Raw genomic sequence first — 115,343 nt, forward strand, 5'->3', positions numbered from 1 at the left:
GCCTGGCGACCGCACCGGCCGCGCTGGCGGCCTTCGCCGGCGCGGGTGGCCTGGCCGGCACCCTGCTGGCCGGGGGCGGCACGCTCGCGGGCGGGCTGTGGAACTACCTGAGCACGGTGCAGGCGGCGCCGGGCGAAAGCGCGTACGCCCAGCAGGGCGGCCTGCTCGACCCGAACGGCACCGGCGTGCCCGACGCGAATCTGCGACTGCCGAAGATCACCCTGCCCAGCGGTTCCTCCAGCCTGTCTGCTGGTCATTAACCGATGACGGTGCCCCGCGCTCGGCGGACCAGCTGAGTCAAGGCTCGCTTGCCTCCGTTCACGTGTGGTCAGAACACGTGAACAGAGGTCAGCGGGCAGTAATACGATCCGGCATGTGAATGATCGGATCCGGGATCTAGTGGAGAGTGGCACCGATAACGGTTTGCTGCCCGGTTCCAGTATTTCCGAACCGGACTTGGCGCTGATCGACGCATTGCAGTCGGCACCCCGTGCCCCCTGGTCGCATATCGGCCGGGCGATCGGTGTCGACGCCACGACCGCCGCTCGGCGGTGGGAACGGCTGAGAGCCGACGGCTCGGCTTGGCTCACCGCTTACGCGTCGGCACGGCTCGCCACGATCGGGTTCGTCGAAATTCGTTGCCGCCCACGTTTCATCGATGCCGTGAGCGCGGCGGCTGTGGAACTGCCGTGGGTGATCGGCGTCGAGGAGACCGCCGGAGACTTCGATCTGCTGATCTCGGCGGGGGCAGCGGACCTGCCCACCCTGGGGCGATGGGTCCGCGACGACATCGGTGGCCTGCGCGGCATTCGTTCGGCCCGAATGCGGGTGGGCATCACCCTCTTCGGAGAGGGCGGCGATTGGCGAATGCGGGCGCTGCCGCCGGCGCAGCGCGCCGAACTGTCCACGCCTCGGGCATCGAGCCGGACCGCATACGGCGCGCGCGGCCTCACCCGGCTCTCGCCGGTGGATCAGGCGCTGGTGACGGCCCTGCACGCCGACGCCCGCATGAGCTATACCGAACTGGGCGCCGCCGCGGGCGTCAGCGAGCACACCGCCCGCCGCCGGGTCGATCGCCTGTTACGCGAGGGGGACGTGGTGATCCGCTGCGATTTCGCCTACTCGCTCGCAGGACTGTCGACCCTGGTCGTGTACGGCATGCAGGTACCGCAGGCTCAGCTGGCGTCCACCGGGTCGGCGCTGGCCCGGCTGGCACAGGTGCGGTTGTGCTCCGCCGTCAGCGGCCGCCACAGCTTGATGACCCACGTGCTGCTGCACGGACTCAGCGGTATCGGCCCGTTCGAGAAGATGCTGGCCGACCGGTTCCCGGCTCTCGAGATCAAGGACCGCGCGGTCGTCCTGCGCACCCCCAAACGGGTGGGCTGGCTGCTCGACGAACGTGGCCGGGCCGTCGGCCGGATTCCGCTGGGGCCGCTGCGGCCCTAACGCGGCGCTACGGGGTGATCCACCGGTCCGCGGCGATGGCGGCACGCGTTTCAGGCCGCCCAGGCCAGCCACGCGCGGCACAGCCACCACGCCGTCATCGCCCCGAACGTGGTGTGTGGATCCAATCCGGTGACCTCGCTGAAGCGCTGCACGCGGTTGCGCACCGTATTGGCATGCACGAAAAGGGATTTGGCCGCCGCATCGGTGTCCCGGTCCGCCTCCAGCCAGGCGCACACCCCACGCACGACCGGGTCGGTGTTCGCGCCGAGGGCGGCCAATGCCGACCCATGGCGGTCCAACAGCGCCGCCGCCAGGTCGGCTCGATCGGCCAGCGCCGCCGGCACCGCCACCTGAGCGATGTGGACAATCCCCGAATACCCGGTCGCCTCCGCGGCGGTCAGGGCGGCCGTCGCGAGCCGGTGAACGGTGGCGAGTTCCTCGGCTTCGGCGGGTCCGGCCACTCCGATCACCACCCCGTCCGCGACCGCGGACGGCGGCCGGTCCAGCACACCGACCAGGAATTCGTCCAACGGCGCGATCACCGCGACTCCACTTTCCCGCGATACCCGCTCGAGTTCCGCCGTGGACACACCGCCACCCGTCCGGGCCACCGCCACCCACAGGCCACCCGCGACACGCAAGCCCGCCTCGGCGGCAGCCAGCCCGGCCGCCGAACCGCCCGCCAGCAGACGCCGCAGGATGACCGCGGTCCGTTCGCTCGCCCCGTGCCGCTGCCCGGCCTGCGCGGCACGATGGGCCGCGATCAGCCTCGACCGCACCGCTTCGGCCCAGTCCTCGTACAGCTCCCGCGCGTCGAGGAGCAGATCCGGGTGAATCCCATTGGCCGCGGCCGCTTCCCGCGCACGTGACCAAATCGCCCGTTCGGCCACGTGGATGGCCCGCAAGACCGCCTCGATCGGCACTCCCTGGCCGGCCCGGGTGACCGCGAGCTCCTCCACGAACGACAGCTCCGCCTCCACCGGCCCGCGCCGCGCCGCCAGCGCCCGGGTCGACGCGACCAGCAGTGCCCGGGTGTGACCGGCGATATCGGCGCGGGTGAGCGGCGCGACCTCCCGCACGGCAGCGCGTACGCCCGAAACAGCGGTGGACAGCAGATCGTCCTCCCCGACGATCTGTTCGATCAGATCGACCATGACGGCCCAGTCGTCGCGCGAGTTCACCCCACGATCGTGCCTGCCGTTGTGGTGCACCACAACTAGAGGCCCGAACAAGGTGAACCGCGCCATGTTCAGGATCGAATTCTCTCCCTACCGTTGGGGAGCAATACAAAGACCAGTGCATCCGGATCCGAATCGACCCGCTCGATCCGCGACCGCGAGCCCGATGACAGGACCAAGCATGACGAAAGTCGCCGTGATCACCGGCGCGGCGGGCGGCATCGGCCGGGCAATGCTCCAGCGATTCCAGCAGCAGGGCTACACCGTGGCCGGTCTGGATCTGCCACACGCCTGTCCTGCAGGTGACCCGCGCTTCCTCGGCTGCGACATCACCGACGAAGCGCAGGTGCGAACCGTGTTCGAGCATGTGGTCGCGACGTACGGCCGCATCGATGTGCTCGTCAACAATGCGGGCATCTCGGCGATCGGCGCGCTGATGGACCACGACGTGGCGACCTATCGGCACGTGATGGAGGTCAACTACATCGGCGCGCTGCTGTGCACCCGCGCCGCGCTGCCTGCCCTGACGGCGGCCGGCGGGCGGATCGTGGTGACGAGCTCGGTCGCCGGATTCGCGCCCGTCCTCGGCCGGCCGGCCTATGTGGGAGCCAAGCACGCCGTGACCGGACTGTTCACAGCCTTGCGGCATGAGCTTGCCCCGCAAGGCATTTCGGTGACGATGGTGCATCCGACGTTCGTGGTCGGCGGGATGGGCGAAGTCGATCGGGCCGCGGGGGTGGAACGCCCCGTCACCGGCCCGGAGATCACCCCCGATGACGTGGCACGGCTGGTCGTGCAGGCGGTGCTCGACGGCCGTGACCTGGTCCTGCCCGGACGAACAGCGAAGCTGGCCTGGTGGGCCAATCGTCTCTCGCCGCGCGGGTACGCCTGGGCGATGGCGCGCCGGCTCCGGCGCACCGCGCCGCCGACACCGCGCATCGCATCGATCACCCGACCCGTATCCGAGGAGACAACCCGATGAATGCCCCCTGCCGCGTCGCGGTCATCGGCGCCGGCGCGGCCGGTCTCGCCACCACCAAGGCTCTGCTCGACAGCGGCCTCGATGTCGTGACCTACGAAAGAGGAGACCGCCCCGGAGGTTTGTGGGCGCGGGACAACAGCAGCGGGCTCTCCGCCGCCTACGAGTCGCTACATCTGAACACCAGCAAGGCCCGCACCGAGTTCGCCGACTTCCCGATGCCGGCCGAGTGGCCCGACTATCCCGCAGCCGACCACGTCGCCGGATACCTGACCGATTACGCCCACCGGTTCGGTCTGCGCGACCACATCCGTTTCGGCAGTACCGTCACCGCGGTCGACCGCCCCGAGCCCCGGAGGCCGTGGGTCGTGCACACCGAATCCCGGGAGGCCGGCGAGTTCGACGCCATCGTGGTCGCCAACGGCCACAACTGGGATCCCCGCCGTCCGGAACCCGGCTACCCCGGAACCTTCGCCGGTGCGCAGTTGCACGCCCATGAGTACCGCACCGCCGAGATCTTCCGCGACCGGCGCGTACTCGTCGTGGGCATGGGCAACTCCGCGATGGACATCGCCGTCGACGCCTCGTACGTCGCTCGTGGTCCGGTGCTGCTGTCGTCCCGACACGGGGTCCACATCGTCCCCAAATATCTGTTCGGCCGACCGTCGGACCAAACGGCCGGTCTCCTCGCGGCATTGCCGTGGCGTGCACGCCAGTTCGTCGCCGAGACAATGCTGCGACTGGCGGTGGGCACGCCCCAGAGCTACGGTCTGCCCGCGCCCGGTGGCGGCCTGTTCCAGAACCATCCGACCATCAGCGACACGATTCTGCATCGGCTCACCCATGGAGAGGTGGTGGCGCGCACCGGCATCGAACGCCTCGACGGTGATCGGGTCGTCTTCACCGACGGCAGCGCGGACCCGGTCGATGTGATCGTGTGGGCCACCGGCTATCGGGTGAGCATCCCGTTCCTGTCCACGCGCTGGATCGGATCGGACGCCGAGCAACTGCCGCTGTACAAGCGCGTTTTCCATCTCGAGGATCCGAGTCTGGCCTTCGTCGGACTCATGCAGTCGACCGGCGCGGCCCTGCCCGTGGTGGAAGCTCAGGCGAAGCTGGCCGCGGCCTTCTATTCCGGCCGCTTCGCTCTCCCCGCCCCCGCGGGACAACAGCGAACGGTCGCCGCTGATCTGCGTGCCGCCATCGCACGCTGGGGCAGTGACCGCCGCCCCCACATGCGTATCGACTTCGACCGGTATCTGGCGGACGTGGCACGGGAGCTGGACACCGGGCGCGCCCGGGTCTCGCACCCGGAGGCCGTCCCCTTCGCCGGCGCTCACCGCGAGGAGGCTTCCGCGTGAACATCCGTATCTGCCGTCCGATCACGTCGAGCGGCCTGCGTGACGCGCACGGCCTACGCGTCCTGATCACCGGCGCTTCGGGCACGTTCGGCCGCGCGCTCAGCGCCCGTCTGACCGAACTCGGCGCACAGGTGATCGGCCTGGACGTCGCGCCGGACCCCACCGGTCCGGGCACTGTTCTGGCGTGCGACATCACCGATGACGCGAGCGTCGCCGCCGCCGTCGAGACCGCGATCTCCCGGCTCGGCGGCCTGGACCTGCTGATCAACAATGCCGGGGTGGGTGGACCGGCCCCCGCCGAGTTAGCGCCCGGCGCCGAGGTACGCCGCCAGCTGGAGATCAATCTGCTGGGCGCCTGGCGGGTCACGGCCGCATGCGTCGACGCCCTGGTGCAATCGCGCGGGCGCGTCATCATGCTCTGCTCCCGGATGGCGGTCATGCAGCTGCCCTTGGCCGCCGCATACGGCGCGTCGAAGCGCGCCCTCGTGGCCTACGCCGACGCACTGCGTCTGGAAATCGGCTCTCATGTCGGCGTGACCTGCGTCTACCCCTCCGCGGTGCGCAGCCCCATTCACGATTCGACCGCCACCGCGGGCCTGTCGCTGGAAGGGATGAGCCGGTACGAACCGTTGGAGGGTGTGGTCGACACGGTGCTGCGAGCGGCCTTGGGCCCGGTGCGCCGTGACATGACCACCACCCGCCGGGGCGCCGTCGAGTTCTTCCTGTCGCGGCATCTGCCGTGGCTCACCGACCGCATCATCGCGCGAACGTTCGCCCGCCAGGCCCGCTCCGGCGCATTCGACGGCGCTGAGCTCGCGGCTGGTGTCGTGCGACGGCAGGCGCGAGCATGAACTCCATGGCCCGGCCCGCGGCCGTCGGTTCGCCGGGGGAGTCCGACAACTCGTTGCGAACCAGAACCACTGACCTGCTGGTCTATGCCACCGGCTCGATCGGGATGGGGGTCTGGATCACGGTCCCAGGACTGCTGCTGTTGTACTTCCTGACCCGCACGCTGGGGGTTTCACCGCTGCTCGCCGGCCTGACCCTGGTGCTGCCCAAGATCGTCGACGTGCTGATCCACCCGTTGTTCGGGTATCTGTCCGACCGTCAGGCGCGGCGCGCGGGGCACCGGCGCGGCATGCTCCGCGCGGGGCTGCCGCTGGGACTCGCCATGCTCGCGATGTTCACTGTGCCCCAGGGATTCTCGGGTCCGTCGGCGGCCTTGTGGGTCGGTGGCTGGCTGGTTACCGGCAATCTGCTGTTCGCGGCCTTTCAGGTGCCGTACCTCACCACGCCCTCAGATCTGCCGGTCGGATACCACGAGCGCACGCGGGTCTTCATGTTCCGCATGCTGATGCTCACCGTGGGCCTGCTGGGTGCCGGTGCCGCCGCACCGGCGCTGGTGCACGCGGGCGGGCGGGCGGATTACGCCCGCATGGCGCTCATCCTGGCGGTCGTGATGATCGCCGCCGGTGTGATCGGGCTGGCCGGAGTCCGACGCCTCACCGAGCGCCGCGGTTTCCGCGTCCAGGCCGAGGTCTCGCACGCCGGCCTGGGTGATCTTCGGAATACGCTGCGGGACAGCTCCTTCCGCGCACTCGTGCTGTCCTACCTGCTCACCGGAACGACCACGCACCTGTTCCTCGCGGCCGTGCCCTTCTACACCGAGTATGTGGTGCGCGACAAAGACCTGACCGCGATACTCGTGGCCGGGTTCCTGAGCCCCGCGCTTTTCGCCGGGCCCGGGTGGATGTGGCTGTCTCGGCGGATCGGAAAACAGCGGGGACTGCTACTGGCACAGGGCATCTTCATCGCGGGCTCGCTTGCGTTGCTGCCCGGCAGCGCGGCCACACCGGCGGTGAGCGTGGCCATCGTGGCGGTTCTCGGAATCGCGTTCGCCGGGCTCCAACTGCTCGCATTCGCCATGGTGCCGGACGCGGTCGCCGCCGCGGAAACGCGCGGCTCGGCGCGCGCCGGGTCGTACACCGGTGTGTGGACCGCGACCGACGCATTCGGTTCCGCGTTGGGCCCGTACGCCTACTCCGCCGTCCTCACGCTCGGGGGATTCGTCTCGGCCACCGAGGGACACGCGGCCGCGCAGTCGGATACCGCTCGGACCGCGATACTGTTGGGCTTCACCGTATTACCGACACTGCTCATGGTGCTGGCCTTCCTGTTCCAGCGTCGCTGCGCTCTCGACGCGGGCGCAACGGAGTGACCGGTACCGTCCTGTCCGGCGCGCACGTCCTCGCGCTCACCGGTGTGCTGTTCGGTGCCGTCGCCCAGTCCGCGACCGGCATGGGCTTCTCGCTCATGGCGGCACCGGTGCTGATCCTGTACCTCGGCCCCCGGACCGGTATTGCCGCGACGGTGGCCCTGGCGGCCTTGTCCTCCGTCGCGCCGCTGGTGCGCGACGGGCGCCACGCCCGCCCACGGGAGGTCGGCCGACTCCTGGTGCCGATGCTGGCATGCACCCCCGTCATCGCCCTGATATTGCACCGGGTCGACACCCGTCCACTGGCTCTGATCGCGGGCTGCGGCGTCATCGCGTCCGTGAGCGTGCTGGCCGGCGGAGTGCGCTGGCGCTGGCTGCGCCACCCGTTGGGCGCGATGGCCACCGGCGGCGCCAGCGCCCTGCTCAATGTCGTCGGCGGCGTCGGAGGACCGCCGATCGGTCTCTACGCCGCCAACGCCGAGTGGGAACCGGCAAAGGCCCGCGCCAACCTGCACTGCGTCTTCCTTCTGCAGAACCTCGCCACATCGATGGTCCTCGGAATTCGGCTTCCCGGTATCGCCGAGATGCTCGCGCTGGCAGCGGGTACGGGCCTCGGGATGGCGCTCGCACCCCGGGTACCGATCGTGAGGGTGCGGCAGATGGTTCTGGGAGTCTCACTGCTCGGCGGCATTACCCTGGTCTGCCGCGCGGTCTGAACTCATGACGTATCGGCCGCGTGCCCGCTCGTCACCCCAGCGCCGCCGCCGACCGTATGGCGGTCTCGAGTCGGACGGTCGAAGCAGCCGACAATCGGGGGCGATTCCGCCTCAGACGGCAGAGCGTCGAGCGAAGCGTTTACGCCGTCCGGTTGCCGCGGACATCGCGGAACGGATTCTCGCTGACGGCCCTACACTCTGGTGATCATGCGGTGCATCGTGCACGGCAACTGGACGTCGGCGCCTCGGCAGGCAACAGCGTGACCGTGCCGAGGCGTCGACCATCCGAGATCGTCGCCGGTCGTTGCAGGCGTCCCGACGACGGCCGCGAGCCGCCGCGAAGGGAGCGCGGCTCGCGGCTTCTTCGATCCCTATCGCTCCGTAGCGGCGCTGGGATCGAAACCTGGTGTCGCGGTTGGCAAATGAGACCATACCGCTGATCCGGCGGCTCGAGACCGAGTATTAGCCGGAATTAGGGGGTGATGCGTGTTACGTCATTTAACACCCCTGATCAGGGAATTCCACGTTTTCGCATCGCGGAATCGCCAATAGGGCAGATAACAGACCGCTCACATGGTCAAAGGCACGTAAACAGACCGAGCAACTAATCGGCAATCGAGACGGCGGACCGAGACGCCACACGACGCCGCCCGGAACCTCCAGTCCAACGTGGAACGGTGGCCGTAGTCCAACGTGGAACGGTGGCCGTTCCGACAGCATCCCGCGGCCTCACAGCAGCCAGATTCGGGCGAGGGGTTGACGGATTAGGCTAAAACAATTAGCTTTATGGCTATCGCAGTTAGCTTCACTCGTTAGGGAGAGAACGACATGACCGAGTACGTGGACATCGAGGGTGGCCGGATCGCGTACGACGAGATCGGCACGGGACCGCTGGTGGTGCTGTCGCACGGCATGGGCATCGACCGGAACGCCTACAAGCACCTGGCCCCGATGATCGCGGCCGCCGGGTACCGCGTGGTCAACACCGATATGCGCGGCCACGGCGAGTCGAGCATGGGCTGGGCCTCGGTCACCGGCAAGGAGGCCATCAGCCGCACCGATGTCGCCAACGACCTGCTGGCGGTCATCGAGAAGCTCGGCGGCGGACCCGCGGTCGTGGTGGGCCACTCGCTCTCGGGCGGCTCGGCCACCATCGCGGCCGCGCAGCGCCCGGACCTGGTGCGGGCCATCGTGGAGATCAACCCCTTCACGCTGACCCAGAAGGCCGACATCATGGCCCTGTTCACCAATGCCCGTCACCGCAAGGGCATGATCCCCCTGATGGGCACCATGATGTTCAAGAGCCTCGGCCAGTGGCTGAAGTACCTGAACGTGGCCATGCCGACCAAGCCCGCCGACTTCGACGACTACCTGGCGGAGGTGGCGGCCAAGCTGCGCGAGCCGGGCCGGATGGCCGAGTTCATGAAGACCGGTCAGTCGACCCCGGCGGATGCGGAAGCCCAGGTGCCCAACGTGACCCAGCCCGCGCTCATCATCATGGGCACCGCCGATCCGGACTTCCCGAGCCCCGAGGCCGAGGGCCAGCGCGTCGTCGCGGCCCTGCCGGCCGGACTGGGCAGCCTCGGCCTGGTCGAGGGCACCGGCCACTACCCGCAGTTCGAGGCCCCCGACCGGGTGGCCGCTCTGATCCTGCCCTTCTTGAAGGAACACCATGCCTAGGGTGGGCCTGAGCCGGACCGACGTCGTCGCCGCGGGGGCCGACCTCGCCGACGAGGTCGGTTTCGGGAATCTGGCGCTGGGCGCCCTCGCCCAGCGGCTCGGGGTGCGGACCCCCTCGCTGTACAAGCACATCGAGAGCCTGGCCGACCTGCAGCACGGCATCGCCGCACTCGCCATGACCGAGGTCGACCAGCGGGTCCGCGACGCCATGCACGGGCTGTCCGGCAGCGCGGCGCTGGCCGCCTTCGCGAACGCCTTCCGCGACTACGTGGTCGAGCATCCGGGTCGCTATACCGCGACCGTCGGCGCCAAGTTCACCGGGCCGGATGATCCACTGCTGCAGTCGAGTTCGCGGGTGCTGGACTCCATGGCCGCGGTGCTGCGCGGCTATGGCATCGGCCCGGACGAGATGGTGCACGCCCAGCGCACCCTGCGCTGCCTCTTCCACGGCTTCGCCACCCTGCAGGCGTCGCACGGATTCCAGTGGAGCGATGACGCCGATGACAGTTTCGACTGGATGATCCGCTTCCTCGACCGAGGACTCGGCGAAATCGGCTCACACTGAACAGGATTGCGGGACCATGAATCCAACACTGGCGACGAAGGTGTTGGAGTGTCATGGAAGACTTCACATTCGACGGCACCCGCATCGCGTACGTGCGGCAGGGGGAATCCGGTCCGCCGGTGCTGATGCTGCACAGCGCGGGATCCTCCCACCTCATCTGGACGCCGCAGATCGCGGCGCTGTCCCGCGAATACCGGGTATACGCCGTCGATCTGCCCGGATACGGCGCGTCCGCCCGGCCCGCCGACGGGTACACGCTCGAACGCTATTCCGAGCTGATCCGGGCGTTCATCGAACAACATGGGCTCAGCGGTGTAGGTCTGGTCGGCAATTGCGTCGGCTCGGCCATCAGCCTGACCCTGGCCCGGCGGCATCCCGAACTGATCCGGGCCGTGGTGGCGATCAATCCGCTCACCGAATCCACCGCCATGCGGGGGGATTGGGGGCAGGCCGCCCGTGTCGCCCGCGCGCTTCCGGACTCCACCGCCCGAGCCCTGAGCGACTGGCACACTCCGCGCTGGGTGGCCCGCCGCACCGCCCGTGCCTGGTTCACCACCCGCCGCGCCTACCGGGAATGCCCGTATGTCGCACCGCTGTCGTCGGGCTTCCCGGCCCGGGCGCTCATCTACCTGGTCCGCGATCTGTCTTCCTTTGCGGCCCTGGATGATTGGCCGGATCATGCCGATCTGCCGCCGATCTGCGTGATCTGGGGCAATCAGAACCGCGTGCTGTCCGCGGCGGCCGGGCGGGCCGTCAATGCGATGCTGCGCCCCGACCGCGCCGAATACCTCGACGGCTGCGGCCATGTCCCCATGCTCGAGCGAGCGGCCGACGTCACGGCGATCATCGGCGAATTCCTCGCCGCCCACCTACCCGCCGACAGCGTGCCCTAGCCGCGTGTCCTCGTCATTCCGGCGCGGCCCGATGGCGAGGACACATGCCGATGCCGGTGGGGCAATCCGGCAATCAGGGCGCAGTGAAGGGCCGCGCCGGGTCGACGTCTTCCGGTCGGTCGGCGCGGTGGTGCCGCTGGCCGATGCCGCCGAGGCCCGTGCACGCCCTGGACTCCGAGGAGGGCGACCAGATTCGGATCGTCCGGAAGCCGTAGCGATTCACAGACTCGGCCCCGGAGTCACCAGGGCGGGCGCAGGCGGTGCTCGCAACACTCTCGACCGAGAGGTTGCGGCGGCCCCGTGAAACCGCCGAGTGATTCCGAGGCCGAGAGAACACGCCGGCGGGTTACGCGAGCCGACGCTGGAAGGCGTTGGCGGACTGGCCGTTCGAGAGGTCGACGGTGTAGACTCCCAGCTCGGCGGACGTGGGGGTGAGGTCCAGGACCATGAAGCCGAGATCGGTGTAGTTCTCGTACAGCGCGCCGTTGACGGTGTGCACACCACCGCTGGACGGTTCGCCGTGCACCGACTTCGCGGCCGCGCCGGAGATGATCTGTCGGGTTCCTTTGCAGGCCGCGTTCGGTTCCAGCACCTGCAGCGAATGGTCGTGCCCCGACAGCAGGAACTGGCACCGGCCCAGCACATGCGCCTCGAAGAAGTCCTTCACGTGGCGCCCGTCGATCGGCTCGATGCTCGAGCCCTCGTATTCGCCGACATTTCCGTGCGGACCGTTGTTGAGGTACGGGTGGTGGGTGCAGGCGATCTTCCACGTGGCGGGCGATTCGTCGATGGCCCGGTCCAGCCAGGCGGCCTGCTCGGCCATGAACTGCCCGTCGGCCGCCCAGTATGGCTGGAAGAGCGGGGGCAGATAAGCGGCGATCGGATTGAGGTCCAGCACGAAGAATTCCACGACCGGCTGCTCCCGCGGAACCCGCACAGAGTAATAGCGGGACGGCATGAACCAGCGGGCCGAGCGCGCGTGATAGGCGACCTCATGATCGCCGCGCAGCAGCCAGCCGCCGTCGCCCGGCAGGATCGAGGAGTTGTCGTGATTGCCCTGCACCATCAGCCAGGGGAAGTCGAGATCGTGATTGGGGTCCTCGAACTTGGCGGCGAATTGGGCGTCGTCATCGGACCAGGGGCCCTGTTCATAGACGTTGTCGCCGAGGCCGAGGGCGCAGGAGAACGGTTCACGCGCATGCAGTTCCCGCATGGCGTCGGCGACCTGCCACTGCGGGCGCGCGCCGGTGCCCGCGTCGCCGGTGACGAGGACGCGAAGGCGGTCGCCGTCGGGCAGCGGGAATTTGCCGGTGGCCGGGGCGTTCTCGGCGTGGGCGGGCGCGCCGGCGGCGACCAGCGCGGCCACGCCGGCGGCGGTGGCGGCCGTGCCGGTCAGAAAAGCACGACGGTCGACGGACATGCGCCCACCCGTCGCCCCACCGCCACCCCGATACGGAGTCGCTTCGCGACGCTGCATTTCCCCACCTTTCAGTCCGGTCAATTGGCCAGTATTCCCAATGTGCGAAACCGCCGCAGGGTACGTCGCCATGCCTGCCCCCACAGGCCCGCGACACGATACGTTCTTCCAGGCCAGGACCTTTTGACAGGGCCTCGGACCGATGAGAGTGTTGGTAGTCCGCTTTCTCAACTCAGCCCGGCCGTAGGGGGACGCTGCTATGACGACACTGGCCTCGGGTCTGTTCCTGGACTGGGAACAGCTGACCGGCCAGCCGAAACTCGTCGTCGACCTGATCAGCTTCCCCATCTTCAGCGCCATCGCCGGGTGGCTGACCAACTGGACCGGCGTGCTGATGCTGTTCTGGCCGGTCTATTTCAAGGGCTTCCGGGTGCCCGGTCTCGAGATCCTCTACCCCTACTTCCCGCGCCGCGTGCAGGTGCTGCCCACCTTCTCCGGCGACGGCAAGCGGCTCGGCTTCCAGGGTTTCATCCCGGCCCGCGCCGAGAAGATGGCCAGCATCTGCGTGGACGTCGCCATCATGCGAATCGGCAGTCCCAAGGACTTCATTCGCGAACTCGACCTCGAGGGCATTGCCGATTACATCGCCGAGGTGGGCCGCAAACAGGTGCCGGACATGGTCGACGAGATCATGAGCAAGGAGAACCCGGACCTGTGGGGCGCGGTGCCCAAGTCCGTGCGCAATGTGCTCCACCAGCGCATCGAACGCGAACTGCCGACGCTGGCCCGGCGCGCCTTCGAGCAGCTCGGCGACAATGTCGACCAGCTCATCGACATCAAGGACTTCGTCATCCGGTATCTGCGGGACAACCCGGAGATCCTCAAGGACCTGACCACGACCATCGCCGCGCCCGAACTCAGGTTCATGGTGCGCATCGGCCTGCTGGGCGCGCCCTTCGGCCTGCTGCTGGCGCTGTATCTGCATGTGCACCAGAGCATTCCGGTGATCGGCTGGATTCCGCCGTGGCTGGTCATCCTGGCCGCCGCGGCGGCCATCGGCGTGACCGTCAATGTCATCGCCATCAAGATGGTGTTCGAGCCCGGTGATCCGCAGCCGCGGTACAGGTACCTGTGGAAGCAGGCGCTGCTGGCCAAGCGGCAGCCCGAGGCTGCGGCCGATCTGGCCAATATCCTGGCCTACCAGGTGCTGACGCTGCCCAACCTGGCCCGCGAACTGCTCGACGGCCCGAACGGCGACAAGACCCGGCAGCTGCTGGAGCGACTCATCTCCCAGGAGATCCACCGCCAGCTCGGGCCGACCCATTCGGTGGTGCGGACGGTGTTCGGCAAGCGTCAGTTCGACAATCTGAAGGTCGGTGCGACCTCCGCCGCGGTGGGTCTGGCCCCGAGTCTGGCCGATGATCCGGAATTCGCGGCCGCCCAGGCCAAGAAGATCGACGAGTTCGCGGCCCGCAAGCTGCAGCAGCTCACCCCCGGCGAGTTCATGGAGATGTTCTACGCCTCGGTCGAGCAGGACGCGTGGCTGCTGTACCTGCACGGCGCAGCGCTGGGCCTGGTGGTGGGGGCCGTGCATCTGATCCTTTTCGGCTGGTAGGCAGACCTTTTCACGAAAAGGAACCAGCACCGCCGAAAATCAAGCACGCGTGCTTGCATTTTTCCAGCGCGGCTGCGATGCTGGCCCGGTGGCCGATCTCGAGGCATTGCTCGCCGACTTCACCGCCGAATGCGCCGATCTCGATCGGCTGATCGCGGAGCTGGCACCGGCCGACTGGCAGCGCGACACCCCCGCCGCCGGCTGGACCATCGCCCACCAGATCGCCCACCTGAACTGGACCGATCAGGTCGCCGCGGTCTCGGCCACCGATCCGGCCGAATTCGACCAGCTGGTGCAGGCGGCCCTGCCCAAGGCACTCACCTTCGTGGACGAGGCCGCCGAAGAGGGCGCGAAAACCCCTCCGCCGCAACTGCTCGCCGACTGGCGGCGCGATCGCGCGGCGCTGGTCGAGGCGCTGCGCGCGGTTCCGGCGGGCATCAAGCTGCCGTGGTTCGGCCCGCCCATGAGCCCGGCCTCCATGGTCACCGCCCGCCTCATGGAGACCTGGGCGCACGGGCAGGACGTGGCCGACACCCTCGGCGTCACGCGAGAACCCACGGCCCGCCTGCGCCACATCGCGCACATCGGCGTGCGGACCCGCAATTTCGCGTACACGACGCACGGGAAGACCGCGCCCGCCGAGGAATTCCGTATCGAACTGACCGCGCCCGACGGCAGCCGATGGACCTGGGGCCCGGCCGAGTCCACGCAGCGAATCAGCGGTTCCGGGTTGGATTTCTGCCTGCTGGTCACCCAGCGACGGCATCTCGATGACCTCGCTCTCGACGTGCTGGGCGACGACGCCCGCGAATGGCTGGGCCTGGCACAGGCATTCGCCGGACCACCCGGAAGCGGCCGAACGGCGGGTCAGTTCGCCTGACCCGCCGCCTATCCCGGCCTCCGGCCAGAATCCCCAACTCCCACAGGGGCTTCGGCTCTCGGCGGAACGTGGTTTCACAGGGCCCAATCCCTGTGGACCACCACCGCTCCCCGAGAAGGAGCGAGCGAGCGCCAGCCTGGGTGCGCCGTGCCTGGTGCCGACCGGACGCCGTTGGCCGGAGGTCTCTTCGATGGCAGTCGAGTTGGCGCTCGCCGCTAATCAGGTTTTTACCCAGACTTTCGCCGGGGAAAACCTGATGACGCCCAACCCTTTCCATGGTGTGATCCTGATCTCACCGACCGCGTGTGTTACCCGCGGCCACCGTAACCTGGACGCGCGTACGACTTTCAATGGTGCGGGTCGTCGCGCCGTCCATGCGCTGGGGGACCGGTGGGCGCCGGGGGATCAGGGGAGAGGGAAAGGAACGCACCAGTCATGTCGCATCCACTCGCGACACAGGCCGCCCGGTCGACCGGCCGTGCGGCCCAGATGTTCCGCTACAGCGCCATTGTCACCGCCAGCATGGCCAGCATCGGGCTGACCGTCGCGGCGGGCTCCTACATCGCCAATGAGATGGCCCAGCAACCGGGCAAGCTCGCCACCACCTCACCGACCAATCGGCCGGCACCGGTCGAGCCGGGCGCCGGCCCGGATGCTCAGCCGGGCATCCGGTCCGCCTCGCCGATCGCCGAGAAAATGACCCTGACTTCGCTTTTCACCGGCCGCCCGATGGAAGCCGGAAGCGCACAGACGATTCCGGCCCCCACTCCCGGCACCGGCGCCGCCGCCGCGGCCGACGTACCCCGTCCGCTGGGCGGCCAGCTCCGGCTCGGCACCGCCTACGTGGGTGCGCAGGTCGCCGCGGCCCAGCACGACACGGTCACGCTCACCCTCGACACCAACGTCTTCGCCACCGTCGCCGACGTCCTGCGCAACACTCCGGTGGGACAGCAGCTCGGCGTCACCAGCGATCCGAGCGCCAACACCCGGCTGCGGACCGATGTGGACAGCCACGGCGACGTGACCCTCACACTTTCGGATCCAGCTCTGGGGAACTACCGCCTGCAGATCGCGCGGCACCCGGTCCCGGCGCCGACGGCCGACGCCCACGGGGAAGACGCCGCCGTCGCTGTGTGAGACTTCCGATGTGTACGACTACTGCGTGATCGGCGGTGGCATCGTCGGGGTGGCCACCGCGCACCGCATTCTCGAACGCCATCCGGGCGCGAGCCTGCTGCTCGTGGAGAAGGCCGGCCGGTTGGGCCTGCACCAGACCGGGCACAACAGCGGGGTCATCCACTCGGGCATCTACTACGAGCCCGGCAGCCTGAAGGCACGGCTGTGCGTGCGGGGCGCGCGACTCACCAAGGAATTCGCGGCGGCGCACGGCATTCCGTTCAAGGAGTGCGGAAAACTGCTGGTGGCCACCGATGCCGCCGAGCACGCGCGCATGCTCGCGCTCTACGAGCGGTCGGTCGCCAATGGCGTCGAGGTCGAGTTGCTCGACGCCGCCGAGCTGGTGCGGCGGGAGCCGCGCGTCACCGGGGTCGGGGCGCTGTTCGTGGCGAGCACCGGCATCATCGACTACGGCAAGATCACCCGGACGCTGGCCGACGACGTGCGCGCGGCCGGGGGCGAGATCGTGCTCGGCGCGGAGATCGCGGCCATCACCGAAACCGACTCCGAGGTAACGATTTCCGGTCCGACCGGCAGCTGGCAGGCTTCCCGGCTGGTGGTGTGCGCGGGCCTGCAGGCCGACCGGATGGCGCGGCTCGCGGGCCTGGACATCGATCTGCGCATCGTGCCCTTCCGTGGCGAGTACTACCAGCTGCCGCCGGAGCGCAAGGACCTGGTGACCACCCTCATCTATCCGATCCCCGATCCCGAATTGCCGTTCCTGGGCGTGCATCTGAGCCCGACCATCGACGGCGCGCTGACCGTCGGGCCGAATGCCGTGCTGGGACTGGCCCGCGAGGGCTACCGCAAGGGCAGCGTGAACCTCCGAGACGCCCGGGAGATCCTGGGCTACCGCGGTTTTCACCGGGTGGCCGCCGCCAATGTCCGCACCGGCCTGCGGGAAATGCGCAACTCCCTGTTCAAGCGCGGCTACCTGGCCGAATGCCGCCGCTACTGCCCCGAGCTGACAGTCGCCGACCTGTTGCCGCGCGAGGCCGGCATCCGCGCGCAAGCCGTGCTGCGCGATGGCACCCTGGCCCACGATTTCCTGCTCGAGCGCACGCCGCGCTCGGTTCACGTGCTCAATGCCCCGTCCCCGGCGGCCACCTCCGCCCTGCCCATCGCCGAGTACATCACGAACCGATTGGACGACTTCGCTCAATAAATAGGATTGCTGTAGTACTTTTAAGGCAGCCGTGGGACAGGGAGCAGCCTATGGGCCATTTCAAGTACGCGAGTGATGTCGGCGCACCGGTGGAAGTCGCGTTCACATACACGGACAACCATCAGTTCGTGCCGGACTGGGCCTTCGGCGTGGTCGCCTTCGAACCGATCGGGGATTCCGATCATGGTGCCGGAGCCGTCTTCGCCGTGACCCTCCGGGTCGGCCTGTGGCATCCCACGATCGAGTGTGAGATCACCGACTACCGCCGCAACGCGGTCATCGAATACACACTTCGCCGACGCCGGAAGGGGAAGCCGGCGTCGGCGCGCTCCAACTTCTGTGTCATCACTCTGCGCTTCGATCCGCTCGGGTACGGCCGCGCGGTGCTGACCTCGGAGACCGAGTACTGGGTGCCGCGCGGACTCACCGGCAAGTTGCTGTCGAAGATGCTCGCCGCGGTGGTGCAGGCCACCGTCCACCGGACCGAGTCGCAATTGCGCAGGGAGATAGAGGAATTCCACGGCACCGATCTTGTCGGCCGGATCGCGTAGGGTAGGCCGCATGATCATCGTGAGCACCGACGGATCATGCCTGCGCAACCCGGGCGGCGCGATCGGCTGGGCCTGGGTCAATCACGCGGGCGGTGCGGCCAGCGGCGGCGCGGCCTCGGGCACCAATCAGATCGCGGAGTTGCGCGCGCTCCTCGAGGCGGTCCGGGCCCACCCGGGCGCTGAACCCCTACTCATCGAGAGCGATTCGCTCTATGCCATCAAGTGCGCCTCCGAGTGGATCAACGGCTGGCGCACCAACGGCTGGAAGACCTCCACCGGCGGGGCGGTCAAGAACGTCGAGCTGATCCAGCAGATCGACCGCGCCATCGCCGCCCGTCCCGGTCCGGTCCGGTTCCGCTGGGTGCGCGGACATGTCGGCAACTACTTCAACGAGCAGGCGGACGCGCTGGCCGGCCAGGCCGCGCGGAAGGTGGCGGCCTCCGGGGTCGCCACCGATTCCGACGGTGCGGAATCGGAGCCCTTCGATCCGCCCACCGCGCCGATTCCGGTCGCGGAACCCAAGACAGAGCCGCTGCCGGTGACGGCGCCCACCGATCAGGCCGAGAAAGTCGGCGCCACCGCGCATTCCGCACCGCAGACCCCGCGCCACCGCGCCGCGGCCGCCAAAACGCCCGCCTCCGAGGCGCTCACGCTGTTCTGAGTTCCTCGGGCGCTGTTCCGAGCGCCACAGGTCGCTCACCTGCGACGACAACCGCCAGGCCCGCCCCGGAAGTTCCGGAGGCGGGCCCTTTTCCGCGCTTGCACTATTCGATCAGCTGCCCGGCTTGGGCGCCGCGGTGGTGCTGGGCGCGGGCTGGCCCGAGGGGGCAGGCTGACCGGAGGGTGCGGGCTGGCCGGAGGGCTGCGCGCCCTGCTGGTCGCCGCCGCCGGTGGCGCCGGGGAACAGCGGGTTCTCATCGCCGGAGTAGACCGGCTGGAACTTCGACACCAGCCACTTGCCGTCGTGCTTCTCCAACTCGACGAAGGTAGGGATGGTGAGCACGATCGGCTTGGCGTGGAAGTCGTTGGTGGAGGTCTGGGTCAGGCTCACCAGGACCGACGCCTTGTCGGCGTCGCCGGACTCCCAGCCGCAGCGCAGCACGTTCAGCGAGGACTTGGCGTGGGCGCTGGAGAGGATGTCCTTCACATCGCCGGCCATGGGGTCGAACATCTGCTTGAACTCGCCGGTGACGAGCGCCTGTACGCGCGGGCCGAAGTCGTTCCAGGACGATTGGTCGTAGACGGAGACCGCGCGCGCGAAATCGCAGGCGGCCTTGGACGCCGAATCGCGATCCGCGAGTTCGTTGCTCTTGGTGTGGGATTGCCACCAGAACGCGGCCAGGCCCGCGAGCGCGGCGACCAGCAGCACGCCGATCGCGATGAGCGCGACCATCGGCACCGCGACCTTCGGGCCCAGGGCGGACGTGGACGCCGAGTCGGCCTTCGCGGCCGGCTTCGCCGAATCCGGCTCGGACTCGGCGGCCTTCGCTTCTTTCCCGGCTCCCGGCGCGGGCTCTGCTCGGGCCTCGGGCGCCGACTCGGCCGCCGGCTGCTCGGCTGCCTTCTTCAACTCCGGCTTCTCGGCGGGCTGATCGGCGCTGCCCTGGGCATCGGCCTCGGCGATGGAATCGTCTTCGGTTTTCTTGTCCTGGGCAGCGTCGTCCGACATCTATCGATCACTTTCCCGGTGCGCTGCGGACGCACCGTCTAGGTTTCGTATCAGCGAGTATGCCCGCCGAAAATGAGAACGGCAGGCGGGCACTCACTTGATCGGCGGCAGGGTCCGCTCGTTCGGATCCGAACCCGGGGGCGGGAGTGCCCCATTGTTGGGCACATTCGGTCTCGGTGCGTTGCCCGAACCGCGGATCTGCTGATCCTGGGGCGGGTTCTGGCAGTAGCTCGCCCACCTCGGGAAGGTGCTCTCGGTGGCCACATCCGGACGCACCTTCTTGGTGACGTAATCACAGAAGGACCGCGGCCAGATGTCGACGATGGTATAGAACTCGCCGTCGTGCGCGGGCACGCCCATGGCGGAGGTGCCGACCACCAGCGACGGGAACAGTGCCCGCAGCGCCGGGGTGCGCAGCTGCGCGGCCTTGGTGATGGCCGCGAAGTTGGTGACCAGGCTGGTCATCGGATCGGCGGTCTTGTCCAGCACCGCGCCGAGGGCCTGCATCTGGCCGGGCGCCTGATCCAGGATCTTCTGGAGTTCGGCGTTCGCGTCGTTGAACTGACTGAACAACACACTCGAATTACGGGTCAGCGTACCCAGATCCGGCTGCGCCAGCGAAGTGGTGCCATTGATGACCTGAAGGTTCTTGATCAGATTGGTGGTCTGGGGGAGCAGATTGTCCAGGCCCGTGGTGGCCAGACTGACGGCGTCGACCAGCGAGCGCAGCTGGTCCGGGCCGCCGGAGAGCGCGGTGTCCAGTTCGGTGAGGATGACGCTGAACTTGTCCGGATCCAACTGGGCGATGAGCGCGCTGGCATTGTCGAGCACCGACCAGACCGGGGTGGGGGTCTTGACCTTGTTCGCGTCGAACTGCACCACGGACCCGTTGTGCAGGAACGGAGCCTGATCGGTGTTCGGCCGGAAGTCGATGTACTGCTCGCCGGCGGCCGACAGCGCGCCCACCGACACCAGGGTGTCGGCCGGGATGGAGTACTTCTTGTCGATCTCGGCGGTGGCCGCGATCGCCGCGCCATTGTCGACGAGCTTGATCTCGAGCACCTTGCCGACACGGTATCCCCGCAGGGTCACGTCGTTGCCGGCCTGCAGGCCGCCGGACCGGTCCAGATTGACCGTCACCTCGTAGGTTTCGCGCAGCGGGTTCACCCGCATCACGCTGATCAGCAGGTAGGACGCGCCTACCAGCAGGATCAGCACCAGCGCGCCATTGGATATCAGGTTCTTGTGTCGCGAAACCCAGCTCATCGGTGTCCCCCGTTGATCCGGCCGTAGATGATCTGCAGCACCTGGATCAGGCTGCCCCCGAAGTCGTTGAGGTCCTCGAGATCCGGGAACTTGCTGTTGGCCGGGTCGCTGAGCAGGCCGATATCGAGCATGGTGGCGGTGGCGGCCACCGCCAGCGTGTCGCCCTTGAACGAGGCGTCCGCCTTGGGCCGGATGTCGTGCAGGGCGTCCAGCGCCGGGCCGAGGCTCTCGGTGCGGGCCAGCGCGCTCATCAGCTGGGTCAGATTGTCGAGCAGGCTGCTCAGTGAATCGGACGTGGTGTTGGCGTAATCGCCCAGCGCCGCACTGGTTGTCGAGATCTTGGTGAGCAGATCGCCGAGGGCCTGGTTGTTCTCGGCGATGGCGCCGATCATGCCGGGCAGGCTGTCGGCCACCTGGCCGAGCTGCTGGTGGTTGGCCTCGATGGTGTTGGTCAGTGCACTGAACCCGGCCAGCACATTGTCGATGCGCGAGCTGTTCGTATTGAGGCTGGTCATCACGCTGGTCAGCTGGGTGATCACATGGCCCAGCTGCTCGCCGCGGCCGCCGACGATGGAGTCCAGCTCGGAGGTCAGCTTGGACAGGCTGGCGATGCCACCGCCGTTGAACAGCAACGAGACCGAGATCAGTAGTTCTTCGACGGTCGCGCCGGCCGAGGTGTTGGTGAGCTGGTCGCCGTTCTTCAGCAGTTGTGTGCCGGGCTCGGCCTTGGGCTTGGACAACGCCACGAAGACGTCGCCGAGCGGGGTGGCCTGACGCAGTTCCGCGCTGCTGCCGACCGGCAGCTCGATGTCGGAGCGGATGGCCAGGTCCACATTGGCCTTGAAGTCCTTGGTCGTGATCTTGGTGACCACGCCGACGTCGGAGCCACCGATCTTGACCTTGGCCTGGTCAGGCAGGTTCAGCGCGTTGTCGAAGCTCGCGTGAATGGTGTACGTCTTCTCGCCGCCCGCACCTGGTTTGGGCAGCGGCAGGCTCTCCACCGTGATGCCGCAGCCGGAGGCGACCAGAGCGGTCGTGCAGACCGCGACGGCGACGATCGCCTGTCGCGCGCGGCGGGCGGAGCGCAGCTCCCGTAGCAGTCGATTACTCATTTGGTCATCCCCAGCATCGCCGCCATCAGACCGAAGTCCGGTCCGAAGTCCTCCATCTTGCCGGTGCGGCAGCCATCCGATTTCATCTGGACGCGTTCGCAGAACAGGCTGACGATCTCGCCGGAGAGCGCGGTGCCGATCAAGCCGTGCAGGCGAATGAAGTTGCCCTGCCTGTTGACCGAGCGGTCCAGGTTCTGCATGAGCAGCGGCGCCACGTCGACCACCTCGGTCATCCCGGCGGCATTGTCGCGTAGCTGCTTGGTCACATTGGTGAGGCCGGTGAGGGTCCCGTTGAGTTGATCGGAGTACTGCGAGAACGCGCCACTGGTGTTGGCCAGGAAGGCGTTCAGCTGATCCAGGGTGGCCTGCAGGCCGGGGGCCTGGTCGGCCAGCAGCGTGCTCATCTGGGTGATCTTGTTGCTGAACCCTCGCACCGAGTCGTCATTGTCGGCGAGCATGGTGGTCAGCTCGTTGAGCTTGATGATGATGGTGGAGATGGCGTCCTTGTTGTCGACGCCGGTCTTCAGTGCGCCGGAGAGCGCGTTCAGCACATCGCGCATCTTCTCGCCGTTGCCGTTCATCATCGGGTACAGCACCCGACCCGACAACGGGCCGACGCCGTCCTGCCCCTCCTGGGGCTTGAGCGCGGCGGCGAAGCTGTCGATGGTCTTGATCATGGTGTCCAGTTCGACCGGGGTCTTGGTCTGCTGGGTGGTCAGGTGCGCGCCGTCGGCCAGGGTGTCACCGCCGGTGTAGCGCGGGGTGAGCTCGATGTGCCGGTCGGTCACGATGGACGGCGAAACCAGCGCGGCCTGAACGTTTTTCGGGATCTTGACGCCTTTGTCCACGGTCATGTGGACCTCGACGTACTGACCCTTCGGAATGATCTTGTCGACCCGCCCCACCTCGAGCCCGAGCACGGTGATCGGGTTGCCCTCGAACATGCCCGCGATGTTCAGGAAGTCCGCGGTGAAATGCTGGGTCTGCCCGGCCGCGTCCTTCACCCCGAGCGGGACGATGGAACAGGAGCCGACGGCCCACGCCGCGGCGCCGATCATGGCCGCCTTGGCGATTCGGCCGAGCGGCGACCTCCGTTGTTGCGCGGCAGTCGATGTCCACGCTGTCGAACTCGATGTCATTGGTGGCACCCCTCGTTCACCTGCGCGAAGCACAACCAGTTGTCCGGGAACAGCCAGGGAAGCGCGACCTCACCGTAGTTGCCGTTGCCGAAGGCATTGTTGAACTGCCGCACGGCCGGCGGCATGATCGAGAGCAGGCGATCCAGATTGTCCTTGTTCTTCTGCAGGCCCTCGGCCATCGTGTTGAGTTGCACCAGGGTCGGCCCGAACTTGTTGTCGTTCTGCGCGCCGATCTGCTCTAACTGCTTGCTGAGCGTGGAGATGTTGTCCAGCAAGCTCTTCAGCAGGTTCTGCCGCTCCATCACCCGGTTGGCGATGGCCTCACCCTGGGTGATCACCAGCAGCAGACTGTTGCGGTTGTCGCCGAGGATCTTGGTGACCTTGTCCAGATCCTTGAGCAGCTGGTCGACCTGATCCTTGCGGCTGTTCATGGTCTTGGCCAGCGCACCGATCGCATCGAGCGCCTGCACCGTCAACTGCGGGGTGTCACCCATCTGCTGATTGACCAGATTCAACGCGTCCGCCAGCTTCTTGGTGTCGAGTTCCTCGAACTTGGGCGTACCCTCCTGCACCACATCGGCCAGGTTGTAGGGAACCACGGTGTTGGACTTGGGAATCCGGTTCCCCTTCAACCCGGAGCCATCGCCCGGCGTCAGGTCGATATAGCGCGCGCCCAGCAGGGTCGCCATCTTGATGGCGGCCTTGGCGTCCGGGCCGAGCTTCACATCGTCCTTGACATTGAGGGTGAGCAGCACGTGGTCACCCTCGAGCTCGGCGCCGGAGACCGTGCCGACCGAGACGCCGGAGACGTCCACCTTGTCGCCGACCTTGATGCCGGCGGTCTGGACGAACTCGGCCTTCACACTCTTCGTGCCGATGCCTACCGACTTGTAGAGGGAGGAGCCCATCAGCAGCGCGACGATGATCGCCACGCCGAGCACGCCGAGCCAGAAGTTGCGGTTGGAATCGAAGCGGGTCTTGAGTTTCGCGATCATGGCCGGCACACCGCCGAGTGGGAGTTGCCGCCGATCTGCGAGAACAGACCGCGCGGGAAGAGGATGCCGTACAGCGAGAGGTCCAGGCTGCACAGATAGGCATTGGCGTAGGCGCCGTTCTGAGTGAACTTGCCGACGTCGGCGAGGACGCCGGGCAGATCCACCGCCGCCTGGTCGAGCTTGGCGCCATTGGCCAGCAGCAGCGCGAGGGCGTCGTTGCTGGCGTTCTGGGCCATCACCAGCTTGGGCTGGATGGAACCGAACATGCCCACCAGTGCCGTTGTGGCATCGGCGATCTGGAGCGTGGAGGCCTGCAGCGACTGGCCCTGCGCGTAGAGGCCGCCGATCAGCGCGCGGGTCTGGGTGACCAGCGTCTCCAGCTCGTCGCCACGCTTGGCCAGGCCGGACATCACCCCGGACAGGTTGGTGATCACGTCGGAGAGGATCCCGTCGCGGCGTTCGAAGTCCGAGGCCACCGCGGCGGCCTGGGTGATGAACGCGCTCAACGACACATTGTCGCCCTGCAACGCCTGGATGAAGGTGTTGGACAGGTTGTTGACCTGCTCGGGCTGCAGCACCTGGAACAGCGGCTGGAATCCGTTGAGCAGCGCCGAGACATCGAACGACGGCTCGGTCCGCTCGAGCGGGATCCCGGCGTTGTTCTTCAGCGGCACGTGATCACCGGTGTGCGGCTTGTCCTTCGCGGGCGGGGCCAGCGCGACGTAACGCTGCCCGATCAGGTTCTGGTAGCGCACCAGCGCCTTGGTGTCGCCGTAGAGCGTCTGGTCCCGCTGCACGATGAAGGTCACGACGGCCTGGTTCTTCTTGTCGAGATCGATCTTCTCGACCTTGCCGACGCGTACGCCGGCCATCCGGACATCGTCGCCCGCACGCAGGCCGAGGACGTCGCTGAAGGTCGCCGTGTAGGTGTTGGTGTCACCTTTCACCGTGCGCGCGAGCGTATTCCAGATGACCGCGGTCACCAGGATCGACACGATCGCGAAGATGCCGAAACCGATCAGCGGTTTGCGAATGCTCATCGGCCGGCCTCGCTCTGACTCAGTTGCAAGGTCGCACCCTTCAGGATCGGGCTCAACAGCAGGTATTCGGCCGCGGTGGGACGCCGGCCCAGCAGGGCGGTGATGGCGTCGTCACCGCCCAGGGCGATGTCCCCGCCGGTGGGCACCGAGCCCGGCTGGCCCGCCGGGGCGGCCGGAGCCGGGGCCGAGGGCACCAGGTTCGGGAACAGCCCCTGCAGCGGCGTACCCGCGAGCGGGTCGTCGGCCGGTTTCTGCGCGGCATCGCTCGGCTTATCGGTGGGCGTACCGGTGGTGGTGAGGCCGGGGATCAGCGGGAAGCCGGGCGGCGGCGCGGTGACCGGCAGGTCCTTGGCGGCGTCGATGGCCCTGGGGCGCATGGCTTCCGGCAGTGTGCCCGGATCCGAGGTGAGCGGGGCGGTGCCACAGCTGGGCGCGGCCAGTTCGCCGTAGCGCGGGCAGTCGTCGCGGGTGTAGGGCTTGTAGGGCGTGAAGGTGATGCCCATGTTCCACACCATCTGGTTCTGCGGACCCCAGTGGAACGTGGACGCCAGCTTGCGCACCGAGGTGTTCAGGTTCGCGATGGCCTGCGGGATCGCGTCCGGATTGTCCGCCAGCGCACCGAACAGGGCGCTGGTGCCGGTGGTGACGTCCTTGCCGACATTGGGGTTGCGGGCGAACAGGCCGTTCACCTTGTCGATGGTGCTCGCGCTGCCGGAGAGGAGGGCGGTCAGCTCGGCCCGGCGGTCGGAGATGGTCTGCGCGGTCTTGACCGAATCCCGCAGCACGCCCATGAGTTCCGGCGCGGACTGGTTGAGCGCGTGGAAGGACGCGGAGAAGTCGTCGAGGAAGCCGCTGACATTCGGGACCGAACCACGCACCTGCTCGAGCCAGCGGTCCACGCGCTCGATGGTGGAGCCGGGCATGCGGCCGCTGCCGTCGAGGGCGTAGGACAGCGTGCCCAGCACCCGGCCGAGCTGCACCGCGTCGATCTTGCCGAGGATGTCGCGAACCTTGGTGAGGGTGTCCTGCAGGGCGATGGTGCCCTTGGAGGTGTCCTCGGCGATCTGCGAGCCTTCCTTCAGGTGCGTGGAATCCGGTCCGTTGTAGACGAGTTCGACAGAGGTGACGGCGAACAGGTTGGAGGGCACCACGCGCGCGGTGACATTGGCCGGGATGCCGTCGGTGTACTCGGGCTTCATCTCGATGTGCACCTCCTGCTTCTCGCCCTTGGCCGCGACCGACACATCCTTGACCGCGCCGACCAGCACGCCGCGGAACTTCACGTCCGCGTTGGCCGGCAGGCCGTCACCGGTGGTGGTGAGATTCGCGGTGACATTGACCTTTTCGACGAAGTAGCCGCGGTACCGCGCGAGCAGGAAGCCCAGCACGACCGCGATGACGGTGAGGCCGCAGACCCCGGCGATGAGCAACTGCCGCATCGTCGGTCCGCGCCCGCTCGGATCGATGATCATCGTGTGCGCCCCCTATCCCGAGATCCGGATGCCGGGGTTCACGCCCCAGATCGCCAAAGTCATGAACAGGTCGGCGAAGACGACCGCGATGATGCAGAGCTTGATCGCGCGACCGGCCGCCACACCCACGCCCTCCGGGCCGCCCGAGGCGAAAAACCCGTAGTAGCACTGGATGAACGTGGTGATCGCGACGAAGAGGATCGCCTTCAGCAGTGAATACAGCACATCGTGCGGCACCAGGAACTGATAGAAGTAGTGCTGGAAGGTGCCTGTCGCGGTGCCGCCGATCAGGGACACGGTCAGCGAGCAGGAGATGTAGGCCAGCGGCAGCGCCAGGCAGTAGAGCGGCACGATGGCGACCATGGCCGCGATCATGCGGGTGCTGACCAGGTACGGAAGCGGCCGGATGGCAACCGATTCCAGCGCGTCGATCTCCTCGGAGATGCGCATGGCGCCCAGCTGCGCGGTGAATCGGCAGCCGGCCTGCGCCGCGAAGGCGACCGTGGCCAGCATGGGCCCGAGCTCACGTGTGGTGGCGAAGGCCGAGATGGCGCCGGTGAGCGGGCTCAGGCCGAGCAGGTTGAGCGAGACGTAACCCTGGATGGCGACGGTCATGCCGCCGAACGCCGACAGGATCAGCACCACGCCGATGGTGCCGCCACCGACGATGAGATTGCCGTTGCCCCAGGTGACGTCGGACAGCAGCCGCCAGACCTCTTTGGGGTAGTGCTTGAACGCCATCGGCATGGAGCCGATCGAGCGCAGGAAGAAGAAGACCTGGTGGCCGATGCGCGCCAGCCAGTCGCGCGGCGAACTCGCCGCGGTCTTGATGCGTTTGAACGGCCGCAGCAGCGGCGGTACGTACGTTGCTGACACTGCTCAGACCATCTGTGGGGGGAACAGGGAGTTGTAGATCTGCGTGATGATCAGGTTGACGCCGAAGAGCATGACGGCGGACATGACGACGGCGGTGTTCACCGCGTTGGCGACACCACCCGGGCCGCCCTTGGCGTTCAGGCCGGAGTCGCAGGCGATGATGGCGGCGAGCAGGCCGAAGATGAGCGACTTCAGTAGCGCCGCAATCAGATCCCCGGTGACCGCGAACGACGAGAAGGTGCCGATATAGGAGCCCGGCGTGCCGTTCTGGACGAAGATATTGAAGACGTAGCCGGTGAGGAAGCCGACGAAAACCACGAAACCGCAGAGCAGTACGGAGACCAGCATGGCCGCGCCGAGGCGCGGCGCGACCAGGCGGCGCATGGGGTCGACGCCCATCACCCTCATGGCGTCGATCTCCTCGCGGATGGTGCGGGAGCCGAGGTCGGCGCAGATGGCCGAGCCGACCGCACCGGCGATCATGAGCGAGGTGACCAGGGGTGCGCCCTGTTGAATGATGCCGAGGCCGTTGGCCGCGCCGATGAACGAGGTGGCGCCGACCTGACCGGCGACCGAGCCGACCTGAATGGAGACGATGACGCCGATCGGAATGGCGACCAGCAGGGTGGGGGCGGCGGCGACATTCGCCATGAACGCGCACTGCCGGACGAACTCACCGTAAGGGAAGCGGCGGCGGAAGATCGCGATGAAAAGCTCGGCGACCGCGGCCATACCCATGGTCATCATGCGGCCGCCGGTTTCCAGCGACCGTTTCGGATGATCCTGCCAGTACGCCTTGGCCCAATCCACGGCCGCATTCATCCGTGTCGCCGACGGTGGACTCCCCTGGTCCCCCGGGCCCTTGGTCAACTGCACTGACTACCCCTCTCGACGCCGGGGTTACCCGCCTCCGGCGACTGTTTGCTTGACGCACCCTACTACGGAGTTAGGAAAAACACATCACCGATTGTGGTTCCGGTCATAGAGCCCGATCACATTCGTTGTATTGCTGTGAACAGCCACATCAGAGTTGGTTTACAGGCCAAAGAACCTGGCAGTCATCTAGAACTTGTTCTAGTTTTCGACTAACCCGTAGATTCGAACGCATACCGGGGCAACAATTTGTAGGACTAAATTTATCGGAATTCGATAGCTATTACGCATTGTCCCGATATCTCCATCCAACTAGGTTTCTGCCCGAAACCCGGCAGGACACGGCTCGGCAACATGTGGCAGGACAAGAGGCAACCCGGCTCGAATACTGACAGGATGAGTAACCGCAGGTTGAGACTCGTGCGGCTTCCGACGTTTGGAGGGACATGATCAACAAACTCGCCGGGATGACCGGCGCACTCGCCGTGGCCCTGAGCACCGCGCTGCTCGGCGGCGGAGCCGCTCACGCCGATGCCGCACCCGCCGTCATCGGCGGCGGCTCCGGAATCATCATCGATGATCAGTTCGAGTGCACGGTGACCACCATCGGTCACGACGGTTCCGGCCAGCTTGTCGGCCTCACCGCCGGGCACTGCGGCGACGCCGGGGCTCGGGTCTGGGCCGAGAAGGACCGCGCCGCAGGGCAGATCGGTCAGTTCATCTACTCCAACCACGACCTCGACTACGCCGTCATCCAGTTCGATCCGGGCCGCGTCATCCCGGTCAACCGCGTCGGCAATGTCACCATCACCGGCATCGGTGGCCCGCCGGGATTCCCCATGATCGTCTGCAAGGAGGGCCGGACCACCGGCAACACCTGCGGCATCTCCTGGGGCGACGTCTTCGACACCAACGTCGAGACCTGGAGCCAGATGTGCGTCGTGGAGGGCGATTCCGGCGCGCCGGTCGTGGTCGGCACCACCCTGGTCGGCATGGTGAACGCCTACCTGGCGGTGGCCTGCTTCGGCCCGGAGGTGGGCACCAACATGAGTTCGATCATGAACGACCTCAATGGCCGGGGCGGCGCCGGTTCGGGCTACGTGCCGATCTGATTCGCGAGATGGCGAAGGAGACGGTGATCGGATCACCGTTTCCTTCTCATTGAGGATGTTGGCCTAGTTGAGGGTTTTGACGCAGACCACGAAGTTGCGTTCGTCGTAGACATACCCCTGGTCGCCGTCCGGGCAGTCGTCGACGCTGCGACTGCTCTGCACGATCGACACCACTTTCACGCCCTCGGTGGCCGTGGTGCTGGTGCAGGGGATGCGGTGCGCGGCGTCATTGCCGACGTCCATGCAGTCGCCGACCACCCAGTCGATGGTCAGGCACAGGGCACCGGTCTCCATCCCATTGAGGGTTTCGTAGTAGACCTGGTCGGAGTCCTTGCCGCACTGGGCGTTTTTCGGGGCCTTGCCGGTCACCTTGTAATTGGAGTCCCGGCTGCCGCAGACGGCCTTCTCGATGCTGGCGTTGTCGGTAGTGCCGCCGAGTTTCACGCAGTCGCCGATCGAGGCCTGGAAGTCGGTGTTGCCGCCGCGGTCGGCGCGCGGGGTGGTGGTGGGCAGGCCCGAGCCCGGCTTGCCCGACGGTTTGCCGGGGGTGGTGATCGGGGCTTTGGTCGGGAGCACGATGTCGCCGGGGGCTGCCTCGGGATGGCCGGCGACGGTGGTCCCGCAGCCGGCGAGCAGCAGGGCGGCGGAGATCGCGGGCAGGGCGATCCGGGCGGAAGGCTGCTGACGCAACACGGGCGGGTCCTATATTTCGAAACAAACAGATTTGACTTCTGTGCCCATGCATACACCACGGGCACCCGGAAGATCGAACCGAGGCGGCGAACCATTTCGTATAGGAGGCCATGAGCACCGACATCCTGGAGTGGTACGTCACCTGGCGGCGCAGGCGGGACGGCGACCCCTTCCGGGTGCGCATGCCCACCCTCGGATCAGTGCTCTTCACCGGCACCTCGGAGGGGGCGCGCGAACTGTTCCGGGCCCCGGTGGATCTGCTGGAACCGCCGCTGCCCAATCCCATCGAGCCCATGGTGGGCGCGGCCTCGCTCATCCTGGCCCGGGACGGGCGGCACCGGCGGGAGCGGGCCTTGCTCGCGCCCGCCTTCCACCGCAATCGAATCAGCGTCTACGGCACGACGATTCGCGACGCGGCGCGGGCGGAACTGAACGGGGATCGCACCGGGAACCCATGGCGGCCGGGCACCCGGGTCGATGCGCGGGCCGCGGCGCGGGCCCTGACGCTGCGGGTGATCCTGGCGGCGGTGTTCGGCATCGACGAACCGGTGCGACGGGCCGAATATACCTCTGTCACCACGGAATTCCTGGAATCGTTCGGGACCGTGCTATTTCTGCTACCGGGCCTGCGGCGCAATCTTCTCGGATTGTCGGGCTGGGAGCGGTTCAGCGCCGCGCGGGATCGGCTGGACGAGCTCATCGACGCCGAGCTGGTGCGGCGGCGCGCGGACGGGGGCGGCGGCACGGATCTGCTGGCGCTGCTGCTGGAGACCCGCTACGAGGACGGCGCCGCCATCACCGACACCGATCTGCGCGAGCAATTGCGCACTCTGCTGGTGGCGGGGCACGAAACCACCGCGACCGCGCTGGTGTGGGCGCTGTACCGGCTACACCGGGAACCGGCCGTGCTGGCCCGGCTGCGCGACGAATTGGCTTCCGCCGGAACCGATCCCGATCCGGCCGAGCTGGTGAAGCTGCCGTATCTGGACGCGGTGTGTCAGGAGACGCTGCGGCTGCATCCTCCGGTTCCGATCGTATTGCGCAGGCTCACGGGCGATTTCACGCTGCGCGGGGTCTCGCTGCCGGCGGGTGACACCATGGGGATCGCGGTGCAGCTGCTGCACACCGATTCCGCGGTGTGGCCGCAGCCGCGGCGGTTCCGGCCCGAGCGGTTTCTGGAACGCCACTACAGCCCGTTCGAGTTCGCGCCGTTCGGTGGCGGGCACCGGCGGTGCGTCGGTGCGGCGCTGGCGGAGTATGAACTTCGGATTGTGCTGGCTACTGTATTGACCGACGTGCGGCTGCGGCTGTCACCGCGCTTCGCGCGCGGGCCCGCGCCGGTGTCGGTGCCGCACACCATCACGGTCGGACCCCGGACGGCCATCACCTTCGATGTGGTCGGGCACTGAAGCCGTCAGTGATTTCGATCACAAGCATGTTTCAGGAAGTGATGACTCCGAAAGTGGCCACGCCGGTGTCACTTTCGAGGGAATCGCCGATGCCATCGGCACATTTGCGCCAGTCGAGCAACAGACCCGCAGCCCCGTGACGGCATACACACCGATTAGTCGGTATGCATAACTGGCAGAAGCCAATTGGCTTGCCGGACGGCGCCATGTAGTAATGGGTCCGCGACAACTGATTTCGTAAGCATCGGGGTAACTCGTCGGTACGTCCAAAATCGGGTTGCTCCCCAACCGCCGCCACGCGTTCCCCACTGTCAACGGCTCTCTGCCGTGCGCCGAAGTTCCGGGGGAGGCGGCACTGAGAGGACCAGGCCGTGCGCCATACCCGGTATCGGAAGACGGGACTGATCGCCATCGCCGCCGTCGCGGCGACCGGAGCAGTGGTGGCAGCACCTGCCTCAGCGACTCCGCTATGGCCGGGCGGACCGGATGTTCCGGGCGTGCCCTCGGCGGTGGTGCCGCAGCCCGAGCCGGGCTCGCTGCCCACCGACCCGAACGCCAAGGCGCCGATTCCGCCCGCCAACTTCGCGGCCCCGAACATCAGCCCCGGCGACGGGGACGTGGTCGGTGTGGCCATGCCCATCATCATCAACTTCAAGGACCCGGTGAGCGATCACGCCGCCGCTGAGAAGTCCATTCGCATCACCTCCACCAACAAGGTGAGCGGCCACTTCTACTGGATGGGCGACAAGCAGGTGCGCTGGCGGCCCGAGGACTTCTGGCCGGCCGGCTCCAAGGTCACTGTCCAGGCGGGCGGCACCGATGTCGCCTACGACATCGGCGACGAGTTCATCACCACCGCCGACGACGCCACCCACGAGATCACCGTCACCCGCAACGGCGAGGTCGTGAAGACCATGCCGACCTCCATGGGGAAGAAGGGGCACGAGACCCCGAACGGGACCTACATCATCAGCGAGAAGAACCGCAAGATGATCATGGACTCGTCCACCTACGGCGTGCCGGTGACCGATCCGCAGGGCTACAAGCTCGAGGTCGAATACGCCACCCGCATGTCCAATAGCGGCATCTTCGTGCACGCGGCCCCGTGGAGCGTTGCGCAGCAGGGCGTTTCGGACACCTCGCACGGTTGCCTCAATGTCTCCACCGAGGACGCCAAGTGGTTCCAGGAGAACGTGAAGAAGGGTGACCCGGTGATCGTGAAGAACACGAACGGCGGCACCTTCAGCACGTCCGACGGCTGGGGCGACTGGAACTAGCTCGCCCCTCCTGAACTCGAAGGCCCCGCCCGAACGGGCGGGGCCTTCGATGCTTGCTCGGGTGGACGTCGCGAATCTGGACGCGACAACCGATTTCGCGAGTATCGGGTACCTCGCCGGGTACGACCACAATCGGTTCGCTCCCCAACCGCCGGCCCGCAGGCGTGTCGGTGAACGGCTCTCAGCCGTGCGCAAAAGGTCCGGAGAGGCGGGTAGAGCCGTATCATTCGGCCCATGTCCGCGTCACTCGGGGGTGTGACCGGTGAACAGTCGGTGGCGCGTGCCGATCGACAGTTAAGCCGGCCACCATCCCGAATCAACCAGACATTTGCTCGAGGCCGCAAGGCTGCGCGAGTGCGATCTTGGCCCGAACGAGTACTCCCGATGCCCCCGGGGCGCGGGTGGCGCAGCAGACCCTGGCGAGACCATGCGCTCTTCATCGTTCTGGTCGCGCCGAACCTGATCCTGCTGGGGCTGTTCGTCTATCGACCGCTGATCGACAACGTCCGCCTGTCCTTCACCGACTGGAACATCTCCGCGACCAGCCTGAACTGGGTCGGCTTCGACAACTACACCGAGTGGTTCGGCCGCGACGACTCCTGGCAGATCGTCGGCAATACCGTGGTGTTCACCCTCGCCGCCGTCATCGGCAGCATGGTGCTGGGCCTCGCGCTGGCCCTGCTGCTGGATCGCAAGCTGTTCGGGCGCAATGTGGTTCGCTCCGCCATCTTCGCGCCGTACGTCATCTCGGGCGCGGCCATCGGCGTGGGCTTCCAGTTCATCTTCGACCCGGGCTTCGGCCTGGTTCCGGATCTGTTGCACCGGCTGGGAATTCAGTCGCCCGACTTCGCGCAGAACCCGCACTGGGCGCTGTTCATGATCACGGTCACCTACGTCTGGAAGAACCTGGGCTACAGCTTCGTCATCTATCTGGCAGCGCTGCAAGGGGTTCGGGCCGACCTGATGGAAGCCGCCGAGATCGACGGCGCGAGCCGCTGGACCACCTTCACCCGGGTGCTGCTGCCGCAGCTGCGACCCACCACCTTCTTCCTGTCGATCACCGTGCTGCTCAACTCGTTGCAGGTCTTCGACCTCATCAATGTGATGACCCGCGGCGGGCCGGTCGGCACCGGCACCACCACCATGATCTATCAGGTCTATCGCGAGTCCTGGGTCAACCAGCGCGCCGGATACGGGGCGGCCGTGGCCACCATCATGTTCCTGGTGCTGCTCATCGTGACGCTGGTGCAGGTGCGCATCATGGACCGAGGGGACGAGAAGTGAACCGGCTCCACGCCAATCGGGAACTCTGGGCCAAGGTGTTCGGCTACGCCGCCATGCTGTGCGTGCTGATCATCATCGGCGTCCCGCTCTACTACATCCTCACCCGATCGTTCATGGCGCACGCGGAGGTCTACTCCCAGCCGGTGAAGTACTGGCCGCAGCGCTGGCTGGCCTCGAACTACCGTGACGCCACCACCACGCTGCCGTTCTGGCAGTTCCTGCGGAACTCGATCATCGTCACCAGCATCGTGTCGGCGGTGAAGTTCGCACTGGGCGTGCTCAGCGCCTACGGGCTGGTGTTCCTGCGCTTCCCGGGCAAGAACATCCTGTTCCTGGTGATCATCGCGGCGCTCATGGTGCCCAACCAGATCACCATCATCTCCAACTACGCGCTGGTCGCCCAGCTGGGTTGGCGAAACACCTTCCAAGGCATCATCGTTCCGCTCTGCGGCGTCGCCTTCGGCACGTTCCTCATGCGCAACCATTTCCTGTCGCTGCCCAGCGAGGTCATCGAGGCCGCGCGCATGGACGGCGCGGGCTGGTGGCGGCTGCTGACCCGCGTGGTGCTGCCCATGTCCGGGCCGACCATGGTGGCGTTCGCGGTGGTCACGCTGGTGAACGAGTGGAACGAGTACCTGTGGCCGTTCCTCATGGCCGACGACGCGCGGGTGGCCACCCTGCCGGTCGGCCTGACCCTGCTGCAGAACACCGAGAACCCCAGCGTCACCAACTGGGGTCCGGTCATGGCCGGGGTCATCTCGACCATGCTCCCCATCCTCGTCGTCTTCTTGGCGCTCCAGCGCCAGATGATCAAGGGCCTCACCTCCGGTGCGGTCAAGGGTTAAGTCCCAGAAGGAGATTCCTGTGTCGGATTCACATAGCCCCGCTCATTTCTCGGCCCGCCGAGGTGGGTTGTCGCGACGCGGGTTCCTCGGCCTCGCCGGCGCGGCCGCAGGCACGGCGGCGCTGGCCGCGTGCGCCGGTTCCGGCGGCGGAACGCAGGGCGGTGACTCGAAGACCATCACCTTCTGGTCCAACCACCCCGGCACCTCCAAGGACCAGGAAATCGAGCTCATCAACCGGTTCCAGGCCAAGCGTCCGGACCTGAAGGTCAACCTGGTCGACGCGGGCAAGAACTACGAGGAGGTCGCGACCAAGTTCAACGCGGCCCTGTCGGGCGGCGAACTGCCGGACGTGGTGATCGTGTCCGACGTGTGGTGGTTCAACTACGCGCTCAACGGCGCCATCGAGCCGCTGGACAGCCACTTCTCGGCGGCCGGCGTGAACGTGGGCGACTATGTGGACACCTTCGTCAACGACTACAAGTTCAACGGCAAGACCTGGGCGCTGCCGTACTCGCGCTCGACGCAGATCTTCTACTACAACAAGGATGTCTGGGCCAAGGCCGGACTGCCCGACCGCACCCCGCAGAGCTGGACCGAGTTCGACGAGTGGGGGCCGAAGATCCAGAGCGTGGTCGGCGACGGCAAGTGGGCGCACGGCTGGGGTGACGCCAAGAACTACCTGGCGTGGACGTTCCAGGGTCCGTGCTGGACCTTCGGCGGCGCCTACTCCGACGAGTGGAAGCTGAAGTTCACCGATCCGGCCACCCTCGCCGCGGGCAATTACCTGCGCGACTCCATCAATACCAAGAAGTACGCCAGCATCCGGCCGACCTACGCGGTGGATTTCGGCAACGGCATCATCGCCTCGGCCATCGGCTCCACCGGTGACCTGAAGAGCATCAACACCAATGCCGCGGGCAAGGTGCAGTTCGGCACCGGGTTCCTGCCGCACCCGAACGGGCTGGCGGGCTGCACCACCGGCGGTGCGGGCCTGGCGATTCCATCACGGATCAGCGACGCCCGGAAGAAGAACGCGCTCGAGTTCATCGAGTTCATCACCAATGCGGCCAATACCTCGTACTTCGCGCAGGCCACCGGCTATGTGCCGGTACGCAAGTCCGCGCAGCAGGATCCGGGCATGCAGGACTTCCTGACCAAGAACCCGAACTTCAAGACCGCGATCGACCAGCTGCCGCTGACCAAGCCGCAGAACTACGCGCGCGTGTTCGTGCCGGGCGGCGACCAGATCATCGGTACCGGTCTCGAGCAGATCGGCCTGCAGAACCGCGACACCGCAGCGGCTTTCGGCGATATCGCCAACCAGCTGCAGACCATCATCGACCGGCAGATCACGCCCAAACTGCCCAAGTAGCAATGAACCCTCGCGCTGCCGTCAGGGGCCGGAGGCGGAAGCTCGCGCAATCCACGCGGGTCCCCGGCAGCGTGAGTATCGGACAAGGAGACCCGCCGCATGGCGACTGTGCAGTTCGAGGGTGTTTCCCTCACGTATCCGGGTGCGTCCGGCCCCGCGGTCGACGACCTGAACCTCGATATCGCCGATGGCGAATTCCTGGTCCTGGTCGGGCCTTCGGGCTGCGGCAAGTCCACCAGTCTGCGCATGCTGGCGGGTCTCGAAGCGGTGACCGCCGGGCACATTCGCATCGGCGGACTCGATGTGACCGGCCTGCCGCCGCGCTCGCGTGACGTGGCCATGGTGTTCCAAAGCTATGCGCTCTACCCGAACATGACCGTGGCCGAGAATATGGGCTTCGCGCTGCGCAATGCGGGAATGAGCAAGGCCGACACCATGGTTCGCGTCAAGGAGGCGGCGGCCATGCTGGAGCTCGAGGATCTGCTCGACCGCAAGCCTGCCCGGCTGTCAGGCGGGCAGCGCCAGCGGGTCGCCATGGGCCGTGCCATCGTGCGGCGGCCGCAGGTGTTCTGCATGGACGAACCGCTGTCGAATCTCGATGCCAAACTGCGAGTTTCGACCCGCTCTCAGATCGCGGCCCTGCAGAAACGGCTGGGCACCACCACCGTGTACGTGACCCACGACCAGGTCGAGGCCATGACCATGGGACATCGGGTGGCGGTGATGAAGGACGGCGAACTTCAGCAGATCGCCGCTCCGCGTGAGCTTTACGATAATCCGGTCAATACCTTCGTGGCCGGATTCATCGGATCGCCGGGCATGAACCTGCTGACCGCACCGGTGCGTGACGGCGCGGCCGTGCTCAATGAGCTGCGAATTCCCCTGCCGCGCAGTATCGAAGGCAAACAGGTGGTCGTGGGTATCCGGCCCGAATCCTGGGACGTCACGACCGATCCGAGCAATGCGCTCGCGGTCGAGGTCGAGCTGCTCGAGGAGCTGGGGTCGGAATCCTTCCTCTACTCGCACGGAGTCGCCGACGAATGGACCAGCCGCTCGGGACGGGTCGTGGCCCGCGTCGACCGGAGATTCCGAGTCGCGCTCGGCGATCGTTTGTCCTTGACTCCCAAACAAGATGAACTGTTCTTCTTCGACGTGGAAACCGAAGAGCGCCTGCGCTAGCAAAGGCCGGGCCGCGCACGGGCGAGTTCGGCGGACATGCTGCGAAATGTCCACCCGCCCAGGGTGATCGACGGCTCCCAGGGCACTGGCGATGAGGAGATCACCCCGCTCCAGGCCACCATCGGCGTGGAGGGCGTGATCATGCTCGAGCCCGTGGGAGACCTGACCCACACCCGGAATCCGAGTCGACCCTCGCCTTCGAGCCCCCGCCCAGCGGGGCAGGGGCTCGAGATCCGAGAGCTGGGTACTCCTACCAGATCTTCACGCGTTCGGAGGGATCCAGGTAGAGCTCGTCACCAGGCTTCACGTCGAACGCCTCATGGAAGCTGTCCAGGTTGCGGACCACACCGTTGCAGCGGAACTCCGGCGGCGAGTGCGGGTCGACCGCGAGGCGGCGAATGGCCTCCTCGGTGCGAGCCTTGGTGCGCCACACCTGCGCCCAGCCGAAGAAGACGCGCTGCAAGCCGGTCAGGTCGTCGAGGACGGGGGAGTCCCGACCCTCCATGGCGATCTTGTACGCCTCCAAGGCAATGGACAGGCCACCCAGGTCACCGATGTTCTCGCCGATGGTGAACTCACCGTTGACCTTGTGGTCGTCCGAAAGATCCTTGGGGGAGAACTGGTTGTACTGGGCGATCAACGCCTTGGTCCGCTTACCGAATTCGGCGCGGTCCGCCTCGGTCCACCAATCGACCATATTGCCGTCGCCATCGTACTTGGAGCCTTGATCGTCGAAGCCGTGGCCGATCTCATGCCCGATGACCGCGCCGATACCGCCATAGTTGGCGGCGTCGTCGGCGTTCATGTCGAAGAACGGGGGCTGCAGGATGGCCGCCGGGAAGACGATCTCGTTCATGCCCGGGTTGTAGTAGGCGTTCACCGTCTGCGGGGTCATGAACCATTCGCCGCGATCCACCGGGCCGCCCAGCTTGTTCAGGTCACGGTCGTGCTCGGCGGCATAACCGCTGCGGTAGTTGCCCACCACATCGGCGGGATCCACGACGACGGCGGAGTAGTCGCGCCACTGGTCCGGGTAGCCGATCTTGGGGGTGAACTTCTCCAGCTTGGCCAGCGCGGCCTGCCGGGTGTCCGCGCCCATCCATTCCAGCCGGGAGATATTGCGGCGGTAAGCCTCCTGGAGGTTCTCCACCAGCTCGACCATGCGAGCCTTGGCCTCCGGCGGGAAGTGCCGTGCCACATAGAGTTTGCCGACCGCCTCGCCCAGCAGATCCTGCACCAGGGAGACGCCGCGCTTCCAGCGCTCACGATTTTCCTGCGCGCCGGTCAGGGTGCGACCGTAGAAGTCGAAATTGGCCTCGACCAGATCCGCGGTCAGGTAGGGGGCGCGCGCCTTCAGCACTCGCCAGGCCGCCCACGCCTTCCAGTCGTCCAGTGATTCCGCGGCCCAGACCTGGGCGAAGGTGCGCACGAAATCGGGCTGGCGCACCACCAATTCCGCGAACAGCTCCGGACCCGAGCGATCCACCCCGGCGGCCAGCGCGGAAGTCCAGGCGGTCCAGTCGAATTCCGGGTTCTCGGCGGCCAGGGCATCGAAAGTGGTGAGGTTGTAGCTCAATTCGGCGTCGCGGCGACGCACCACATCCCAGTGGCCCGCGGCCAGCTTCGCCTCCAGGTCGAAAACCTTTCGGGCGTCGTAGTCCAGGCCCGCCAGCTCGAACATGCGGCGGAGGTGAGCCACGTACTTCTCGCGGATCTCCGCGTATTCGTCCTTGTGGTAGTAGGACTCGTCCGGCAGGCCGATGCCGGACTGGGTGGCGTGCACCAGGTAGCGGGCGGAGTTCTTGTCATCGGTGTCGACGTAGAAGGCCAGCGCGCCGCCGACGCCGGTGCGCTGCAGGCTGCCGATGAGCGCGGCGAAGTCCGAACGGTCGGACACGCCGGCCACGGCGGCCAGCTCCTCGGCGATCGGGGTCAGGCCCGCGGCCTCGATGACCTCGGCGGCCATGAAGCTGTTGTAGAGATCGCCGATCTTGCGCTCTTCACTGCCGGGCGCGGCAGCGGCGGCCGAGGCGTCCTGGATGAGGCGTTGCACATCCAGCTCGGCCTGGTCGTAGAGCTTGCGGAAGGCTCCGTCCACCGCCCGGTCGGCCGGTATCTCGTAACTCTCCAGCCATTTGCCGTTGACGTGCGCGAAGAGGTCGTCCTGCACCCGCACGTCCGCGTCACGGAAGGACAGGTCGATACCGGAAGGAGGCGTCAGCTGCGAAGTCACGGTGTCTATCTTGCCCTGTCCAATTTGCCCTACGCTTCGCTCCGGGCGGATTCGCGACCCCGAAGTCTCAATTCTTCCCTCCCTCCGCTCCTCCGCTCCACTCAGTCCAGAATTGAGACGGCCGCGAACCATCGAGGCGCGGCCCGATCCAGCCGACGTCTTGCAGTGGACCTACCTGCGGGTCAGGCCGGCAGGGGGATTCTGTCGAACTCGCCATCCCGGGCCCCGGCGACGAAGGCCCGCCATTCGCCGGGGGTGTAGATCAAGGTGGTGTGGCCGTGCCGGAGGGTGGTGCGGCCGTCCGCACCGGTCTCCGCGATGAGCGGGGTGCGCTCGGCGAGGCGGCCCCGCACCACGGCCAGGAATGTCATCCATTCGGCCGCGGCGACGGTGATGATGGGCTCGTCTTCGAGGCGGTGTTCCGGATCGCGCCGGTACTTGCTGTCGCGGATGAGCACCACATCACCGTCGAATCGCACCTCCACGCACTGATTTCCGTTATTGGTACGAGACGACGTGAACCAGCCGGTGGATTCCGGCTGATACTTCGCGGCGGTAAGCATGGGCAGCATTTTACCGTTACGCATGCGTCTCCTACCCTTGCGAATAGCGTGTGATGAGCTCCAAAGATTCTGCGCGACCGAGGGATTGGTCGAGAGCACGCAGAAATGCGAACCGCAGATCGCGAGTCTGTCCCGAATCCTCCACCGCCCCACCGAAAACCGCGCTCTCCACCCAGGTGAAGGTGGGAAGATTTTCGGAAGCGAAATCGAGCAGATGAAAACTCGATCCGCCCAGCAGTGCGCCACGGGTCGCGGTGAACGGAATCACCCGTACCGAAATGGAATCCAGCTCGTCCAGCAGTCTTGCCAGATGCTCCAGCTGCCCGCGCAATACCTTCGGGCCGCCGATCTGCTGCAGCAGCGCGGCCTCGCCGATCACCGCGGTGAGTTCCACCCGGTCGTCGCCGCGCAGCCGCTCCTGCCGCTTCAGCCGCACCGCCACCAGCTGCTCCACCTGCACCGGGCGGATCATGACGTCGGCGCTGATGAGCGCCCGCGCGTAGTCCTCGGTCTGCAAGAGGCCGGGCACCACCAGGCTGTCGTAGCTGCGAATGCTCTCCGCGCCCAGCTCCATGCCGTAATACCGTTGCAGCTCCGGCCCGATCAGCGCCGAGGACCGGGACCACCAGCCGCGCTCCTTGCTCAACGCCAGCAGCGCCAACAGCTCCTCGCGTTCCTCGTCCTCCACCTCGAGCAGCTCCAGCACGGGGCCGATGGTGTTGGTGGTGAGGACCCGCCGGCCCTTCTCCACGTGCGACCAGTTTGCTGGGGTGAGGCCGACGCGCTTGGCGAAGGTCGCGGAATCGAAGCCGCGCTGCTCGCGCAGTTCACGCAGCCGCAGGACCAGCTCCCACCGGGCGACCGTGGGCGAGACGGGTGCCATGTCCAGTGATGCTACGCCGCGGAACTCGCTGGCGTGTGACTATTGTCATACCGATTGCCTACACTTAAGGTCGGTAGCAGGAGGTTCGCCATGAGCGTGCTGGACCCGTCCTCGTATACCGCCACCCAGGAAGCGCTGGCCCGGTGCCGGCGCTATCGCAAGGATCACGGCCTCTATGGCGTGGTGGACTCGGCACTGGGCCGAATCATGTTGGAGGTCGGGGCTGTCGGGGCCGTGACCATGCCCGCCAACCTCGGGCAGCGGGTTCGCGACCGCCTGATGGCCCGGCACCGCTGCGGGCCCATCATCGCCCACCCGCGCTCCGGCCGCTGGACCTTCCTGACCGGCCCCACCGACGACTCGTACCACGACACGGCCTTGTTCTCGGACCTTTTCCGCGATTGCGTGTCCGTAGCGCTGCCGGGCAGCAATATCGTGCTGCCGTCGCCGTCGGACGAACACAGTGCCTATCGCGCGTGGACTCACCCGCCGGAAGGGGACTATCGCCCCGAACTGGCGGAGGTGCTGGCCGCCACGCGCGAGTGCCACCCGGTCAGCGGGTAGGCGCGGGCGTCAGGGTGACGCTGAACTTGTCCTCGAGTCGCTTGTTGAATTGCTCTTGGCACTGCTGGATCTTGGACTGATCGTTGCCGGCCTTGTTGACGCAGTCGATGAGGTCGGTGCCGCCGGTGTCCTTGAAGACGATCCAGACGAACAGGCCGATCAGACAGCCGCCGATCAGTCCGATGCCGCCCATGATCGCACCGGCCAGCGCCATGCCGAAGCCACCGGAGGCGCCGCGACGGGCCTTCACCACGGCGATCACGCCGAGGATGATCGCGATGACGCCGCACAGCACGCCGACGACGGTCAGCAGCACGGTCCAGAACGTGAGCATGCCCAGAATGCCGAACACCAGGGCGGTGATGGCCATGCCCTTGCCCTGCGGCGACTCCTGCCAGTACTGCGGTCCACTGGGCGGCGGATAATTTCCGGGCGCGGGCGACGGGTACTGGCCGAACTGCCCCGGCGGCGGGTACTGGCTCATGGGTCGATGCTATTGCCCGCCCAGCCGGGCATGCATCTCCCACACCAGAATCTCCGACGGCGCGTTGGCGGTGACACGCTGACCGCCACTGCGCGCCAGACGCACCGCGTCACCCTCGTACAGGGTGCCCGCGCCCTCCATCTCCACCTCGCCGCGCGCGACGAAGACATGCAGGTAGGGCGCTTCGGGCAGACGGATCTCGGCGGCCTCGCCGGGCATCCGGGCCACGTGCAGGGCGGAGTGACTGCTGGCGATGGCGATGGCGGTGCGATCGCGGTAGCGGGGCAGGCCCGAGGCCACGGTGACCAGGCCGCCGGTGGCCAGCTCGTCGTCGACCTCCAATTGCTGGTAGCCGGGGGTCAGCCCGGATTCATCGGGCACCACCCACATCTGGACGAAATGCACCGGTTCCTGGTGTTCGGGCGCATTGCTGATCCGCCAGGAATCGTTCTTCTCCGAATGCAGGATGCCGGTGCCCGCGCTCATGCGCTGGGCCAGGCCGGGATAGATGACGCCGCTGTGCCCCAGGGAATCCTGGTGCACCAGGCTGCCGCTGAGCACCCAGGTGACGATCTCCATGTCCCGGTGCGGATGCGTCTCGAAACCCTCGCCGGGCAGGACGATGTCCTCGTTGTTCACCAGCAGCAGGCCGTGATGGGTGTTGTCGGGGTCGTAGTGTTCCCCGAACGAGAACGAATGCTTCGAATCCAGCCACGACACACGGGTTTTCATGCGGTCGCCGCCACGATGGATATCGATGTGTGGTGTCGTGAGGGTGGACACCGCCGTACTCCTCTCACCGGCGAGCACCGATCGGATTCCAGGGTAGGGGCCGATACGGCGGCCCAACCTGAATTCCGGGTTAAATTCTAGCGTGAGAGCAGCGCTGCCCTGCACGCCGCCGACCAGGTACTACGCTCTCGGCAATCGGTGCGGGCAAATGCCCGGCGACTGCCCCTGGGCGATGACGCCGAACGCCGGAACGCCGGAACGCCCGCCAGCGGGTTTCGGTGGGCGACCGTATCATGATGTGCCGCAAGCGAAACGGGAGGGAGAGCAGGGGGATGCGACCCGAGGTACTCGCGGGCATCGAACGCGAGCTCCGGCAGCAGGCCGAGAGCGAGGGGATCGCTCATTTCGTGGTGGGCGTGGCCGTCTTCCGCGACGCAAAATTGCTGGTCGTACGGCGTGTCGAGGAGGGCTCGCACGGGGGGATGTGGGAACTGCCCGGCGGCGGAGTGGAATCCGGGGAATCCTTCGCCGACTGCGTGGCCCGCGAGCTGTTCGAGGAGACCGGCCTGCGGGTCGTGCGCATCACCGATGTGCTGGGCGGATTCGACTACGCCACTCGCACCAAATCCCGAGTGCGGAAATACAGCTTCGTGGTCGAGGCCGCGGCCGGCGAGATTCGGCTGGACCCCGGCGAACATGACCGCTACCAGTGGATCGACGCCGACACCGTCGACAACCTGCCCATGGCCGACGATATGCGGGCAGCCGTCTTCGCGCTGGTCACCACGCACCCGTCCCGGTGATCGCCGTGTCGTCACCGCCGCCGGCCACGCCGCGCACCCGGCTGGCCGCGGCCGCCACCGCGCTGCGCGAGAATCCCGGCACCCTGCGGTTGACCATGGTCCGGGTGGCCGGGCAGTTCGGCGACGGCATGTTCCAGGCCGCGCTCTCCGGCGCCATCCTGTTCAATCCCGAACGCCAGACCGATCCGCTGGCCATCGCGGGCGGCTTCGCGGCGCTGCTGCTGCCGTATTCGATCATCGGCCCGTACGCGGGCGCGCTGCTCGACCGCTGGGACCGCCGCCGGGTGCTGCTGTACGCCAATGTGCTGCGCGCGATCCTCATCATGGTGACCGCGGCGGGCCTGCTGGCCGGGATCCGCGCCACGCCGCTGCTGCTGGGCGCGCTGGCCGTGGTCGGGGTGAGCCGCTTCGTGGGGGCCGGCGTATCCGCGTCCCTGCCCAAGGTGCTGTCCCAGCGCTGGCTGGTCCCGATGAACTCGGTGCTGGCGACGGTGGCCTCGGGGTGCGCGATTCTGGGCGCGGGTCTGGCTTTCTCGATCATCGGCCTGATCGGCGCGAGCGACTTCGCTTCGGCGGTGGCCACGGCGGCCAGCGCCTCCGGCTCGATCGTCGGCGGGCTGGCGGTGGCCGGATTCGGGGCGCGCGCACTGGGACCCGACCGCGGCGAGCAGACCGGCACCGCGGGCGGATGGGGCACGGTGCGGGCCATCGCCTCGGGACTGCACGAGGGCGCCACCGCGGCCTGGCGGTCGCGAGAGGTGACCACGGCCTTCCTCGGCATCGGCGCGCACCGCATCGTCTTCGGCGCGGACACCCTGTTGATGGTGCTGGTGCTGCGGCGCGGCGACGAGGCCGCGGTGGGAACGCACCTGGCGAAGTTCAGCGCCGCGATCACCGCCACCGGGGCGGGCATGCTGACGGCGGCCGTGGTCGCGCCGGTGCTGATTCCCCGGCTCGGCCGGCCGCGGACGGTGGTGACCGGGCTGGTGACGGCGATCGTGGTGCAGCTGGGACTGGTCACGCCGATCACCATCGCCACCGGGGACACCGAGCGGCGGGCCGAACTGCTGTTGCTGGCGGCGGCCTTCCTGCTCGGGCTGGTGGGGCAGGTCATCAAGCTGACCGGGGACGCGGCCATGCAGATCGATATCGACGATGCTCATCGCGGGCAGGTGTTCTCCCTACAGGACACGGTCTTCAACATCACCTTCGTGCTGGCGCTGGCGGGCACGGCGCTGTGGATTCCGGTGGACGGCCGGTCACCGGCGGTGGTGGGGGCCGCGGCGGCGGTCTACGCCGGCGGTGTCCTGGCCATCGCGGCAAATTCACGCCGACAGGTCGGTCCATAGCCGGAGGCGAATATCGGCTCGGTCATCCCCTCCGGCGACACGGCGCGCGAGCACGCGGCGGATCCGGCCCGAACGGCTACGGTGGACCGGATCCGATCTCGGACGAGGAGAAGCACCACGGATGACTGCGCGGCGCTCCGAAGCACCTGCGACCCTTGCGCTCTCGAGCCTGGCCATGGCCGGGGTCCTACTGCTGCCCGCCGCGCCCGCCACCGCGAATCCGTTGGCCCCGTGGGCCCCGCCGCCGCTGAACGCCTGCGGCGAAACGGGATTCGATCCGCTGGCCCGCGAGCCGAACCCGGATGTCCCGCTGCCGCAACCGCCGGCGCCCGACACCACCATCCACATTCAGGTGCCGATCCCGCAGTTCACACCCGTGCCAGTCCCCGGACCGCGGCAGGACAACACCCGCATCACTCCCGCGCCACTGCCCGCGGACCCGTGCGTCAATCCGTGCCCGGACATTCGCAACGACCAGAGTCCCAGACCGGAAAACCTTGCGCCCCAGCACGATCCGGCCGATCCCCCGGAGGATTCGGCCGACTCCTCCGGTGATCCGGGCACCGGCGACGACGCACCAGCACCACAACCGGCGCCCGAGCCCACCCCCGCACCACGGGCCGACAGCGGATCGGGCGGGATCCAGCTGCCGCATATCCAGATAGACCAGATTCCCGAAACCGTCCCGATCCCGATACCCGGCGGCGATCCGCAGGAACCGCAACCCCAGCCCGCCCCGGCCATACAGCCCCCGGCTCCCGCGCCGGTCGCCGCGCCGGTGGCCCCACCCGCGCTCGACTCGCTCGCACTGGTGAACCAGGTGACCGGGCACGGCTCCACCAATCGCACCGATATGCGCTGGTCGGTGGACGGTACCGACCTGGGCATCATGTGGGAGTCCAAACCCGGGCAGATCGCGGTCGCGTTCGGCGATACCTTCGGCAAGGGCTGGGGGCCGGTCGGCGCGGGCACCCCGGATCAGGACTGGCGCAGCAACTCCATCGCCTTCAGCAGCAATCGCGACCTGTCGCGGGGCCTGCGGCTGGACACCTTCGCCCAGGACAGCCGCTGCCACGCGGCCGAGATCCTGAGCAGCCGCAAGGTCGACAACTTCGAGATCACCACCATCCCCACCTCCGGCTTCGCGCTGAACGGGCGGCAGTACCTGACCTATATGTCGGTGGCCCGCTGGAGCCGCCACAAGCCCGGCATGTGGTGGACCAATCTGGGCGGGCTGGCCTGGTCCGACGACAACGGCAGGACCTGGACCAAATCCGAATGGGCGCGCTGGGACAACGTCTTCGGGCTCGGGCGGTTCCAGGTCATGAGCATGACGCCGCACCACGGATACGTCTATATGTTCGGCACGCCCAACGGCCGGTTCGGCACCATCGCGCTGGCCCGGGTGCCCACCGACCAGGTGCTCAACAAATCGGCCTACCAGTACTGGATCGGCGACACCTGGGTGCCCGCCATCGGGCCGGACGACTTGCTGGCCACGCCGGTCGTCTCCGGGACCGCGGGTGAACTGTCGGTGCGCTTCGACAAGTCGACCGGGCAGTGGCAGATGCTCTACCTGGATCTGGACCGGCACGCCATCGTGCTGCGCACCGCCGCGGAACCGCAGGGCGCCTGGACCGATCCGGTGACGCTGGTCGACTCCAACGACTATCCGACGACCTACGGCGGGTACATCCATCCGTGGTCCAGAGGGAAGAACCTGTACTTCACGATGTCGGCGTGGAACAGCTACAACGTGTACCTCATGCACGCGACGCTGAAGTAGCCCAACGGAATCCGCGGCGACGCGGGCAGATCAATCGGGCCGGCGGAACCGCACGGCCTGACCGGGCCGGGCCTGTGCGATGGCGTCCACGTCGGCATCCACCACCACGGCGATCACCGGATAGCCGCCGGTGATCGGGTGATCCGCGAGGAAGACGACGGGTTGCCCGCTGGGCGGCACCTGCACCGAGCCCAGAGCCATACCCTCCGTGGGCAATTCGCTCGCCACACTGCGCCGCAGCGCGGGTCCGTGGCGCCGGTCCAGCCGCGCGCCGATCCGGTCGGTGTCCGGGGACACCGACCATTCGCCCGCGAAAAGCGCTGTGGCATCGCTGAACCAGTCCGCGCGCGGGCCCGGCACGGCGCGCACGGTGAGCAGGTCGTTGCCCAACGCGGGCACCGGCGCGACATCGACGATCGGCAGCGTGCGTGGCGGCTTCCCGACGGGTAGGAGATCCCCGGGATGCAGGGGTTCCGGGCCGATGCCGGAGAGGGTGTCGCGGCTGCGGGAGCCCAGCACCGGCGCGACCTCGATACCGCCGCGCACCGCCACATAGGTGCGCAGACCGGTGCCGGCGAAGCCGAGCCGAAGCCGCTGTCCCGCCTCGATTTCCAGCACGCTGGCCGGGCCCATCGGGCGGTCGTCGACCGTGACGGGGGCGGACGCGCCGGTCACCGCCACCGTGACGTGCCGGTCGGCCAGCAGTTCCAGACCGCCCAGCAGCACCTCGATGCCCGCCGCGCCCTCCGGATTCCCGACCAGGCGATTGGCCAGCCGCAGCGAGGCCCGGTCCGCGGCGCCGGCGGCGCCGACCCCCGAATCGAACCAGCCCGGGCGGCCCAGGTCCTGAATGGTGGCCAGCGGGCCCACCCGTTCGACACGCAATCCGCTCATGTGTCCGTCCCCGCTTCCACGAACCGGACCCGGGTGCCCGCGCGCACCAGGGCGGGCGGCTCCCGATCCACATCCCACATCGGCACGTCGGTGGTGCCGATCAACTGCCACCCGCCCGGACTTCGGCGCGGGTAGACGGCGGAGTAGCCGCCCGCGAGCGCGACGGCTCCCGCGGGGATGGCGGTGCGCGACTGCGTGCGCCGCGGAACGATCATGCGGCCGTCCGGTGATTCGAGATAGCCGAAGCCGGGCGCGAAACCCACGAAGGAGCAGCGCCAAACCGTGCCGGTGTGCTGGGCGACGACCTCGGCCTCGGTCAGCCCCAGCAGGCGCGCGACCCGGGGCAGGTCCTCGCCGTCGTAGCGGACCGGGATGACGACGGGCTCGCCGCGGAAGCCGTCGCCGCGCGGGTCGACAACCGGATGGCCATCCGGACGCCGGCCCGGCAGGCCCCGGTCGCCGACTGTCACCCGGGCGGCGGCATCGAAACGAACCAGCAAGGCCCGCAGCTGCTTTCGCACCGTGTCGGCGGCGTGCGGTGATTCCAGGATCACCAGGACCGTGTCGGCGGCGGGCAGCACGTCGACCACCCCCGCCGGGCGCGGCCGCAGCGCCGAGACCAGCTCGGCGACCATGGCGCGCAACGGTGGAATCACCAGCAGCGCACGGTCACCCGCCGCCCGCACCTCGCCGAAACGCTCGATATCTCCGGAATCGGTCATGGCCGTCCACCCCGAATCAGGCGAAAGCCCGCACGGGCGTGCCGGATTCGTCGAGAGCGGCGCGAATCCGGCGCGCCATCTCGACGGCCGCCGGGGTGTCTCCGTGCACGCAGATGCTGGTGGCCGAGACCTCGACCGTGGCGCCGTCCATGCTGGTGGCCTTCCCGACCCGCGCGATCGACAGCGCCTGCGCCACCGCGGCCTCCGCGCCGAGCACGGAACCCGGCAACCCGCGCGGTGCGAGCAGGCCCTCCGGCGTGTAGGCGCGATCGGCGAAACCCTCGCCGACGAACGGAATTCCGGCGGCGAGCGCCGCACGCTCGAGTTCGGTGGCGGCCGGGCCGAGCAAGGCCAGCTCCGCGCCGAATTCCCGCATGGCCGCGACGATCGCATCGGCCAGCGCGCGATCGGCGGCGGCCTGGTGGTACAGCGCGCCATGGGGTTTCACGTAGCGCACCCGGTCGCCGGCGGCGCGGGCGAAGCCGTCCAGGCTCCCGATCTGATACAGCGTCTCGTCCCGCAGGTCGGCCGGGGCGATGGCGATGGCGCGGCGGCCGAACCCGGACAGGTCGCGATGACCCACGTGCGCGCCGATGCGCACGCCCTTCTCCACGGCCAGGGCGCAGGTGCGGCGCATGATGGCTGGGTCCCCGGCGTGGAAGGCGCAGGCGATATTGGCACTGGTGACCACGTCCAGCATGGCGGCGTCGTCACCCATGGCGTAATCGCCGAAACCCTCGCCGAGGTCGCTGTTCAGATCCAGCGTCATATGCGTCCTCCAGCTGTCGTCGTGATCCGATTGTGGGCGCGCTCGCCTCCGACGACAAGGATGTCACGACAAAAGCTGTGTCATGGATCACACTAGCGCGCTGTCACTTCCGGTGGGCATTCCCTGTCCCATGGACATGAACGACACCGAGAACGTCCTCCTGGCCGGTGCGAGCGGAGTCCTCGGCGGGCATATCGCCCGCGCTCTGCGGCAACGCGGCTACACGGTTCTGTCCCTGGGCCGCGGCGCCGGCAATGATGTGGTCGCCGACCTCATGAACCGCGACCAGCTGTTGCGCGCCGTCGAGGGCCTGACCGTCCACACGGTCGTGCACGCGGCCACCGCGCTGCGCAAGGCGGCCATGCGGCACCGGGACATGTTCGCCACCGACGACCTGCGTGTCACCGGCACCGCCCACCTGGTGGAGGCCGCACAGCTCGCCGGGGCGCGGCGCATGATCGCCGAATCCATGGTCTTCGGCTACGGCTACCGCGACTTCGGCGACCGAGTCCTCACCGAGACCGACGACTTCGGTTGCGGCGGCAGGGGATCGGACGTACGGCACCTGGAAGGCATGCGCGTCAAGGAGGAGCTCATGCTGAACACCCCTGGCATCGAGGGGATTTCACTGCGCTTCGGCCTCTTCTACGGGCAGGGCGGCACCGAATCGATCGTGGAGATGCTGCGCAAGCGACAGCTGCCCGCGGTGAACGACCGCGGGCGGGTGCTGCCGTGGGTCGATCTCGCCGACGCGGGCGCGGCCGTGGCGGCCGCCGTCGAGGACGGCACGCCGGGCCAGGCCTACAACATCGTGGACGACAGCCCGCTCGGATTCGGGGCGCACCTGCGGCTGGTGACCGCAACCTTCGGCACGCCCAGGCCCTTCACCGTGCCCGGCGGTCTGCTGCGGCCCCTGTCCTACCTGTACGAGATGACGCGGGCGAGCATGCGGGTCTCCAACGCCCGGGCCAAGGGCGAACTCGGCTGGAAGCCGCAGTATCCGAGCTGCGCCGACGGCCTGCGCGCGCTGGCGGCGGCCTGAACGCCGACGCACGTCAATACGGATAGACCTCCACCTCGGTCGCCTTCACCGCGAAATACACCTCCATCCCGGGGGCCACGCCCAACTGGGCCACCGCGGCCGGCGTCAGATCCGCCGCCAGGCCCGCTGCCGCCCCCGGACCGTCCACCGCGCGCACCCGCACGATTCCACCGCGATCCTCCAGTTCGGCCACCCGCACCCGGAACACATTGCGGGGACTACCCTCCGGATGCTCGAGGTGCACCGCCACGGCCACCGGCGAGAACACCGCCGCCGCCCGGCCACCCGGCGTCCACGCGCCCTCGGACCTGCCGACGACCTCGGCCGTCTCGTCCGTGACCGCCCCCAGACCGGCGCTGCCGCCGCTCGCCGCCGAACCCATGATCAGATTGACTCCGGCGATCCGAGCCGCGAACCGGCTGCGTGGGCGCGCCAATACCGCTGCCACCGAACCGGACTCGATGACGCGGCCGGACTCGATCACCGCGACCCGATCGGCCAGTGTCACCGCGTCGATGATGTCGTGCGTCACCAGAATCGTCGCGCTGGGCCGGGCATCCGGCAGCGCGACGGCATGCGCGCCGACCTCCCACCCACCGGCGAGCGATGCGGCGTCCGCGCTACCGGGCGCGGGTTGCCGCAGAACTTCGCGGAGCAGCGCCCGCATGGCGGGCGCCGCGGTCACATCCAACGCGGCCATCGGCTCGTCCAGCAGCAATATCCGCGGGTGCACGGCCAACGCGCGAGCCAAGGCCACGCGCTGCGCCTGACCGCCGGAAAGAGAATCGGGGGACCGGTCCGCGAACCGCTCCGCGTCCACCGCCCGGAGCCATTCGCGCGCCAGCGCGGCAGCGGCTCGACCACCCATACCCCGGCTGCGCGGCCCGAACGCCACATTCGCGGCCACCGACAGATGCGGGAAGAGCAGGGCGTCCTGCGCCAGCAATGAGACGGCCCGCCGATGCGGCGGCACCGCAACGCCCTGCGCGACATCGGTCAGGACACGGTCGCCCAGCCGGACTTCTCCCTCGTCCGGAACCTCGAGGCCGGCGACCACATCCAGCAGCGTGGACTTACCCGCCCCGTTGGGTCCGAGCACCGCCAGCACTTCACCGACCGGAACGTCCAACTCCACCTGGAAATCCCGATCCGCGAGTCGCGCTGACACCATCAGTCCGCTCATCCGGCCCTCCCCGAACACGCCACGTCCCGCATCCGGCTCCGTACAGCGGGACATCGGGCGCGACAGCCTGCTCCGCAGCATGCGCGCGAGACCACCGTCCCGGTCCGGCGCACATCGATCGACGGCGGTGCATCGACCGGACGTCGCCGACCAGGCGCCCGCGAGGCAGAACCGCAGCAACCGCTGTCACAGCGGGCGCGGCACGATGCCGGGCAGGTCATCGAATCAGCTCCCGTCGATCCGGAGGAGGGTGCGCAAATGGCGCGGGGCGGGGGAGCCGTGGGCGAGCATGGCGTCGTGCCAGTCGCGCAGGGCGGTGGCGGCCGGGCGGGCGGCGGCTATCGAGGCGACCTCGGTGTAGCCGACGAAATAGGTCGACAGCTGGGTGGAGCTGAGCAGGGTGCGTCGCCACTTGCCGGCCGCCTCGCCCTCCTCCTGGAGGCCGCGCTCCCGCATCAGGCGCATGGCGTCGGCCTCGGTCATGCCATCGCAGTGCACCGACTGGTCGAGGATGGCGTTGATGGTCATGCGCAGGTGCGACTTCAGCTGCTGCATCCGGACCGGCAGGCCGCCGAAACCGGTGTCGGCCATGAGTTTCTCGGTGTAGACGGCCCAGCCCTCGATGAAGGTGCCGCTCCAGCACAAGGCGCGGACCGGGGTCGAACCGCGGAAGCGCCGGGATCGGGCCAGTTGCAGATAGTGACCGGGCATGGCCTCGTGCACGGTCAGATTCCGCATCATGTGGTCGTTGTATTCGCGATAGAACGAGATCACTCGCGCGGGCGACCAGTCCGCCGGGGTCGGCGCGATGGCGAAGAAGGTGGGGAGCTCGGCGGTTTCGAGCGGACCGACCGGATCGCAGTAAGCCACCGCCATCCCGCGCGCGAACTCCGGCATCTCCTGGATGACCAGCGGATCCTCGACCAGGGTGGCCAGATCGTGGGCGCGGACGAAGGCGGTGGCCTCGGCCAGGGCGTCGGTGGCGACCGCGACCACGGTGGCATCGGTCGGATGGTCGGCCGACAGCCGCTCCAGCGCCCGGCGGACGGTGCGGTCATCGGGATTCGAGATACCGAGCAGTTCGCCTGCGGCGGAACGGATCTCGCCGGTCAGCTGGTCCAGATGCCGAAAGGCGCGATCCAGGATCTCCCGAGAGCCCAGCTCGGTATCGAGCGTGTGCCAGAGCTTGGCCTCCCACAGCCTGCGGCCCAGGCGCGGGTCACGGTCCGCGCCGTCCAATCGTCCGGTGAGCCAGGTGAGGAATTCGTTCAACGCCGAAATCGCCTCGGTGGCAGCGGGTTCGATGGCGAAGCCGGGCGCTTGCGCGGCCAGCGCGGGCACTTGGTCGCGCACCAGCGCGGCCACCCCGCCGAACTGGCCGATGGCCGTCTCGACGTGCACGCGCGGTAGGTCGCCGAGCACCGCGCAGGCAGTGGCCAGCGCATCGGGCAGCGCCGTCAGCCGGGCGCGCAGCGCCTCCAACCGGACCTCGGCGGGAGCGAAGGGACGCGACAACAGGTGGTACAGCAGCGGTCCGGGGTTGTGCACCAGCGGATTCCACTCGTGCTCACGGATCTCGGTGAGCGCGAACAGCGTGCCGTCGACCTCCTGCTGCAGCAGCGCGAGATCGACCCCGTCCTCGGGGGCGAGATCGTCTGCGTCGACCTCCGCCAGCGTGTGCGAGGCCTCGCGCAGCAGGCCGACGCGCCCGCGCACCGCCTCGGGGGACCAGTCGGGTAGCCGAGAGTCGGCGCGATGGTCGCCGACCGAGGCGGCCAGCTGCGGATCGGCGGTCAGCAGCGCATCGACGATGCGCTCGGCGCGGGACACGAAGATCGGCGACATGGCAGTCACGCTAGCGCGCTTCCGGCCGGCGATACGCCACCAGCACGATCACGGCGGCCACCAGCACCAACAGCAGCGAAAGCGCCACGGCGGCATCCGGATCGGACTCGCGCTGGAGGTAGATCTCCAGCGGCAGGGTGCGGGTCCTGCCCTGCAGGCTGCCCGCGAAGGTGAGCGTCGCGCCGAACTCGCCCAGGGCGCGGGCGAAGGCCAGGATCGTGCCCGACACCAGGGCCGGGCGCAGCAGCGGCAGCGTCACCCGCCACCACACCAGCCACGGCCGCGCTCCCAGCGTCGCGGCGATCCGTTCGTAGCGGTCACCCGCGGTGCGCATGGCGCCCTCCAGCGTGATCACCAGGAACGGCAGCGCCACGAAGGTCTGGGCCAGCACCACGGCCGTCGTGCTGAAGGCGATGCGGACGCCGAGCGACTCGAGCTCATGGCCCACCGGCCCGTTCCGTCCGAACAGGTACAACAACGCCAGGCCACCCACCACCGGCGGTAATACCAAGGGCAGCAGCACCAGCGCGCGCAGCACCGGCAGCACGCCCCAGCGCGAGCGGGCCAGCACCGCGGCCATCGGCACGCCCAGCAGCACGCACAGCACCGCGGCCGCCAGCGAAGTGCGCAGGCTCAGCAGCAGCGCCACCCGCGAGGACTCCGAGGTGATCAGGTCCAGGAAATGCGACCAGTCCACCGCCCCGGTCAGCGCTACCAGGGGGCCGGCCACCAGCACGAAGCCGATGGCCGCCGGCAGCAGCAACCAGACCGGAGGTTTCATCACGGCAGTCCGAAACCGGCCTGCCGCAGCGCCTTCCGGCCGTCCGGCCCGGTGACCAGCGTGACGAAGTCCTTCGCGGCCTCGGCGTTCTTCGAATCCGTTACGGCGGCGATGGGATAGACGTTCACCGCGGTCGACGACTCCGGAAAGTTCACGGTGGTCACCTTGGCGCCCGCACCCGCGGCGTCGGTGACGTAGACCAGGCCCGCGTCGGCCTGTCCCGAGGTCACCTTGGCCAGCACGTCGGTCACCGAGGACTCCTCGCTCACCGGCGAAATCGACACATTCGCAGCGGAAGTCACCTTCCTGGCGGCCGAACCACACGGCACCTGCGGCGCGCACACCACCAGGCGCAGGTCCGGCTTGGACAGATCGGACAGCGATCCGATGTGCGCCGGATTACCCGGCGGCGTCACGATGGTCAGGGAATTGGTGGCGAAGGTCTGCGGTCGGTCGGTGATCCGGCCGCCCTTGACCGCCTTGTCCATGTTCGCCTGATCGGCGGAGGCGAAGACATCGGCGGGCGCGCCCTGGTTCAACTGCGCCGCCAGATCCGAGGAGCCAGCGAAGGAGAAGGCCACCCTGGTGCCGGGATGCGCGCTCTCGTACTGGGTGCCCAGCTGGGTGAACACCCGCTGGAGCGAGGCGGCCGCGAACACGGTGATCGTCTTGGTGTCACCGCTGGTCGACGAGGAACCACAGCCCGACAGCAGGCCCGCGCCCAGCACCGCGGTCGCGGCCAGGGCGGCGCCCGACCTGGAACCTAGGCCACGCCACCGGTTTCCGCGGCGGTCTCCACCACGACCGTGGTGGCCTTCACGCTCGCCCACGCCACGCTGCCTGGTCGCAGCCCCAGCTCGCGCACCGACTCGCTGCTCATCAACGACACGACTGTGAACGGTCCGCATTGCATCTCCACCTGTGCCATCACGGTATCGGTCACCACCCTGGTGACCAGTCCCGGAAACCGATTGCGTGCCGAACTGGCGCTACCCATCCGGGTCTGTGGAGTGCGGGCTTGCTCGACGGCCAGTTCCGCGAGCTCCTTGCCATCCACCACCAGGCGACCGGACTCGTCCTTGCGCGCGGACAGCATGCCGCCGTCGATCCAGCGGCGCACGGTGTCGTCGCTGACACCCAACAGCCGGGCAGCGTCGCGAATCCGAATGTCGGGCACAGAAGGGAGGATATAGCCGCAACTGCGGGACATACAATCCGATTACTCCGTGGATGCGGAACATGAAACCTCGAATAGCGCTACTGTTCAGTGTCGTGTCGGTGGCGCCGACGCCGGCGGCCAGTACGCTCGAAGCAATCATGGCCACGTATTTCGATCCGAAGGCCTGGTCACCCTTGCGCGCGGTGGACCTGGGCATGGACCTCGGAAGACGCCTGTTCGACCAGAGCTGGCTGGATCAGTGGACGAGTTTCACCACCGCCTGGCTCGAACCGGCCGCGGACTTCGGAGCCGGGACGGTCACCGCGCTCATGCCCGACGTGCTCATGACCCTGCTGTCGGAAGGCATCCTCAGCCAGTTCGGTGGGCAGGAGGTCAAGGCCACCCTGCTCGGCCACGATCTGCGGGCCACCCTGCATACGCTGAAGGTCCGCCGGCGCGGTGCGCACTTCCAGACCAAGACCGTGCTCACCGGTCTGCTCTGGAACACCCATCCGATCGAGGAACTGACCGTCATCGCCCACGGCGTACGGCTCATCCCCGGCGTCCCCACCAAGGTGCGCACCTCACAACTCGACCTCAGCGGCGTGATAACCCTTGCGGCACTGCTGGACTGGATCAACACCTGGCAACCCGACTGGGAACTCGAACCCGCCGCCGACGGGCTCATCCTCGCCCGGCACCGCCGCCGCCGGATCCGGGCGCTGGCCGCGGCCGAGATCACCGACAATGTGCTGTCCATCACCGTGCACCGCGCCCACTGGCGAAAAGTGCGCGCGCCCAAGCGATTCACCACGCTCAACCCGATCCCGTTGTCGGGCCTGCCCAGTCAGGCGCGAATCAGCCGGGCCGAGCACGTCGGCGAGCACGTCTTCTTCACCGTCGACCTGCCCGGGGTGACCGGATCGTTCGACCTGGCCCAGATTCGAGCGGCCATCGTCGCGGGGACGACGCTCATCATCTTCTGAGCGGGCCCCGTCATCCCGGCATGTTCTGGGCCGGGCCAGAAGCGCGCCGGAATGGGCGACCCTAGGACTGCTGTGTCGGCCACCACTCGAGCAGGGCCGCCTCGGCCTCTTCGCGGGTCATCGGACCGCGGTCCAGGCGCAGTTCCTTGAGGAAGCGCCACGCCTTGCCGACATCCGGGCCCGGCTTCAGGTCGAGCAGCTCCATGATCGAATTGCCGTCCAGGTCCGGGCGCACCCGTTCCAGATCCTCCTGCTCCCGCAGGCGCTCGATCCGGGTTTCCAGATCGTCGTAGGTCGAGCGCAGCAGGGCGGCTCGGCGCTTGTTGCGGGTGGTGCAGTCGGCGCGGACCAGCTTGTGGAGGCGGGGGAGCAGCTCGCCGCCGTCGGTCACGTATCGCCGCACCGCGGAATCGGTCCACTGGCCCTTGCCGTAGCCGTGGAAGCGCAGGTGCAGGTACACCAGCCGCGCCACGTCCTCGGTGAACTGCTTGGGATATTTCAAGGCGCGCATGCGCTTTCGCACCATCTTCGCGCCCACCACCTCATGGTGGTGGAAGCTGACACCGCCGCCGGGCTCGTTGCGCTTGGTCGGCGGCTTGCCGATGTCGTGCAGCAGCGCGGCCCAGCGCAGCACCAGATCCGGATCACCCTGCTCCTGGTCGATGGCCTGGCGCAGCACGGTGAGCGAATGCTGGTAAACGTCCTTGTGCTGGTGGTGCTCGTCGATCTCCAGCTGCATGGCCGGGAGCTCGGGCAGCACCCGTTCGGCCAGACCGGTCTCGACCATGATGTCGATGCCCTCGGTCGGGAATTCGCCGCCGATCAGCTTGTCCAGCTCGGTGCGCACCCGCTCGGCAGTGATGCGGTCGATCTCCGGGGCCATCTCGACGATCGCCTCACGCACCCGCGGCGCCAGCCGGAAGCCCAGCTGCGAGACGAAGCGCGCGGCGCGCAGCATGCGCAGCGGGTCGTCCTGGAACGAATCGTGCGGCAGCGCCGGCGTATCCAGCACCCCGGCCAGCAGCGCCTCGATGCCGTTGAGCGGATCCACGAACTCCAGTTCGCCCAGGCCGCCGATGCTCACCGCCATGGCGTTCACCGTGAAGTCGCGGCGGATCAGATCGCCCTCGAGGGTATCGCCGAAGGTGACCTCCGGATGGCGTGAGACCCGGTCGTAGGTGTCGCTGCGGAAGGTGGTGATCTCCAGCTGCTGCCCGGCCCGGGACGCGCTGACCGTGCCGAACGCCAGGCCGCCGGTGTCCCACAGGTTGTCGGCCCAGCCGCGCATGAGTTCCTGCACCACCTCGGGGCGGGCGTCGGTGGTGAAGTCCAGATCGGTGCCCAACCGGCCGAGTACCGCGTCGCGGACACTGCCGCCGACCAGATACAGCCGATGACCGTGCGCGGCGAACAGTTCACCCAGCGGGGTCAGGACATCCGAGAGCCGTCCCAGGGTTATCGCGGCCGCCGCCAGCAAGCGAGTACGACGATCCTCCACGGCTGCTTCCTCGGACTTCGGCGAAACCACGAAAACGCAGCTTAGTCGCTAGGGGGCCCGATCCCCGAAAAGCGCCCGGCCACGGCCGGTGAGCACCCGGCGTGCCGCGCCACGACCGGTGTCTACCTGCTACGAGAGCTCTGTATATATAGGAGCCACCGCGCTGGGGCGGGCCGGAGCGCCGTCCCCTATAGACTGACGCAGTGTCCCCGGCCGATCGCGCGAACAGTCGACGCCGCCAGCCCCGGCGGCGTGGTTCGGCCGGTAATGCGGCGAAATCCACCGGTGCGGCGAAACCGCGCATGCGCACCGTCCGCGAGACCTCCGCGGGCGGGCTGGTGGTGGACGGCCTCGACGGCCCCAGCGAGAAGCGCTGCGCCGCCCTCATCGGACGAACCGACCGGCGTGGACGGTTGCTCTGGTCGCTGCCCAAGGGGCACATCGAAGAGGGCGAGACCGCCGTGCAGGCGGCCATTCGCGAGGTGCAGGAGGAGACCGGCATCCACGGCACCGTGGTCGCCGAACTCGGCAGCATCGACTACTGGTTCGTCACCGAGGGCCGGCGGGTACACAAAACCGTGCACCACTATCTGATGCGCTCGCTCGGGGGTGAACTCTCCGACGCCGACGTCGAGGTCACCAAGGTCGCATGGGTTCCCTTGAGCGAACTAGACTCCCGGCTCGCCTACGCTGACGAGCGCAGGCTGGCCGAGGTCGCCAACCGGCTGATCGACCGGATGGAGAACGGCAGACAATGACGCGTACGGGATCGCAGCGCCCGCTGCTTTCACTCGTCGCGGTACTGCTGGCGGTGCTCACGACGCTGGGAATCGGACCCGGAATCGGCACACCCATTGCCGCCGCCGAACCCACCGGCAGCGGCAGCGCGGAATCGAACGGACCGAAATTCCTGAAGCTATCGCTGGATTCGGTGACGCCCACCTCCATCACCGCGACCAGCGACCCCTACTTCGTGGTGTCGGGGACCGTCACCAATATCGGGGACCGGCCGGTGGACGACGTCAGCATCCGCATCCAACGCGGCGCCCCCGTCACCAGCCCCAGCGGCCTGCGCTCCACCCTGCGCCTGGACCAGATCAACTACGACATCAACGGCGAATTCCAGGATGTCGCAGAACAATTGACACCCGGACAGCGCAAACAGTTCAGCCTCACCGTCGCCCTGCGCGCGGGAACCGATCTGCCCAGCGGGATCTCGTCGCTGGACATCGACTCGCCGGGCGTCTACCCGCTACTGCTCAATGTGAACGGCCAGCCCGCCTACGGCGGCCAGGCCCGCCTCGACGACGCACGCTTCCTGCTGCCCGTGCTCGGCGTGCCCGGCGCCGCCGACCCCAAACACGCGACCGCCCAGCCCACCCCGTCCGCCGTGGACGCCCCGCCGGTGGCCACCACCATGCTGTGGCCGCTGGCCGACCGGCCCCGCCTGGTGGCCGGACAACCCGGCGCCCCGGACGGGCAGGCCCTGCTCACCGATGACGACCTGGCCGCGTCGCTCGCGCAGGGCGGACGACTGGACCAGCTGCTGTCCGCGCTGGAGAGCATGATCAAGCCCGACAGCGGGCGCGACCGCAGCCTCGTCAACGCGATCTGCCTGGCCGTCGACCCGGACCTGCTCATCACCGTGTCCGACATGACCAGGGACTACCGGGTGCTGGCCAGTCCCTCGGACCCGGACGGGCCCACCCGTTCCGGCGCCGGGAGCCACGCCGCCAAGGCCTGGCTGGAACGGCTGCGCGCGCTCGCACCCGGAATGTGCGTGGTAGCGCTGCCCTTCGCGCAGGTCGACCCGACCGCGCTGGCCGCCGCCGGGGACGTCACCCTGACCGACCGGGCGCTCAACGCACCCGCCGACCTGATCGACTCCATCCTCACGGTGAAATCGGTGCGCGGCGTGGCCGTTCCGGACGCCGGCACCGTGGACACCGAGGGCGCCACCCTCTTCGCACACCACGGCTTCACCACCACCGTCCTCGCCGACAATGCCGTGACCACCGGCGACGCCCGCGCCAACCTCATCTCCGCCAAGACCCCGCCCGGCGGCGGAACCGAACCCGGGACGCCCGACGTGGTGAACCTCGCCGACGTCACGGTGCCGCCCGCCGCGGGCGCGACACCACCGGCGGCCCCTGCCGCCCTGCATGCCGCCACCTTCGACATCTGGGCCGCGACCGCCCTGGCCGCCATCGGATCCAATCCGCCCACCCCGCCCTTCACCCCGGACAAGGTCCGCTACGACGTCACCAACGACTCCCGCGCCGCCCGGCTGCAGGACGCGCTCGGGGCGATCACGTGGACCGCGCTGAACCCGCAGCCCGGCCGGGCGCGCTCGGCGCTGCTGGTACCGCCGCAGCAGTGGGGCGCCAACCGCGACGAGGCCTCGGCCGTCCTGGCCCAGCTGGACCTGCTGGTGAAGAACGGCCTCGCCACGCCGCGGCCGTTCACCGACCTGCTCGCGCAGCAGCCTGATCCGCAGGGTTTTCAGCTCGACTATCCGAGCCGGGCCGCCGACGACGCGGTGCCCGCGCGCTACGCCGAACCCGTGCACCAGCAGGCGCAGCGCATCACCGAGCTGATGAGCGCGCTGGTAGACGTGCCGCAGCAGGAACTCAGCCCGCGCGCCTTCCTCAATCCGCTGCGTGACGATCTGATCCGGGTGCTGTCGCTGTCCGACCGCCGGGCCGGGGCCGCCACCGCGGACACCAATGCCCAGCGCCGCCTCGACCAGACCACCAAAACCATGGACAACCTGTTCGGTTCGGTGACGGTGCTGCCGCCCGGCGGCGTCTATACCCTCGCCTCCGAACAGAGTCCGCTGCTGCTGGTGGCCCGCAACGACCTGCCGGTGGCCATTCGGGTGCGGTTCAAAATCGGCGCACCGGCCGAGACGAACATCACTGATATCGGCGAACAGCAGCTGCCCGCCAAGGGGAATCGATCCTTCCAGATCCCCACCGAGGTTTCCGACAGCAGAAACCTGGTCATTCCCATCGCGCTCACCACACCCGACGGCGTGCCGCTCGGCAATGCGGTATCGGTATCGGTGCGGTCCAACGCCTACGGTCAGGTGTTGGCAATAATTACAGCGTGCGCCTGTGCACTGCTGCTCCTGCTGGTCGGTCGCCGGTTGTGGCACCGCTTCCGCGGGCAGTCCGACCCGGCCGACGAAGAGTTCGACCCGGGGACGCAAGACAGGGTCACCAGGAACCGGCGCGCGCGTAAGCGGGACATGAAAGAACAGGAGGCACGGTGAGCGAGTACGGCGGGCCGCGCTCATCCGGCCGACCAGACGGACCCGACGGGCCGCCGCCGCGGCGCACGCCATCGGCACCGTGGGAACGCGGCGTGCCCCGGCCCGCGCCGCGCGGCCCCCAGGGCCCCGCTTCCGGACAGCAGAGCCGGGTAGCCGGGCCGCAAGGTCCGGGCTCCGGACAGCAGCGGTCGATTCCGGGCAATCCACAGGGGATTCCGGGCCGCCCATATCCGGGCCAACCGTCCGGTCCGCAACGGCAGGTGCCGCCCCCTGGTGAATCCGGACCCATCATGCACCGGCCCCGACCCCAGCAGGGACGCCCGGATCCCCGTGCGGGCGGGCGTATCCCGCCCGAAGAGCGTTACCACTGGGGACACCCCGGCAACGAAGGTGACCGCCCGCCCGGCGTCGGGCCACGGTCCCTACCTTCCAACGAGCAGCGCTACCCGACACCCTCGATGTCGAACCCGCGGTCCGGTGGATCGCCGAGCGGGCTCCAGCGCCGAGCCATGCCGCAGAAGCAGGCCGCCGCGACGGCGCAGCAGGTGGAAGAAAAGCCGGATAATTCGAACGCGAGGCTGGTCCGTGACTCCGGATCCATCGCGATCGCGACTCTGGTCAGCCGCATCACCGGCTTCGGCAAAACGGTACTGCTGCTGACGGTTCTCGGCCCGGCCATCGCCTCGGCCTTTACCGTGTCCAGCACGATCCCGACCATGATCTCCGAGCTGCTGCTCGGCGCGGTGCTGACCGCGATCGTGGTGCCCACGCTGGTGCGCGCCGAGAAAGAGGACGCCGACGGCGGAGCCGCTTTCGTCAGGCGGCTGGTCACAGCCGCATTCACCGTGCTGGCCACCGGCACCGTACTGGCCACGGCGCTGGCGCCGGTGCTGACCAGGCACGTATTCCTGTCCGATGACGGAAAGGTCAACACGGCGCTCACCACCGCGCTGACCTACCTGCTGTTGCCCGCGGTCCTCTTCTACGGCATGTCGGCACTGCTGATGGCCATCCTGAATACGCACGGCAGGTTCAAACCCGGTGCGTGGGCACCAGTTCTGAACAACATCGTGGTGCTGGTCGTCCTTGGGCTCTACGCTCTGACGCCGGGGGAGATCACTCTCAATCCGGTTCGGATGAGCGAGCCCAAGCTGCTCTTGCTCGGCGTCGGCGTGACCCTCGGTGTTGTCGTGCAGGTCGTAAGTCTGCTGCCGACCATTCGCCGCGAGGGGATCGACCTGCGGCCGCTCTGGGGTGTTGATGCGCGACTCAAACAGTTCGCGGGCATGGGCGCGGCCATCATCCTCTACGTCTTCATCAGCCAGGCCGGCCTCACGATCTCAACCCGGATCTCATCACACTGGGACATCGCCGGACCCGCGATCTACCAGAACGCCTGGGCACTACTGCAATTGCCATACGGCGTCATCGGCGTCACGCTGCTGACCGCGATCATGCCGCGGCTGAGCCGCAACGCGGCGGCCGACGACACCCCCGCCGTGGTCGATGATCTCGGCGCGGCGACTCGCCTCACCATGATCGCGCTCATGCCGATCGTCACCTTCTTCACCTTTGCTGGACCTCAGATCGGCCAGGCCATGTACGGCTACGGCCGATTCGGAGGGGACGCCGCCCGACTCGGCGAGGCTGTATCCTGGTCTGCCTTCACGCTGATCCCCTACGCGATGGTGCTGATTCACCTACGCGTGTTCTACGCGCGGGAACAGGCGTGGACTCCCACTTGGATCATCCTCGGCATCACCACAGTCAAAGTGGTGCTCTCCGTCGCAGCGCCGACGTTCGTGTCGGCGGACCACGTCGTTATCGCGCTCGGTGTCGCTAATGGCTTCGGATTTCTGTCCGGCGCGATCATCGGCGGCTGGCTGCTGCACCGCAGCCTCGGCGATCTGCGCATGGCCAATGTCGGCCAGACCATCACCCGCGTGGTGCTGGCATCGCTGGCCGGTGGCGCGGTCCTGCTCATCGTTGACAAGGTGCTGGGCCTGCACCGGCTTTCGGACACCTTCGGCGGATTCGGCTCGCTGGTGCGGGTCGGCATCACCGCCATCGTCATGTTCGGCGTGGCCTTCGGCCTGATGCGCCTGCTCGGCATTCCCGAAATCGTGGCCATCACCGTGGCCATCTCGCGTCGCCTCGGCATCACCCCGCCCGCACCCGATCTCGACCTCGACGGCACCCCGCTCGAGGACATCCACGAGACCACTCTGCTGCCCAAACCGGATCTGCGCGCCGCGCCCTACTACTACCGCTTCGACCCGTACCTCGACGCGCAGACCATGGTGCTGCCCGTCATCCGGCCCGATGCGGTTGAACTCACCGAAAAGACCGAGTTCCCGTACCCTGTTCGGCAGGCAAGCGCAACTGCCCGATCCGGCGTGCCCGCGGACAGCCCCCGCGGCACGCCGGACAGTGCCAGGACACCGGACGGCGGCTTCCGCACGACGTCGGAGGCCGGCGCAGCGGTTCCGGCCCCGATACATCGGTCTTCGACATACCAGGGCGAAGGAGGAACGAGGGTGAGCGACGACGCGGCAGGCGGTGTCCCAGCCGCCGAATCCGCAACGGCCGCGGGCGGCGGGCTCTCCACCGACACCCCTCCTTCCGGCAACGCCGGCGGAAAGTCCGGTGGCCCAGTCGACTCCGAGGCCCGTCCCGGCGGAGCCGGCGATGACGGCGGGCCGGAGCACCTACCGGAGGACGAGGACCACGCCGGTCCCGAAACCGGTGTGTACGAGGCCATCTCACCGCAGATGCCACCCATGCGGGTGGAGTCGCCGAGCAAGCGCATCCAGCGCGGCCCCAAGCTGACGCCCGGTGCGTCCGTGGCGGGCGGCCGGTATCGGCTGCTGGCCAGCCACGGCGGCGCGCGCGGCCTGCGGTTCTGGCAGGCCCTGGACGTGAAGCTGGACCGCGAGGTCGCCCTCACCTTCGTCGACGCCGACCAGCAGGCCACCGACAACTCCGGGCACGATGGGCCACAGGCCATTCTGTCCCGAACGCTGCGTCTGGGCCGGATCAACTCGCCCGGTCTGGCCCGCGTGCTGGACGTGGTGCGCGGCTCCTCCGGAGGCATCGTGGTGGCCGAGTGGACGCCGGGCCGTTCGCTCAAGGAGATGGCCGACACCGTGCCGTCGCCGATCGGTGCGGCCCGCGCCATCCGGGCGCTGGCGGCCGCGGCCGAAATGGCGCACCGCGGCGGCGGTTCGCTGTCCATCGACCATCCCGACCGGGTGCGCATCAGCGCGGCCGGCGACGCCGTGCTGGCCTTCCCGGGCACGCTGTCCGACTCGGATGCCCAATCCGATGTGCGCGGTCTGGGCGCCATGCTCTACGCGCTCATCACCGCCCGCTGGCCCATCCGCATCGGCGGCCTCTCGGGCAGCGTGGCCACCGTCGGCGGCCTGCCGCTGGCCGACTTCGGTCCGGACGGAACTCCGGTGGAGCCCAGGACGATTCGGCCCGAGGTGCCCTTCGAGATCTCCGCGGTCGCGGTCCGGTCGCTGGAGTCCAACAAGGGGGTGCGCACCGCCGCGACGGTCCAGCACGTGCTGGAGCAGGCGTCGGTGGTGGACCAGAAGACCGACTTCATCCCGGTGCTGCGCCTGGGCCAGAAGCCGCCGAGCGCACCCGATGAGACCCTCGCCGATCCGGAACTGCTCGCCGCCGAGAAGGAACGCTCGCAGCGGATGATGTGGATCCTGGTCGGTCTGGGCATACTGGCCGCGCTGGTGGTCGGCGTCATCATCTGGTGGCTGCTGAGCGTCTTCGCGCCCGGCTCCTCCAACGCGCCGCTCAACGAACAGCGCAATATCGGCCTCACCAGCTCGGCGGCCCCGCCGTCCAGCCCGGGCGCGTCCCAGGCGCCCGCCAGCGCCCCGGCCACGGGAGGCGTGCCGGTGCCGGTCACCGGCGCCACGGTGTTCTCCCCGGAGGGCACCCCCGACAATGTCGGCAGCATCGGGTCGGTGCTGGACAACAACCCGGCCACCACGTGGCGCACCGACGCCTACTTCCAGCAGTTCCCCGCCCTGAAGAAGGGCGTGGGCGTGCTCACCACCCTGGGCAGCCCCAGCAAGCTGACCAAGGTGATCATCGAATCGCCCTCGCCCGGAACGCAGGTCGAGATCCGCACCTCGCCGACCGCCTCGCCGACCCTGGATCAGACCCAGCTGATCGGGTCGGCGGTGCTCGGCGACGGCACCACCGAGATTCCGGTACGGGCCGACCAGCCCGCCCGCTATGTGCTGGTGTGGATCACCCAGTTGGCCAACAACGGCGGACAGTTCCAGTCCTCGATCGCCGAAATCCGCTTCGAGTCGAGCATCTGAATCCACCCTCCGCTGCGCGCTGGGCAAGCCGCAGAGAGGTGGAGGCGGTCGCGGCCGAGGCGCAGGTCCATGGAGCCGAAGGTTCTCGTTCTTCGCTCCTGCACTCCTGCGAGGCGCGGATCTGTGGAGCCGTTCGCTCCTCCGCTTCCAGCCGGAGGTCTATCACGCCGCGGTCCAGACGAGCGCTCCGCCTCCCCGCGCTCGGGCCTCGAACCCGGACTGTCGAGCCATTCGAGCGCTTATCACAATCGGATCGCGCGAATCAGACCAAACATCCGCTACCAGTGCTTTTTCGTGCAATTCACGGCGACCGAATCGTTATCCTCGATACGATCTTGCGTACTCTCGGCAAGGGGAGCTCCCGGGCGCCGGCTTCTACGGTCCCGGATGACAGGCCACAAATTTCGGTGACGCTCGGTCCCTGAACAGGCCCGTGCGCGCTGTTCTGAGGGGATGCATTTGTCGTCAGCGAACGAACTCGTTGAAGCGCGGCAAGTCAGCGATCGCGACCTGTTGGCCGCCCACGTCGGCGGCGCGCCGTACGCCTTCGCCGAACTGCTGCGCCGCCACCGCGACCACCTCTGGCAGACCGCGCTACGCGCCTCCTACAGCCCCGAGGACGCCGCCGACTCGCTCCAGGACGCCCTGTTGTCCGCGCACCGGGGCGCGGCCGCCTTCCGCGGCGACGCCGAGGTGCGCAGCTGGCTGCACCGCATCGTGGTCAATGCCTGCCTGGACCGCATCCGCCGCAACAAGCTGCGCCGCACCGAACCGCTGCCCGAGGACACCGCGGACGAACCACGCTGTCCCCGGGACGATTTCGCGGCCCTGGAGGCCACGCTCCTGGTCGATGCGGCGCTGTTCACGCTGCCGGCCGACCAGCGCACCGCCCTGGTCGCCGTGGAGCTGGAGGGCTACTCCGTCGCGGATGCCGCTGCGCTGCTGGGCATTCCGGAGGGAACGGTCAAGAGCCGCTGCGCGCGCGGGCGCAGGCGACTCGAGGCGCACTTGCGTGAATTGCACACCGCCACACCATGAATTGAATTCCACTCGAACACCGCAATTTCGGTGGAACCTTGTACGGTTCCGATGCGTCAGATACAAAGACAGGTCTGCGATTCCAACTCGAAGCCCTGGAGGGGCAATGGAGGACACAGGAGGAGCAATGGCGGGTACCGAGGTGCCCACGCCGCCCTTCTCCACCGAACTGCTCGCCGATCTGCACGGCGGCGCGCTGCCGCCGGAAGAATCCGAGCGACTCTGGCCCGCGGTCCGACGCGACCCGGCGGCCATGCGCTATCTGCGCTCACTCGACCGCGTCGACGATCGCCTGCGCGACCTCGGCCGCGACGAACACATCGCCCACCCCATGCCCGCCGAGGTGACCGCCCGCCTGGAACGCATGATCGAAGATCTCGCCACCGGCGACGACCACGACCACGGCACCGGTCCCGCGGACCGGCTCGCCACCGTCACCCGGCTGCCCACCGCGCCGCTCCCGGTCACCCGCATCACCCGTCCGGCCCCGCCATCCACCGCCCCGTTGCCCGTCTTCGGCGACTCCATCTTCGACACCGGCCGGCTCGACCCCCGCGAACTCGAGGAACCCGAGCCCCTCCCCGAATCCGAGGAGGAGGCCGAGCCCGTCCAGCTCGAGGCCCCGTCCCGCCGCCTGCGCTGGCTCACCGTCGCCGCGGCCGCCGCGGCCGTGGTCGCGGGCGCCGTGGTGGCCGTGGACGCCGTCAGCACCCACACCGTGGCCCCCTCCGCCCGACCGGCCGCCGAGGCCGCGCTGGATGCCGATCTGGCGCCGACGGCCGTCCTCACCGCCATGGGCCGTCACGACATCACCGGCCCGCTGGCGGCGGGCAACGCGCTCGCCACGTGCCTGCAGGCGGCCGGTCTGGACCGCCAGGTGCTCGGCTCCCGCAGCGTCGTCTTCTCCGGCAGTCCGGGAGTGCTGGTGCTGCTCGCCGGGCCGAAACCGCCGCAGATCACCGCGGCGGTGCTCGGAACCGGCTGTGGCCCAGGCAATCCGCAGGTGCTCGGACGCGCCGATATCGGCTAGACACGAATACTGCTCGATCCCCGAAAGGTTCGCGGCCCAGCTCGATTAGGACCGATGGAGCGGGGGAGCGCAGTGGAGGAAAGAAGAATCGAGCTTCCCCATAGACCTCGCCTTGGCCGCGGCCGCCTCCACCGCCCTGCCGCTTGCCCGGAGCGAAGCGGAGGGCGATCAGGCACGGGAACAACAGCGTTTAGGCTGTTGTTGACCGACACGCTCACGTTCGAGCGATCGAGATTCTCCACAACAGCTTCGGAGGGCCACCTTGAGCACGCCTGTTCGCGACCTGATCATCGTCGGTTCCGGTCCGGCCGGCTACACCGCCGCGGTGTACGCCGCCCGTGCGGAACTGGAACCGTTGCTCTTCGAGGGTACCCAGTTCGGCGGCGCGCTCATGACTACCACCGAGGTCGAGAACTTCCCCGGCTTCCGCGAGGGCATCATGGGCCCCGACCTCATGGAGGAGATGCGAGAGCAGGCCAAGCGCTTCGGCACCGACATCCGCACCGAGGACGTGGACGCCCTCGACCTGACCGGTCCCATCAAGAAGGTGACCGTCGGCGACGAGGTCTACGAGGCCTATGCCGTGATCCTCGCCATGGGTTCCGCGGCCCGCTATTTGAACGTCCCCGGCGAGCAGGAGTTGCTCGGCCGCGGCGTCAGCGCCTGCGCCACCTGTGACGGCTTCTTCTTCAAGGGCCAGGACATCGTGGTGGTAGGCGGCGGCGACTCGGCCATGGAGGAGGCGACCTTCCTCACCAAATTCGCCAGCTCGGTCACCATCATTCACCGCCGCGAGGAGTTCCGCGCCTCCCGCATCATGCTGGAGCGGGCCAAGAACAACGAGAAGATCCGCTTCGTCCTGAACTCGGAAGTCGTTGCGGTGCACGGCGATACCAGCGTCACCAGCCTGACGCTGCGCGATACCCGCACCGGCGAGACCTCCGAGCTGGCAGCCACCGGCCTGTTCGTCGCCATCGGCCACGACCCGCGCAGCGAACTGGTGCGCGGCCAGGTCGATCTGGACGGCGAGGGCTACGTGCTGGTCCACGGCCAGAGCACCTACACCTCGGTCCCGGGCGTCTTCGCCGCCGGCGATCTGGTCGACCACACCTACCGGCAGGCCATCACCGCCGCCGGCACCGGCTGCCGCGCGGCGATCGACGCCGAGCGCTGGCTCGCCGAACAGGGTGACATCACCAGCAACACCCTCGATCACGCCGGTCAGCCGGTGGAAGTGAACAACTAAGGAGCAAGGGCATGCCTGAAGGAAACACCGTCGACGCCAAGACCAGCGCCACCAAGACGGTGACCGACGCCACCTTCGCCGACGACGTGCTGCTCAGCGAGAAGCCGGTGCTCGTCGACTTCTGGGCGGCCTGGTGCGGCCCGTGCAAGATGGTCGCTCCCGTGCTCGAGGAGATCGCCGCCGCCCATGCGGACAAGATCACCATCGCCAAGCTCGATGCCGACAACAATCCGGAGACCTCGAGGCACTACGGGATCCTGTCGTTGCCCACCATGGTCCTGTTCCAAGGGGGCAAGGAGACCAAGCGGATCGTGGGAGCAAAGGGGAAGGCCGCCCTCTTGCGTGAACTGCACGATGTTCTTTGACAACGCCGGATAGAATTTCGGCGCCGAGGGGCCCGGTGGTTACGCAAGCTACCGCCTTCGGCCCCTCACGCCGGCGCCAGGGTTAGGATGCCTGCACTCGACAGTTGCCGAAATTCGGTCCGGGTCTGAAACAATCATTCGACGCTCCGGTCGTGCGAAGGTGTGAACCGCCGCATGAGTGGGTACCCGGGTTGGCGGAAGGAAAGGGCTCTCACGCATGCACCGACTTCGTCACGGCGATACAGGTCCAGCCGTAGCAGAGGTTCGGAGCACCCTGGCAAGCCTCGGGTTCCTGCGTTCTCATCCCAACAGCGACCCCTCGGGTCCGATCGGGGAGTACTGGAAGGACGCCGACGCCATCTTCGACCATGATCTGGACTCCGCGGTGCGTGCTTTTCAGCAGCACCGCGGTCTCCTGGTCGACGGCGTGGTCGGTCCGGCCACCTATCGCGCACTGAAGGAGGCCTCGTACCGCCTCGGCGCGCGCACTCTGATCTATCAGCTGTCCGCGCCGCTGTACGGCGACGATGTCGCCACCCTCCAGCGCCGACTGCAGGACCTGGGCTTCTATGTGCACCGGGTGGACGGCTACTTCGGGCCGCACACCCACGACGCGCTCACCTCGTTCCAGCGCGAGATCGGGCTGTCCTCGGACGGCATCTGCGGTCCGGACACGCTGCGTTCGCTGGATCTGCTGGGCGCCCGCGTCACCGGCGGCAATCCGCACCGCATCGCCGAAGAAGAGGTGGTGCACCGGGCCGGGCCACAGCTCACCGGCAAGCGGATCGTGATCGATCCGGGCCTGGGCGGGCCGGACAAGGGTTCGGCGGTGCCGACCGAATTCGGTGACGTCTACGAGTCGGAGATCCTCTGGGATCTGGCCAGCCGACTCGAAGGACGGATGGCCGCAACCGGTATGGAGACCTTCCTGTCGCGGCCGTGGGGTGCCAACCCCTCCGACGCCGAGCGGGCCGAGACCTCCAATACCTTCGACGCCGACCTGATGATCTCGCTGCGCTGCGCCAGCAATGACAGCGGCTCCGCCAGCGGTGTGGCCAGCTTTCACTTCGGCAATTCACACGGCTCCACCTCCATGATCGGACAGGTGCTGGCCGGATTCATTCAGCGCGAGATCGTGGCGCGAACCTCGTTGCAGGACTGCCGGACTCACGCCCGCACCTGGGATCTGCTGCGGCTCACCAAGATGCCGACCGTGCAGGTCGACATCGGTTACCTGACCAATGATTACGACTCCTCGGTGCTGACCAACCCGCGCATGCGCGACGTGATCGCCGAGGCCATCCTGATCTCCGTGAAGCGGCTGTACCTGCTCGGCCAGGACGATCAGCCCACGGGGACTTACACCTTCGCCGAACTGCTTGCCGAGGAACTGGCGGCCGCCGACCGCCTCTGAGGCGAAGCGCTCGGGGGTCATGCCCCCGAACCAAAAGGGAGCGGGGTTCCAGCCCCGACATCGCCCGGTCGAATGTTTCACATGAAACAACCCCGCCATCCCAGGTTGCTGGACGGCGGGGTTTTTCGTCAGGGGAGTGGGCGGGTTGCCCTAGCGCGTGGCGATACGCGTGGGCATGGTCAGCGCCGCCGCGGCGAGGAGTTGATCGAGCGCGTGCTCGACGTCTTCCTTCCACAGGTGCTCATGATCCAGTTCCAATCGCAGACGCGGGAATCGGTGATGCGAGGCGACCACCTTGAAGCCGACGTCCTCGAGGAAGTCGGCCTCGATCATGCACTGCTCGGGTGAACACCCGGCCGGGGTACGGGAACGCAGCGGCGTGCCGATCCGCTCGCGCAGCGTCATGGAACCGATGGCCGGCATGGAGGTGGTCGGCGGATCCCGGCGAATACCGAATGCCTCGATGGCCCGGACACCACGGCGCACCAGATCGGCCACCACGGCCTGAATCAGCTGATGGGCTACATCCGTGTCCTGATACGGCATTTCGGCGCTCAGCGTGGTCAGCAGCACCGCGTCCGGGCTCACCGGGGACGTGGGGAACAGTCCGGCGCGCGGCACCGCGCTGGGTGGCGCGTAGAGCGCGCACCCGGCCGGTCTGTCCTCCACCATGGCGACCTGCCCGCAGGATCCCCACTGCAGCATGACGGTGGAGAGCCAGGCCTCCTTCTCGAAGGTCGGGTCACTGAAGCTATGGGAATCCGCCGCCACGGCCGGATCGATCTCCCAGAACACGCACCGCCGCGCATGTGCCGGAAGTTTGTCGAGTCCGCCGAGGGTAAGTGCGGTCACGCTGGTCGACACCGCTCTGCTCAGCCTCCAGCTGTCTGATTCATCCACACTCACGCCGCATCACACAGTGCTCGCCAGCAAGAATAAGGGATCAACGCTTCACGCCTCTCCAGGGCCATAAACCCGAGCGTCACAGTGACGTTTCCGCCGCGACCCTCGGGGTGGACCCACTCTAGGGCTTCGACTGCTCCATGAGACTGACAATTCGCTCCAAGTCATCGATGGAGCCGAACTCGACAGTGATCTTGCCTTTGCGCTTGCCGAGACTCACCGTCACGCGAGTGTCGAAGGACTCCGACAACCGCTCCGCCACGTCCTGCAGACCGGGCATCTGTATCGGCTTGCGCTTGGACGCCGGGGGAGTGACCGCGGCGTCCGGATCCCGGTTCGCCAGTGTGACGGCTTCCTCGGTGGCCCGGACCGACATGCCTTCCGCCACGATCCGCGCGGCCAGCGCCTCCTGCGCCTCGGCCCCGGCTTCCAGCGCCAGCACAGCGCGGGCATGCCCGGCCGAGAGCACGCCGGCCGCCACCCGCCGCTGCACCGGAATCGGAAGCTTCAGCAGGCGGATCATATTCGTGACGACCGGACGCGAACGACCGATCCGCGAGGCCAGTTCCTCATGGGTGACGCCGAACTCCTCCAGCAGCTGCTGGTAGGCGGCCGCCTCTTCGAGCGGGTTCAGCTGCACCCGATGGATGTTCTCCAGCAACGCATCTCGAAGCATGGAGTCGTCCGCGGTCTCGCGCACGATGGCCGGGATGGCGTCCAGACCCGCCTCCTGGCCGGCCCGCCAGCGCCGCTCACCCATGATGAGCTGATAGCGGGGGACCGGCCCGGCCTCGACCTGACGCACCACGATGGGCTGCATCAGACCGAATTCCTTGATGGAATGCACCAGTTCGGCCAACGCCTCTTCTTCGAAGACGGTGCGCGGCTGCTTGGGGTTCGGCTCGATCTGCTGTGGCGGAATCTCCCGGTACACCGCACCCGCGTCCCTGCCATCCGCACCCTCGACCGGATCGGGGACACGATGCAGGAATCCCGACGCGGGTTGCGGACCGACCGGGTCGAGGCCGATGACAACATTGGCGGCGGCACTGCCGAGCCCACCGGGCGTGGTCGCCGGGCCGGTCGGGATCAGTGCCGCGAGGCCGCGCCCCAGTCCCCCCTTCTTCGCCTGACTCATCGGCCTACCGACCCCTTCCGTTGTTCACCGTTCACCGCCACCGAGATTCACCTACATACCGGATTGTGCGTCCGAAGCGGGCGCAGACGCGGTCTGGCGCGCCGAAGTGCGCGCCGCGATCTCACGCCCGGCATCGAGGTAGCTCATCGCACCTCGCGAGCCCGGATCGTAATCGAGGACGGTCATGCCGTACCCGGGAGCCTCCGACACCTTGACGCTGCGGGGGATGACCGCGCGCAGCACCGCCTCACCGAAGTGCGAGCGCACTTCCTCGGCCACCTGGTCGGCGAGCTTGGTGCGGCCGTCGTACATGGTGAGAACGACGGTGGAGACATGCAATTCGGGATTCAGGTGCGCCTGCACCAGACCGATATTGCGGAGCAGCTGCCCCACGCCCTCGAGTGCGTAGTACTCGCACTGGATGGGGATCAGCACCTCCTTGGCGGCGACGAGCGCATTGACGGTGAGCAGACCCAGCGACGGCGGGCAGTCGATCATGACGTAGTCGATGTCGTACCCGGCGAGGTTGGCCTCCTGGATGGCGGCCTTGAGCCGGCCTTCGCGAGCGACCATGGAGACGAGTTCGATCTCGGCGCCCGCGAGGTCGATGGTGGCCGGAATGCAGAGCAGCCGTTCGTTGTGCGGGCTCTGCTGGATGGTGTCACTCACCGCGCACTCACCGATGAGGAGTTCATAGCTGGAGGGGATGCCCGAGTGGTGTTCGATGCCGAGCGCGGTGCTGGCATTGCCCTGCGGGTCCAGATCGATGACGAGCACCCGCATGCCCTGAATAGCGAGCGCGGCAGCCAGATTCACGGCTGTGGTGGTCTTGCCTACGCCGCCCTTCTGATTGGCGATGGTGATGATGCGCTGTTCGTGTGGCCGCGGAATCTGAGCATTGGTACCCGACAGCACCTGACTCGCGCGCTGCGCTTCGGCGGCGATCGGAGTCTCGCTAGCGGAGATGTTCCCGAACGGGGTGCGGCTGAACTCGTCGGTTTCGAAGGGACCGCTATCGAGCATGCCGGGAACCCGGGACGTTGTTTCCCGTGAAACATTCGCCGGACCGTTGGACATACAGGCTCCTAACCCGAAGAACTCAAAGACACATGGCCGAGCAGAATTTCGCGCACTCGGCAGCAACGGCCGCGACGCTGCGTTGTCACCGAGGGCTGGCTCGAATCGGCTGGAAGTCGTTCACGCTCGACGTTCATTAGCTTGCCAGTAGAGGACACAATACGGAAGTTGAACGGACAGCTTCGCACCGCGACACACCTTCGAGTCTCGGAAAACTCGGAGGAACACGACACTGTTCGCGAGCATGGCGCCCGCAGGCCCGCTCAAAGGTCGCGACCGGCTTCATGTTTCACATGAAACAACACGACCGCGAATGCGCCGAAGCTTCGTCAGTGACGCTTCGGGCGACCGGTCCCACGACCCCCGCCCTTACGTTCCGCGCGGAGCTCGGCGCGGGCGAGACGTTCGGCACTGATGACGAAGGTCGGCGTCTCCAGCAGTCCCACACCGCATTCCATCACCTCGGCGTGCCCCGCCCCCGCCTTGGTCAGCTCGTCACGATCACGCTCGAGTTCCTCGGCGGCGCTGATCCCTTTGAGCGCCAGCATCCGTCCGTGTTCGTGGACCAGCGGCATCGACCACCCCGCCAGCTTCGCCAGGGGAGCGACCGCGCGGGAGGTGACGATGTCCGCGCCGCCCGCCTCCTTCTTCACACCCGCCTGCTCGGCGCGGCCACGCACGATGAGGACATTGTCGAGTCCCGCCTCGGCGACGAACTCGGCCAGGAAAACCGTCCGGCGAAGCAGCGGCTCCACCAAGGTGATTCGAAGATCGGGCCGCGCGATGGCGAGCGGGATACCGGGCAGACCCGCGCCGCTGCCGATATCGACCACCCGCATCCCGTGGGGGATGAGGTCGCCGATCACCGCGCAGTTGAGGATGTGGCGATCCCACAGCCGGGGAACCTCACGGGGACCGATCAATCCGCGCTCCACACCCGCGGTCGCGAGAGCGGTGTAGTAGAGCCGGGCCTTGTCGAGCCGATCGCCGAAAACGACCGCGGCCGCGGCCGGGGGATCGACCGGACCCGGAGCGGTCATCTCGGTGTCAGGTTCCACGTGAAACATCCTTCCGAACGAACTTGCCCAACCCTGCGGGACTCTCGGGGGATCGCGCCCCCGAACCCCCTCGCACGGTGGCGAATTGCGACGGGGGGACAACCTCAGATAAGCGTAGGGCCCCCGGGTCTCTGCAACCCGGGGGCCCTACCGCTGTAGACCGCGTGTCAGGCGGGGAGCACCACCACGCGGCGGTTCGGCTCGACGCCCTCGCTCTCGCTCACGACGCCGTCGAGAGCGGCCACGGCATCGTGGACGATCTTGCGCTCGAACGGAGTCATGGGGGAGAGGGCTTCACGCTCACCGGTCTCCAGCACTCGCTTAGCGGCCTCGGTACCGAGCGCGCTCAGCTCCGAACGACGCTTGGCGCGCCAGCCCGCGACATCCAACATGAGCCGGCTGCGGACACCGGTCGCCTGCTGCACGGCCAGCCGGGTCAGCTCCTGGAGCGCGTCCAGGACCTCACCGCGACGACCCACCAGCTTCGACAGATCCTTGCCGCCGTCGATGCTCACGACGGCGCGGTCGCCCTCGACATCGAGGTCGATATCGCCGTCGAAGTCGAGGACGTCCAGCAGCTGCTCCAGGTAGTCGCCGGCGATCTCACCTTCTTCGATGAGGGCTTCCTCGGCGTCGGTCGCGGCGTCCGGGGCCGCCGTCGCTGCCGTCACAGTGGGATCCCCTCCGTCGGTTTCAACAGTCATGGTTGTTTCCTTCATCTGGAGTTGTAAGTCTCAGCGACGCCGCTTCTGATTGGCGCGACCACGATTACCGGAACGCTTCTTGGCGGTGTTCGGCTTGGCGCCGGGCGCGGGCTTGGCCCCGTTCTGGGACGGTTGCGGCGCGTCCTCGACGGCATCGGCCTTGGCGTCCTCGACCTTGGCGGGCGCCTGCTTCTTACGGACGTCGACCGGCTTGGCGCCCGGCTTCGGGGCGTTCTGCGCTCGACGCTCCAGAGCGGCCCGCTTCTTCTCTTCTTCTTCCTTCTCGATACGGCCGAAGACGAGGTGCTGCTGCCCGTAGGTCCAGATGTTGTTGGAGACCCAGTAGATCAGGATGGCGACGGGGAGGAACGGACCACCGACGAGCACGCCGAGCGGGAACACGTACAGCGCCAGCTTGTTCATCATCGCGGCCTGCGGGTTGGCCGCCGCCTCCGCCGACTGCCGGGCCACCGAGGCTCGGGCGTTCATGTGGGTCGCGATACCGGCGATCACCATGAGCGGAATCGAGACCGCCGCGATGGCCACCTTGCTCGGCACGCCGCCGTAGTCCGCGAAGGACTGCAGCACGGTGGCGGGCTCGGTGATGTAGGCCGAGAGGGGAGCGCCGAAGAGCCGGGCACTCAGGAAGGACTGGACGTCGTCCACACCGAAGATGTAGTTCGGGGTGTGCGCGTTGTCGTAGGGCGTCATACCCAGCTGCCCGATCCCGTGACCGGTTCGGTTGAACGACCGCAGCACGTGGAACAGACCGAGGAACACCGGAACCTGCAGCAGCACCGGCAGACAGCCCATGAGCGGGTTGAAGCCGTGCTCCTTCTGCAGCTTCTGCATCTCGACCGTCATCTGCTGACGGTCGTTCTTGTACTTCTTCTGCAGTTCCTTGATCTGGGGCTGCAGCTCCTGCATCTGCCGGGTGGTGCGCACCTGCTTCACGAACGGCGTGTAGAGCACCAGCCGCAACGTGAACACCAGGAACACCACGGCCAGTGCCCAGGCGAATCCGCTGTTCTTGCCCAGCACATACCCGAATGCCTGGTGCCAGAACCACAGAATGGCCGACACCGGGTAATAGATGAAGTCGAGCACGACGCTATGCACTCCCGTCATTCGTATCGCCGGTCACCGCGGGCGATGATCCTTCGTAAGCTGATGCCGCGTGCCGGTGCTTGCGCTCCGGAACGGGGTCCCACCCACCAGGGTGCCAGGGCGCACATTTCGCCAAGCGGACGGCCGTCAGTCCGAGCCCGACGAACAGTCCGCGGGTGCGCAGGGCCGTCACCGCGTACTCACTACACGTGGGGGTGAATCGGCACACCGGCATGCGGGTGGGGGAGATATAGGTCCGATACAGCTCGATGAGGAATATCAGAGCTTTGGCCGGTAGCCGGGCAGCGGCGCGCAGTGCGTTCATGAGAGGGCGCCGAGCTTGCGCAATCCGCTGTGCAACTGGCGCAGCAGTTCGTCGGAGGGAGCGTCGGCGGCACCCGGCAGGGCGCGAATGACAACGTCTGCGCCGCCGGGCAATTCGGCCGTCAAGCTCGCGCAGATATGACGCAGGCGGCGGGCCACCCGGTGGCGTACCACCGCCGGACCCACCGCCTTGCTGACGATCAAGCCGAAACGCGGACCGCCCACCCGGATGGCCGGGGTCGATCCGCTCGACTGATCGTCGTGTAGCAGTACGTGCACAACGAGGTCCCGTCTCCCGATCCGCCGGCCCTGGCGCACCGTCCGGGAAAAGTCGATGCGCCGGTGCAGCCGGTAGGGCTCAGGCAGCACCTGAGCATCCAGCGGAGTGCGGGCGGATGGGGGACCGGAGACCGGACGGCGAGTCGCACATACGACGCCGCACTCCGGGGTTACCGAATCAGGCCGTGAGCTTGGCGCGGCCCTTGCCACGGCGCGCCGACACGATGGCGCGGCCCGCACGGGTGCGCATCCGGAGACGGAACCCATGGACCCGCGCCCGACGACGGTTGTTCGGCTGGAACGTCCGCTTGCCCTTGGCCACGGTCAACACTCCTCTAGGTGGTGGGCGTCCGGTGACGCCCGAAGCTTGTCGGTGAAACGGTGCTCTCGACGGACGGGAGTCCATCGGTGCAATACCCTTGTCGGCACGGGCAGCAGACAGCCGCCACCGCACCATAGGGTGACTGTAGAAGGGTACTTACCCCCTCGACGAGGGTCAAACTCGGGGGTAGGAGGCTCCTTGCCTTCCCGAGCCTCAGCGCACAGTCGAGACTCGTGACCGGCCGTGCCCTCGTACCGGCCGTCCCGCGCAACAGCGATTCTGGGCGTTCCCGACGCGTGACCCCGAACTCACCAGATCAGTCGTCGCGTGGCGACCTCCAGCGCGTTCGTGTCGCGGCGACCGTTCGTGTACGGTCCTTGCCAGTCCTCCATTGCGACTGCGATCACCTTTGCCAGCCGATTGCTGTGAAGCCGCAGGTACGCGCCCGATTCAGCGGATCAGACACGCGGTCTGGCGTATCCCCAGGTTGTCCACATCTGTGGATAATTGTGTGGAAATACCCCTGGAGTGGCATATTCGTAGGGCCGACGCAGCCTCGCCGACGCCCGGTGACTGGGGGAGCCGAGCAGCACGGGCCGTCTGCTCCTATCGACCTACATCCGGGGAGGACTACGTTCGTGGACGACGAGCAGAATGTGCTGACCGCTGTCTGGCCGGAGGTGATCGCCGAATTGGCGACCGGTTCCGCGGATGGGGAGATCCAGCCGGTCAGCAAGGCTCACAAGGCGTGGCTCAACACTATCGAACCGATCACCTTCGCGCAGGGGTTCGCTCTGCTGTCGGTGCCGGGCACGATGGCGCAGGTCACGGTCGAGCGCGACCTGCGGGAGCTCATTCTGCGATCCCTGGCCCGCCGCGGACTCCAGGTCGAGGGTCTGGGGGTGCGCATTCGCGCGCAACAGAATCCGCCCGCCGGTCGCTCGGGGAATGCCCCGCGGCATGCGCGCATGACCACCCGGCCCGAACGCCCCCGTGAACCCGAGCCGGCGCCTCCGGCGTACCAGCCCGAACCGCCCATGGCGGAGCGTTCACAGCCGATGTACCAGAACCCACCGGAGTACGCGGCGCCCCGCTACCTGCCTCCTCAGGACTACCCGGTCGAGTACGACGATCGAGATGCTTATCCACCTGTGGAATTCGGGCAGCCGCCGATGGCCGAAGAGTTGCCGAGGTTGGTCGGCGAGCCGCCCGCCCCGGCCCGACGCCGCGACAACCACCGCGGCGCGCCCCTACCGCCCGGACAGGAGTCGCTGTTCTCGCCGGATCCCGACGACGAACCGGTCCGTCCCGCGCCGCAGCGGTACTCGGACGAGCCCGCGCCGCAACGGTATTCCGATGAGCCCGCGCCCCAGCGCTACGTGGACGAGCCCTCGTCCCAGCGCTACGTGGACGAGCCCGCGCCCCAGCGGTACGCCGACGAACCCGCGCCGCGGTACCAGGACGAGGCTGTCGCGCGTCGGCCGGTCGACGAATCGCACGACGACGAGCCGGTGGTCAACGTCCGCAATTCCTGGCCGACCTATTTCAACCGGACGCCCGAGCGCGAGCCCGCGCCCGCGCCGTCCTCGGCCAGCCTGAACGCGAAGTACACCTTCGAGACCTTCGTCATCGGCGCGTCCAACCGCTTCGCGCACGCCGCGGCGGTGGCCATCGCGGAGGCTCCGGCCCGCGCCTACAACCCGCTGTTCGTCTGGGGCGCTTCGGGTTTGGGCAAGACGCACCTGCTACACGCGGCCGGCCACTACGCCCAGCGGTTGTTCCCGGGCATGCGGGTGAAGTACGTGTCCACCGAGGAATTCACCAACGACTTCATCAACTCGCTGCGTGACGACCGGAAGGTGGCGTTCAAGCGCCGCTACCGGGAGACCGACATCCTGCTGGTCGACGACATCCAGTTCATCGAGGGCAAGGAAGGTATCCAGGAGGAGTTCTTCCACACCTTCAACACCCTGCACAACGCCAACAAGCAGATCGTGGTGTCCTCCGACCGGCCGCCGAAGCAGTTGGCGACGCTGGAGGAGCGGCTGCGCACCCGCTTCGAGTGGGGACTCATCACCGATGTGCAGCCGCCGGAGCTCGAGACCCGCATCGCGATCCTGCGCAAGAAGGCCCGCATGGACCGCCTCGACGTGCCGCACGATGTGCTCGAGCTCATCGCCAGCCGGGTGGAGCGCAATATCCGCGAGCTCGAGGGCGCACTCATCCGGGTCACGGCGTTCGCGTCGCTGAACGGGCAGCCGCTGGATCTGTCGCTGGCCGAGGTGGTGTTGCGCGACCTCATGCCGGACACCGCGACGCTGGAGATCACGGCGGCCACGATCATGGCGGTGACCGCGGAGTACTTCAATACGACGCTGGAGGAGCTGACCGGTCCCGGTAAGGCGCGTCCGCTGGCGCAGGCCAGGCAGATCGCCATGTATCTGTGCCGAGAGCTCACCGACCTATCGCTGCCCAAGATCGGCCAGGCCTTCGGCCGCGACCACACCACGGTCATGTACGCCGAGAAGAAGGTGCGCAAGGAGATGACCGAGCGGCGCCGGGTTTACGACCAGGTTCAAGAACTCACAGCCCGAATCAAACAACGTTCGCGCTGATCCACAATCCACAGGACCCCACGTCATCTGACGTGGGGTTCTTTGTTTTCCGGGGTTGTGGACTCCTCGAGGATTCCTCGAGGAAGGTGTGTGGATTCCTCGAGGAATCCCACTGTTGTCCACCGGGTTGCCCCCAGGTGGCTGCTCACAACGGTGCACAGGCAGTAGTCCACAGGACTAACAGGTGAATTCATCCTCGAGCTCTGAACAGGGCGGATGGGAGTTGTGCGCTGTGGATTCCTCGAGGAGTCCTTGTCAGCTCCTCGAGGAATCCTCGAGGTAGTCCCCGGTTTCATCCTGATGTGGGTAGCCGGGCCCCGAATGGGGGAGCAACTCGAGGATGGCTCGAGGATGGCTGTGGAACTACCGCGTCGACTCCACAGCCACCCGCTGTTCATCCTCGAGCCACCCAGACGACATCCACACGCCGCCACACCGCCGGACCTGCGGGAACGGGCGAAGTCCACAGAACTAACAGGACCTACTACTACTTCAGTTCTTCTTCTAGAAAAGCTTCTTCTAAAACAGGGTGTGTGGAATCTCGGGTTGGGAGAGCACGGTCCGATCGACAGCCCCTCCACACCCGATCGGGACGCAAGGAGAAGGGGCGGCGACAGAGGTCGGTTCCACCGGGATTCAGAAGCAACGCCACTGAGAGCCACCGAGAGTTCCAGCGGTGAGCCGGAGGGTCGGCTTAGGCACGTCGGTCTCGCGCAGGTACGGTTTGGTGTCGGCCCCTTGTGCGAGACTGCCGATTACCGATCCGAAGATCCGAACGACCGACAGTGGAGAGGACAGACCGGGCGATGGAGCTTGCAAGCATGAAGTTTCGGGTCGCCCGCGAGGACTTCGCCGAATCCGTAGCCTGGGTGGCCCGCAGCCTGCCGTCGCGGCCCCCGGTTCCCGTACTCGGCGGTGTACTCCTCGTGGCTGACGAGGACGGCTTGACGGTGTCCGGCTTCGATTACGAGGTCTCCGCGCAGATGCGGGTGGCTGCCGAGGTCGCCGGACCGGGTCAGGTGCTGGTGTCGGGCCGCCTGCTGGCCGATATCACCAAGGCGCTGTCCAACAAGCCCGTCGATGTGTCGGTCGACGGCACCCGCGTGCTGATCGCCTGTGGCAGCGCCAAGTTCTCGCTGCCGACCATGCCGGTCGAGGACTATCCTCAGCTTCCCGAGCTGCCTCCGCAGACCGGTGAACTAGCCGTGGACCTGTTCTCCGAGGCCGTCTCGCAGGTGGCCGTGGCCGCTGGCCGCGACGACACGCTTCCCATGCTCACCGGTATCCGCGTCGAGATCGAGGGCCCCAAGGTGGTCCTGGCCGCGACCGACCGTTTCCGCCTCGCCGTGCGCGAGCTGGAATGGCAGCCCGGTCGCGCCGATGTGGAGACCGCGGTGCTGGTCCCGGCTCGCACCCTGTCCGAGGCCGCGAAAACCCTCGGTGCGTCCGACCAGCCGGTGCAGCTGGCGTTCGGGACCGGCACCGACGGCCTGCTGGGCATCGTGAACGGCGGCCGCCGCACCACCACCCGCCTGCTCGATGCGGAATTCCCCAAGTTCCGCCAGTTGCTCCCCAAGGAGCACACCTCCATCGCCACCCTCGCGGTGGGCGCGCTGACCGAGGCCATCAAGCGTGTGGCCCTGGTGGCCGAGCGCGGCGCCCAGGTCCGGCTGGAATTCTCCGAGGAGGGCCTGCTGCTCTCCGCCGGTGGTGACGACGCCGGTCGTGCCGAGGAGTGGCTGGAGGCCGATTTCCGTGGTGAGCCGCTGACTATCGCCTTCAATCCCGGCTACCTACTCGACGGCCTGTCCGCCGCGCATTCGGACCGGGTGACCTTCGGTTTCACGACCCCCAGCCGCCCGGCGGTGTTCCTGCCGGCGCCGGAGGAAGAGCCCGCGCAGCTGGAGTCGGGCGCGTTCTCGGCCCTGCGCGGCAACTACATCTACCTGCTGATGCCGGTGCGGTTGCCGGGCTGATCGGCGCGGACGACATACCTGTGCACAGTGTTGACAAACCTGTGAAAAACTCGGCGCGTGTGGCGGATTCGCCGCGCGCGTTCGTGTATCACCGGCCAGGGCCGGTATTGCAGCCGATCGCGGGCATGGTGGACTAGCCGGATGCACGTGCGTGCGCTGTCACTGCGCGATTTCCGGTCCTGGGAAGCCGCCGAACTCGAGCTTTCGCCCGGTGGGACGGTTTTTCTGGGTGCCAATGGGAACGGCAAGACCAACCTGATCGAGGCCATCGGCTATCTGTCCACACTCGGCTCACACCGGGTGGCGTCCGATGCGCCGCTCATCCGCCTCGGTGCCCAGAAGGCCCGGATCGGCGCGACGGTGGTCAACAGCGGCCGCGAGCTGCGGGTGGACATGGAGTTGAATCTGGGCACGGCCAATCGGGCCCAGATCAATCGGTCACCGGTGCGGCGGCCGCGGGAGATCCTGGGGATACTCCAGACGGTGCTGTTCGCGCCGGAGGATCTGTCGCTGGTGCGTGGCGACCCGGGGGAGCGGCGGCGGTTCCTGGACGAGCTGGCCACCGCCCGGCTGCCGCGTTTGGCCGGTGTGCGCGCGGATTACGACAAGGTGCTGCGACAGCGGTCGGCACTGTTGAAAACCGCTGGGCGCAATGCTCGTTCGGGTGCGCGCGGCGCGGAGATGAGCACCCTCGACGTGTGGGACGGGCATCTCGCGGCGCACGGCGCGGTGCTGCTGGCGCAGCGGCTGCGGCTGGTTCACGACCTTTATCCACATCTTGCACAGGCTTATTCAGAGATCGCGCCCGAATCGCGGCCCGCCACAATCGGTTACCGCAGCGCGAGCCTGCCACCGGAATTCCTGGATCCCGCGCGCGTTCCACAGGCCGATGACGAGCAGGCCCTGGAGGCAATCCTGTTGCGGGAGCTGGCCGCCGCGCGTCCCAAAGAGCTGGAGCGCGGGGTGTGCCTGGTCGGTCCGCATCGCGACGATCTGGAGCTGATGCTGGGCTCCGCGCCCGCGAAGGGTTTCGCGAGCCACGGCGAGTCCTGGTCCTTCGCCCTGGCCCTGCGGCTGGGGGCCTTCGAGCTGTTGCGTTCCGCCGGAACCGATCCGGTGCTGATCCTCGATGACGTTTTCGCCGAACTGGATCGCCGGCGCCGCACCGCCCTGGCCGCGGTCGCCGCCGGCGCCGAGCAGGTGCTGATCACCGCCGCGGTGCCCGAGGACGTCCCATCGGAATTGGATGCCGTGCCGCTGCGGGTGGAGACCACGGGCGAGGCCGACCATCGGGCGTCCCGGATAGCCGAGTCGGCGTCCGCGTGACACCGCGGACGAATGGCACGTCGTGCCGGTGAGTCCGTCGGTGCGATGCGGCAGAATCACGTGACGAACCGACGGTGATCATGGATTCCCAGGTGTGGAAGGAGTTGTGGATGGCCGAGCCGCCCGAAGCCGACGACCGCACCCCGTCCGGCGCGAATCCCGGTGCCACGGGCCCGGAACCGGAATTGCGCGGCGTCGACCTGGCCCGGCGAGCCCTCGAGGAGGCACGCGCGGCAGCGCGTGCGGCCGGTAAGTCGGTGGGCCAGGGCCGGGCCTCGCCGCGCAAGGGCGGTGTCCGTGCCCTGCGGCGTCGCAGCGGCTGGTCGGGCGCACATCCGGACGAGCGCGATCCGCAGACCCTCGCCTCCCTGGCCATGCAGCTGGCCAAGGGCCGCGGCTGGTCGGCGAAGGTCGCCGAGGGCACGGTCTTCGGCCGCTGGGCCAGTGTGGTGGGGGAGGACATCGCGTCCCATGCCCAGCCCATCTCACTGGAGAACGGCGTGCTGAGCATTCAGGCCGAGTCCACGGCCTGGGCGACCCAGTTGCGCATGTTCCAGTCCCAGATCCTGGCCAAGATCGCGGCCGCGGTCGGCAACGGCGTCGTCAAACAGCTCCGGATCAATGGCCCGACCGCTCCGAGTTGGCGCAAGGGCGAGCGGCATATCAAGGGCCGAGGACCGCGCGACACGTACGGGTAGATCGCGAATCCCCGCGCCAGTGCGTTTGTTTCACGTGGAACGTCCGGAGATCACGGAGAACCCTTGTGCAAACGGACGCGAGGCCGCGCTCACATCGCCCGCTGAGGCTCTCGGAACCCCCCGCACCCATGGCGGGTCATATCGCTGGTCGATTTCATGACCCTACGGCCCACTCAGGGGTGTCATAGGTGGGTTCTCTGTCGGTCGTACCAGTAGGATGGAGGAGTAACTAGCGGCGATACCTCCCGGCGCGTTCCGCAGCGCCCGCGCGTGAGCCCCCGTAATTCTCGAGCAGACACCGTCTGGGTACTCGAGCAGACAGCGTCTGACGGGCTCCGCGCGTGCCACCGCACTGTGCCGGGAGGATCAGCAAGTAAGGAGAGCTACCCACCAGTGGCTGCCATGGACTCCAACGCAGAAGGCTCGACCAAGAAGGGCAACCAGTCGTACAGCGCGACCTCGATCACGGTGCTCGAGGGCCTGGAGGCGGTACGCAAGCGCCCCGGCATGTACATCGGCTCCACCGGTGAACGCGGCCTGCACCATCTGATCTGGGAGGTCGTCGACAACTCGGTCGATGAGGCGATGGCCGGGCATGCCACGCGTGTCGATGTCACGCTGCTGGCCGACGGTGGTGTCGAGGTCGTCGACGACGGCCGCGGTATCCCCACCGATATGCACGCTCAGGGTGTGCCGACCATCGAGGTCGTCATGACCCAGCTGCACGCCGGCGGTAAGTTCGACGGTGAGTCCTACGCGGTGTCCGGTGGTCTGCACGGTGTCGGCATCTCCGTGGTGAACGCGCTGTCCACCCGCCTCGAGGCCGAGGTGGATTACGGCGGCTACCACTGGACCCAGGAGTACAAGGACGCCAAGCCGGGCAAGCTGATCCAGGGCGAACCGACCAAGAAGACCGGCACCACCATCCGGTTCTTCCCGGACCCGGAGATCTTCGAGACCACCACCTTCAGCTTCGAGACGGTCGCCCGCCGCCTGCAGGAGATGGCGTTCCTGAACAAGGGCCTCACCATCACGCTGACCGATCAGCGCATCCACGAGGGTGACATCACCGACGACGTGGTGAGCGAGACCGCCGAGGCGCCCAAGCACCTCGACGAGAACGCCCCCGTCGCCGAGCCCAAGGTGAAGACCCGGACCTACTACTACCCGGGTGGTCTCGAGGACTTCGTCAAGCACATCAACCGCACCAAGCAGCCGATCCACAATTCGATCGTGTCCTTCACCGGCAAGGGCACCGGTCACGAGGTCGAGGTCGCGATGCAGTGGAACTCGGGCTACTCCGAGTCCGTCCACACCTTCGCCAACACCATCAACACCCATGAGGGCGGTACCCACGAGGAGGGCTTCCGCGCGGCGCTCACCACGGTGGTGAACAAGTACGCGAAGGACAAGAAGCTCCTCAAGGAGAAGGAAGGCAACCTCACCGGTGACGACATCCGTGAGGGTCTCGCCGCCATCGTGAGCGTGAAGATCGCCGACCCGCAGTTCGAGGGCCAGACCAAGACCAAGCTCGGCAATACCGAGGTGAAGTCCTTCGTCCAGCGCACCTGCAACGAGCACATCTCGCATTGGTTCGAGGCGAACCCGGCCGACGCGAAGACGATTGTGCAGAAGGCGGTTTCGTCGGCGCAGGCGCGGGTCGCGGCCCGTAAGGCGCGTGAGCTGGTGCGGCGCAAGTCCGCCACCGATATCGGCGGCCTGCCGGGCAAGCTGGCCGATTGCCGTTCCAAGGATCCGAGCAAGTCCGAGATCTACATCGTGGAGGGTGACTCCGCCGGCGGTTCGGCCAAGTCCGGCCGTGACTCGATGTATCAGGCGATCCTGCCGTTGCGCGGCAAGATCATCAATGTGGAGAAGGCACGCATCGACCGTGTGCTGAAGAACACCGAGGTGCAGTCCATCATCACGGCGTTCGGCACCGGCATCCACGACGAGTTCGACATCAACAAGTTGCGCTATCACAAGATCGTGCTGATGGCCGACGCCGATGTCGACGGCCAGCACATCGCGACGCTGCTGCTCACCCTGCTGTTCCGCTTCATGCGCCCGCTGGTCGAGCACGGTCACGTGTATCTGGCCATGCCGCCGCTGTACAAGCTGAAGTGGCAGCGGTCCGAGCCGGAGTTCGCCTACTCCGACCGCGAGCGCGACGGGCTGCTCGAGCGTGGTCTGGCCGCCGGCAAGAAGATCAACAAGGACGACGGCATCCAGCGCTACAAGGGTCTCGGCGAGATGAACCCGAAGGAGCTGTGGGAGACCACCATGGATCCGAGCGTGCGGGTGCTGCGTCTTGTCACCCTCGACGACGCGGCCGCGGCCGACGAGCTGTTCTCCATCCTCATGGGTGAGGACGTCGAAGCTCGGCGCAGCTTCATCACTCGCAACGCCAAGGACGTTCGCTTCCTCGATGTGTGATCGGGCGACCCGGGGCCTGACCCCCGGAATCCCCGGGAGGACGGGAGAGCGGGGCGATGCCCCGGACTCCATTCGGGGCATATCGCCGAGCCCCGGAACCCGGCGAGGCAAGCCCCGAGCCCCCTGTGGCCCGGCGGGCAGGCCCTCGAATTCCCGGACGCGCGAATCGCACCTGATCACGACAGACTTCCTACGGAGACCAATTCATGACTGAGACTTCGCTTCCGCCCTCGGGCGGCGACCGCATCGAGCCGGTCGATATCCAGCAGGAGATGCAGAACTCCTACATCGACTACGCCATGAGCGTGATCGTGGGTCGCGCGCTGCCGGAGGTGCGCGACGGCCTGAAGCCGGTGCACCGCCGCATTCTGTACGCGATGTACGACAACGGGTATCGGCCCGACCGCGGCTATGTGAAGTCCGCGCGCCCGGTCGCCGACACCATGGGTAACTATCACCCGCACGGTGACTCGGCCATTTACGACACCCTGGTGCGCATGGCGCAGCCGTGGGCGATGCGCTACCCGCTGGTCGACGGCCAGGGCAACTTCGGTTCCCGCGGCAATGACGGCGCGGCCGCCATGCGTTACACGGAGTGCCGCCTGACGCCGCTGGCCATGGAGATGTTGCGCGAAATCGACCACGAGACGGTCGATTTCATCCCGAACTACGACGGCAAGACCCAGGAACCGGTCGTGCTGCCGAGCCGGGTGCCCGCGCTGCTCATGAACGGCTCCAACGGCATCGCCGTCGGTATGGCCACCAATATCCCGCCGCACAACCTGACCGAGCTGGCCGAGGCCATCTACTGGGCCCTCGACAACCACGAGGCCGATGAGGAGACCACCCTCGCGGCGTGCATGGAGCGGGTGAAGGGTCCGGACTTCCCGACCTCGGGCCTGATCGTCGGCACCCAGGGCATCCACGACGCCTACACCACCGGTCGCGGTTCGGTCCGCATGCGCGGTGTGGTGGAGATCGAGGAGGACAACCGGGGTCGCACCACGATCGTCATCACCGAGCTGCCGTATCAGGTCAACACCGACAACTTCATCAACGCGATCGCCGAGCAGGTGAAGGACGGCAAGATCGCGGGTGTCTCCGACATCCACGACGAGTCCTCGGACCGCGTGGGTCTGCGCATCGTGGTCACGGTGAAGCGCGACGCCATCGCCAAGGTGGTGCTGAACAACCTCTATAAGCACACCCAGCTGCAGACCTCCTTCGGTTGCAACATGCTGTCGATCGTCGACGGGGTGCCGCGCACGCTGCGCCTGGATCAGATGATCCGGCTGTATGTGAATCACCAGTTGGACGTGATCGTCCGGCGCACCCGGTACCTGCTGCGCAAGGCGGAGGAGCGGGCCCACATCCTGCGCGGTCTGGTGAAGGCGCTGGATCAGCTGGACGCGGTCATCGCCTTGATCCGCCGCTCGGCCGATACCGAGACCGCCCGCAGCGGCCTGATGCAGTTGCTGGAGATCGACGAGATCCAGGCGACCGCCATTCTCGATATGCAGCTGCGCCGCCTGTCCGCCCTGGAACGCCAGAAGATCATGGACGAGTTGGCCAGGATCGAGGCGGAGATCGCGGACCTGAACGACATCCTGGCCAAGCCGGAGCGTCAACGCGCCATCGTCCGTGACGAATTGGCCGAGATCGTCGACAAGTACGGTGACGACCGTCGTACCAAGATCATCGCGGCCGACGGCGACGTGCAGGACGAGGATCTGATCGCCCGCGAGGACGTGGTCGTGACGATTACCGAGACCGGCTACGCCAAGCGCACCAAGACCGACCTCTACCGTTCGCAGAAGCGCGGCGGCAAGGGCGTGCAGGGCGCGGGTCTCAAGCAGGACGACATCGTCAAGCACTTCTTCGTCACCTCCACCCACGACTGGCTGCTGTTCTTCACCAACAAGGGCCGGGTGTACCGGGCCAAGGCGTACGAGCTGCCGGAGGCCAACCGCACCGCGCGCGGCCAGCACGTGGCGAACCTGCTGGCCTTCCAGCCGGATGAGAAGATCGCCCAGGTCATTCAGATCAGGTCCTACGAGGACGCGCCCTATCTGGTGCTGGCCACCCGCAAGGGTCTGGTCAAGAAGTCCAAGCTGACCGACTTCGACTCCAACCGGACCGGCGGCATCGTGGCGGTGAATCTGCGCGATGAGGACGAATTGGTCGGTGCGGCACTGTGTTCGGCGGACGATGATCTGCTCCTGGTGTCGGCGCACGGGCAGTCCATCCGCTTCAACGCCAATGACGAGGTGCTGCGCCCGATGGGCCGGGCCACCTCCGGCGTGCAGGGCATGCGTTTCAATGCCGACGATGAACTGTTGTCGCTCAACGTGGTTCGCGACGAAGAGGGTATCTATCTGCTTGTCGCGACGGCGGGCGGGTACTCCAAACGCACGGCCATCGACGAGTACACCGCGCAGGGTCGCGGCGGCAAGGGCGTGCTGACGATCCAGTACGACGAGAAGCGTGGCAATCTGGTCGGAGCGCTCATCGTCAACGATGATGACGAGCTGTATGCGATCACCTCCGGCGGCGGTGTCATTCGCACCACGGCCAAGCAGGTTCGCAAGGCCGGTCGTCAAACCAAGGGCGTGCGGTTGATGAACCTGGGCGAGGGCGATATTTTGCTCGCGATCGCTCGGAACGCGGATGAGCCCGACCAGGTTGCCGAAGATGACACCAGCGGTTCGGCGAAGCAGTAGTTTCTCCCCAGCAGCGGCGGCACAAACGGATCGAAGGATTCACCATTGACCACGAATCAGCCGAATGACCAGCGCGGTCACGCCAATGGCGTGACCGAGAGGATCGCCCCGTCCCCGATTCCGCCGCGGCCTGTTCCGCGGACCGGCGGGAACGACGGCGGTGCCCCGCAGACACCCGAATTGTCGGACCAGTCCGGTGATTTCGGGCCGGAAGGTAACAATTCGGCAGAGGCCGCGGCTCCGGAATCCGCGGACGCCCAGGGCGGTTCTCCCTTCCAGGAAGGTTGGTCGCAGCTACCGCAGCGAGAGCCGCAGTCCAACCTGTACCGCCCGGGCCAGTCCCCGACGACGGGTCGCCCGGGTACCACCGGCAGCCTCAGCGGCGGCGGCCTATCCGGTGGCGGCGGCTTGAACGCCGGTGTCTCCAACGCGCGCACCACCGCCGACCTGGCGGCCAAGGCGGCGCGCAAGGAGGCAGCCATGGTGAAGTCCGTCGGCATCGACGGACCGACCCGCAGCATCGCCCGCCCGGAGCTGGTCAAGGATCTGCCGGATCTGTCCGAGCTGCGGCACCCGCTGCCGCCGCCGGAGCCGATCGCGCCGGCCGGTCCGGTCTCGCCGTCCGCCCCCGCGGCGGTGGCGCAGGCCGCGGCCACCGGTGAGCCGCTGCGCGCCACCGTGCAGCTACGCCACATCGACCCCTGGTCCACGCTGAAGGTCTCGCTGGTGATCAGTGTGGCCATGTTCTTCGTGTGGATGCTGGCGGTCGGCCTGCTCTACCTGGTGCTGGAGGGCATGGGCGTGTGGGAGCGCCTGAACTCGACCTTCACCGATATGGTCTCCGACAACTCCAGTTCGGCGCTCATCGACGCGGGCACGGTCTTCGGCTACGCCGGCGTGATCGGCCTGATCAATGTGGTGTTGCTGACGGCGCTGTCCACGGTCGGCGTGTTCGTCTACAACCAGTGCACGGATCTCGTAGGAGGAATCCAGGTCACTCTCGCCGATCCGGACTAGTGCCGCCGCTCTGCTGAAGAGGGGGTTCGGGGCGAGGCCCCGAACCCCCTCGCTTTTTCGGGAGTCGACGCGAAGCTCCTGAGGATCTCGATAGTGGGCTACGCGCAGGCCGTTGACCGGCCGTTTTGGTTATCGGCGCTCGGGTACGGTAATCTTCTGCCTCGTTCGAGTGACACACTTCGAACACCCAACTAAGGGCCTATAGCTCAGGCGGTTAGAGCGCTTCGCTGATAACGAAGAGGTCGGAGGTTCAAGTCCTCCTAGGCCCACTTACAGGTAAAGATCGAACTGCCTTCCCAGGGGCCTTAGCTCAATTGGCAGAGCACTGCCTTTGCAAGGCAGGGGTTAGGGGTTCGATTCCCCTAGGCTCCACTGTCACAAGCCGCAGACCGATTCGGTCTGCGGCTTCTGTCGTTTTCGGTGGGCTTCCGCCGTTCCAGTACTCTGGGATTCATGAAATTCGTTCTCACGATCGTTATGATCGCCGCCGTGGTTTTCGGAATCAGCAAGCTGCGTCAGCGCAATGACGCCGATCTCTGGCACGAGGTCACCACTCGCTGAAAGCGGCTGACGGGGCGCTGTTTTCGTCACGTCGACCTCGCGCGGCGCACGTTCACCGGGTCCCGGGCTGAGCGGACCCGTCGCCCGAACCGGCCGACCGGATACACCGGTCGGCCGGTTTTCGTTTGTCCGCGCTCGTTGGAAGGGACCGGCGAGTTCTCGACTGTGACACGGAACAACCGGAGGTTTAGGGCCCGGTCAACGCCGTAAGGTCGAGGTATGGCGTCCACTGAGATCTCCGAGCTGGTGCAATCCGTGGTGGAGCCTTACCTGCTGAACGGACCGCGCAAATACAACCGCGGCCAGGTCGCCGACCTCGCTGGGCTGCCCAACCATGTCACCCGGCGGCTGTGGGTGGCGCTCGGTTTCCCCGCCGATCCGGACGACAAAGCGGTGGAGTACAGCGACTCCGATATCGAGGCCGCCCGGACCTTCGCCACACTGCACGTGCTGGCCTCCGCCGATACCCACCGGCAGACCACCGCGGCCCGTACACTGGGCCGGTCCATGGCGCGGCTGGCCGAATGGCAGGTCGATCTGGTGACCGAGGAGATCCTGGACCGCGTCGCGACTGTCACCCGTGAGAAGCCGGACACCGATCCGAAAGAGGCCGCGCGCATCGCCACCGACGAGGTGATCACGGAGTTCGAGACCCTGCAGCGCTACGCCTTCCGCCGGCACCTGGACGCCGCGCTGTCGCGCTCGCTGGACAAGGGGGCGGTGGCCGGGGACACGCTGCGCGTGCTGGCGGTCGGCTTCGCCGACATGGTCGGCTACACCCGCCTCGTCCGCCACCTGGAGGCCGATGAGCTGTCGGCGCTGCTGGAGGCCTTCGAGACGGCTACGAGCAATGCGATTGTGGCCCACGGCGGCTGGGTGATCAAGAACGTCGGTGACGAGGTCATGTTCGCGGCCAATACCGCCGCCGAGGGCGCGCGCATCGCGCTCGCGGTGCAGGAGGCCGCCATCGCCTCGCACGGCGTCACTCAAGAGTTGCGGGTCGGTCTCGCCTATGGCGAGGTTCTGCAACGCTTCGGCGACCTGTACGGCTCCGTGGTGAACACCGCGGCCCGCCTGACGGGTGTGGCGCGGCCCGGCACGGTGCTGGTCGATGACGGCGCGGCCGCGGCGATCGCGGACGACTCGGAGTTCACGCAGCGGCATCTCGCCACGGTGCGGGTGAAGGGCATCGACCGTCTGCACGGGCATGTGCTGCGCCGCAATGTGATTCGACCGCCGGTCTGAACGGCTCCCGGCGGGAGAGCGCTGAGGTCAACCTACCCCGGGAATGGGGGCGGGCCTCGGCGAAGGGGGGGAGTTAGCCGAGGCCCGCGTAAGGTCGGCCCGGGGGGGAGGGGCCGACGGGAACGATCCTACGCGACGATTTCGGATCGTGTGGCTATCGGGGCATCGCGTTCCAAGATTTTTTTCGGGGGAGAAGTGTCGTACCCGAGTGAGACGATGCTTCTATGACCGAATCGCGCCCTTCGCCGAATTCGATTCGAGTAGCGCACTACTCGCGATCGCGGCCGGTGTTCGGGCGGACCATCGAATCGGCCGCATCCCGTACCGGCAACCCCGAGCACCGCCGGACCCTGACGGGGTGCGGCCGCTTTGGTGAGCCGTTGCGGCAGACCGTTCACGAGACAACAGGAGAAGCATGCCCGACGCCATAGTCGCCGAGGGTCTGGTCAAGAGGTACGGCCATCTGGTCGCCCTCGACGGCTTGGACCTGTCCGTCCCCGAAGGTACCGTGACCGCCTTGCTCGGCCCCAATGGCGCGGGCAAGACCACCACCGTGCGAGTGCTCACCACCCTGCTGATCCCGGATGCGGGCCGCGCCACCGTCGCCGGGGTCGACGTGCTGAAGGATCCGCAGCTGTTGCGCTCTCGCATCGGCACCTCCGGCCAATACGCGGCCGTCGACGAATACCTCACCGGCTTCGAGAATTTGGAAATGGTCGGGCGGCTGTACCACATGGGTGCGCAGCGCAGTAAGGAGCGAGCGCGCGAGCTGCTGGACCGCTTCCGGCTCGCCGACGCCGCCGACCGCCCGGTCAAGGGCTACTCCGGCGGTATGCGCCGTCGGCTCGATCTGGCCGGCGCGCTGGTGGCGAATCCGCCGGTGCTGTTCCTGGACGAGCCCACCTCGGGCCTGGATCCCCGTGCGCGCCTTGATCTCTGGGATGTGATCGAGGAATTGGTGGCGGGCGGCACCACGCTGCTGCTGACCACCCAGTACCTGGAGGAGGCCGACCGGCTGGCCGATTCCATCGCCGTCATCGATCATGGCCGGGTCATTGCCGAGGGCACCTCCGACGAGCTCAAGGCCATGGTGGGCGGCGACCGCATCGAGCTCGTCGTCGACCACGCGGACAGTCTCGCCGTCGCGCAGCAGGCGCTGGAAGGCTTGGCGCACGGCGAGATTCGGCTCGAGCCGGGCCTGCGACGCATCATCGTGCCGGTCGAGGACGGGTCGCAGGCGTTGGTCGACGCCATCGGGCAGCTCACCGAGCACAAGGTGAGGATTCAGGATGTGGGTTTGCGCCGACCCTCGCTCGACGACGTGTTCCTGTCGCTGACCGGGCACGAGGCCGAGGAACTCATCAACGGGAACCGGACGGTCGACGAGAAGGTCGGGGGTGGGTCCCGATGAGCGCAGCCCTCGCCGTCGCCGAAAGGCCTTCGCTCGCACAACGACTCACCATGGTGGTCGGTGACAGCATCACCATCACCAGGCGCAATGTCATCAAGATCCGCCGCGTCCCGGACGTGCTGATCTTCTCGACGCTGTCGCCGATCATGTTCGTGCTGCTGTTCGCCTACGTCTTCGGTTCGTCGATCAAGGTGCAGGGCACCTCGTATCGCGAGTTCCTGATCGCCGGGATCTTCGCCCAGACCGTGGTCTTCGGCGCGACGTTCACCGGTCTGAGCCTGGCCGAGGACATGCAGAAGGGCATCATCGACCGCTTCCGTTCGCTACCCATGGCCCCGTCGGCGGTGCTCATCGGGCGCACGCTCTCGGACGTGGTCATCAATGTGGTGAGCCTGGTGGTCATGTCGCTGACCGGCCTGGTGGTGGGATGGCGCATTCGCGGCTCGTTCCTGGACGCGATGCTGGCCTATGTGCTGTTGCTGCTGTTCGCGTACGCGGTGTCGTGGATCATGGCCGTGGTGGGCCTGCTGGTGCGCGTGCCGGAGGTCTACAACAACGCCAGCTTCATGGTGATCTTCCCGCTCACCTTCATCGCCAACACCTTCGTGCCCACCGCCAACCTGCCCACCGTGCTTCGCGTTGTGGCGGAATGGAATCCGGTGTCGGCGGTGACACAGGCCACCCGGGACCTCTTCGGCAACACCAGCCCGATGGCGCCGAGCGCGGATGTCTGGCCCATGCGGCATCCGGTAGCGACGACCCTGGTGTGGATCGCCGTGATCCTCGCGATCTTCGTACCGCTGGCGCTGAATCAGTACCGGCGGTCGGTGAGCCGCTGACCGCTGGTCAGCGAGTCGGCGACAGATCCGGCGTGGGCGCGGAGCCATTGCGCGAGTAACCCAGGCGCGGCGGCTCCGGGGCCGGCGCCGGCGGCTGCGGGCGCTTATTCACGAAGAACGCGATGACGCCGCCCGCAATCGCGCAGAGGGCGGCCACAATGACCTTGTTTCGAACTCTCCCCAGCTCCATCCGACCACTGTGACACAGCAACCGGATTCGCGCACGAACGGGGGAGCGAACCGGTTACTCGACGGTAACGCTCTTGGCCAGGTTGCGGGGCTTGTCCACGTCCCGGCCCAGCGCCATGGCCGTGTGATAGGCCAGCAGCTGGAGCGGGATGGTCAGGATGATCGGGTCCAGTTCCGCACACACCGCCGGGACGCGAATCACCGCGTCCGCCAGGCCATCCGGCAGATCGGTATTGGTGACCGCGATGACCGGGCCGCCGCGCGCCTTGATCTGCTCGATGGTGGTGATGTTCTTGGCCAGCAGCTCATCGCCCGGGACCAGCACGATGCTCGGCATCTCCGGGTCGATCAGCGCCAGCGGGCCGTGCTTGAGCTCGGAACCCTGGTACGCCTCGGCGTGAATGTAGGAGATCTCCTTGAGCTTCTGCGCCCCCTCGCGCGCCACCGGCCAGGCGCGCACCCGGCCGATGAAGAACATGCTGCGCGCCTTGGCGAATTGGGACGCGATGTCCGCGATGTCCTCGTCGGCGGCCAGTACCGCGTCGATCGCGTCGGGCAGCGCACGCAGGCCGTTGACGATGTGCTCACCGCTCGCCGCGGACAGATCGCGCACCCGGCCCAGCAGCAGTGCCAGCATGGCGAAGGAGACCGTCATATTGGTGAGCGCCTTGGTGGAGGCCACCGACACCTCCGGGCCCGCGTGCAGGAACACGCCCGCACCGCACTCCCGGGCGATGGCGCTGCCGACCACGTTCACCGCGCCGATGACGCGACCGCCCTTGCGCTGCAATTCCTGAACCGCCGCCAGCGTGTCCAGGGTCTCGCCGGACTGGCTGATGGCCACGTACAGCGCGTCGGGGTCCACCACCGGATTGCGATAGCGGAACTCCGAGGCGGGTTCGGCGGTGGCCGGAATGCGGGCCAGCTCCTCGACCAGCTGCGCGCCCAGCTGGCCCGCGTAGTAGGCCGATCCACAGCCCAGGAACACCACCTTGCTGATGCCGCGAAGTTCGCGTGCGTCCATATTGAGCCCACCCAGGTGAGCGGTGGCGAACCGTTCGTCCAGGCGGCCGCGGAGCGCTCGACGCACGGCGTCGGGCTGTTCGGCCATTTCCTTGCGCATGAAGTCGGGGTACCCGCCCAGCGCGTAGTCCTCCGCCGCCATATCGATGGTGGTCGGGATCTTGTCGGTGCGGCGAGCCTCGAGACCCAGTGTGCTGGTGCGGAATTCGCCCGCGCGCACGGTTGCGAGCTCGCCGTCGTCGAGGAAAACCACCCGCTGGGTGTGGTGCACCAGGGCGGCCACGTCGGAGGCCACGAACATCTCGCCGTCGCCGACGCCGAGCACGATGGGGGAGCCGTTGCGAGCCACGACCAGTTCGTCGGGACGGCGGGCGTCGAGCACCAGCAGGCCGTAGGTGCCCTCGACCCGGTACAGCGCGGTGCGGACCGCGTCCTCGAGCGTCTCGGCCCCGTCCAGCGCGGCGGCGACCAGGTGGGCGATGGCCTCGGTGTCGGTGTCGGAGACGAATTCCACGCCCTCGGCGGTGAGATCGGCGCGCAGTTCCTCGGCGTTCTCCACAATGCCGTTGTGCACCACGGCGATCCGGCCGGAGCCGTCGGTGTGTGGGTGCGCGTTCACATCGGAGGGCTCGCCGTGGGTGGCCCAGCGGGTGTGGGCGATGCCCACATTGCCGCGTAGCCGGGCGCCCTCGGCGTCGGCCCGGTCGCGCAGGTCCTGGACCCGGCCCTGGGTCTTGGTGACGCGCAGCCGGCCGCGGTGCGGCACGGCCAGGCCCGCGGAGTCGTAGCCCCGGTACTCGAGCCGGTGCAGGCCCTCCAGCAGCACCGGGACGGCCTCACGATGCCCGATGTATCCGACGATTCCACACATTGCGCGACGGACTCCTCACCCGTAGACGATGCGACGCAGTTGTCGTTCGGTGAAGGCGGGGGCGGCCACCCGGCGCTGTGCGAGTTCGGTCGCCAGGCGCTGCCAGATCTCGGCATTGCGGACCTGACGGCCCTGCAGTTCGCCATGTCTGCGGCGTACGAACTGCTCGGCGGTCTCGTCGAAATATCCGACGACGTCGGCGACCACGCGGGCCGCGACAGCGGGCGGCAGGCCGGTGGAGGCCGCCACATGGCGCACCAGATCGACCGGAACCCCGTCATTCACCCGACCGAACTTGCCATGCGAACTCCGACTCCGCAAACTCTCTGCCCGATTTCGGGCAGAAAACAGGGCGACAACGGATCCTGACGTCCGGATAACTCAACGGGTACGCCCAGACTTGTTGCGGCACCCAACCGCCGCCGCCGGTGCGCGACGCCGACGACTCTCCGCCGCCCGCTGAAGTCGCGCGGAGGCGGTATTGCCTAGCATGGCGGCGTGACCTCACCGAATCAGACCGCCGTGGCGACCCTGCACACCAACCACGGCGACATCAAGATCTCGCTCTTCGGTAACCACGCCCCGGCGACGGTCCGCAACTTCATCGGCCTGGCCGACGGTTCCGCGCCGTACACCACGAAGAACGCCTCCGGCACCGCCTCCGGACCGTTCTACGACGGCGCGATCTTCCATCGCGTGATCGACGGTTTCATGATTCAGGGCGGCGACCCCACCGGCACCGGCCGCGGCGGCCCGGGCTACGAATTCAAGGACGAATTCCACCCGGAACTGCGCTTCGACCGCGGCTACCTGCTGGCCATGGCGAATGCCGGGCCGGGCACCAACGGCTCCCAGTTCTTCATCACCGTGGGCCCGCAGCCGCACCTCAATCGACGGCACACCATCTTCGGCGAGGTCCTGGACCCCGATTCCCGCAAGGTGGTCGACACCATCGCCGCACTCGCCACCGACCGCGACGATCGGCCGAAGGATGATGTGGTGATCGAGAGCATCACCCTCTCCTGAACCGGCAGCAGAAAAGAATTCACATGCATCCCCAGCCGCCCGCACCGGCCTGCTACCGCCACCCCGACCGGCCCACCGGTCTGGCCTGCACCAGGTGCGGGCGTCCGGCCTGCCCCGACTGTCTCACCCCGGCCGCGGTCGGCCAGCACTGCGCGGAGTGTGTCCGGCAGGGCCGCGATGACATCCGGCCGGTGCGCAATGCCGCCGGGACACCGCTGTCGCGGGTACCGAGGCCCTACGTCGCTTACGCGCTGATCGCGATCAATGTGATCGTCTACGCGGTCACCGCACTCGAGGCGCACAGCCTGATGGACAACCAGCGCTCGCGGCTGTTCTACGACTGGGTACTGGTGCCCGCCTTCGTCGGGCACGGCGGCTGGATGCGGGTGCTCGGTTCGGGCTTCCTGCATTACGGGCCGGTCCACCTGCTGGCCAACATGTTCGCGCTCTACGTGCTCGGCCCGTACTGCGAAGTGGCGCTGGGCCGTGGGCGTTTCGTGGCCGTCTATCTGGCCTCGCTCCTGGGCGGCTCGGCGGCGGTGACCGCGCTGTCGGATCCGCTGACGGCGTCGGCGGGCGCATCGGGCGCGATCTTCGGCATCTTCGGCGCGGTGGCCGTGATCATGCTGCGCACCCGGCAGAATCTCACCCAGATCGCGGTGCTGCTGGTGATCAACCTGATCATCACGTTCTCGGTGCCCGGAATCTCGATCTGGGCGCACCTGGGCGGTCTGCTGGCGGGCACGGTGGCCACCACCGGCATCCTCTATCTGCCGCGCTGGCTGGGGATTAACCGGACCCGCACCGCGCTGAACATCGGCTGGGCCGCGGTCGCGACGGTGGCGGTGATCGCGGTATCGGTGACGGCGGTGACGGCGCCGACGCTGTAGCGAGACCTCGGACGCGCGTCAGCGCGAAAGGTGGATACGCAATACCTCGAGGACATCCTCGGGGTGCGCGCCCAGATCCCAGCGGCCGAGGATCAGCAGCTTCTCCTCGCCCTCGTGATCCACATCGATCTCCAGCATGGGCATCCGGCGACCCAGTCGCCGATAGTTCACCACGCGGACGCGCAGAATCTGCTGAGGCGTGTAACGCTGCGGCCCGGCCAGTCCGCGCACAACGATATGCACAGGGTCATCGGGTTCGACGGCCAGCCGCGGGCGCTGCCGCAGGCCCATGCCGGTGAGGAAGAGCAGTCCCAGCGCGGCCATCCCGATGAGCAGGCGGCCGGGACCGTCGGTCGAGAAGAACGCGGCCACGGCCAGCGCGATGCCGCCGATGCCGCAGGCCGCGAGCGCGGCCGGGGGTGTAGACCAGGAGAGACGGGAGGAGGGATCGGTCGCCGTCACTGTCCCCACTCCCTCCTCGAGTTGTCCACAGGCTCATCCACAGGTGTGTATGAATAACAAGGGTGTAAGCCACATATCTGCGGCGCTCAGCGCCAGCGCATGGTCATGATCAGGCCGACCACCATGAGGCCGAATCCGATCAGGAAGTTCCACGCGCCCAGATCGCTCATCCAGCCGATGTGCTCGTTCGCCAGGTAGTAGACGAGCAGCCAGGCCAGACCGGCCAGCATGAAGCCCAGCATGATGGCGACGTACCAGACCGGCGAGGGGCCGGCCGACTTCACGCGCACAGGCGTGCGGCTGGCCGGGTTGATCGTGTAATCGGTCTTCTTCCGGACCTTCGACTTGGGCATTGACGTCCTCGTTTTCGGCGTGCTGTCTGCGTAAAGGTTATCCCAGCTCACTCGAGGCATCTCAACGTGACGACCGATTTCGGGAGGTGCGGGTCACTCGCGGGGTCCGTCCAGAATTGTTTCGGTACTCGAGGCGTCGGCACGGGTGTGGGAAAGGAAACGCTCCCGAGCCGTCCGTGGAAGTTTCGGGGAGGCGGGGAAGCCAACTACTCTCGAATCATGCGTGTACTGGTCGTCGACAACTACGACAGCTTCGTCTTCAACCTGGTCCAGTATCTCGGACAGCTGGGTGTGGATGCCGAGGTCTGGCGCAATGACGATGATCGGCTCGCGGATGTGGACAAGGTTGTGCAGAGCTATGACGGGGTGTTGATCAGCCCCGGGCCCGGCACCCCCGACCGCGCGGGCGCGAGCATCGCGCTGGTGCACGCCGCCGCCCAGCGCGCCACCCCGCTGCTCGGTGTCTGCCTCGGGCACCAGGCCATCGGAGAGGCGTTCGGCGCCACCGTGACCCGCGCTCCCGAGCTGTTGCACGGCAAGACCAGCGATGTCTTCCACATCGGCGCGGGCGTGCTGGCCGGCCTGCCGGATCCGTTCACCGCCACCCGCTACCACTCCCTGACCGTCCTGGAAGAGACCATGCCGCCGGAGCTGGAAGTGCTGGGCCGCACCGAAACCGGCATCGTCATGGCTCTGCGGCATCGCGATCTGCCCATCCACGGTGTGCAGTTCCACCCCGAATCCGTGCTCACCCAGGGCGGGCACCGCATGCTCGCCAACTGGCTGGGCGTGTGCGGCGAGCGGCCGTCGGAGGGGCTGGTGCAGACCCTGGAGGCGGAGGTCGCGGCCCTCGCTTCATGAACGGCGCCGTGTCATGAGGCCGCACGTCATGCTGTCGGTGGCCGTCAGCATCGACGGTTATATCGACGACGCGGGTCCCGAGCGGTTGTTGCTGTCCAACGCAGCCGATTTCGATCGGGTCGACGCTCTGCGCGCCGACTCCGACGCTATCCTGATCGGCGCGGAAACCCTGCGCCGCGACAATCCTCGGCTGCTGGTCAATAGTGCGGACCGGCGCCTGCGCCGGGTCGCCGCGGGCAAGCCGGAGTATCCGGTGCGCGTGATCGTCACCGCCGGCGGCGATCTCGACCCGGACCTGCGGTTCTGGCACAGCGGCGGCGAAAGACTGGTCTACACCACCGATTCCGGCGCCACCCGTATCGGCGACCGGTTGGCCGGGCTGGCCGAGGTCGTATCCCTGGGCGCGGCGATAGAATTCGATGCTCTGCTCGACGACCTGGGCAAACGGGGCCTGGAGCGGCTCATGGTGGAGGGCGGCGGTTCGATTCACACCGCCCTGCTGTCCGCGGGCCTGGCCGACGAGGTCTGGATGGCCGTCGCGCCGGTCGTGGTCGGTGATCCGGCCGCCCCGCGCTTCCTCGGGCCCGCCGCCTTCCCGGGCGGCCCCCATCACCGCATGCAGCTGGCCGATGTGGGCCGGGTCGGCGATATCGCGCTGCTGCGCTATCTGCCGAAGGAGGATTCCGATGTCGGATGAGGCACGGCTGGATCGCGGGTGGATGCGGCATGCCATCGGCCTGGCGCGGTTGTGCCCGCACAGCGACACCGCCTTCGCGGTGGGCGCGGTCATCGTGGGCGCGGACGGCGTGGAGATCGAGCACGGGTGGTCGCGCGACACCGACGACAAGGTGCACGCCGAGGAGTCGGCGTTGGACAAGGTGGAGCCGGACGATCCGCGGCTGCCGTCGTCCACCCTCTACAGCACACTCGAACCCTGCTCACAGCGGGCGAGCCAGGATCGGCTGCCGTGCACGGATCGCATTCTGCGGGCCGGAATCCGGCGCGTGGTCATCGCCTGGCGAGAGCCCGGCACCTTCGTGGACAACTGCATCGGTGTGGAGAAACTCCGCGAGCACGGGGTCGAGGTGGTCGAACTGCCCGATTTGGCGGACGAGGCCATGTCGATGAACCGGCATCTGCGGCTTTAGGTTTCGCGCTCGGAAGGTTTCACATGAAACAGGGGGTTCGCGGACGATCCGCGAACCCCCTGTTCTCACAGTGCAATCGTGATCACGGCGGGCCGAGTGAGAGCACGCCGGTCGTGATGGTCACCGTCTGGGACTTGCCGAGCGGCGAGCCCGCGGTCGGCTGCTGGGCCAGGATGCGCCCGACCTCGCCGGCGTTCAGCGTGCTCATGGTGTTCTGGCTGACCTGCCCGTTCCACCCCTTCTGGCGCAGCACATCGGCGGCCTGGGCCGCGGTCAGACCACGAAGGTCGGGCATGGTCAGCTGGTCGCCACTGGAAACCTGCACGGTCACCGTCGAGCCCTTGTCAGCCTGAGTACCCGCTGGTGGGTTGGTGGCGATCACCGTGCCCTTGGGCTGATTGTTCGGAACCTCCTGGACCACCACCTTGAACAAGGCGGTATCACCCAGCGTCGACTGTGCTACATCGATGGATTGCCCGACCACATTGGGCACCACCACCTTGTCCGGGCCGGAACCGAGGGTGATGGTGACCTGTCCGTCGGAGTCGGTCTTCTGCCCCGCGTCGGGGGTCTGCGCGACGACCTTGTCCTTGTCCTCGGTGCTGGACGCTTCCCGCTTCACATCCGGATTCAGCCGCAGCCCCTGGGAATTCAGCTGCTGCTCGGCCTGCTGTTGGGTGAGACCGGCCAGTTTCGGCACCGGGACCTGCTGCGGGCCCGCCGACACCTGCAGGGTGACGGTGCTGCCCTTGTTGACGCGTGACCCGCCCAGCGGCTGGGTGGCGATGACATTGCCCTGCGCCACCTTGGGATCGTTCTTCTGCTGGATGGCGACCGTGAAACCGGCCCTCTCCAGATCCCGTTGCGCCAATTGATAGTTCTGGTTGGCCACATCCGGCACCGCGACCTGATCCGGATGCGAGCCGGGGCCGACCAGCATCCACAGCAGCCCGGCCACCGCCGCGATCGCGGCCACCGCGAGCACCGCGATCAGCGCGGTGCGCCGGCGCGGACTCGCCTCGACGATCTCCTGTTCGGTGGTGTCGTCGCGGCGTTCGATGGTGCGGTAGCTGCGCGGCGGCGGCAGCTCGTCGTCGAAACTGCGGTCCTCGTCGGTCATGATCATGGGCGCGGTGGGCTTCTGCCCGCCCAGCACCCGGATCAGGTCGGCGCGCATCTCGGCGGCGGTCTGGTACCGGTTGGCCGGGTTCTTGCTCATGGCCTTGAGCACGACCGAGTCCAATTCGCGCGGCACGCCGGGATGCACCTGCGACGGCAGCCGCGGATCCTCCCGGACATGCTGGTAGGCCACCGCGACCGGCGAGTCACCGGTGAACGGCGGTTCGCCGGTGAGGATCTCGTAGAGCACACAGCCCACCGAGTACACATCCGAGCGCGCGTCCACCTGCTCGCCGCGGGCCTGCTCGGGCGAGAGGTACTGGGCCGTGCCGATGACGGCGGCGGTCTGGGTCATGGGGTTGGAGCTGTCGGCGATGGCGCGGGCGATGCCGAAGTCCATCACCTTGACCGCGCCCGCCCGGTTGATCATGATGTTGGCGGGCTTCATGTCCCGGTGCACGATGCCGTTGCGGTGCGAGAAGTCCAGCGCCGCACACACATCCGCGATGACCTCCATGGCGCGTCGGGGCGGCAGGGGTCCCTTGCCGCGCACGATGTCGCGCAGGGTGTCGCCGTCGACGTACTCCATGACGATGTAGGGCAGCGGGCCACCGTCCACCTCGGCCTCGCCGGTGTCGTACACCGCCACGATGGCCGGATGGTTGAGCGCGGCCGCGTTCTGCGCCTCCCGCTTGAAGCGCAGGTAGAACGTGGGGTCGCGGGCGAGGTCGGCGCGCAGCACCTTGATGGCCACATCCCGGCCGAGCCGGAGATCTCGCGCCTTGTGCACCTCCGACATGCCACCGAACCCGATGATCTCGCCCAGCTCGTAGCGAGAGGAGAGGTTCTTCGGGGTCGTCATGGCAATCCTTGCTGCGGGACTGTGGGTGAATTGGCGTCCGGCGTGTTCACCGGTCCTCGGGTGGAGCCGGGAGTCACTGGCCATGATGGTATGTCGCCCTGCGGCCACGGCCAGCGACCGGTGGTGGTCGGTCGCGCCGACGTGGTCGGCACGGTGGTCGTGGGCTTGGGCGAGGTTGTGGTGGTGACCGGCGGTGTCGTCGTCGGCTCGGGGGTGGTGGTCGGCGGCTGCTCGACGGTGGTCACCGGGGGCGGCGGCACCGGTCGCTCCTTGGTGGTGGTCGGCGGGGACGTGGTCGTCGGCGGGACCACCGGGGGCGCCACCACCGCGCTGGTGCGGGCGGGCGGCGTGGACTCATGCGAGGAACTGCTCATCAGCACGATGGCGGCGGCCGCGCCGAGGATGAGCGCGCCCACGCCCAGACCGGCGAGGGCCTTCTGACCGGCGGTGAACCGGCCGGTGCCGGTGTCCTCGACCCCGGCGATCGCCATCGGGGGCCCCACCGGGGTGCGGGGGCCGGGCATCACGGTGGTCGCGGTGGCGGGCGGCTGCTCGGCCGGCCCGCGCAGGGGCTGCGGCGGCGGGCCCGCGTAGCGCGTGGTGGCCTGATCGGCACGGGCGCCCGGAATGATCATGGTCGGTCCGGGCGGCAGCACCCGGGTCGCGCCGGTCATCGGTGGGGAGATTGGAATGCCGCCGGGCGGCGTGGGTCTGCGGCCCGAGCGCACCGCGGCCACCGCGTCGGCGAACTCGCCGCCATTGGCGTAGCGCTGGCCCGGATCCTTGGCCATGGTGATCTCGATGAGCTCCCGCACGTTCGGCGGCAGGTCGGCGGGCAGCGGCGGCGGGGCCTCCCGCACATGCTTCATGGCGACGGTCAACGCGCCGTCGCCGGTGAACGGCCGGGCGCCCGACAGCGCCTCGTAGCCGACCACGCCGAGGGAGTACACGTCGGAGGCGGCGGTGGCGTCCTCGCCGGTGGCCTGCTCCGGGGCGATGTACTGGGCGGTGCCCATCACCATGCCGGTCTTGGTGACCGGGGAGGCGTCCACGGCCTTGGCGATACCGAAGTCGGTGATCTTCACCTGACCGGTCGGGGTGACGAGGATATTGCCCGGCTTCACATCCCGGTGCACGACGCCCGCGAGATGCGCGACCTGGAGCGCGCGACCGGTCTGCTCGAGCATGTCCAGGCCCTGCGCCACCGAGAGCCGGCTCAACCGCGACAGCACCGCGTTGAGCGGTTCACCCTGCACGTATTCCATGACCAGGTAGGCGATCTCGCCGCCCGACCCGTCCTGGGCCTCGCCATAGTCGTAGATGCTCGCGATTCCGGGGTGATTGAGCTGCGCGGTGGTCCGCGCCTCGGTACGGAAGCGCTGCCGGAAGGTGGGGTCGGCGGAGAATTCCGCCTTGAGCACCTTCACCGCGACCCGGCGGTCCAGCCGGGTGTCCAGCGCCTCCCAGACCTGGCCCATGCCGCCGGTGGCGATCAGCCGCTGCAGCCGGTACCGGTCCGCGATCATCGCACCGTTGTTCAGCATTCGAGACCCTGTCTACCTTGCACTTTCATGTCGTTCAGCCCCCCAGTCCGGCGTCCAGCACAGCCCGTGCGATCGGCGCGGCGACGGAGCCACCGGTGGCGGCCAGCGCCCGGTCGCCGCCGTTCTCGACGATCACCGCGATCGCGATCTTCGGGTTCTGCGCCGGCGCGAAGGCGATGTACCAGGCGTGCGGCGGAGTATTGCGCGGATCGTTGCCGTGCTCGGCCGTACCGGTCTTCGACGCGATCTGATACGAGCGCCGCTGCGTCCCTCCCTGCGTGTTCTTCTCCGACTCGAGCATCAGATTGGTGATCTGGGTGGCCACCTGCGGCGTCACCGCCTGGCCCACCGAGGTCGGCTTGGTGGTCTCCAGCGTGCTCAGGTCGGGCGCCTGCAGCTGGTCCACCAGATACGGCTTCATCCGCACGCCGCCATTGGCGATGGTGGCCGCGATGACCGCGTTGTCCAGCGGGGTGAGCGCGACATCACGCTGACCGATGCTGCTCTGGCCGAGCGCCGCGTTGTCGGGAATCGTTCCGACCGTGCTGTCCGCCCACGGAATCGGAATGTTCGGATGCTGCGTACCGATTCCGAACGCGTTCGCCTCGTCCTTGAGTTTCGCGGCCCCCACCTTGATACCGAGCTCGACGAAGGCGGTGTTACACGAGTACTTGAAAGCGTCTGTCAGCGATGCGGTTTGCGCATCGCCCGGCCCGCAGTGGCTGCCGTTGTAATTCTCCAGTGTGGTGGCGGTGTCCGGCAACGTGATCCGCGGCTGCGCGGTGAGTTGATCCTCGGGCTTGGCGACCCCGTTGGACAACGCGGCCGCGGTGACGATCACCTTGAATGTCGAACCCGGCGGATAGGTCTGCGACACAGCGCGATTCAACATCGGCTGGCGCGGATCCTGCTGCAGCTGCTCCCAGGTCTTCTGGGTGGCGGCGCCGTCGTGCCCGGCCAGCAGGTTCGGATCGTAGGACGGCGTGGACACCATGGTCAGGATGCGGCCGGTACTGGGCTCGATGGCCACCACAGAACCGGTCAGGTTCTTGGCCGTCAGCTGCTCGTAGGCCACCTTCTGCATGACCGGGTTGAGCGTGGTCACCACATTGCCGCCGCGCGGATCCCGGCCCGAGATCATGTCGATGAGCCGCCGCCCGAACAGGCTGTTGTCCGAGCCGTTGAGCACCGAGTCCTCGGCATGCTCGAGCCCGTTACTGCCGTATTGCATCGAGTAGTAGCCGGTGGCGGGGGCGTAGGCCAGCGGATCGGTCGGGTAGGTGCGCAGGTACTTGTAGCGGTCGTCGGTGGCCACCGAACTGGCCAGCACGGTGCCGGCCGCGGAGATCTGGCCGCGCTGCCGCGCATACTCGTCCAACAGGACTCGCACATTGCGCGGATCGTTGCGCAGGCTGTCCGCCTTGAACACCTGCACATAGGTGGCGTTGGCCAGCAGTGCGACGATCATCACCATGACCGCCAACGCCACCCGGCGCAGAGGCGTGTTCACGCGGCACCCCCCTCGACCTTGCGCAGCAGTTGAGTCGACGCGTCCGCGATCGGCTCCGCCCGCTTCCGGGCGGGGGCCGGCCGTCGAGCCGCGTCCGACACCTTGATCAACAGGCCCAGCAGCACATAGTTGGCCAGCAGGGAAGAACCGCCATAGGACATGAACGGCGTGGTGAGACCGGTCAGCGGAATCAGCTTGGTGACACCGCCGACCACCACGAACACCTGGATGGCGATCGTGAAGGCCAGGCCCGCGGCAAGCAGCTTGCCGAAGCTGTCGCGAATGGCCAGCGCGGTGCGAATACCGCGAATGGTGAACACGCAGAACAGCATCAGGATGGCGGTCAGCCCGATCAGGCCGAGCTCCTCCCCGATGGCGGAGATGATGAAGTCGGTCTTGGCGAAGGGCACCTGCGAGGGCCGCCCGCTGCCCAGCCCGGTCCCGGCCAGCCCGCCGGTGGCCAGCCCGAACAGCGACTGCGAGATCTGGTAGCCGGTATTGGAGTAGTCGGCGAAGGGATGCAACCAGGTCGCGACCCGCACCCGCACATGCCCGAAGGCGTTGTAGGCGAACACGAATCCGATGGCCAGCAGCACCACCCCGACCGCCACCCAGCCCACCCGCTCGGTCGCGATGTAGAGCATGCACAGCACGGTGGCGAAGATCAGCAGCGAGGTGCCGAGATCCTTCTCCACCACCAGCACGCCCACCGACACCACCCACACCAGCAGGATCGGACCCATATCGCGCATGCGCGGCAGCTCCATGCCGAACACGTGCTTGCCCGCGCCGGTGAACAGGTCGCGCTTGGACACCAGCACGCCGGCGAAGAACACGATGAGCAGGATCTTGGCGAACTCACCGGGCTGAACGCTGAAGCCCGGCAGGCGAATCCAGATCTTCGCGCCGTTCACCTGGGAGTAGCGGTCCGGCAGCACCGCGGGCAGGGCCAGCGCGATCAGACCCATCAGACCCAGGGTGTAGGCGTAGCGGGCCAGACTGCGGTAGTCGCGCAGCGCGATCAACAACCCCGTGAAAACCACCATCCCCAACCCCGTCCACAGCACCTGCTGATTGGCGTCGGGGGAGGGGATGGGCAGGGAAGCGAAGGCGGCGTCCTGCGCCTGCGCTAGGTCCACGCGGTGAATCACCACCAGGCCCAACCCGTTCAGCAGCGCCGCGATCGGCAGTAGGAGCGGATCCGCGAAGGCCGCGTACCGCCGCACCGCCAGATGCGCGACGCCGAACAGAGCCATGTACGCGGCACCGAGTTTGGCGATCTCCCAGGTGATCGCCTGCTCCTGACTGGCCTCCACGAGGACCAGCGACACCGTCGTGATGACGGCCGCCAGTCCCAGCAGCAGCAACTCGACATTGCGCCGGGTGGCGGGCGGCGGCGCAGGAGCGAATCCGCCGGGTGGACTGGGAAAGGCCCCAGTGGACGGCGGTGCCGGTGCGGACATCAGCCCGCCGTCCTGCAGTTCTGCCCCGGAGTCTGCGGTGCCGTGGCGGTGGTGACAGGAACGGTGGGCTGGTCCGTCTTGCGGGGTTCCAGCGGGTGGTTCTCGCCGGTTCGCTCACCGCCGGTGAGGCCGCCGGGCGCGGCCGGAGTGGTGGTGACGGGCGTACCCGGCTGGTTCGCGTCCGCGGGCGGCGTGGCCGGGGGCACGGTCGCCGGGGTGGTCGGCTGCTGCTGCTGCTTTTCACACGGCGGCAGCAATTCGCCCTGCACCAGATTCCGGATCTGCTTGACGGCGTCATCGCGGGAGCCCGGCGGCAGGCCCTTGTCGACCGAGTCACGGCCGCTGGGGCGAAGATCATTGCGGGTCAGCTGCACACAGCCGGTCGGGAACGTGTCGCCGGGCGCGGCCAGCGTCAATTCGCCCCCGCGTGTGACACATCCGACCTGATCCACATCGCGGATGGAGTAGCCCAGCACCGAACCGGGCAGACCGCGCAGCACGACCACCTTCTCGCCGTCCACGCCCACGTAGTAGTTGCTGCGAATCATGTTGTAGCCCACGGTGAGACCCGCGCCCACCGCGACCAGCAGCGCCAGCGACAGCGCCAGCCAGCGCAGCTTGTGGCTCTTCTTCGGCGGCTCGGGTTCGGGCTGCTGCACCGTGCGGCGCGGGGTGGCGCGCGGCGGGCGCATGGCGGCGGCCCGGCCGGCGGCGGTGTTCGGCGGCGGCGTGTCTTCGTCCTCACCGGAGGCCGCGCCCGCCACGATGGGGTGCGACTGGCCGTAGTCCAGATCGATGACGTCGGCGACCACCACGGTCACGTTGTCGGGACCGCCACTGCGCAAAGCCAATTCGATGAGCCGGTCGGCCGCCTCGTCGGTGGTGCCCTCGCGCAGGGTGTTGGCGATGGTCTCGTCGCTCACCACATCCGAGAGGCCGTCGGAGCAGAGCAGATAGCGGTCCCCGGCGCGTGCTTCCCGTATCACCAGGGTGGGGTCGATCTCGTTGCCGGTGAGCGCCCGCATGATCAGCGAGCGCTGGGGATGGGTGTGAGCCTGCTCCGGGGTGATCCGTCCCTCGTCCACCAGCGACTGCACGAAGGTGTCGTCACGGGTGATCTGGGCCAGCTCACCGCCTCGGAGCAGGTAGGCGCGGGAGTCGCCGATGTGCGCGAGGCCGAGTTTGCGCCCCGCGAACAGGATGGCGGTGAGCGTGGTGCCCATGCCGTCGAGTTCCGGCTCCTCCTCGACCTGGTCGGCGATGGCGGCATTGCCTTCGTGCACAGCACGATTCAGCTTGCCGAGCAGATCGTCGCCGGGCTCGTCGTCGTCGAGATGCGCCAGCGCGGCGATCATGAGCTGCGAGGCGACCTCACCGGCGGCGTGGCCGCCCATGCCGTCCGCCAGCGCGAGCAGACGCGCACCTGCGTAAACGGAGTCCTCGTTATTGGCCCGGACGAGACCACGGTCGCTGCGCGCTGCGTAGCGGAGAACAAGTGTCACGATCGCAGCTCGATCACTGTCTTGCCGACACGGACGGGGGTACCGAGCGGAACTCGGACCGGAGTGGTGACCTTCGACCGGTCGAGGTAGGTCCCATTGGTGGAACCGAGATCCTCGACGTACCAATCCTCACCGCGCGGAGACAGTCGCGCGTGGCGGGTGGAGGCGTAGTCGTCGGTGAGGACCAGTGTGGAGTCGTCGGCCCGCCCGATCAGCACCGGCTGTGTGCCGAGCGAGATACGGGTGCCGGCGAGAGAACCCTGAGTCACCACGAGATATTTGGCGCCCTTCTGGCCCCGGCGAAATGATGGGAGCACCGCGGAACCGCCTGCGGCCCGAGGCGCGACCCGCAGGCCGGAAGCCGCGTAGATATCGCTGCGCAGGGTCCGGAGCACCGCCCACACGAACAGCCACAACAGCAGCAGGAACCCCGCACGGGTCAGTTGCAGGATCAATCCCTGCACGGTGCTCCACCTCCTGTTCGACCGTGTCGTAGGTACGGGGCAGTTACGGAGGTATGGCTCCGTGACCCCCAACCGGTGTGTTGCTGGTCAGCGCGGCCAGAGTCCGCCGCAAGTATTGGCAGCATCATAGGGCCGTCGACCGGTTGCGATCACGATACGACCGACGAATTCCTAGCCATATCGTGACCTGCACCGCGAGCTTACGGGATCAGACGATCCGGATCAGGATCTCGGAATGTCCGGCGCGGATCACATCCCCGTCGGCCAACTGCCAATCCTGGACGGGCGACCCGTTGACCAGGGTGCCATTGGTCGAACCGAGGTCCGAGAGCATCGCGGTCTGACCGTCCCAGCGAACCTCGATATGCCGCCGGGAGACTCCGGTATCCGGCAACCGGAAGTGCGCGTCCTGCCCGCGGCCGATGATGTTGCTGCCCTCACGCAATTGGTAGGTGCGACCGGAGCCGTCGTCCAGCTGCAGCGTCGCCGAGTAGCCGGAGCCGCCGCGCGCCGGCGCCGCGCCGTAGCCCGCCTGCTGCTGGCCGTACCCCTGCTGCTGACCGTAACCCTGCTCGTCGCCGTAGCCGGCCTGCTCCGGGTACTGGTCGTAGCCCTGCTGGCCGTAGCCCTGCTGCTGGCCGTACCCCTGGTCGGCGTAGCCCTGTTGGCCGTAGCCGCCCTGGTCGTAGCCCTGCTGGCCGTAGCCCTGCTGCTGGCCGTAGCCCTGGTCGGCGTAGCCCTGTTGGCCGTAGCCGCCCTGATCGCCGTAGCCCTGGTCATAGCCGGGCTGCTGCTGGCCGTAGCCCTGCTCGGCATAGCCCTGCTGACCGTACGCCTGCTCGGACTGGCCGTAGCCCTGCTGGCCGTAGCCCTGGTCGGCGTAGCCCTGCTGACCGTAGCCGCCGCCCTGTTGCTGGTAGTCGTAGCCGTTCTGGTAGTCGCCGTAGCCCGGCTCGGATTGGCCGTAGCCGGCCTGCTCGTAGCCCTGCTGACCACCGCGGCCGTACTCGCCGTAACCATGCTGACCTGGGCGGCTCGCAGGCGGGGGCGCGTACCCGCGGTTCCGCGGATCGGACTCCGCGGGCTCACGGCTTGGGTCGTAGCCTGAGTTCTGCGTCATGGGGCCAGCTCCTGGTTGCGGGTTGGGTCGTTGTGGGCGTTCAGGTCCCGGTGACGGGCCTGCCCGCCTCCCCACGTCCGGATCCACCCGGCCGCGTGTCCTGAACTGTCCGGTGTGCAGCGTAGGGGATGCCTCGAATTCCACGTGCACTTCGCCGTAGGTCTGCCACCCCTGATCGCGGATGTAGTCCTGCAGATGTTTGGTGAATGCGCGCTTCGTGAGCTCGTAATCCTGCGCGGCGAGATCGCGATCCGGCTGTCCCTCGCCCTGGACGAGCTGCCGTAGATCCGACTCGTTGATGGTGATGACATAGCTGTTCGGAGCCAGCAGATGCCCGCCACCGAGATCCTGGACGTGGTCGGCGGCCTCGCGCTGCAGCGCGGCCTCGACCTCCTGGGGCACGACACTCCCGCCGAAGGCGCGGGCGAAGACATCTCCCACAGCGCCCTGGAGGCGGCGTTCGAATCGGGAAACGATTCCCATAGCCCCTCCTTCTCGGGTTCCGACGCCCCCGTGCGGAAGCGTGTGTCGTGTCGTGTTTCCGACCGGCCGTACCATGCGCGAAGCGTTCGAGAAAGCAACACGCGGACATGGCGTGTCGCCGCAGGAACACGGTGATTGCATGATATCCACGATCGTCCACACCTGTAACTCTTGGCGGTGAGCCGAGGTTCCCGGGTCGCCCGGCGCCGGGTCCCGGTCGACACAGCACCGTGATCTCTTCTCCGCACCCCTGATAACCAGGCGATTTCGTTTTGGTGCAGACCCCGTGATACGTTTCTTCTCGTCGCTCAGGGCGAGTGGCGGAATGGCAGACGCGCTGGCTTCAGGTGCCAGTGTCCGTAAGGACGTGGGGGTTCAAGTCCCCCCTCGCCCACCACGGGGAAGGCCCTCGATCCGATTCGGATCGGGGGCCTTCTTCTATGTCTGGGTGGTCTGTCTTCTATGTCTGAGTTCCCTGTCGACTATGCCCGGGTTCGCATCTTCTTCGGTCCGGGATTCGCCTGTTCGATCGGATTCGGCGCGAATCCTCACGCTGTGCGGTGAGATTCGGAAAGTCGCAGGTCGCAGTGTATGTGACGAAGATCGCACACTCTCTTCGGGGTTACCTGCCGGAGGCGTTGCCAGGGGGCGTTTCGGGGCCTTCTCGGGGCCGAAAATCGTTTGCTGGAGGATGCCGTCTCGGGTATGCGCCCGATTACTGCCTGGCAATGCCTGATGATCATTTAGCGAAACCCATTCGAAACAAACTTGAAGTTTGTTTGACCGGAAGCGAAAGGCGGGCAATCACCCTGAGCTGGGTCGAAGTGCCAGCTTGATGCGGGTTGGACCGGTGGTAGACGGAAAAGTCGCGAGTTTTCCGCAAACTTCGCAACGGGGTCCGAGACGCATGGGGCGCGAAGGTTTGAAACGGGACATGAAACGCACCCGCGGGGATAGTTTCGGCCCTCTCCGCAGACCGCCCGCAAAGCGTATGCCGAGAATTAGCGATACCCTCAGGCTTCCTGCGGAGAAGGGGCATTTCGCCTGGTCGTCTTATACGCCCGGCGGGCAGTTCGGAGGTTGCGTAGCCATAACGATTGTGTAGAGTCAACGGCAACGCTGGCCGCAGCTGAGCCGGACTCGCTGCGGCCAGTGGAACTCAATCCGAACGGTTCCGCGACTACGAAGTCGCCACTCCCACGACCGCTTCCGGACCCTTCTCGATCGAATAGCCCGTTATGTGCTCCGAGCGATCGCCCCACTCCCGCTCCGCTATCAGACGCTCCTGCTCTCGAACCACAGTGCGACCGCGCCCGAATACGTAGGCCAGGAAGCCGAGTTCGGCCAGCGCGCCGAGGCCGACCCGGACGAGTGTGCCCAGTCCGCTGGGCGTCACGAAGCCCTCCAGGAAACCCGACACCAGCAGCACGCCCACCAGCCCCAACGCGATCACCGCGGTCGCCCGGCCCTGCCGCTCCAGCGCCTGCGGGCGGCTTTCCCGGCCCGGATCGATCAGCGTCCAGCCCAGCTTCAGACCCGCCCCGCCGGCCACGAAGATGGCTGTGAGCTCCAGCATTCCGTGCGGCAGGATCCAGCCGAAGAACGGCCCCAGTCGCCCCGCCCCCGCCATCAGGCCGGCGCTGATCCCCAGGTTCAGCGCGTTCATGAACAACAGGTAGACGGCGGGCAGGATGAGCACCCCGAGGAACAGCGCCATCGCCGACACCCACGCGTTGTTGGTCCACACCTTGGCGGCGAAGGCATCGTGCGAGTGCTCGTAGTAGTAGGTCTCGAATTCGCCGCCGGGGCGCGTCAAGGCATCCGTATTCGTGTCCAAGCCGAGATGCCGGCGCGCGGCCTCGGAATTGGCCACCCACGCGGCCAGTGCGGCCGATCCGAGCAGGAACACCGTCGCCACCGAGAGCCACCAGGGCCAGGCTCGGTACACGGCGGCCGGAAACCGGTGCGTGAAGAAGTAGCCGATCTCGCGTGGCGTATCGATACGGGCGCTCAGTATCCGACCTCGCGCTCGGGTCAGCACCGCCGAGAGGCCGGCAATGAGCTCAGGATCCGCCTCGCGGGTCTGGATGCGCGCCAACTGCTGCGACGCCAGGCGATACAGCCGCACCAACTCGTCGGCCTCCGCGCCGGTGAGTCGCTTGCCGCGGGAAGCCAGCTGATCCAACCGCTCCCAGGAAGGCCGGTGAACGAACGTGTAAGCGTCCAGATCCATGAGTACCCCTCCTGCGCTACGGCTGACAAAATGCTATCCGTCGTGATTCCACCTGGCAGAGCAAGCCGAGGAGGTTCGCGGCCCGTCTCGTGCTGGACCGAGCGGAGCGGGGGAGCGAAGCGGAGGAGCGGACGGAGGGAAGAACGAGACCTCCAGGGCCGCGAACCGCCCGAAGCGAAGCGAAGGGCAATTGGACAGAGCACTTTTCACCACCGGCGAGGCCGTCGCCGTCGAACTGCCGATCGCGCGGATCCCCACGCGGGCCGCGGCGTTCCTACTCGATCTGCTCGTACAGGTGGTCATCGGACTGCTGCTGACGCTGCTGTTCGAGGCGCTGCTGGTGTGGATCGGGGCCGATTCCGCGTGGCGGGACGCCGCGGTGCTGGTGGCCATGGTGAGTGCGCTGATCGGGTATCCGGTGCTGTTCGAGACGTTTTCGCGGGGACGCTCGGTGGGGAAGATGGCGGTCGGGCTGCGCGTGGTGCGCGCCGACGGCGGGCCCGTCGACTTCCGGCACGCGGTCACGCGCGGGCTGGCCGGCATCGTGGACTTCTGGATTCTGGGCACCGGGCTGATCGCCATCGTGGTGTCGCTGTGCTCGCCCAATGCCCGGCGCGTCGGGGACGCGCTGGCGGGCACGGTGGTGGTGCACGACCGCAGCCGGCTGCCCTTCGCCGCGCTGGCCGCGCCGCCGCCGTGGCTGATGGGCTGGGCCCGCCAACTCGACTTGTCCGGCCTCTCCGATGAACTGGCGCTGGCGACGCGGCAGTACCTGCTGCGGTTCCGCACCCTGACCCCGGAGGTGCAGGACCAACTGGGCCGCGCGCTGGTCATCGCGGTGTGCACCAGCCTGCGCACACCGCCGCTGAACGGCTGTCCGCCGCTGCAGATTCTGGGCGCGGTGCTCGCCGAACGGCAGCGCCGCGCGATTCCGCCGCCGCTCTTCGCGCAGCGCCCCGTCGCCGTACCGGTTACAGCGCCCCGGTCCGCTTGAGTTCCAGGTATTCGTCGGCCAGCGCCTCCGGCAACTGATCGGGGGACGCGGCGACGACCCGGACGCCCATGCGGCGCAGCGTCTCCCGGGCCACCGCGTGCTCGGCGATGACATTCTCGGCGGCGGCCGCGGCGTAGAGGTCGTCGAGTCCCGAGCGGCGGGTGGCGGCGGCCGCGACCTCCGGATCGGTCACCGACACCAGCAGTACGCGATGCCGCTCGGTCAGCACCGGCAGCACCGGGCGCAGACCCTCCTGCACGGTGGCGGCGTCGAGATGAGTGAACCAGACCACCAGGCTGCGGCGGCGGGCCCGGCGCAGGGTAGCGCGCAGCACGCCCTGATAGTCCGTGTCGACCAGTTCCGGCGTGAGCCCGGCCAGCGCGTGCATGAGCTTGACCTGCAGGCGTTTTCCGCCGACGCCGCGCACCTCGGTGCGCAGGCGGCGGTCGTAGGCCAGCAGGTCCACCGAGTCGCCGCCGGACGCGGCCAGCCCGCCCAGCAACAGCGCGGCCTCGATGGTGGAGTCCAGGCGGGTGCCGTCGCCGACCCGGCCCGCGCTCACCCGCCCGGTGTCCAGCAGCATGACCACGTGCCGATTGCGTTCCGGCCGCCAGGTGCGTACCAGCACGTCATTGGCGCGGGCGGTGGCGCGCCAGTCGATGGTGCGCACATCGTCACCCGCGACATATTCACGGAACGAATCGAATTCGGTGCCCTGCCCGCGAATCGTGGTGGTGTTGCGACCCTCCAACTGCTGCAATTGCTTCACCTTCGAGGCCAGCAGCCGCTCGCTGCGGAATGGCGGCAGCGCGCGCAACCGGGCCGGGACCTCCCGCCGCACCTGACGGCCGGCCACACCGAGCGGGCCCAGCAGGCGCAGCGTCACCGGCCCGGCCACCCGGTCGCCGTGATAGTCCGGGGTCAGCTCGGTGCGCAGCCAAATCCTGGTGTTGGGCGGCAGGTTCAACGCGTGGGTGCGATGCCGCGCGTGCGCGCTGGGCGGCCAGTCGTCCCACAGCGTGCCGCGC

General features: G+C 67.7%; 103 protein-coding genes and 3 tRNA genes (1 of these 106 running past the window's edge). 57 read left to right on the forward strand and 49 right to left on the reverse strand.

The window, feature by feature from the left end:
* Positions 1 to 260: hypothetical protein (locus tag GLP40_RS33145; protein ID WP_230329220.1), on the forward strand; the 260-nt coding region annotated here is incomplete at its 5' end.
* Between the two features lie 115 nt (positions 261 to 375).
* Positions 376 to 1,446 carry an Lrp/AsnC family transcriptional regulator gene (locus tag GLP40_RS03520; protein WP_328289635.1) on the forward strand — a complete coding sequence of 357 codons (1,071 nt, stop codon included), beginning with the start codon at positions 376 to 378 and terminating at the stop codon, positions 1,444 to 1,446.
* A gap of 50 nt (positions 1,447 to 1,496) precedes the next feature.
* Here the strand turns inward: GLP40_RS03520 and GLP40_RS03525 are convergent, their stop codons facing one another.
* Positions 1,497 to 2,627 (reverse strand): helix-turn-helix domain-containing protein, encoded by a 1,131-nt coding sequence (locus GLP40_RS03525; protein ID WP_328289636.1) that lies wholly within the window; start codon positions 2,625 to 2,627, stop codon positions 1,497 to 1,499.
* A 178-nt stretch (positions 2,628 to 2,805) separates the two neighbouring features.
* Between GLP40_RS03525 and GLP40_RS03530 the strand changes: the two genes are divergently transcribed.
* The 8 genes from GLP40_RS03530 to GLP40_RS03565 all read left to right on the forward strand — a co-directional run bounded on the left by GLP40_RS03530 (position 2,806) and on the right by GLP40_RS03565 (position 11,033).
* Positions 2,806 to 3,606 (forward strand): SDR family NAD(P)-dependent oxidoreductase, encoded by an 801-nt coding sequence (locus GLP40_RS03530; RefSeq protein WP_196054517.1) that lies wholly within the window; start codon positions 2,806 to 2,808, stop codon positions 3,604 to 3,606.
* Entirely contained in the window at positions 3,603 to 4,964 is a 1,362-nt protein-coding gene (locus GLP40_RS03535; protein ID WP_154786414.1) for a flavin-containing monooxygenase, read from the forward strand. The genes GLP40_RS03530 and GLP40_RS03535 overlap by 4 nt, the downstream gene beginning before the upstream one ends.
* Positions 4,961 to 5,815, forward strand: coding sequence for an SDR family NAD(P)-dependent oxidoreductase (locus tag GLP40_RS03540; RefSeq protein WP_328289637.1), 855 nt, complete (start codon positions 4,961 to 4,963; stop codon positions 5,813 to 5,815). The genes GLP40_RS03535 and GLP40_RS03540 overlap by 4 nt, the downstream gene beginning before the upstream one ends.
* Positions 5,812 to 7,182, forward strand: a complete 1,371-nt coding sequence (locus GLP40_RS03545) for an MFS transporter (protein WP_230329221.1) — start codon at positions 5,812 to 5,814, stop codon at positions 7,180 to 7,182. The genes GLP40_RS03540 and GLP40_RS03545 overlap by 4 nt, the downstream gene beginning before the upstream one ends.
* Positions 7,179 to 7,895: a sulfite exporter TauE/SafE family protein gene (locus GLP40_RS03550; protein WP_328289638.1), complete on the forward strand. Its 717-nt coding sequence runs from the start codon at positions 7,179 to 7,181 to the stop codon at positions 7,893 to 7,895. Before GLP40_RS03545 ends, GLP40_RS03550 begins: the two co-directional genes overlap by 4 nt.
* Positions 7,896 to 8,723: 828 nt before the next feature.
* Entirely contained in the window at positions 8,724 to 9,575 is an 852-nt protein-coding gene (locus GLP40_RS03555; protein WP_154786415.1) for an alpha/beta fold hydrolase, read from the forward strand.
* Entirely contained in the window at positions 9,568 to 10,140 is a 573-nt protein-coding gene (locus tag GLP40_RS03560; protein WP_154786416.1) for a TetR/AcrR family transcriptional regulator, read from the forward strand. The genes GLP40_RS03555 and GLP40_RS03560 overlap by 8 nt, the downstream gene beginning before the upstream one ends.
* Before the next feature lie 53 nt (positions 10,141 to 10,193).
* A complete protein-coding gene (locus tag GLP40_RS03565; protein WP_154786417.1) occupies positions 10,194 to 11,033 on the forward strand; it encodes an alpha/beta fold hydrolase in 840 nt (279 codons plus the stop codon).
* Positions 11,034 to 11,379: 346 nt separating this feature from the next.
* Here the strand turns inward: GLP40_RS03565 and GLP40_RS03570 are convergent, their stop codons facing one another.
* Positions 11,380 to 12,453 carry a metallophosphoesterase gene (locus GLP40_RS03570; protein WP_154786785.1) on the reverse strand — a complete coding sequence of 358 codons (1,074 nt, stop codon included), beginning with the start codon at positions 12,451 to 12,453 and terminating at the stop codon, positions 11,380 to 11,382.
* Between the two features lie 256 nt (positions 12,454 to 12,709).
* On the opposite strand from GLP40_RS03570, the gene GLP40_RS03575 reads away from it, so the two are divergent.
* From GLP40_RS03575 to GLP40_RS03600, 6 genes are all read left to right on the forward strand, one after another.
* Complete coding sequence (locus GLP40_RS03575) at positions 12,710 to 14,065, forward strand: hypothetical protein (protein WP_154786418.1); 1,356 nt, start codon at positions 12,710 to 12,712, stop codon at positions 14,063 to 14,065.
* A gap of 88 nt (positions 14,066 to 14,153) precedes the next feature.
* Positions 14,154 to 14,945 (forward strand): TIGR03084 family metal-binding protein, encoded by a 792-nt coding sequence (locus GLP40_RS03580; RefSeq protein ID WP_328289639.1) that lies wholly within the window; start codon positions 14,154 to 14,156, stop codon positions 14,943 to 14,945.
* 435 nt (positions 14,946 to 15,380) lie between these two features.
* Positions 15,381 to 16,082, forward strand: coding sequence for a hypothetical protein (locus GLP40_RS03585; RefSeq protein WP_154786419.1), 702 nt, complete (start codon positions 15,381 to 15,383; stop codon positions 16,080 to 16,082).
* Positions 16,083 to 16,092: 10 nt separating this feature from the next.
* Positions 16,093 to 17,286 carry an L-2-hydroxyglutarate oxidase gene (gene lhgO, locus GLP40_RS03590; RefSeq protein WP_328289640.1) on the forward strand — a complete coding sequence of 398 codons (1,194 nt, stop codon included), beginning with the start codon at positions 16,093 to 16,095 and terminating at the stop codon, positions 17,284 to 17,286.
* 50 nt (positions 17,287 to 17,336) lie between these two features.
* Positions 17,337 to 17,837 carry an SRPBCC family protein gene (locus GLP40_RS03595; RefSeq protein ID WP_154786421.1) on the forward strand — a complete coding sequence of 167 codons (501 nt, stop codon included), beginning with the start codon at positions 17,337 to 17,339 and terminating at the stop codon, positions 17,835 to 17,837.
* Between the two features lie 10 nt (positions 17,838 to 17,847).
* Positions 17,848 to 18,498 carry a ribonuclease H family protein gene (locus GLP40_RS03600; protein ID WP_154786422.1) on the forward strand — a complete coding sequence of 217 codons (651 nt, stop codon included), beginning with the start codon at positions 17,848 to 17,850 and terminating at the stop codon, positions 18,496 to 18,498.
* A gap of 111 nt (positions 18,499 to 18,609) precedes the next feature.
* On the opposite strand, the gene GLP40_RS03605 is transcribed toward GLP40_RS03600, so the two are convergent.
* The 9 genes from GLP40_RS03605 to GLP40_RS03645 all read right to left on the reverse strand — a co-directional run bounded on the left by GLP40_RS03605 (position 18,610) and on the right by GLP40_RS03645 (position 28,228).
* Positions 18,610 to 19,506, reverse strand: a complete 897-nt coding sequence (locus GLP40_RS03605; RefSeq protein WP_154786423.1) for a hypothetical protein — start codon at positions 19,504 to 19,506, stop codon at positions 18,610 to 18,612.
* A gap of 93 nt (positions 19,507 to 19,599) precedes the next feature.
* Positions 19,600 to 20,772 (reverse strand): MlaD family protein, encoded by a 1,173-nt coding sequence (locus GLP40_RS03610; RefSeq protein WP_154786424.1) that lies wholly within the window; start codon positions 20,770 to 20,772, stop codon positions 19,600 to 19,602.
* Positions 20,769 to 21,884 carry an MCE family protein gene (locus GLP40_RS03615; protein ID WP_154786425.1) on the reverse strand — a complete coding sequence of 372 codons (1,116 nt, stop codon included), beginning with the start codon at positions 21,882 to 21,884 and terminating at the stop codon, positions 20,769 to 20,771. The genes GLP40_RS03610 and GLP40_RS03615 overlap by 4 nt, the downstream gene beginning before the upstream one ends.
* Entirely contained in the window at positions 21,881 to 23,023 is a 1,143-nt protein-coding gene (locus tag GLP40_RS03620; protein WP_154786426.1) for an MCE family protein, read from the reverse strand. The genes GLP40_RS03615 and GLP40_RS03620 overlap by 4 nt, the downstream gene beginning before the upstream one ends.
* Positions 23,020 to 24,018, reverse strand: coding sequence for an MCE family protein (locus tag GLP40_RS03625; protein ID WP_154786427.1), 999 nt, complete (start codon positions 24,016 to 24,018; stop codon positions 23,020 to 23,022). Before GLP40_RS03625 ends, GLP40_RS03620 begins: the two co-directional genes overlap by 4 nt.
* Positions 24,015 to 25,058 (reverse strand): MCE family protein, encoded by a 1,044-nt coding sequence (locus tag GLP40_RS03630; protein ID WP_154786428.1) that lies wholly within the window; start codon positions 25,056 to 25,058, stop codon positions 24,015 to 24,017. The genes GLP40_RS03625 and GLP40_RS03630 overlap by 4 nt, the downstream gene beginning before the upstream one ends.
* Entirely contained in the window at positions 25,055 to 26,530 is a 1,476-nt protein-coding gene (locus GLP40_RS03635) for an MlaD family protein (RefSeq protein WP_154786429.1), read from the reverse strand. The genes GLP40_RS03630 and GLP40_RS03635 overlap by 4 nt, the downstream gene beginning before the upstream one ends.
* A 12-nt stretch (positions 26,531 to 26,542) precedes the next feature.
* Positions 26,543 to 27,406, reverse strand: a complete 864-nt coding sequence (locus GLP40_RS03640; RefSeq protein ID WP_328289641.1) for an ABC transporter permease — start codon at positions 27,404 to 27,406, stop codon at positions 26,543 to 26,545.
* A gap of 3 nt (positions 27,407 to 27,409) precedes the next feature.
* A complete protein-coding gene (locus tag GLP40_RS03645) occupies positions 27,410 to 28,228 on the reverse strand; it encodes an MlaE family ABC transporter permease (protein WP_154786430.1) in 819 nt (272 codons plus the stop codon).
* 497 nt (positions 28,229 to 28,725) lie between these two features.
* Between GLP40_RS03645 and GLP40_RS03650 the strand changes: the two genes are divergently transcribed.
* Positions 28,726 to 29,391, forward strand: a complete 666-nt coding sequence (locus GLP40_RS03650) for a chymotrypsin family serine protease (protein WP_154786431.1) — start codon at positions 28,726 to 28,728, stop codon at positions 29,389 to 29,391.
* Positions 29,392 to 29,454: 63 nt separating this feature from the next.
* Here the strand turns inward: GLP40_RS03650 and lppU are convergent, their stop codons facing one another.
* Positions 29,455 to 30,084, reverse strand: a complete 630-nt coding sequence (lppU, locus tag GLP40_RS03655) for an LppU family putative lipoprotein (protein WP_328289642.1) — start codon at positions 30,082 to 30,084, stop codon at positions 29,455 to 29,457.
* Positions 30,085 to 30,194: 110 nt separating this feature from the next.
* Between lppU and GLP40_RS03660 the strand changes: the two genes are divergently transcribed.
* The 6 genes from GLP40_RS03660 (at position 30,195) to GLP40_RS03685 (ending at position 37,450) form a co-directional block, all read left to right on the forward strand.
* Positions 30,195 to 31,493 carry a cytochrome P450 gene (locus tag GLP40_RS03660; protein WP_154786432.1) on the forward strand — a complete coding sequence of 433 codons (1,299 nt, stop codon included), beginning with the start codon at positions 30,195 to 30,197 and terminating at the stop codon, positions 31,491 to 31,493.
* A 371-nt stretch (positions 31,494 to 31,864) separates the two neighbouring features.
* Positions 31,865 to 32,770, forward strand: a complete 906-nt coding sequence (locus tag GLP40_RS03665; protein ID WP_328289643.1) for a L,D-transpeptidase — start codon at positions 31,865 to 31,867, stop codon at positions 32,768 to 32,770.
* Between the two features lie 384 nt (positions 32,771 to 33,154).
* On the forward strand, positions 33,155 to 34,054 hold the full coding sequence (locus tag GLP40_RS03670) for a carbohydrate ABC transporter permease (RefSeq protein WP_154786433.1): 900 nt from the start codon (positions 33,155 to 33,157) through the stop codon (positions 34,052 to 34,054).
* Positions 34,055 to 34,107: 53 nt separating this feature from the next.
* Positions 34,108 to 34,899 carry a carbohydrate ABC transporter permease gene (locus GLP40_RS03675; RefSeq protein WP_154786790.1) on the forward strand — a complete coding sequence of 264 codons (792 nt, stop codon included), beginning with the start codon at positions 34,108 to 34,110 and terminating at the stop codon, positions 34,897 to 34,899.
* A gap of 19 nt (positions 34,900 to 34,918) precedes the next feature.
* Positions 34,919 to 36,271 carry an ABC transporter substrate-binding protein gene (locus GLP40_RS03680; RefSeq protein WP_407671525.1) on the forward strand — a complete coding sequence of 451 codons (1,353 nt, stop codon included), beginning with the start codon at positions 34,919 to 34,921 and terminating at the stop codon, positions 36,269 to 36,271.
* 99 nt (positions 36,272 to 36,370) lie between these two features.
* Positions 36,371 to 37,450, forward strand: coding sequence for an ABC transporter ATP-binding protein (locus GLP40_RS03685; RefSeq protein WP_154786434.1), 1,080 nt, complete (start codon positions 36,371 to 36,373; stop codon positions 37,448 to 37,450).
* A 250-nt stretch (positions 37,451 to 37,700) separates the two neighbouring features.
* On the opposite strand, the gene GLP40_RS03690 is transcribed toward GLP40_RS03685, so the two are convergent.
* From GLP40_RS03690 to GLP40_RS03700, 3 genes are all read right to left on the reverse strand, one after another.
* A complete protein-coding gene (locus GLP40_RS03690) occupies positions 37,701 to 39,683 on the reverse strand; it encodes a M13 family metallopeptidase (protein ID WP_328289644.1) in 1,983 nt (660 codons plus the stop codon).
* Between the two features lie 182 nt (positions 39,684 to 39,865).
* Positions 39,866 to 40,270, reverse strand: a complete 405-nt coding sequence (locus tag GLP40_RS03695) for a DUF397 domain-containing protein (protein ID WP_230329222.1) — start codon at positions 40,268 to 40,270, stop codon at positions 39,866 to 39,868.
* Positions 40,271 to 40,277: 7 nt separating this feature from the next.
* A complete protein-coding gene (locus tag GLP40_RS03700; RefSeq protein WP_154786436.1) occupies positions 40,278 to 41,129 on the reverse strand; it encodes a Scr1 family TA system antitoxin-like transcriptional regulator in 852 nt (283 codons plus the stop codon).
* Positions 41,130 to 41,219: 90 nt separating this feature from the next.
* Here GLP40_RS03700 and GLP40_RS03705 point away from each other — a divergent pair, with 90 nt between their 5' ends.
* A complete protein-coding gene (locus tag GLP40_RS03705; RefSeq protein WP_154786437.1) occupies positions 41,220 to 41,693 on the forward strand; it encodes a hypothetical protein in 474 nt (157 codons plus the stop codon).
* Here the strand turns inward: GLP40_RS03705 and GLP40_RS03710 are convergent.
* Complete coding sequence (locus GLP40_RS03710) at positions 41,683 to 42,177, reverse strand: DUF4190 domain-containing protein (protein WP_154786438.1); 495 nt, start codon at positions 42,175 to 42,177, stop codon at positions 41,683 to 41,685. The genes GLP40_RS03705 and GLP40_RS03710 overlap by 11 nt on opposite strands.
* 9 nt (positions 42,178 to 42,186) lie before the next feature.
* Complete coding sequence (locus GLP40_RS03715; protein WP_328289645.1) at positions 42,187 to 42,960, reverse strand: pirin family protein; 774 nt, start codon at positions 42,958 to 42,960, stop codon at positions 42,187 to 42,189.
* Positions 42,961 to 43,241: 281 nt separating this feature from the next.
* Here GLP40_RS03715 and GLP40_RS03720 point away from each other — a divergent pair, with 281 nt between their 5' ends.
* From GLP40_RS03720 to GLP40_RS03730, 3 genes are all read left to right on the forward strand, one after another.
* A complete protein-coding gene (locus GLP40_RS03720; RefSeq protein WP_154786439.1) occupies positions 43,242 to 43,712 on the forward strand; it encodes an NUDIX hydrolase in 471 nt (156 codons plus the stop codon).
* A 5-nt stretch (positions 43,713 to 43,717) separates the two neighbouring features.
* Positions 43,718 to 45,061: an MFS transporter gene (locus tag GLP40_RS03725; RefSeq protein WP_328289646.1), complete on the forward strand. Its 1,344-nt coding sequence runs from the start codon at positions 43,718 to 43,720 to the stop codon at positions 45,059 to 45,061.
* Between the two features lie 121 nt (positions 45,062 to 45,182).
* On the forward strand, positions 45,183 to 46,847 hold the full coding sequence (locus GLP40_RS03730; protein ID WP_154786440.1) for a DUF4185 domain-containing protein: 1,665 nt from the start codon (positions 45,183 to 45,185) through the stop codon (positions 46,845 to 46,847).
* A gap of 30 nt (positions 46,848 to 46,877) precedes the next feature.
* On the opposite strand, the gene GLP40_RS03735 is transcribed toward GLP40_RS03730, so the two are convergent.
* The 3 genes from GLP40_RS03735 to GLP40_RS03745 are packed head-to-tail and all read right to left on the reverse strand — an operon-like array spanning position 46,878 to position 49,232.
* Positions 46,878 to 47,741, reverse strand: a complete 864-nt coding sequence (locus GLP40_RS03735; protein WP_154786441.1) for a 5-oxoprolinase subunit C family protein — start codon at positions 47,739 to 47,741, stop codon at positions 46,878 to 46,880.
* Positions 47,738 to 48,463 (reverse strand): 5-oxoprolinase subunit B family protein, encoded by a 726-nt coding sequence (locus GLP40_RS03740; RefSeq protein ID WP_154786442.1) that lies wholly within the window; start codon positions 48,461 to 48,463, stop codon positions 47,738 to 47,740. The genes GLP40_RS03735 and GLP40_RS03740 overlap by 4 nt, the downstream gene beginning before the upstream one ends.
* Positions 48,464 to 48,479: 16 nt before the next feature.
* On the reverse strand, positions 48,480 to 49,232 hold the full coding sequence (locus tag GLP40_RS03745) for a LamB/YcsF family protein (protein WP_154786443.1): 753 nt from the start codon (positions 49,230 to 49,232) through the stop codon (positions 48,480 to 48,482).
* 82 nt (positions 49,233 to 49,314) lie between these two features.
* Between GLP40_RS03745 and GLP40_RS03750 the strand changes: the two genes are divergently transcribed.
* Positions 49,315 to 50,274 (forward strand): NAD-dependent epimerase/dehydratase family protein, encoded by a 960-nt coding sequence (locus tag GLP40_RS03750; RefSeq protein ID WP_230329223.1) that lies wholly within the window; start codon positions 49,315 to 49,317, stop codon positions 50,272 to 50,274.
* A 13-nt stretch (positions 50,275 to 50,287) separates the two neighbouring features.
* Here the strand turns inward: GLP40_RS03750 and GLP40_RS03755 are convergent, their stop codons facing one another.
* The 5 genes from GLP40_RS03755 to GLP40_RS03775 all read right to left on the reverse strand — a co-directional run bounded on the left by GLP40_RS03755 (position 50,288) and on the right by GLP40_RS03775 (position 55,260).
* Entirely contained in the window at positions 50,288 to 51,457 is a 1,170-nt protein-coding gene (locus tag GLP40_RS03755; protein WP_154786444.1) for a sulfate/molybdate ABC transporter ATP-binding protein, read from the reverse strand.
* Between the two features lie 225 nt (positions 51,458 to 51,682).
* The gene (locus tag GLP40_RS03760) at positions 51,683 to 53,302 is read right to left on the reverse strand and encodes a DUF885 domain-containing protein (protein ID WP_154786445.1); all 1,620 of its coding nucleotides are present in this window, start codon (positions 53,300 to 53,302) and stop codon (positions 51,683 to 51,685) included.
* A 10-nt stretch (positions 53,303 to 53,312) separates the two neighbouring features.
* Positions 53,313 to 54,083 (reverse strand): ABC transporter permease, encoded by a 771-nt coding sequence (locus tag GLP40_RS03765; protein WP_154786446.1) that lies wholly within the window; start codon positions 54,081 to 54,083, stop codon positions 53,313 to 53,315.
* Entirely contained in the window at positions 54,083 to 54,826 is a 744-nt protein-coding gene (gene modA / locus GLP40_RS03770) for a molybdate ABC transporter substrate-binding protein (protein WP_154786796.1), read from the reverse strand. Before modA ends, GLP40_RS03765 begins: the two co-directional genes overlap by 1 nt.
* Before the next feature lie 20 nt (positions 54,827 to 54,846).
* Positions 54,847 to 55,260: a TOBE domain-containing protein gene (locus GLP40_RS03775; RefSeq protein WP_328289647.1), complete on the reverse strand. Its 414-nt coding sequence runs from the start codon at positions 55,258 to 55,260 to the stop codon at positions 54,847 to 54,849.
* Positions 55,261 to 55,400: 140 nt separating this feature from the next.
* Here GLP40_RS03775 and GLP40_RS03780 point away from each other — a divergent pair, with 140 nt between their 5' ends.
* Entirely contained in the window at positions 55,401 to 56,228 is an 828-nt protein-coding gene (locus GLP40_RS03780; protein ID WP_154786448.1) for a hypothetical protein, read from the forward strand.
* Between the two features lie 61 nt (positions 56,229 to 56,289).
* Here GLP40_RS03780 and GLP40_RS03785 read toward each other — a convergent pair whose 3' ends face one another.
* Entirely contained in the window at positions 56,290 to 57,726 is a 1,437-nt protein-coding gene (locus tag GLP40_RS03785; RefSeq protein ID WP_328289648.1) for a CCA tRNA nucleotidyltransferase, read from the reverse strand.
* A gap of 203 nt (positions 57,727 to 57,929) precedes the next feature.
* Between GLP40_RS03785 and GLP40_RS03790 the strand changes: the two genes are divergently transcribed.
* The 8 genes from GLP40_RS03790 to GLP40_RS03825 all read left to right on the forward strand — a co-directional run bounded on the left by GLP40_RS03790 (position 57,930) and on the right by GLP40_RS03825 (position 70,442).
* The gene (locus GLP40_RS03790; RefSeq protein WP_328289649.1) at positions 57,930 to 58,484 is read left to right on the forward strand and encodes an NUDIX hydrolase; all 555 of its coding nucleotides are present in this window, start codon (positions 57,930 to 57,932) and stop codon (positions 58,482 to 58,484) included.
* Positions 58,481 to 61,000, forward strand: a complete 2,520-nt coding sequence (locus GLP40_RS03795) for a DUF6049 family protein (protein WP_154786449.1) — start codon at positions 58,481 to 58,483, stop codon at positions 60,998 to 61,000. Before GLP40_RS03790 ends, GLP40_RS03795 begins: the two co-directional genes overlap by 4 nt.
* A 509-nt stretch (positions 61,001 to 61,509) precedes the next feature.
* On the forward strand, positions 61,510 to 65,349 hold the full coding sequence (locus tag GLP40_RS03800) for a murein biosynthesis integral membrane protein MurJ (protein WP_154786450.1): 3,840 nt from the start codon (positions 61,510 to 61,512) through the stop codon (positions 65,347 to 65,349).
* A 453-nt stretch (positions 65,350 to 65,802) separates the two neighbouring features.
* Positions 65,803 to 66,387 (forward strand): RNA polymerase sigma factor SigM, encoded by a 585-nt coding sequence (sigM, locus tag GLP40_RS03805; RefSeq protein WP_154786451.1) that lies wholly within the window; start codon positions 65,803 to 65,805, stop codon positions 66,385 to 66,387.
* A 127-nt stretch (positions 66,388 to 66,514) separates the two neighbouring features.
* On the forward strand, positions 66,515 to 67,417 hold the full coding sequence (locus GLP40_RS03810; protein WP_154786452.1) for a hypothetical protein: 903 nt from the start codon (positions 66,515 to 66,517) through the stop codon (positions 67,415 to 67,417).
* Positions 67,418 to 67,679: 262 nt separating this feature from the next.
* Positions 67,680 to 68,663: a thioredoxin-disulfide reductase gene (trxB, locus tag GLP40_RS03815; RefSeq protein WP_154786453.1), complete on the forward strand. Its 984-nt coding sequence runs from the start codon at positions 67,680 to 67,682 to the stop codon at positions 68,661 to 68,663.
* Between the two features lie 11 nt (positions 68,664 to 68,674).
* Complete coding sequence (gene trxA, locus GLP40_RS03820; RefSeq protein ID WP_154786454.1) at positions 68,675 to 69,028, forward strand: thioredoxin; 354 nt, start codon at positions 68,675 to 68,677, stop codon at positions 69,026 to 69,028.
* Positions 69,029 to 69,245: 217 nt separating this feature from the next.
* The gene (locus tag GLP40_RS03825) at positions 69,246 to 70,442 is read left to right on the forward strand and encodes an N-acetylmuramoyl-L-alanine amidase (RefSeq protein ID WP_154786455.1); all 1,197 of its coding nucleotides are present in this window, start codon (positions 69,246 to 69,248) and stop codon (positions 70,440 to 70,442) included.
* A gap of 150 nt (positions 70,443 to 70,592) precedes the next feature.
* Here GLP40_RS03825 and GLP40_RS03830 read toward each other — a convergent pair whose 3' ends face one another.
* From GLP40_RS03830 to rpmH, 9 genes are all read right to left on the reverse strand, one after another.
* Positions 70,593 to 71,306 carry a GNAT family N-acetyltransferase gene (locus GLP40_RS03830; protein ID WP_328289650.1) on the reverse strand — a complete coding sequence of 238 codons (714 nt, stop codon included), beginning with the start codon at positions 71,304 to 71,306 and terminating at the stop codon, positions 70,593 to 70,595.
* Between the two features lie 160 nt (positions 71,307 to 71,466).
* Entirely contained in the window at positions 71,467 to 72,483 is a 1,017-nt protein-coding gene (locus GLP40_RS03835; RefSeq protein ID WP_154786456.1) for a ParB/RepB/Spo0J family partition protein, read from the reverse strand.
* A gap of 51 nt (positions 72,484 to 72,534) precedes the next feature.
* On the reverse strand, positions 72,535 to 73,506 hold the full coding sequence (locus GLP40_RS03840; RefSeq protein ID WP_196054518.1) for a ParA family protein: 972 nt from the start codon (positions 73,504 to 73,506) through the stop codon (positions 72,535 to 72,537).
* A 383-nt stretch (positions 73,507 to 73,889) separates the two neighbouring features.
* Positions 73,890 to 74,627, reverse strand: a complete 738-nt coding sequence (gene rsmG, locus GLP40_RS03845; RefSeq protein WP_154786458.1) for a 16S rRNA (guanine(527)-N(7))-methyltransferase RsmG — start codon at positions 74,625 to 74,627, stop codon at positions 73,890 to 73,892.
* 158 nt (positions 74,628 to 74,785) lie between these two features.
* A complete protein-coding gene (locus GLP40_RS03850) occupies positions 74,786 to 75,322 on the reverse strand; it encodes a Jag family protein (protein WP_154786459.1) in 537 nt (178 codons plus the stop codon).
* Between the two features lie 30 nt (positions 75,323 to 75,352).
* Positions 75,353 to 76,429: a membrane protein insertase YidC gene (yidC, locus tag GLP40_RS03855; RefSeq protein ID WP_328289762.1), complete on the reverse strand. Its 1,077-nt coding sequence runs from the start codon at positions 76,427 to 76,429 to the stop codon at positions 75,353 to 75,355.
* Between the two features lie 4 nt (positions 76,430 to 76,433).
* Entirely contained in the window at positions 76,434 to 76,754 is a 321-nt protein-coding gene (yidD, locus tag GLP40_RS03860) for a membrane protein insertion efficiency factor YidD (protein WP_154786461.1), read from the reverse strand.
* The gene (rnpA, locus tag GLP40_RS03865; protein ID WP_196054542.1) at positions 76,751 to 77,122 is read right to left on the reverse strand and encodes a ribonuclease P protein component; all 372 of its coding nucleotides are present in this window, start codon (positions 77,120 to 77,122) and stop codon (positions 76,751 to 76,753) included. Before rnpA ends, yidD begins: the two co-directional genes overlap by 4 nt.
* An 88-nt stretch (positions 77,123 to 77,210) precedes the next feature.
* Complete coding sequence (gene rpmH, locus GLP40_RS03870) at positions 77,211 to 77,354, reverse strand: 50S ribosomal protein L34 (RefSeq protein WP_033085250.1); 144 nt, start codon at positions 77,352 to 77,354, stop codon at positions 77,211 to 77,213.
* 638 nt (positions 77,355 to 77,992) lie between these two features.
* On the opposite strand from rpmH, the gene dnaA reads away from it, so the two are divergent.
* From dnaA to GLP40_RS03930, 13 genes are all read left to right on the forward strand, one after another.
* Positions 77,993 to 79,969, forward strand: coding sequence for a chromosomal replication initiator protein DnaA (gene dnaA / locus GLP40_RS03875; protein WP_328289651.1), 1,977 nt, complete (start codon positions 77,993 to 77,995; stop codon positions 79,967 to 79,969).
* Between the two features lie 806 nt (positions 79,970 to 80,775).
* Complete coding sequence (dnaN, locus tag GLP40_RS03880; protein ID WP_154786463.1) at positions 80,776 to 81,945, forward strand: DNA polymerase III subunit beta; 1,170 nt, start codon at positions 80,776 to 80,778, stop codon at positions 81,943 to 81,945.
* Positions 81,946 to 82,086: 141 nt separating this feature from the next.
* Complete coding sequence (gene recF / locus GLP40_RS03885) at positions 82,087 to 83,271, forward strand: DNA replication/repair protein RecF (protein WP_154786464.1); 1,185 nt, start codon at positions 82,087 to 82,089, stop codon at positions 83,269 to 83,271.
* Between the two features lie 110 nt (positions 83,272 to 83,381).
* Entirely contained in the window at positions 83,382 to 83,969 is a 588-nt protein-coding gene (locus GLP40_RS03890; protein ID WP_154786465.1) for a DUF721 family protein, read from the forward strand.
* Between the two features lie 402 nt (positions 83,970 to 84,371).
* Positions 84,372 to 86,405, forward strand: coding sequence for a DNA topoisomerase (ATP-hydrolyzing) subunit B (gene gyrB / locus GLP40_RS03895; RefSeq protein WP_154786466.1), 2,034 nt, complete (start codon positions 84,372 to 84,374; stop codon positions 86,403 to 86,405).
* Positions 86,406 to 86,611: 206 nt separating this feature from the next.
* Complete coding sequence (gene gyrA / locus GLP40_RS03900; protein ID WP_154786467.1) at positions 86,612 to 89,125, forward strand: DNA gyrase subunit A; 2,514 nt, start codon at positions 86,612 to 86,614, stop codon at positions 89,123 to 89,125.
* A 45-nt stretch (positions 89,126 to 89,170) separates the two neighbouring features.
* Complete coding sequence (locus GLP40_RS03905; protein ID WP_154786468.1) at positions 89,171 to 90,142, forward strand: DUF3566 domain-containing protein; 972 nt, start codon at positions 89,171 to 89,173, stop codon at positions 90,140 to 90,142.
* 195 nt (positions 90,143 to 90,337) lie between these two features.
* Positions 90,338 to 90,411 (forward strand) — tRNA-Ile (locus GLP40_RS03910).
* Between the two features lie 30 nt (positions 90,412 to 90,441).
* A tRNA-Ala gene (locus GLP40_RS03915) sits at positions 90,442 to 90,514 on the forward strand.
* Positions 90,515 to 90,595: 81 nt separating this feature from the next.
* Entirely contained in the window at positions 90,596 to 90,703 is a 108-nt protein-coding gene (locus tag GLP40_RS33560) for a DLW-39 family protein (RefSeq protein WP_230329225.1), read from the forward strand.
* A 219-nt stretch (positions 90,704 to 90,922) separates the two neighbouring features.
* On the forward strand, positions 90,923 to 91,948 hold the full coding sequence (locus GLP40_RS03920; RefSeq protein WP_154786469.1) for an adenylate/guanylate cyclase domain-containing protein: 1,026 nt from the start codon (positions 90,923 to 90,925) through the stop codon (positions 91,946 to 91,948).
* A gap of 415 nt (positions 91,949 to 92,363) precedes the next feature.
* Complete coding sequence (locus GLP40_RS03925; protein ID WP_154786470.1) at positions 92,364 to 93,359, forward strand: ATP-binding cassette domain-containing protein; 996 nt, start codon at positions 92,364 to 92,366, stop codon at positions 93,357 to 93,359.
* Complete coding sequence (locus GLP40_RS03930; protein WP_196054519.1) at positions 93,356 to 94,198, forward strand: ABC transporter permease; 843 nt, start codon at positions 93,356 to 93,358, stop codon at positions 94,196 to 94,198. The genes GLP40_RS03925 and GLP40_RS03930 overlap by 4 nt, the downstream gene beginning before the upstream one ends.
* A 7-nt stretch (positions 94,199 to 94,205) precedes the next feature.
* Here GLP40_RS03930 and GLP40_RS03935 read toward each other — a convergent pair whose 3' ends face one another.
* Genes GLP40_RS03935 through GLP40_RS03945 form a run of 3 tightly spaced genes read right to left on the reverse strand, consistent with a single transcriptional unit; the run spans position 94,206 to position 96,566 of the window.
* On the reverse strand, positions 94,206 to 94,388 hold the full coding sequence (locus tag GLP40_RS03935) for a hypothetical protein (protein WP_154786471.1): 183 nt from the start codon (positions 94,386 to 94,388) through the stop codon (positions 94,206 to 94,208).
* Between the two features lie 54 nt (positions 94,389 to 94,442).
* Complete coding sequence (glmS, locus tag GLP40_RS03940) at positions 94,443 to 96,281, reverse strand: glutamine--fructose-6-phosphate transaminase (isomerizing) (protein WP_154786472.1); 1,839 nt, start codon at positions 96,279 to 96,281, stop codon at positions 94,443 to 94,445.
* A gap of 15 nt (positions 96,282 to 96,296) precedes the next feature.
* Positions 96,297 to 96,566, reverse strand: coding sequence for a hypothetical protein (locus GLP40_RS03945; protein WP_328289652.1), 270 nt, complete (start codon positions 96,564 to 96,566; stop codon positions 96,297 to 96,299).
* Between the two features lie 213 nt (positions 96,567 to 96,779).
* Between GLP40_RS03945 and GLP40_RS03950 the strand changes: the two genes are divergently transcribed.
* On the forward strand, positions 96,780 to 97,307 hold the full coding sequence (locus GLP40_RS03950; RefSeq protein WP_328289653.1) for a peptidylprolyl isomerase: 528 nt from the start codon (positions 96,780 to 96,782) through the stop codon (positions 97,305 to 97,307).
* Between the two features lie 23 nt (positions 97,308 to 97,330).
* Complete coding sequence (locus GLP40_RS03955) at positions 97,331 to 98,197, forward strand: rhomboid family intramembrane serine protease (protein ID WP_154786474.1); 867 nt, start codon at positions 97,331 to 97,333, stop codon at positions 98,195 to 98,197.
* Positions 98,198 to 98,215: 18 nt separating this feature from the next.
* Here the strand turns inward: GLP40_RS03955 and GLP40_RS03960 are convergent, their stop codons facing one another.
* Both GLP40_RS03960 and crgA read right to left on the reverse strand, forming a co-directional pair.
* The gene (locus tag GLP40_RS03960; protein WP_328289654.1) at positions 98,216 to 98,659 is read right to left on the reverse strand and encodes a PH domain-containing protein; all 444 of its coding nucleotides are present in this window, start codon (positions 98,657 to 98,659) and stop codon (positions 98,216 to 98,218) included.
* A gap of 86 nt (positions 98,660 to 98,745) precedes the next feature.
* The gene (gene crgA / locus GLP40_RS03965) at positions 98,746 to 99,012 is read right to left on the reverse strand and encodes a cell division protein CrgA (RefSeq protein WP_040862582.1); all 267 of its coding nucleotides are present in this window, start codon (positions 99,010 to 99,012) and stop codon (positions 98,746 to 98,748) included.
* Between the two features lie 219 nt (positions 99,013 to 99,231).
* On the opposite strand from crgA, the gene GLP40_RS03970 reads away from it, so the two are divergent.
* The 3 genes from GLP40_RS03970 to GLP40_RS03980 are packed head-to-tail and all read left to right on the forward strand — an operon-like array spanning position 99,232 to position 101,021.
* The gene (locus GLP40_RS03970; RefSeq protein WP_154786475.1) at positions 99,232 to 99,873 is read left to right on the forward strand and encodes an aminodeoxychorismate/anthranilate synthase component II; all 642 of its coding nucleotides are present in this window, start codon (positions 99,232 to 99,234) and stop codon (positions 99,871 to 99,873) included.
* A 13-nt stretch (positions 99,874 to 99,886) separates the two neighbouring features.
* A complete protein-coding gene (locus tag GLP40_RS03975) occupies positions 99,887 to 100,570 on the forward strand; it encodes a RibD family protein (protein WP_154786476.1) in 684 nt (227 codons plus the stop codon).
* Positions 100,560 to 101,021, forward strand: a complete 462-nt coding sequence (locus GLP40_RS03980; RefSeq protein ID WP_154786477.1) for a cytidine/deoxycytidylate deaminase family protein — start codon at positions 100,560 to 100,562, stop codon at positions 101,019 to 101,021. Before GLP40_RS03975 ends, GLP40_RS03980 begins: the two co-directional genes overlap by 11 nt.
* A gap of 82 nt (positions 101,022 to 101,103) precedes the next feature.
* Here GLP40_RS03980 and pknB read toward each other — a convergent pair whose 3' ends face one another.
* The 7 genes from pknB to GLP40_RS04015 all read right to left on the reverse strand — a co-directional run bounded on the left by pknB (position 101,104) and on the right by GLP40_RS04015 (position 111,088).
* On the reverse strand, positions 101,104 to 103,002 hold the full coding sequence (gene pknB, locus GLP40_RS03985) for a Stk1 family PASTA domain-containing Ser/Thr kinase (RefSeq protein ID WP_154786478.1): 1,899 nt from the start codon (positions 103,000 to 103,002) through the stop codon (positions 101,104 to 101,106).
* Entirely contained in the window at positions 102,999 to 104,546 is a 1,548-nt protein-coding gene (locus GLP40_RS03990; protein ID WP_154786479.1) for a protein kinase domain-containing protein, read from the reverse strand. Before GLP40_RS03990 ends, pknB begins: the two co-directional genes overlap by 4 nt.
* A gap of 34 nt (positions 104,547 to 104,580) precedes the next feature.
* The gene (locus GLP40_RS03995; protein WP_328289655.1) at positions 104,581 to 106,056 is read right to left on the reverse strand and encodes a peptidoglycan D,D-transpeptidase FtsI family protein; all 1,476 of its coding nucleotides are present in this window, start codon (positions 106,054 to 106,056) and stop codon (positions 104,581 to 104,583) included.
* Positions 106,053 to 107,519 (reverse strand): FtsW/RodA/SpoVE family cell cycle protein, encoded by a 1,467-nt coding sequence (locus GLP40_RS04000; protein ID WP_154786480.1) that lies wholly within the window; start codon positions 107,517 to 107,519, stop codon positions 106,053 to 106,055. Before GLP40_RS04000 ends, GLP40_RS03995 begins: the two co-directional genes overlap by 4 nt.
* Positions 107,519 to 109,021 carry a PP2C family protein-serine/threonine phosphatase gene (locus GLP40_RS04005; protein WP_328289656.1) on the reverse strand — a complete coding sequence of 501 codons (1,503 nt, stop codon included), beginning with the start codon at positions 109,019 to 109,021 and terminating at the stop codon, positions 107,519 to 107,521. Before GLP40_RS04005 ends, GLP40_RS04000 begins: the two co-directional genes overlap by 1 nt.
* Positions 109,018 to 109,485, reverse strand: coding sequence for an FHA domain-containing protein FhaB/FipA (locus GLP40_RS04010; RefSeq protein ID WP_040862589.1), 468 nt, complete (start codon positions 109,483 to 109,485; stop codon positions 109,018 to 109,020). Before GLP40_RS04010 ends, GLP40_RS04005 begins: the two co-directional genes overlap by 4 nt.
* A 208-nt stretch (positions 109,486 to 109,693) precedes the next feature.
* Positions 109,694 to 111,088 carry a DUF3662 and FHA domain-containing protein gene (locus GLP40_RS04015; protein ID WP_154786481.1) on the reverse strand — a complete coding sequence of 465 codons (1,395 nt, stop codon included), beginning with the start codon at positions 111,086 to 111,088 and terminating at the stop codon, positions 109,694 to 109,696.
* A gap of 311 nt (positions 111,089 to 111,399) precedes the next feature.
* Here GLP40_RS04015 and GLP40_RS04020 point away from each other — a divergent pair.
* A tRNA-Leu gene (locus tag GLP40_RS04020) sits at positions 111,400 to 111,485 on the forward strand.
* Positions 111,486 to 112,268: 783 nt separating this feature from the next.
* Here the strand turns inward: GLP40_RS04020 and GLP40_RS04025 are convergent.
* Positions 112,269 to 113,321 (reverse strand): stage II sporulation protein M, encoded by a 1,053-nt coding sequence (locus GLP40_RS04025; RefSeq protein ID WP_154786482.1) that lies wholly within the window; start codon positions 113,319 to 113,321, stop codon positions 112,269 to 112,271.
* A gap of 190 nt (positions 113,322 to 113,511) precedes the next feature.
* On the opposite strand from GLP40_RS04025, the gene GLP40_RS04030 reads away from it, so the two are divergent.
* Positions 113,512 to 114,315: an RDD family protein gene (locus GLP40_RS04030; RefSeq protein ID WP_154786483.1), complete on the forward strand. Its 804-nt coding sequence runs from the start codon at positions 113,512 to 113,514 to the stop codon at positions 114,313 to 114,315.
* Here GLP40_RS04030 and GLP40_RS04035 read toward each other — a convergent pair.
* Positions 114,293 to 115,343: the 3' portion of a DUF58 domain-containing protein gene (locus tag GLP40_RS04035; RefSeq protein ID WP_328289657.1), read on the reverse strand. It continues 245 nt past the right edge of the window; the window shows 1,051 of its 1,296 coding nt (coding positions 246–1,296); its start codon lies off the right edge, out of view; it ends in the stop codon at positions 114,293 to 114,295. The two genes, GLP40_RS04030 and GLP40_RS04035, sit on opposite strands and share 23 nt — an antisense overlap.

Source organism: Nocardia aurantiaca, from assembly GCF_009708175.1.
Lineage (GTDB): Bacteria > Actinomycetota > Actinomycetes > Mycobacteriales > Mycobacteriaceae > Nocardia > Nocardia aurantiaca.

Excerpts from the sequence above, each read along its gene's own strand:
- sigM (WP_154786451.1), top strand. The coding sequence starts at position 65,803 with ATGCATTTGTCGTCAGCGAACGAACTCGTTGAAGCGCGGCAAGTCAGC.
- GLP40_RS03800 (WP_154786450.1), top strand. The coding sequence starts at position 61,510 with ATGCCGCAGAAGCAGGCCGCCGCGACGGCGCAGCAGGTGGAAGAAAAG.
- GLP40_RS03730 (WP_154786440.1), top strand. The coding sequence starts at position 45,183 with ATGACTGCGCGGCGCTCCGAAGCACCTGCGACCCTTGCGCTCTCGAGC.
- GLP40_RS03685 (WP_154786434.1), top strand. The coding sequence starts at position 36,371 with ATGGCGACTGTGCAGTTCGAGGGTGTTTCCCTCACGTATCCGGGTGCG.
- trxA (WP_154786454.1), top strand. The coding sequence starts at position 68,675 with ATGCCTGAAGGAAACACCGTCGACGCCAAGACCAGCGCCACCAAGACG.
- GLP40_RS03625 (WP_154786427.1), bottom strand. The coding sequence starts at position 24,018 with ATGATCGCGAAACTCAAGACCCGCTTCGATTCCAACCGCAACTTCTGG.
- GLP40_RS03585 (WP_154786419.1), top strand. The coding sequence starts at position 15,381 with ATGTCGCATCCACTCGCGACACAGGCCGCCCGGTCGACCGGCCGTGCG.
- GLP40_RS03570 (WP_154786785.1), bottom strand. The coding sequence starts at position 12,453 with ATGTCCGTCGACCGTCGTGCTTTTCTGACCGGCACGGCCGCCACCGCC.
- GLP40_RS03745 (WP_154786443.1), bottom strand. The coding sequence starts at position 49,232 with ATGACGCTGGATCTGAACAGCGACCTCGGCGAGGGTTTCGGCGATTAC.
- gyrB (WP_154786466.1), top strand. The coding sequence starts at position 84,372 with ATGGACTCCAACGCAGAAGGCTCGACCAAGAAGGGCAACCAGTCGTAC.
- GLP40_RS03630 (WP_154786428.1), bottom strand. The coding sequence starts at position 25,058 with ATGAGCATTCGCAAACCGCTGATCGGTTTCGGCATCTTCGCGATCGTG.
- GLP40_RS04015 (WP_154786481.1), bottom strand. The coding sequence starts at position 111,088 with ATGGGAATCGTTTCCCGATTCGAACGCCGCCTCCAGGGCGCTGTGGGA.
- GLP40_RS03980 (WP_154786477.1), top strand. The coding sequence starts at position 100,560 with ATGTCGGATGAGGCACGGCTGGATCGCGGGTGGATGCGGCATGCCATC.
- GLP40_RS03810 (WP_154786452.1), top strand. The coding sequence starts at position 66,515 with ATGGCGGGTACCGAGGTGCCCACGCCGCCCTTCTCCACCGAACTGCTC.
- yidD (WP_154786461.1), bottom strand. The coding sequence starts at position 76,754 with ATGAACGCACTGCGCGCCGCTGCCCGGCTACCGGCCAAAGCTCTGATA.
- GLP40_RS03595 (WP_154786421.1), top strand. The coding sequence starts at position 17,337 with ATGGGCCATTTCAAGTACGCGAGTGATGTCGGCGCACCGGTGGAAGTC.
- GLP40_RS03740 (WP_154786442.1), bottom strand. The coding sequence starts at position 48,463 with ATGACCGATTCCGGAGATATCGAGCGTTTCGGCGAGGTGCGGGCGGCG.
- GLP40_RS03920 (WP_154786469.1), top strand. The coding sequence starts at position 90,923 with ATGGCGTCCACTGAGATCTCCGAGCTGGTGCAATCCGTGGTGGAGCCT.
- GLP40_RS03710 (WP_154786438.1), bottom strand. The coding sequence starts at position 42,177 with ATGAGCCAGTACCCGCCGCCGGGGCAGTTCGGCCAGTACCCGTCGCCC.
- GLP40_RS03670 (WP_154786433.1), top strand. The coding sequence starts at position 33,155 with ATGCCCCCGGGGCGCGGGTGGCGCAGCAGACCCTGGCGAGACCATGCG.
- GLP40_RS04000 (WP_154786480.1), bottom strand. The coding sequence starts at position 107,519 with ATGTCCGCACCGGCACCGCCGTCCACTGGGGCCTTTCCCAGTCCACCC.
- GLP40_RS03780 (WP_154786448.1), top strand. The coding sequence starts at position 55,401 with ATGGCCACGTATTTCGATCCGAAGGCCTGGTCACCCTTGCGCGCGGTG.
- GLP40_RS03620 (WP_154786426.1), bottom strand. The coding sequence starts at position 23,023 with ATGACATCGAGTTCGACAGCGTGGACATCGACTGCCGCGCAACAACGG.
- GLP40_RS03615 (WP_154786425.1), bottom strand. The coding sequence starts at position 21,884 with ATGAGTAATCGACTGCTACGGGAGCTGCGCTCCGCCCGCCGCGCGCGA.
- GLP40_RS03535 (WP_154786414.1), top strand. The coding sequence starts at position 3,603 with ATGAATGCCCCCTGCCGCGTCGCGGTCATCGGCGCCGGCGCGGCCGGT.
- GLP40_RS03660 (WP_154786432.1), top strand. The coding sequence starts at position 30,195 with ATGAGCACCGACATCCTGGAGTGGTACGTCACCTGGCGGCGCAGGCGG.
- GLP40_RS03675 (WP_154786790.1), top strand. The coding sequence starts at position 34,108 with ATGCTGTGCGTGCTGATCATCATCGGCGTCCCGCTCTACTACATCCTC.
- GLP40_RS03610 (WP_154786424.1), bottom strand. The coding sequence starts at position 20,772 with ATGAGCTGGGTTTCGCGACACAAGAACCTGATATCCAATGGCGCGCTG.
- GLP40_RS03990 (WP_154786479.1), bottom strand. The coding sequence starts at position 104,546 with ATGCTGAACAACGGTGCGATGATCGCGGACCGGTACCGGCTGCAGCGG.
- GLP40_RS04025 (WP_154786482.1), bottom strand. The coding sequence starts at position 113,321 with ATGGATCTGGACGCTTACACGTTCGTTCACCGGCCTTCCTGGGAGCGG.
- GLP40_RS03605 (WP_154786423.1), bottom strand. The coding sequence starts at position 19,506 with ATGTCGGACGACGCTGCCCAGGACAAGAAAACCGAAGACGATTCCATC.
- GLP40_RS03600 (WP_154786422.1), top strand. The coding sequence starts at position 17,848 with ATGATCATCGTGAGCACCGACGGATCATGCCTGCGCAACCCGGGCGGC.
- GLP40_RS03750 (WP_230329223.1), top strand. The coding sequence starts at position 49,315 with ATGGATCACACTAGCGCGCTGTCACTTCCGGTGGGCATTCCCTGTCCC.
- GLP40_RS03575 (WP_154786418.1), top strand. The coding sequence starts at position 12,710 with ATGACGACACTGGCCTCGGGTCTGTTCCTGGACTGGGAACAGCTGACC.
- GLP40_RS03735 (WP_154786441.1), bottom strand. The coding sequence starts at position 47,741 with ATGAGCGGATTGCGTGTCGAACGGGTGGGCCCGCTGGCCACCATTCAG.
- GLP40_RS03720 (WP_154786439.1), top strand. The coding sequence starts at position 43,242 with ATGCGACCCGAGGTACTCGCGGGCATCGAACGCGAGCTCCGGCAGCAG.
- GLP40_RS03700 (WP_154786436.1), bottom strand. The coding sequence starts at position 41,129 with ATGGCACCCGTCTCGCCCACGGTCGCCCGGTGGGAGCTGGTCCTGCGG.
- GLP40_RS03560 (WP_154786416.1), top strand. The coding sequence starts at position 9,568 with ATGCCTAGGGTGGGCCTGAGCCGGACCGACGTCGTCGCCGCGGGGGCC.
- GLP40_RS03890 (WP_154786465.1), top strand. The coding sequence starts at position 83,382 with ATGGCCGAGCCGCCCGAAGCCGACGACCGCACCCCGTCCGGCGCGAAT.
- GLP40_RS03795 (WP_154786449.1), top strand. The coding sequence starts at position 58,481 with ATGACGCGTACGGGATCGCAGCGCCCGCTGCTTTCACTCGTCGCGGTA.
- GLP40_RS03825 (WP_154786455.1), top strand. The coding sequence starts at position 69,246 with ATGCACCGACTTCGTCACGGCGATACAGGTCCAGCCGTAGCAGAGGTT.
- gyrA (WP_154786467.1), top strand. The coding sequence starts at position 86,612 with ATGACTGAGACTTCGCTTCCGCCCTCGGGCGGCGACCGCATCGAGCCG.
- GLP40_RS03935 (WP_154786471.1), bottom strand. The coding sequence starts at position 94,388 with ATGGAGCTGGGGAGAGTTCGAAACAAGGTCATTGTGGCCGCCCTCTGC.
- GLP40_RS03925 (WP_154786470.1), top strand. The coding sequence starts at position 92,364 with ATGCCCGACGCCATAGTCGCCGAGGGTCTGGTCAAGAGGTACGGCCAT.
- GLP40_RS03840 (WP_196054518.1), bottom strand. The coding sequence starts at position 73,506 with ATGCTCGATAGCGGTCCCTTCGAAACCGACGAGTTCAGCCGCACCCCG.
- GLP40_RS03760 (WP_154786445.1), bottom strand. The coding sequence starts at position 53,302 with ATGTCGCCGATCTTCGTGTCCCGCGCCGAGCGCATCGTCGATGCGCTG.
- crgA (WP_040862582.1), bottom strand. The coding sequence starts at position 99,012 with ATGCCCAAGTCGAAGGTCCGGAAGAAGACCGATTACACGATCAACCCG.
- GLP40_RS03705 (WP_154786437.1), top strand. The coding sequence starts at position 41,220 with ATGAGCGTGCTGGACCCGTCCTCGTATACCGCCACCCAGGAAGCGCTG.
- dnaN (WP_154786463.1), top strand. The coding sequence starts at position 80,776 with ATGGAGCTTGCAAGCATGAAGTTTCGGGTCGCCCGCGAGGACTTCGCC.
- rsmG (WP_154786458.1), bottom strand. The coding sequence starts at position 74,627 with ATGTTTCACGTGGAACCTGACACCGAGATGACCGCTCCGGGTCCGGTC.
- GLP40_RS03975 (WP_154786476.1), top strand. The coding sequence starts at position 99,887 with ATGAGGCCGCACGTCATGCTGTCGGTGGCCGTCAGCATCGACGGTTAT.
- GLP40_RS03545 (WP_230329221.1), top strand. The coding sequence starts at position 5,812 with ATGAACTCCATGGCCCGGCCCGCGGCCGTCGGTTCGCCGGGGGAGTCC.
- recF (WP_154786464.1), top strand. The coding sequence starts at position 82,087 with ATGCACGTGCGTGCGCTGTCACTGCGCGATTTCCGGTCCTGGGAAGCC.
- GLP40_RS03565 (WP_154786417.1), top strand. The coding sequence starts at position 10,194 with ATGGAAGACTTCACATTCGACGGCACCCGCATCGCGTACGTGCGGCAG.
- GLP40_RS03835 (WP_154786456.1), bottom strand. The coding sequence starts at position 72,483 with ATGAGTCAGGCGAAGAAGGGGGGACTGGGGCGCGGCCTCGCGGCACTG.
- GLP40_RS03695 (WP_230329222.1), bottom strand. The coding sequence starts at position 40,270 with ATGCGTAACGGTAAAATGCTGCCCATGCTTACCGCCGCGAAGTATCAG.
- GLP40_RS03755 (WP_154786444.1), bottom strand. The coding sequence starts at position 51,457 with ATGAGCGGACTGATGGTGTCAGCGCGACTCGCGGATCGGGATTTCCAG.
- GLP40_RS03955 (WP_154786474.1), top strand. The coding sequence starts at position 97,331 with ATGCATCCCCAGCCGCCCGCACCGGCCTGCTACCGCCACCCCGACCGG.
- GLP40_RS03635 (WP_154786429.1), bottom strand. The coding sequence starts at position 26,530 with ATGATCATCGATCCGAGCGGGCGCGGACCGACGATGCGGCAGTTGCTC.
- GLP40_RS03970 (WP_154786475.1), top strand. The coding sequence starts at position 99,232 with ATGCGTGTACTGGTCGTCGACAACTACGACAGCTTCGTCTTCAACCTG.
- glmS (WP_154786472.1), bottom strand. The coding sequence starts at position 96,281 with ATGTGTGGAATCGTCGGATACATCGGGCATCGTGAGGCCGTCCCGGTG.
- GLP40_RS03645 (WP_154786430.1), bottom strand. The coding sequence starts at position 28,228 with ATGAATGCGGCCGTGGATTGGGCCAAGGCGTACTGGCAGGATCATCCG.
- GLP40_RS03930 (WP_196054519.1), top strand. The coding sequence starts at position 93,356 with ATGAGCGCAGCCCTCGCCGTCGCCGAAAGGCCTTCGCTCGCACAACGA.
- GLP40_RS03650 (WP_154786431.1), top strand. The coding sequence starts at position 28,726 with ATGATCAACAAACTCGCCGGGATGACCGGCGCACTCGCCGTGGCCCTG.
- GLP40_RS33560 (WP_230329225.1), top strand. The coding sequence starts at position 90,596 with ATGAAATTCGTTCTCACGATCGTTATGATCGCCGCCGTGGTTTTCGGA.
- GLP40_RS03765 (WP_154786446.1), bottom strand. The coding sequence starts at position 54,083 with ATGAAACCTCCGGTCTGGTTGCTGCTGCCGGCGGCCATCGGCTTCGTG.
- pknB (WP_154786478.1), bottom strand. The coding sequence starts at position 103,002 with ATGACGACCCCGAAGAACCTCTCCTCTCGCTACGAGCTGGGCGAGATC.
- GLP40_RS03850 (WP_154786459.1), bottom strand. The coding sequence starts at position 75,322 with ATGACTGTTGAAACCGACGGAGGGGATCCCACTGTGACGGCAGCGACG.
- GLP40_RS03530 (WP_196054517.1), top strand. The coding sequence starts at position 2,806 with ATGACGAAAGTCGCCGTGATCACCGGCGCGGCGGGCGGCATCGGCCGG.
- GLP40_RS03555 (WP_154786415.1), top strand. The coding sequence starts at position 8,724 with ATGACCGAGTACGTGGACATCGAGGGTGGCCGGATCGCGTACGACGAG.